The 95,308-nt window shown below is 73.0% G+C and carries 88 protein-coding genes (1 of these 88 only partly in view); 40 read left to right on the top strand and 48 right to left on the bottom strand.

Annotated elements, in window-relative coordinates:
* Positions 1-65: 65 nt before the first annotated feature.
* A complete protein-coding gene (locus E4U91_RS22215; RefSeq protein WP_137308457.1) occupies positions 66-944 on the bottom strand; it encodes an LLM class flavin-dependent oxidoreductase in 879 nt (292 codons plus the stop codon).
* A gap of 68 nt (positions 945-1,012) precedes the next feature.
* Between E4U91_RS22215 and E4U91_RS22210 the strand changes: the two genes are divergently transcribed.
* The 6 genes from E4U91_RS22210 to E4U91_RS22185 all read left to right on the top strand — a co-directional run bounded on the left by E4U91_RS22210 (position 1,013) and on the right by E4U91_RS22185 (position 8,604).
* A complete protein-coding gene (locus E4U91_RS22210) occupies positions 1,013-1,423 on the top strand; it encodes a DUF192 domain-containing protein (RefSeq protein WP_404765873.1) in 411 nt (136 codons plus the stop codon).
* A gap of 143 nt (positions 1,424-1,566) precedes the next feature.
* Positions 1,567-2,118: a hypothetical protein gene (locus E4U91_RS22205; protein ID WP_241678657.1), complete on the top strand. Its 552-nt coding sequence runs from the start codon at positions 1,567-1,569 to the stop codon at positions 2,116-2,118.
* Positions 2,119-3,776: 1,658 nt separating this feature from the next.
* Entirely contained in the window at positions 3,777-5,105 is a 1,329-nt protein-coding gene (mycP, locus tag E4U91_RS22200; RefSeq protein WP_137308456.1) for a type VII secretion-associated serine protease mycosin, read from the top strand.
* 79 nt (positions 5,106-5,184) lie between these two features.
* A complete protein-coding gene (locus tag E4U91_RS22195; RefSeq protein ID WP_137308455.1) occupies positions 5,185-5,661 on the top strand; it encodes a hypothetical protein in 477 nt (158 codons plus the stop codon).
* 14 nt (positions 5,662-5,675) lie between these two features.
* Entirely contained in the window at positions 5,676-7,952 is a 2,277-nt protein-coding gene (locus tag E4U91_RS22190) for a hypothetical protein (RefSeq protein ID WP_137308454.1), read from the top strand.
* Positions 7,953-7,959: 7 nt separating this feature from the next.
* Positions 7,960-8,604, top strand: coding sequence for a hypothetical protein (locus E4U91_RS22185; protein WP_137308453.1), 645 nt, complete (start codon positions 7,960-7,962; stop codon positions 8,602-8,604).
* Positions 8,605-8,636: 32 nt separating this feature from the next.
* Here E4U91_RS22185 and E4U91_RS22180 read toward each other — a convergent pair whose 3' ends face one another.
* The 14 genes from E4U91_RS22180 to E4U91_RS22115 form a co-directional block, all read right to left on the bottom strand.
* Positions 8,637-9,281, bottom strand: a complete 645-nt coding sequence (locus E4U91_RS22180) for an OmpA family protein (RefSeq protein ID WP_137308452.1) — start codon at positions 9,279-9,281, stop codon at positions 8,637-8,639.
* Positions 9,282-9,288: 7 nt separating this feature from the next.
* Positions 9,289-9,870: a hypothetical protein gene (locus tag E4U91_RS22175; protein ID WP_137308451.1), complete on the bottom strand. Its 582-nt coding sequence runs from the start codon at positions 9,868-9,870 to the stop codon at positions 9,289-9,291.
* A 34-nt stretch (positions 9,871-9,904) separates the two neighbouring features.
* Positions 9,905-10,588, bottom strand: coding sequence for a pilus assembly protein TadG-related protein (locus tag E4U91_RS22170; protein WP_137310955.1), 684 nt, complete (start codon positions 10,586-10,588; stop codon positions 9,905-9,907).
* The gene (locus tag E4U91_RS22165) at positions 10,585-10,815 is read right to left on the bottom strand and encodes a Flp family type IVb pilin (protein ID WP_137308450.1); all 231 of its coding nucleotides are present in this window, start codon (positions 10,813-10,815) and stop codon (positions 10,585-10,587) included. Before E4U91_RS22165 ends, E4U91_RS22170 begins: the two co-directional genes overlap by 4 nt.
* Positions 10,816-10,937: 122 nt before the next feature.
* On the bottom strand, positions 10,938-11,693 hold the full coding sequence (locus E4U91_RS22160) for a response regulator (protein WP_241678656.1): 756 nt from the start codon (positions 11,691-11,693) through the stop codon (positions 10,938-10,940).
* Complete coding sequence (locus tag E4U91_RS22155; RefSeq protein WP_137310953.1) at positions 11,690-12,913, bottom strand: sensor histidine kinase; 1,224 nt, start codon at positions 12,911-12,913, stop codon at positions 11,690-11,692. Before E4U91_RS22155 ends, E4U91_RS22160 begins: the two co-directional genes overlap by 4 nt.
* A 245-nt stretch (positions 12,914-13,158) precedes the next feature.
* A complete protein-coding gene (locus tag E4U91_RS22150) occupies positions 13,159-14,046 on the bottom strand; it encodes a DUF5936 domain-containing protein (protein ID WP_137308449.1) in 888 nt (295 codons plus the stop codon).
* 13 nt (positions 14,047-14,059) lie between these two features.
* Positions 14,060-15,004, bottom strand: coding sequence for a type II secretion system F family protein (locus tag E4U91_RS22145; RefSeq protein ID WP_137308448.1), 945 nt, complete (start codon positions 15,002-15,004; stop codon positions 14,060-14,062).
* 27 nt (positions 15,005-15,031) lie between these two features.
* Positions 15,032-16,369 (bottom strand): TadA family conjugal transfer-associated ATPase, encoded by a 1,338-nt coding sequence (locus E4U91_RS22140; RefSeq protein WP_137308447.1) that lies wholly within the window; start codon positions 16,367-16,369, stop codon positions 15,032-15,034.
* Between the two features lie 94 nt (positions 16,370-16,463).
* Positions 16,464-16,817, bottom strand: a complete 354-nt coding sequence (locus E4U91_RS22135) for a TadE/TadG family type IV pilus assembly protein (protein ID WP_137308446.1) — start codon at positions 16,815-16,817, stop codon at positions 16,464-16,466.
* A gap of 1 nt (position 16,818) precedes the next feature.
* Positions 16,819-17,211, bottom strand: coding sequence for a TadE family protein (locus tag E4U91_RS22130; RefSeq protein ID WP_137308445.1), 393 nt, complete (start codon positions 17,209-17,211; stop codon positions 16,819-16,821).
* A 3-nt stretch (positions 17,212-17,214) separates the two neighbouring features.
* On the bottom strand, positions 17,215-18,468 hold the full coding sequence (locus tag E4U91_RS22125) for a CpaE/TadZ family protein (protein ID WP_137308444.1): 1,254 nt from the start codon (positions 18,466-18,468) through the stop codon (positions 17,215-17,217).
* 9 nt (positions 18,469-18,477) lie between these two features.
* Positions 18,478-19,185, bottom strand: coding sequence for a Flp pilus assembly protein CpaB (gene cpaB / locus E4U91_RS22120; protein ID WP_137308443.1), 708 nt, complete (start codon positions 19,183-19,185; stop codon positions 18,478-18,480).
* Positions 19,186-19,241: 56 nt separating this feature from the next.
* A complete protein-coding gene (locus E4U91_RS22115; RefSeq protein WP_137308442.1) occupies positions 19,242-20,153 on the bottom strand; it encodes a hypothetical protein in 912 nt (303 codons plus the stop codon).
* Positions 20,154-20,442: 289 nt separating this feature from the next.
* On the opposite strand from E4U91_RS22115, the gene E4U91_RS22110 reads away from it, so the two are divergent.
* Positions 20,443-22,143, top strand: coding sequence for a chitinase (locus E4U91_RS22110; RefSeq protein WP_137308441.1), 1,701 nt, complete (start codon positions 20,443-20,445; stop codon positions 22,141-22,143).
* Positions 22,144-22,235: 92 nt separating this feature from the next.
* Here the strand turns inward: E4U91_RS22110 and E4U91_RS22105 are convergent, their stop codons facing one another.
* Entirely contained in the window at positions 22,236-22,691 is a 456-nt protein-coding gene (locus tag E4U91_RS22105; RefSeq protein ID WP_137308440.1) for a hypothetical protein, read from the bottom strand.
* A gap of 136 nt (positions 22,692-22,827) precedes the next feature.
* Here E4U91_RS22105 and E4U91_RS22100 point away from each other — a divergent pair, with 136 nt between their 5' ends.
* Positions 22,828-23,334 (top strand): SigE family RNA polymerase sigma factor, encoded by a 507-nt coding sequence (locus E4U91_RS22100; protein ID WP_067239849.1) that lies wholly within the window; start codon positions 22,828-22,830, stop codon positions 23,332-23,334.
* Between the two features lie 58 nt (positions 23,335-23,392).
* Positions 23,393-24,655 (top strand): hypothetical protein, encoded by a 1,263-nt coding sequence (locus E4U91_RS22095; RefSeq protein ID WP_137308439.1) that lies wholly within the window; start codon positions 23,393-23,395, stop codon positions 24,653-24,655.
* Positions 24,656-24,671: 16 nt separating this feature from the next.
* Here the strand turns inward: E4U91_RS22095 and E4U91_RS22090 are convergent, their stop codons facing one another.
* From E4U91_RS22090 to E4U91_RS22075, 4 genes are all read right to left on the bottom strand, one after another.
* Positions 24,672-25,994 carry an Nramp family divalent metal transporter gene (locus E4U91_RS22090; protein WP_137308438.1) on the bottom strand — a complete coding sequence of 441 codons (1,323 nt, stop codon included), beginning with the start codon at positions 25,992-25,994 and terminating at the stop codon, positions 24,672-24,674.
* 111 nt (positions 25,995-26,105) lie between these two features.
* Positions 26,106-26,597 carry an ATP-binding protein gene (locus E4U91_RS22085; protein WP_137308437.1) on the bottom strand — a complete coding sequence of 164 codons (492 nt, stop codon included), beginning with the start codon at positions 26,595-26,597 and terminating at the stop codon, positions 26,106-26,108.
* A gap of 92 nt (positions 26,598-26,689) precedes the next feature.
* Positions 26,690-27,598, bottom strand: a complete 909-nt coding sequence (locus E4U91_RS22080; RefSeq protein WP_137308436.1) for an MEDS domain-containing protein — start codon at positions 27,596-27,598, stop codon at positions 26,690-26,692.
* Positions 27,599-27,622: 24 nt separating this feature from the next.
* Complete coding sequence (locus E4U91_RS22075) at positions 27,623-30,196, bottom strand: LuxR C-terminal-related transcriptional regulator (RefSeq protein ID WP_137308435.1); 2,574 nt, start codon at positions 30,194-30,196, stop codon at positions 27,623-27,625.
* 308 nt (positions 30,197-30,504) lie between these two features.
* Here E4U91_RS22075 and E4U91_RS22070 point away from each other — a divergent pair, with 308 nt between their 5' ends.
* Complete coding sequence (locus tag E4U91_RS22070) at positions 30,505-31,842, top strand: M14 family metallopeptidase (RefSeq protein ID WP_137308434.1); 1,338 nt, start codon at positions 30,505-30,507, stop codon at positions 31,840-31,842.
* Between the two features lie 16 nt (positions 31,843-31,858).
* On the opposite strand, the gene E4U91_RS22065 is transcribed toward E4U91_RS22070, so the two are convergent.
* From E4U91_RS22065 to E4U91_RS22045, 5 genes are all read right to left on the bottom strand, one after another.
* Positions 31,859-32,455 (bottom strand): hypothetical protein, encoded by a 597-nt coding sequence (locus E4U91_RS22065; RefSeq protein ID WP_137308433.1) that lies wholly within the window; start codon positions 32,453-32,455, stop codon positions 31,859-31,861.
* A gap of 81 nt (positions 32,456-32,536) precedes the next feature.
* Complete coding sequence (locus tag E4U91_RS22060; RefSeq protein ID WP_137308432.1) at positions 32,537-34,015, bottom strand: GntP family permease; 1,479 nt, start codon at positions 34,013-34,015, stop codon at positions 32,537-32,539.
* Positions 34,016-34,165: 150 nt separating this feature from the next.
* On the bottom strand, positions 34,166-34,576 hold the full coding sequence (locus E4U91_RS22055) for a RidA family protein (protein ID WP_137308431.1): 411 nt from the start codon (positions 34,574-34,576) through the stop codon (positions 34,166-34,168).
* Entirely contained in the window at positions 34,573-35,334 is a 762-nt protein-coding gene (locus E4U91_RS22050; protein WP_137308430.1) for an IclR family transcriptional regulator, read from the bottom strand. Before E4U91_RS22050 ends, E4U91_RS22055 begins: the two co-directional genes overlap by 4 nt.
* Positions 35,331-36,404, bottom strand: coding sequence for a sugar kinase (locus E4U91_RS22045; RefSeq protein ID WP_422070910.1), 1,074 nt, complete (start codon positions 36,402-36,404; stop codon positions 35,331-35,333). The genes E4U91_RS22050 and E4U91_RS22045 overlap by 4 nt, the downstream gene beginning before the upstream one ends.
* A gap of 131 nt (positions 36,405-36,535) precedes the next feature.
* Between E4U91_RS22045 and E4U91_RS22040 the strand changes: the two genes are divergently transcribed.
* Both E4U91_RS22040 and E4U91_RS22035 read left to right on the top strand, forming a co-directional pair.
* Positions 36,536-37,801, top strand: coding sequence for an amino acid deaminase (locus E4U91_RS22040; RefSeq protein WP_137308429.1), 1,266 nt, complete (start codon positions 36,536-36,538; stop codon positions 37,799-37,801).
* Between the two features lie 12 nt (positions 37,802-37,813).
* Positions 37,814-39,427 (top strand): N-acyl-D-amino-acid deacylase family protein, encoded by a 1,614-nt coding sequence (locus E4U91_RS22035; RefSeq protein WP_137308428.1) that lies wholly within the window; start codon positions 37,814-37,816, stop codon positions 39,425-39,427.
* Between the two features lie 28 nt (positions 39,428-39,455).
* Here the strand turns inward: E4U91_RS22035 and E4U91_RS22030 are convergent, their stop codons facing one another.
* Entirely contained in the window at positions 39,456-40,328 is an 873-nt protein-coding gene (locus E4U91_RS22030; protein WP_137308427.1) for a trypsin-like serine peptidase, read from the bottom strand.
* 151 nt (positions 40,329-40,479) lie between these two features.
* Positions 40,480-41,100, bottom strand: coding sequence for a hypothetical protein (locus E4U91_RS22025; protein ID WP_137308426.1), 621 nt, complete (start codon positions 41,098-41,100; stop codon positions 40,480-40,482).
* A gap of 126 nt (positions 41,101-41,226) precedes the next feature.
* On the opposite strand from E4U91_RS22025, the gene E4U91_RS22020 reads away from it, so the two are divergent.
* Positions 41,227-42,438: a pyridoxal phosphate-dependent aminotransferase gene (locus tag E4U91_RS22020; protein WP_137308425.1), complete on the top strand. Its 1,212-nt coding sequence runs from the start codon at positions 41,227-41,229 to the stop codon at positions 42,436-42,438.
* A 105-nt stretch (positions 42,439-42,543) separates the two neighbouring features.
* Entirely contained in the window at positions 42,544-42,966 is a 423-nt protein-coding gene (locus tag E4U91_RS22015; protein ID WP_137308424.1) for an SCO4983 family protein, read from the top strand.
* 296 nt (positions 42,967-43,262) lie between these two features.
* On the opposite strand, the gene E4U91_RS22010 is transcribed toward E4U91_RS22015, so the two are convergent.
* On the bottom strand, positions 43,263-44,156 hold the full coding sequence (locus E4U91_RS22010) for an alpha/beta fold hydrolase (protein ID WP_137308423.1): 894 nt from the start codon (positions 44,154-44,156) through the stop codon (positions 43,263-43,265).
* Between the two features lie 224 nt (positions 44,157-44,380).
* Between E4U91_RS22010 and E4U91_RS22005 the strand changes: the two genes are divergently transcribed.
* From E4U91_RS22005 to E4U91_RS21990, 4 genes are read left to right on the top strand one after another with little or no spacing between them, the layout of a single operon-like run.
* On the top strand, positions 44,381-45,445 hold the full coding sequence (locus E4U91_RS22005; protein WP_137308422.1) for a hypothetical protein: 1,065 nt from the start codon (positions 44,381-44,383) through the stop codon (positions 45,443-45,445).
* A gap of 14 nt (positions 45,446-45,459) precedes the next feature.
* Positions 45,460-46,668 (top strand): toxic anion resistance protein, encoded by a 1,209-nt coding sequence (locus E4U91_RS22000; protein ID WP_422070909.1) that lies wholly within the window; start codon positions 45,460-45,462, stop codon positions 46,666-46,668.
* A complete protein-coding gene (locus E4U91_RS21995; protein WP_174867846.1) occupies positions 46,665-48,215 on the top strand; it encodes a vWA domain-containing protein in 1,551 nt (516 codons plus the stop codon). Before E4U91_RS22000 ends, E4U91_RS21995 begins: the two co-directional genes overlap by 4 nt.
* Positions 48,202-48,801, top strand: a complete 600-nt coding sequence (locus tag E4U91_RS21990; protein ID WP_137308421.1) for a hypothetical protein — start codon at positions 48,202-48,204, stop codon at positions 48,799-48,801. Before E4U91_RS21995 ends, E4U91_RS21990 begins: the two co-directional genes overlap by 14 nt.
* A gap of 192 nt (positions 48,802-48,993) precedes the next feature.
* Here the strand turns inward: E4U91_RS21990 and E4U91_RS21985 are convergent, their stop codons facing one another.
* Positions 48,994-50,817: a phosphoenolpyruvate carboxykinase (GTP) gene (locus tag E4U91_RS21985; RefSeq protein WP_137308420.1), complete on the bottom strand. Its 1,824-nt coding sequence runs from the start codon at positions 50,815-50,817 to the stop codon at positions 48,994-48,996.
* A 354-nt stretch (positions 50,818-51,171) separates the two neighbouring features.
* Here E4U91_RS21985 and trhA point away from each other — a divergent pair, with 354 nt between their 5' ends.
* The 4 genes from trhA to E4U91_RS21965 all read left to right on the top strand — a co-directional run bounded on the left by trhA (position 51,172) and on the right by E4U91_RS21965 (position 55,029).
* The gene (gene trhA, locus E4U91_RS21980; RefSeq protein ID WP_137308419.1) at positions 51,172-51,954 is read left to right on the top strand and encodes a PAQR family membrane homeostasis protein TrhA; all 783 of its coding nucleotides are present in this window, start codon (positions 51,172-51,174) and stop codon (positions 51,952-51,954) included.
* A gap of 133 nt (positions 51,955-52,087) precedes the next feature.
* On the top strand, positions 52,088-53,632 hold the full coding sequence (locus E4U91_RS21975) for a DHA2 family efflux MFS transporter permease subunit (protein WP_137308418.1): 1,545 nt from the start codon (positions 52,088-52,090) through the stop codon (positions 53,630-53,632).
* 4 nt (positions 53,633-53,636) lie between these two features.
* Positions 53,637-54,263: a TetR/AcrR family transcriptional regulator gene (locus tag E4U91_RS21970; RefSeq protein WP_137308417.1), complete on the top strand. Its 627-nt coding sequence runs from the start codon at positions 53,637-53,639 to the stop codon at positions 54,261-54,263.
* A gap of 34 nt (positions 54,264-54,297) precedes the next feature.
* Positions 54,298-55,029 (top strand): Mut7-C RNAse domain-containing protein, encoded by a 732-nt coding sequence (locus E4U91_RS21965; RefSeq protein WP_137308416.1) that lies wholly within the window; start codon positions 54,298-54,300, stop codon positions 55,027-55,029.
* A 674-nt stretch (positions 55,030-55,703) separates the two neighbouring features.
* On the opposite strand, the gene E4U91_RS21960 is transcribed toward E4U91_RS21965, so the two are convergent.
* Entirely contained in the window at positions 55,704-57,731 is a 2,028-nt protein-coding gene (locus tag E4U91_RS21960; protein ID WP_137308415.1) for a thioredoxin domain-containing protein, read from the bottom strand.
* Between the two features lie 155 nt (positions 57,732-57,886).
* On the opposite strand from E4U91_RS21960, the gene E4U91_RS21955 reads away from it, so the two are divergent.
* Positions 57,887-61,087 carry a tetratricopeptide repeat protein gene (locus E4U91_RS21955; protein ID WP_168218144.1) on the top strand — a complete coding sequence of 1,067 codons (3,201 nt, stop codon included), beginning with the start codon at positions 57,887-57,889 and terminating at the stop codon, positions 61,085-61,087.
* Positions 61,088-61,146: 59 nt separating this feature from the next.
* On the opposite strand, the gene E4U91_RS21950 is transcribed toward E4U91_RS21955, so the two are convergent.
* Positions 61,147-61,422 (bottom strand): hypothetical protein, encoded by a 276-nt coding sequence (locus E4U91_RS21950; protein ID WP_241678655.1) that lies wholly within the window; start codon positions 61,420-61,422, stop codon positions 61,147-61,149.
* Complete coding sequence (gene mca / locus E4U91_RS21945) at positions 61,415-62,275, bottom strand: mycothiol conjugate amidase Mca (protein WP_168218271.1); 861 nt, start codon at positions 62,273-62,275, stop codon at positions 61,415-61,417. The genes E4U91_RS21950 and mca overlap by 8 nt, the downstream gene beginning before the upstream one ends.
* 177 nt (positions 62,276-62,452) lie before the next feature.
* Here mca and E4U91_RS21940 point away from each other — a divergent pair, with 177 nt between their 5' ends.
* Both E4U91_RS21940 and greA read left to right on the top strand, forming a co-directional pair.
* Entirely contained in the window at positions 62,453-62,854 is a 402-nt protein-coding gene (locus E4U91_RS21940; protein WP_137308412.1) for a DUF4307 domain-containing protein, read from the top strand.
* Between the two features lie 142 nt (positions 62,855-62,996).
* On the top strand, positions 62,997-63,497 hold the full coding sequence (gene greA, locus E4U91_RS21935) for a transcription elongation factor GreA (protein WP_137308411.1): 501 nt from the start codon (positions 62,997-62,999) through the stop codon (positions 63,495-63,497).
* An 82-nt stretch (positions 63,498-63,579) separates the two neighbouring features.
* Here the strand turns inward: greA and E4U91_RS21930 are convergent, their stop codons facing one another.
* The 3 genes from E4U91_RS21930 to ilvA form a co-directional block, all read right to left on the bottom strand.
* A complete protein-coding gene (locus E4U91_RS21930; protein WP_067240215.1) occupies positions 63,580-64,386 on the bottom strand; it encodes an ABC transporter permease in 807 nt (268 codons plus the stop codon).
* A 5-nt stretch (positions 64,387-64,391) separates the two neighbouring features.
* Positions 64,392-65,369 (bottom strand): ATP-binding cassette domain-containing protein, encoded by a 978-nt coding sequence (locus E4U91_RS21925; RefSeq protein ID WP_137308410.1) that lies wholly within the window; start codon positions 65,367-65,369, stop codon positions 64,392-64,394.
* 239 nt (positions 65,370-65,608) lie between these two features.
* Positions 65,609-66,838, bottom strand: coding sequence for a threonine ammonia-lyase (ilvA, locus tag E4U91_RS21920; protein WP_137308409.1), 1,230 nt, complete (start codon positions 66,836-66,838; stop codon positions 65,609-65,611).
* A gap of 160 nt (positions 66,839-66,998) precedes the next feature.
* Between ilvA and E4U91_RS21915 the strand changes: the two genes are divergently transcribed.
* From E4U91_RS21915 to E4U91_RS38440, 3 genes are all read left to right on the top strand, one after another.
* The gene (locus E4U91_RS21915; protein ID WP_174867845.1) at positions 66,999-67,505 is read left to right on the top strand and encodes a MarR family winged helix-turn-helix transcriptional regulator; all 507 of its coding nucleotides are present in this window, start codon (positions 66,999-67,001) and stop codon (positions 67,503-67,505) included.
* Between the two features lie 120 nt (positions 67,506-67,625).
* Entirely contained in the window at positions 67,626-68,129 is a 504-nt protein-coding gene (locus E4U91_RS38445) for a sigma factor-like helix-turn-helix DNA-binding protein (RefSeq protein ID WP_174867844.1), read from the top strand.
* Entirely contained in the window at positions 68,126-68,374 is a 249-nt protein-coding gene (locus tag E4U91_RS38440; RefSeq protein ID WP_137308407.1) for a hypothetical protein, read from the top strand. Before E4U91_RS38445 ends, E4U91_RS38440 begins: the two co-directional genes overlap by 4 nt.
* A gap of 30 nt (positions 68,375-68,404) precedes the next feature.
* Here E4U91_RS38440 and E4U91_RS21900 read toward each other — a convergent pair whose 3' ends face one another.
* Positions 68,405-69,562, bottom strand: coding sequence for a cystathionine gamma-synthase (locus tag E4U91_RS21900; protein WP_137308406.1), 1,158 nt, complete (start codon positions 69,560-69,562; stop codon positions 68,405-68,407).
* A gap of 177 nt (positions 69,563-69,739) precedes the next feature.
* Here E4U91_RS21900 and E4U91_RS21895 point away from each other — a divergent pair, with 177 nt between their 5' ends.
* Complete coding sequence (locus tag E4U91_RS21895; protein WP_137308405.1) at positions 69,740-70,858, top strand: hypothetical protein; 1,119 nt, start codon at positions 69,740-69,742, stop codon at positions 70,856-70,858.
* Positions 70,859-70,880: 22 nt separating this feature from the next.
* Here E4U91_RS21895 and msrA read toward each other — a convergent pair whose 3' ends face one another.
* Positions 70,881-71,393, bottom strand: a complete 513-nt coding sequence (msrA, locus tag E4U91_RS21890) for a peptide-methionine (S)-S-oxide reductase MsrA (RefSeq protein WP_137308404.1) — start codon at positions 71,391-71,393, stop codon at positions 70,881-70,883.
* A 224-nt stretch (positions 71,394-71,617) separates the two neighbouring features.
* Between msrA and E4U91_RS21885 the strand changes: the two genes are divergently transcribed.
* Complete coding sequence (locus E4U91_RS21885; RefSeq protein ID WP_137308403.1) at positions 71,618-72,391, top strand: type 1 glutamine amidotransferase family protein; 774 nt, start codon at positions 71,618-71,620, stop codon at positions 72,389-72,391.
* A 135-nt stretch (positions 72,392-72,526) separates the two neighbouring features.
* On the opposite strand, the gene E4U91_RS21880 is transcribed toward E4U91_RS21885, so the two are convergent.
* A complete protein-coding gene (locus E4U91_RS21880; RefSeq protein WP_137308402.1) occupies positions 72,527-73,570 on the bottom strand; it encodes an NAD(P)-dependent alcohol dehydrogenase in 1,044 nt (347 codons plus the stop codon).
* A gap of 190 nt (positions 73,571-73,760) precedes the next feature.
* Between E4U91_RS21880 and E4U91_RS21875 the strand changes: the two genes are divergently transcribed.
* Positions 73,761-74,702, top strand: coding sequence for a helix-turn-helix domain-containing protein (locus E4U91_RS21875; protein ID WP_137308401.1), 942 nt, complete (start codon positions 73,761-73,763; stop codon positions 74,700-74,702).
* A gap of 140 nt (positions 74,703-74,842) precedes the next feature.
* Positions 74,843-76,918 carry a restriction endonuclease gene (locus E4U91_RS21870; protein ID WP_174867843.1) on the top strand — a complete coding sequence of 692 codons (2,076 nt, stop codon included), beginning with the start codon at positions 74,843-74,845 and terminating at the stop codon, positions 76,916-76,918.
* A 113-nt stretch (positions 76,919-77,031) separates the two neighbouring features.
* Here E4U91_RS21870 and E4U91_RS21865 read toward each other — a convergent pair whose 3' ends face one another.
* The 4 genes from E4U91_RS21865 to E4U91_RS21850 form a co-directional block, all read right to left on the bottom strand.
* Positions 77,032-77,715, bottom strand: a complete 684-nt coding sequence (locus tag E4U91_RS21865; RefSeq protein WP_137308400.1) for an ABC transporter ATP-binding protein — start codon at positions 77,713-77,715, stop codon at positions 77,032-77,034.
* 49 nt (positions 77,716-77,764) lie between these two features.
* Positions 77,765-79,231 (bottom strand): ABC transporter permease, encoded by a 1,467-nt coding sequence (locus E4U91_RS21860; RefSeq protein ID WP_137308399.1) that lies wholly within the window; start codon positions 79,229-79,231, stop codon positions 77,765-77,767.
* 167 nt (positions 79,232-79,398) lie between these two features.
* Positions 79,399-80,664, bottom strand: coding sequence for a L,D-transpeptidase (locus E4U91_RS21855; RefSeq protein ID WP_174867842.1), 1,266 nt, complete (start codon positions 80,662-80,664; stop codon positions 79,399-79,401).
* Between the two features lie 221 nt (positions 80,665-80,885).
* Positions 80,886-81,239: a hypothetical protein gene (locus E4U91_RS21850; RefSeq protein ID WP_137308397.1), complete on the bottom strand. Its 354-nt coding sequence runs from the start codon at positions 81,237-81,239 to the stop codon at positions 80,886-80,888.
* Between the two features lie 110 nt (positions 81,240-81,349).
* Between E4U91_RS21850 and E4U91_RS21845 the strand changes: the two genes are divergently transcribed.
* Positions 81,350-81,763 (top strand): LPXTG cell wall anchor domain-containing protein, encoded by a 414-nt coding sequence (locus E4U91_RS21845; RefSeq protein ID WP_137308396.1) that lies wholly within the window; start codon positions 81,350-81,352, stop codon positions 81,761-81,763.
* A gap of 42 nt (positions 81,764-81,805) precedes the next feature.
* Complete coding sequence (locus E4U91_RS21840) at positions 81,806-82,600, top strand: hypothetical protein (RefSeq protein WP_137308395.1); 795 nt, start codon at positions 81,806-81,808, stop codon at positions 82,598-82,600.
* A 66-nt stretch (positions 82,601-82,666) separates the two neighbouring features.
* Here the strand turns inward: E4U91_RS21840 and hutH are convergent, their stop codons facing one another.
* The 3 genes from hutH to E4U91_RS21825 form a co-directional block, all read right to left on the bottom strand.
* Positions 82,667-84,205 (bottom strand): histidine ammonia-lyase, encoded by a 1,539-nt coding sequence (hutH, locus tag E4U91_RS21835; RefSeq protein WP_137310948.1) that lies wholly within the window; start codon positions 84,203-84,205, stop codon positions 82,667-82,669.
* A 109-nt stretch (positions 84,206-84,314) separates the two neighbouring features.
* A complete protein-coding gene (locus E4U91_RS21830) occupies positions 84,315-85,466 on the bottom strand; it encodes a GGDEF domain-containing protein (RefSeq protein WP_137308394.1) in 1,152 nt (383 codons plus the stop codon).
* Between the two features lie 109 nt (positions 85,467-85,575).
* On the bottom strand, positions 85,576-86,376 hold the full coding sequence (locus E4U91_RS21825; protein WP_137308393.1) for an enoyl-CoA hydratase/isomerase family protein: 801 nt from the start codon (positions 86,374-86,376) through the stop codon (positions 85,576-85,578).
* Between the two features lie 1,083 nt (positions 86,377-87,459).
* On the opposite strand from E4U91_RS21825, the gene E4U91_RS21820 reads away from it, so the two are divergent.
* Entirely contained in the window at positions 87,460-88,014 is a 555-nt protein-coding gene (locus E4U91_RS21820) for a hypothetical protein (RefSeq protein ID WP_137308392.1), read from the top strand.
* Here the strand turns inward: E4U91_RS21820 and E4U91_RS21815 are convergent.
* Together E4U91_RS21815 and E4U91_RS21810 are read right to left on the bottom strand one after the other, a co-directional pair.
* Positions 87,986-89,095, bottom strand: a complete 1,110-nt coding sequence (locus E4U91_RS21815) for an adenylate/guanylate cyclase domain-containing protein (RefSeq protein ID WP_067239942.1) — start codon at positions 89,093-89,095, stop codon at positions 87,986-87,988. The two genes, E4U91_RS21820 and E4U91_RS21815, sit on opposite strands and share 29 nt — an antisense overlap.
* Before the next feature lie 169 nt (positions 89,096-89,264).
* Positions 89,265-90,131, bottom strand: coding sequence for a biotin--[acetyl-CoA-carboxylase] ligase (locus E4U91_RS21810; RefSeq protein ID WP_137308391.1), 867 nt, complete (start codon positions 90,129-90,131; stop codon positions 89,265-89,267).
* Between the two features lie 110 nt (positions 90,132-90,241).
* On the opposite strand from E4U91_RS21810, the gene E4U91_RS21805 reads away from it, so the two are divergent.
* The 4 genes from E4U91_RS21805 to E4U91_RS21790 all read left to right on the top strand — a co-directional run bounded on the left by E4U91_RS21805 (position 90,242) and on the right by E4U91_RS21790 (position 93,167).
* Positions 90,242-91,855 (top strand): acyl-CoA carboxylase subunit beta, encoded by a 1,614-nt coding sequence (locus E4U91_RS21805; protein WP_137308390.1) that lies wholly within the window; start codon positions 90,242-90,244, stop codon positions 91,853-91,855.
* Between the two features lie 9 nt (positions 91,856-91,864).
* Positions 91,865-92,074 carry an acyl-CoA carboxylase subunit epsilon gene (locus tag E4U91_RS21800; protein WP_067239946.1) on the top strand — a complete coding sequence of 70 codons (210 nt, stop codon included), beginning with the start codon at positions 91,865-91,867 and terminating at the stop codon, positions 92,072-92,074.
* A gap of 311 nt (positions 92,075-92,385) precedes the next feature.
* Entirely contained in the window at positions 92,386-92,514 is a 129-nt protein-coding gene (gene mmpB, locus E4U91_RS39615) for a morphogenic membrane protein MmpB (protein WP_266806231.1), read from the top strand.
* Between the two features lie 32 nt (positions 92,515-92,546).
* Entirely contained in the window at positions 92,547-93,167 is a 621-nt protein-coding gene (locus E4U91_RS21790; protein WP_137308388.1) for a Maf family protein, read from the top strand.
* Here E4U91_RS21790 and E4U91_RS21785 read toward each other — a convergent pair.
* Positions 93,136-93,645, bottom strand: a complete 510-nt coding sequence (locus E4U91_RS21785) for a hypothetical protein (RefSeq protein WP_137308387.1) — start codon at positions 93,643-93,645, stop codon at positions 93,136-93,138. The genes E4U91_RS21790 and E4U91_RS21785 overlap by 32 nt on opposite strands.
* 393 nt (positions 93,646-94,038) lie before the next feature.
* Between E4U91_RS21785 and E4U91_RS21780 the strand changes: the two genes are divergently transcribed.
* A protein-coding gene (locus E4U91_RS21780; RefSeq protein WP_137308386.1) for an acetyl/propionyl/methylcrotonyl-CoA carboxylase subunit alpha crosses the window boundary here: on the top strand, positions 94,039-95,308 show its 5' portion. The gene runs 506 nt beyond the window's last position; the window shows 1,270 of its 1,776 coding nt (coding positions 1-1,270); its start codon is at positions 94,039-94,041; the stop codon falls past the right edge of the window.

Genomic DNA, 95,308 nt, shown 5'->3' with positions numbered 1-95,308 from the left:
GGGGCCGTCGGGGGTGGGGTGGGGGTTGGGGGTGGGGCCGTCGGGGGTGGGGTGGGGGTCGGGGCTCATGAGGTCTTGACGAGGGAGCGGACGTCGTCGCCCGCGAACCGGAGGAAGCCCTCGGGGTCGGGTTCGTCGGCCGTGGGGAGCAGGACGACCGTGTCGGCGCCGGCGTCGGCGAAACGCTGGACGGTGTCGGCGACCTCGGCCGCGTCGCCGGCGGCACCGAGGCCGGGGACGGACCCCAGCCCCAGCGAGGCGAGTTCGGCCCGGACACGGGCCTCGGCACCGGCGCCGGTGGCGGTCATGAGGTAGACGACGACCTTGTGCGCGCCGCTCCGCCCGGCCGCGGCGCGCCCCTCGTCGATGAGCCGGCGGGCCTCGCGGACGCCGTCGGGCGAGGCGGCCTCGTTGAGGACGGTGCCGTCGCCGACCTCGCCGGTGAGCCGGACGGTACGGGGCCCGACGGCGCCGACGAGCACCTCGACCGGCTCGGTGGGCGGCCAGTCGAGGGCGACGTCGTCGAGGCGGACGTAGCGGCCCTCGGTGCTGAGCCGTTCGCCGTTCAGCAGGGCGCGCAGGGCGACGGCGTGTTCGCGCAGGAGGGTGAGCGGCGATCCGGCCCGGGCGCCGACCTGTCCCATCCAGTCCTGGACGCCGTGGCCGATGCCGACGACGACCCGGCCCGGGAACATCCGGTACAGGGTGGCCGCCTCCATGGCGGTGAGGGCGACGTTGCGCAGCGGCACGGGCAGCAGCCCGACCCCGACCCGCACCCGCTCGGTCCAGGCGAGCACGGCGGCGGCGGAGGAGATCCCGCCCTCCCGGAAGCAGTCCTCCCACAACCACAACTCGTCGAGCCCGCTCTCGTCGGCGATGCGCGCGGCGGCGCGGAACCGCTCGGGAGGCAGCTGAGGACGGAGAATGGCGCCGATGTGGGTCATGGTCCCCTTCCTATCCGGGGGTCGGGGACGGGACAACTCGTTTAGGTCGGGGGAGGGAAGGGGTGGCAATGGCACGGGGACGTATGCGGGCGCGGACACGGGCTCGGTGGCGGGACGGCCGAGGGTGGTTGGTGGTGTACGGGGACTCGACTGACACGGCTGGGGAGCTGGTCAGGGTGCCGTTGGAGATCGCTGCGTCGTACCGGGCGCGTACGCGGGGGCTGCTGGGGCGGGACGGGGTGACGGGGGCGCTGCTGCTGTCTCCGGCGAACAGCATCCACACGTTCGGTATGCGCATTCCGATCGATGTGGCGTACCTGGACCGGCACTTGAGGGTCCTGGCGGTCCGCACGATGCGGCCCGGCCGCTTGGGCCTGCCGCGCTTGAGGTCCCGGCACGTGCTGGAGGCGGAGGCGGGGGCGATGCGGGGGTGGGGGCTGGGGGCGGGGTCCCGGGTGGGTGTGGAGCCGGAATCCTAGGCAGGTTTGGGGGACGGGGGCGGGTGACCTATTCCCGTTCACGGCCGTGACGCAGCGAAGGGAAATGTCACTGGCTGTGGATAGAGTTCCTGTTGCGGCTGCACGTGTCCGGCTGACTGGTCGGCCGAACGGGGAGGATTGCTGTGTCGCCGAGTGAAGACGGTGCGGGTTCCGAGGGGTCGTCGTGGGCGTCGGCGGTGTTCGACATGGGCCGGGACGCGCTGGCCGCGCAGGCCGATGTCGCCGCGGAGTACGCGTCGTTCACGGCGTTCCGCAAGCGGGTGGACGACCTGATCCGGGACCTCAAGGGCTCGGCGGCGGGCCCGGACGAGGTGGGCCGGCAGCAGTTGGCCCGGCAGGAGTTCGGCGGCGGGGACGGGGCGTGGACGGAGGCGTCGGGCCTCTTCACGGCGTACGAGACGGTGATCACCGAACTGGAGGGCCTGTCCAGGCTGCTGTCCGACTCGATGGAGGGCATGAGCATCGCCGTACTGGCCTCGCACAAGGGCTACGAGAACATCGACCTGGGGGTGCGGGACCGGATGGCGGCGATCAGCGCGGAGGCGACGAAGCAGTACGGGGGGACGTACACGCCGGAGACTCCCGCGCCGGAGACTCACGCACCGGGGGCGGGTCCGGGCGGCGCGGGGCCGGGCGGGGCTCCGGCCGGAGGCGACGCGGGAGGCACGATCTGATGCCGGTGCGGGGACCCGGTGGCGGGACGTCCTTCGAGGGCATGAGCCACGAGCAGATGCTGGCCTGGCTGGACCGGGCGGACGCGGGCCAGGTGCAGGCGGCGGCCGGGCGCCTGACGGCCGCGGCGAAGGCGATCCGGGAGATCGCCGAGGAGCTGAAGGTGCGCCCGCAGTGGGTGGCGTGGAAGGGCGAGGGCGCGAACGCGTTCCGCACGTGGAGCGCGGACCTGGCCAACTCGACGCTGCGGCTGGGCGACTTCAGCGAGGACGCGGCGAAGTGGCTGACGGAGGCGTCGGGGGCGATCGCGCAGGCCCAGGCGTCGATCCCACGCGAGACGGGGGGCGGTGGCGGGACATCGAACTCCTCCGACGCCGCGCCCGCGTCGACGCCCGAAGTAGCGGCGCCGGCCGCACACGAGGAGCGGGTCCGCGAGGAGGCGGCGGCCCAGATGCGGAAGCTGACGCAGACGTATGCGTGGTCGGCGACGCAGCTGAACGCACTGGAGAGGCCCAAGCTGCCGCCTCCGCCGGATGCGATCGTGCCTCGCGGCGATGAGAAGGAAAGCAGGGACCTGGCACGTCCGGTCTCTTTCAGCCCCCGTGGTCAGGACAGCGGCAGCACCGCAACCGCTCGAACGCCTGATGCCCTGACGCCCGCTCCGCATGCGGTATCAAGTGCTGGACATGACCACGCAGCCGCTCCCTCCTCCCCAGCTCCGGTGCCGCCATCGGCCGGCCACGCATCACCGGTCACAGCACCGGTGACAAGAACGGCCATCGACTCCGTGGCAGCACCGCCCGAGATCCCGCTTCCGTCGACGGCCGCCACGGCACCTGCCAACGGTCACGATCAAGCCAAGGGCCTTCTGCCGTCGTCCCCTTCCGTGAACCTCATTTCTCCGGCTGTGGGGAAGGCTCCCTCGACCCAGGCTCCTGGGAGGCCCGGCTCCGGCTCTCCGGGGCCGAGCAGATCCACCACGGGGACGACGCAGGCGCGGATGCCGACGGCCAGCCCGGTGACACCGGGACAAACACAGCTGCCGGGGCGAGCTCTACCCTCTGCCACCGGCCGGGCAACGCCCACGAGCCGCATGCCCAGCAGTACGGGTCATGGCATCGTCGGAGGACGTCCGGTCACTCCACCTACGGCACGGGCGACAGGAGCCATCCCTCGAGGAACAGTCGTGGGCAGCGGAGCTGCACCTGCCCACAGCTCGACCACCCACCTTCCCGGCACCACGAACACCGGACGTGGAAACGGCCAACCCGGGCCGACGTCCAGCCGTCGGGCCCCTTCACCCACCAACGGGATCGTCGGCGGTCGGCCGATCGCGAGCGACGACCGCGAGCGCACCGGTGGCCAGCGGTCGAACAGCGGAGCGGTGAGAAAGGGAATCTTCGGCTCCTCTCCTGCGACGACGGCTCCTCAGGGGGTGGGCGGCAGCACTGTTCGCGGTGGGGCGCCGGGCGCCGTCGACCGGCGTGACGAACGCGCCGGCGCAGGGCGCGCGCAGCGGCCGGTCGGGCCTACGCACATCGGTAAGAGGCGCGGACGCACTGACGGTAGGGGTGAGGATGATGCTCCTCAACCGAACAGTCGCCCTTCCGTGCCGCCTGTCGTCGATTGATGTGACCCGGTGATGAAGAGGGCTGAGTTCATGCGCACCAGCAGCGTCCTGCACAGGGGTCGACGGGCCGCAGGGGTGGTGGCCCTTGCTGCACTGATGCTCCTGGGGTCCGGCGCCACACCGGCCAGTGCTGGGTCCACGCGCGACAAGCAATGGTTCCTTGACGCCATGCAGGCCGAAGCGATGTGGCAGACCAGCACCGGTAAGGGGATCACCGTGGCGGTCATCGACACCGGCGTCGACCCCGACAATCCCGATTTGAAAGGTCGAGTGCTCGACGGCCGGGACTTCGCACCACCGAGCCGCTCCGGTGACGAACACACGGATTACAACGGTCATGGGACGGGCATGGCGGGGCTCATCGCCGGCACGGGAGCGTACGACGGCGGGAACGGGGCCTTCGGCCTGGCACCGGAGGCTCTCATCCTCCCGGTTCGCATGCCGGATGCCGACGACGTGAGCCCTTTCGCGGTACCCGCGTACTTCGTCAAGGCCATTCGCTACGCGGCCGATGCGGGGGCGCGGGTCATCAACATCTCCATGACCGGCGGGGCGAACTCACCCGACCTGGCGAAGGCGGTCGCGTACGCGCTCAGCAAGGGTTCTCTGGTCTTCGCGGCGGCGGGGAACGACGCTGAACAGGGAACACACATCGCTTACCCGGCCGCCACCCCCGGAGTGGTCGGCGTCGCAGCGGTCGGCAAGAACCTCCGGAGAACGGCCGTATCCCAGTACGGGCCTCAGGTGGACATGGCCGCTCCCGGAGAGGACCTTGTGCACGCATGCGGCGGCAAGACGGGCCTTTGTGAGACCAGTGGTACCAGCGACGCCACCGCCCTCGCATCGGCCTCCGCCGCCCTCATCTGGTCCGTCCACCCCGACTGGACCAACAACCAGGTCCTGCGCGTCATGCTCAACACCCTCGGCGCCCCCACGGACGGCGCCAAGCGCAACGACTCCATCGGGTACGGCATCGTCCGCCCCCGCATCGCCCTGGCTAATCCCGGCGACCCCGGCCCGGCGGACGTGTACCCGCTTCCCGACCTCAAGGCGGCGTCCCCCTCTGCCGCCGCAGGAGGCTCCGCTCCCTCCCGCGACGCTGACGCCACTCCGAAAGCCGGCGCAGCCGGGAAGGGCGACACCGCGCTCCCCTGGTCCGCTGTGGGCATCGGCACCGCCGTACTGCTGCTCGCTGCCATCGCCGTCCTCCTTCTCGTGGCACGCCGCCGCACGGCAGCCGTACGGCCGGACCAAGCGGCACTATCCGGCCAGATTTCGTCCGCTCCGCCGACCTTCGGACCGCCTCCGGGGGCAGCCGGTCAGCTCGGTCCACCGGGGCACGACAACCCAAGCAGCTGACTTCGAGCGGGCGCACTGCGGCACTGGGCCCAGAAGCCGCCTCACGACGAGACGCACGACGAACGGGGAGGTACCACGCATGGCGTGGGAGGAGTGGGAGCAGCTCAAGTCGGAGGCGGCGCAGCGTCGCTCCACGCAGATGGAGCTCAATCAGTTCCCGGCGGAAGGCGGCGCAGGTGTGCCCGGCGGTGATCTGGTCGCCTATCAGGACGACCTCGGCGCCGTCGGTCATGACGCGTTCGTTCTCTACGACGATCTCCGCAAGGGCACGGACATCGCAGGCGCCGGCATGAACAAGGACGGTGCCGGTCCCACCATGCAAGCGGCTGCCTCACTGACCTCCCGCGGGTTCGCGATGGGCAGCGCACTGCAGCTGACGGTCGAGGTGTGGACCGGTCAGGCCAAGACGGTGCTCCAGGCTTGCGCGCACATCTCCAATCACCTCGCCTTCTCCAAGAAGTCACACACCAGGGACGATGCCGAGATCGCCGCGACGCTCCGCAGCCGTGACGGCACAGCCGTGTCCGTGTCCCAGATCAGCAAGTACTTCGAATAAGGCGGAGCGGTTCGATGGCCATCACCTACATGGACCTGGTCGAGGTGGATCTCGGCAAACTCGGCGCAGCGGTCTCCGACTGGAAGAACGCCGTGGATGATCTGAAGACGGCCGCCGAGGGCGCCCGCAAGGGCATGAAGGCCAAGTCGGACAAGGCCCGCTGGTCCGGGGTGAACGCCACGGTCTCCCGCGACTTCGTCACCAGGACGACGAAGGAGGTCGAAGACCTCCACGCAGAAGCGGACAGCATCTACCGGGTGCTGGACGACGCGCACACGGAACTGGCCGCCCTGCAGAAACAGATCAGGACCGCCCATGCCGAGGTGCAGGAGCGTGGCATCCGGGTCGACGACTACGGTGACGGCACCGTGCACTGCGTGTACCCGCACGTGCGGGGTGACTCCGACGTGCACACGGAGGACGAGAACGAGACCCGCCTGGAACTGGAGAGCCGCATCAGTCGCCTCCTCTCCCACGCCTGCCAGATCGACGCCTCCGTGACCCGCGCCCTCGCGAAGACTCACGGCAGCGATCCCCACAACGCCGGTCGCAGGTCGTACGGGTCCCTCGACGACGCCGAGGTCGAGCGTGCCGCGGAACTGGCCAAGCTGGGTACGGCGATGTCAGACGAGCAGTTCACGGAGCTGAACTCGATCCTGAAGTACAACGCGAGGGATCCCGACTTCAGCACGGCCTTCTACAAGTCCCACGGAGGACCTGAGAAGAGCCTGCAGTTCTACGGTCTGATGTCCCTCGACGGCACGCAGGGAGACGACGAGCAGCGGCTCGAGCTGACACGCCAGCTGCAACGCAGCATGGGAACAGCACTGGCCTCGGCCACCGACCCCGACAACAGGAGTCACCTGCCGGCCGGCTGGGCCGCCGAATTCAGAAGGCTGGGCACCCAACCGGTCCAGCTCACGCCGGGGGCTCTCAATTCCCCGTACGGGTACCAGCTCCTCGGTGGCCTTCTCCGCTACGGGAACTACGACCCCTCCTTCATCGGCCCGATCGCCGAGCACATCGTCCAACTGCACCACGAAAAACCGAACTTCTTCATGTACAACAAACCGATCACCGGAGGAGCCGACCTCGACTGGGGCTTCAACCCGTCGGGCAAGGCGGGCGCCGGCTACGACCCGCTCGGGAGCGTTCTGGAGGGCCTCGGGCACAGCCCCGAAGCGGCGAAGAAGTTCTTCTCCGACGACATGACACCGACCGTGTACAACGACGACGGCACGGTGAAGAAGGACGCCACGCTGGGCTACACCTACTACGACGAGCTGACCGACAAGGACTTCACGTGGCCGGCGGACACCCTGGCGCACCCCGGGAGTGACGAAGCGGCGCATGCCTTCGATGGAGGGCCGGACGCTCTGGGACACGCCTTGGAGGCGGCGACGCTCGGGCACGCCTACGATGATCCGTCGCCCAGCCTGGTGAGGGATGCCGCGTCGGCCGCGATCATGGAGAAGGTCGTCCAGACATACGGGGATCCGGAGAACGTGAGGGAGCCTCTCGCCGACAGCCTCGGCCGTATGGGGGCCGGTTACGTCGATGACCTGAATTGGGCACTGAACGAGAACGAGCCGGACAGCTTGTTCACTCCTGCCACCCAGGAGGGCCACGCGCAGTTCGGATCGAGCAACGCAATCAAGTTCCTGAGTTCGGTCGGGCAGCACCCGGACGGGTACTCACAGATCTCCGTGGCCCAGCAGGTCTACGGCACGAGCGCCCTCGACGCCCAAGCCGACGGCGACCGGATCAACCAGCCACAGGCACGGGAGATCGTCCGCACGGGCGCGGAGATGCAAGGCATCCTCGACCAATCGAGAGCGGACCAGGTACAGGCCGAAGGGTTGGCGAAGGACGAGGCCTACAACAAGAGCCTGGCGAAGAAAGCCGCTTGGGTCCAGTTCGGCGCGGGTGTCGGCATCGCGGCGGGGGCGGCGTTCCTGCCGCCGGTGGCCGCCGCGGGAGTGGCCGGAACCCTCATCCCGGTCTTCACGGGTGCCGGGCAGGGTGCGCTCACGCAGCAGATCAACGATGTGATCGGCACGAGCGCCGAGACGATGCAGCAGGACAGCGCGAATGACATCCAGGCGCAGAGGGACGAGATCTATCGAGCGGGGCAACTTGCCGCCGGGTCGCCGATGACGGAGTTCATGGACCGACACAGCATTCACTCGGACAGGGAAGACTTCGGGCAGGACCTGGAAGAGGCCCTGAACAGCGGATACACGAAGGGTTGCAATGGCGAGAACCAGCATGGCGCGCTCCCGAAGGCCTAGGGCTGCGATGCCACTCCTGACCGCCGCGATCCTTTTGTTGGCCGGTTGCCAGGGCGAGGACAAGCAGGGCGGGAGCGAGGCACCGGCCCGTACCGAGGGACCGTCCTGCGCGCAGGTTTTCAGCGCTCAAGGGAAAGAGGCGATCAAACGGATGGTCGATATCCCCGCGTCCAGCAGCACGACCTTCCTCGGTCACCCCCAGGAAGCGGCCGAGCGTTTGGTCGCACAGTACGACGCGGGAACGCCGGACAAGTCCAGTGCCGTCGACTTCTGCGACGTACACAAGGAAGCGGCCGGCCTCGACTCCGCACAAGTGAACTTCTCCTTGACGCAGGACGTTCCGGAGCGCGGCAAGAGCGCATCTGTCTTCAAGGAGTACCGGATGGCGAAGGCGGCCCTCGTCGGCACCAAGGTCGGCGTCCTGTACTTCGAATGCACCAGCAAGCAATGGGCTGCGGGAACGGGCGCCACCGCACTGGTCCGTGGGGAAGTCCGCAGTCGGTACGAGACGTCCGCACCGGACTCGACGGCACGGCAGGATGCCCTTCGCGTCATTTACGAGTCGAGTCTTTCCATCTCCGAGCTACTGGGCTGCAAGTCGAACGCCGGCCTGCCCGCGGCCTTCACCATGCCACCGGAGCTGGCGAAGTAAGGGCTCAAGCGCCTGTGCTCCTCCGGTCCGCGTCAGTTCGTTCCCCTCGGGAACGTCACCTCCACTCGGCGGTTCTTCTTGCGGCCCTCTTCCGTCGAGTTGTCGGCGATCGGGTACTGCTCGCCGTAGCCGCGGACCTCGAAGACGACGTTCGGGTTGTTGAGGTCGCCGGACAGGGCCGTCTGGACCGCGTTCGCGCGCTGTTTGGACAGGACGTCGCCGTGGGCCGACGAGCCCAGGTTGTCGGTGAAGCCGAAGACGCGGATCTGGGTCGCGTTCTGCTTCTTGATCTCCTCCGCGATGCCCGCGATGCGGGCCTGGGCCTCCGCGCCCAGCTTCGCGCTGTCCTTGCCGAACAGGACCTCCGCCTGCAGTGCGAACGTCACGTCCGCGTTGGTGTCCTCGCGGCGTTCGTCCCCCGACTCGTCCTCCACGACCTGCTTGATGTCCAGCACCTTCGGCTCCGCCAGGGTCGCGCCCTCCGGGAGCTTCAGGTCCGGGTCGTTGGGGTCCACCTGGACCGGCGCCGTGGCCGTCGGCTCCGTGCCCGGCGGGACGCTCGGGGAGTCGTCGGCGTGCGCCGTCGTACCGCCGAGGAGGTTGGCTGCCGCCAGGATCATGGCCGCTGACGTGGCCAGGGTCAGGCGGGTCGGTGTCGTCGTCCGGGTGCGCGTCATCCTGGCCTCACCCAGAAATCTTGATGACCGCGCTGGGGAACAGCGGCAGTTGGAAGGTGACGTCCGAGCTGGTGGTGGGCGGTGACGGGAACTGCAGGAACACGTCGATCGATTCCCCCGCCTTCAGCGTCGAGAACCCCGTCGTGGTGAGCGGCCGGCCCTCCGTGTCCCGTAGGACGTAGTAGCGCTTCTTGCTCTGCGAGTCGACGAGGGTGGCTCCGCCGAGGGATCGTCCGTTGTTCATGATCTCGGTCTCGTTGCCGCTCAAGGCCGACGGGATCGTCGTCATGGTTCCGCTGTCGTTCTTCAACGCGCCGTTGACCGTGACGAATCCGCCTGAGTCCCGTACGGCGGAGGTGATCTGGAGGAGCAGCCCGTTCGGGCCCTTCAGTTCGGCAATGGGCTCCTCCGACTGTCCCTCCTGTGGGTCGGGCTTCGAGCCGTTGCCGTGGGAGACGGAAGGCGAAGTCTGCGGCTTCTTGTCGTCGTCACCCCCGCCGCCGCAGGCTGTCGTGCCCAGGGCCAGCCCGGCCACGACGGCCAGCGCGACCAGCCCGCTGCGAGCCTTCGCAGGGAACCGCATGCTCATCACTCCGCTTCCTACTCCACTCGTCGTACGCGCGTCAGTCGTCGGCCAGGTGGACGTCGAACAGGTCTTCAGGGCCCGGCAGGTCGGTGAGGTCGTCCGGGTCCAGTGTCCAGTCGATCCCGTCCTCGCAGGTGAGCGTCGGCAGTTTGGGGTGCCCGGCGTCTCCGGGGCCGCCCGGGTCACCAGGGTTCGTCGGCTCGCCGGACGGCTCCCCCGTCGGTTCAGCCGTCGGCTCCCCGGTAGGTGCCGGCAACGGGCGTTCGAAGGTGCACAGCGGATCGATCACCGCTCGGGCCGAGGCGTGCGCTCTCGTGGTGCTCGTGACCGGGAGGACCGAGTCGCCCGCCGATTTGTTCGCCCGGACGGTGACCGTGTAGCCCAGGGGGCCGTCCGGGGAGCACTGCACCTCTCCGGCGTCGTTCATCGCCGCGAGCTGGTCCGCTCGCCAGCAGGAGTCCTTCGCCCCGGCACCCTCGAAGATGGCCTGCCACTTGTTGGGGTCGAGGACGTCCAGCACCCACTGGTCGGCCAACTGGTCCCTGGTCTCCTGGGCCGCCGCCAGTGCCGCCGCGTCCGCGGCCGTCTGGGCGCCGTTGCGGTTCACCGCCGCCTGGCCGACCGCGAAGTACGCGAACGCGAGAAAGAGCAGACCTCCCACCACCGTCAGGTAGATGGGGAAGGCCTGCCCCGAGTCGCTCTTGGCGCGCGGCTGGGTCAGGGAGCGACCTTGCCGATCTGGGTGGTGAGCTTGTCCACGATCGTCTGGCCCAGGTTCGTGTTCGCGATCAGCACCACGATCGCCACCACCACCGCGATGATGCCCAGGTACTCCACCGCCGTCTGCCCCTTGTCGCCGCGGCGGCGGGTGGCCTTCGTCGTGGTGTTCTTCCAGCCGTTCACCCGTACCTTGGCCGCGACGGCCGTCTTCAGCAGCAGATCGCTCATGGGGGTCCCCTCCGTGGGTGGCGTGAGCAGGGGGACCGTACGGCGTCGCAGTGGGGTCCGCCGAGGGTCCCTGGGCCCACTTCCGGGCCCAAACTGCCGTCCCTGAGCGTTCGCGCATCCCCTCAGCCCACCTCTCGGCTCGGCGGCGTCGTGTCGGGTGCCGTGCCCAGCCACTTGGCCGTCGCCTCGGCGCGGGTCGTGCAGTGCAGCTTGGCGAAGATGCGGTTGATGTGGTTCTTGACCGTCTTCTCGCTGATGAAGCACGCGGCGGCGATCTGGTGGTTGTTCAGGCCCGTGGCGATGAGGTCCATGATCTCCGCCTCCCTCGCGCTGAGTGGGGACCCCAACTGTCCCACAAGGGGTTGCACTTGCGAAAGTCGTTCGCGGGAATTGGCCGGGGCAGCCGCCTCTGGCAATCCCTCAGCGTGTGCTACTGCACTGCCCCGCAACTCCCCCACCACCGCCGTCGCCGCCGTCGGCGTCAGGTGGGCCCGGCCCGCCACCACGTCCCGGACCGCCGTCACCAACTGGTCCGCCGTGAACTCGCCGTGCACCAGGTAGCCGCCCGCCCCCCGCCGCAACGCCTCGCGCACGGTCTCCGACTCGCCGCTGTACGTCAGCATCAGCACCGGGGCGAGCGGCACCAGGTCGGGCAGGGCCGTCAGGCCGTCCATGCCCGGCATGCGGACGTCGAGCAGGACCAGGTCCGGGCGGTGGCGCCGGGTCATCTCCCGCGCCTCGCGGCCGTCGGACGCCTCGGCGACCACCCTGACCTCCTCGCGGCCGTCCAGCAGCGCGGTCAGGCCCGCCCGCACCACCGGGTTGTCGTCGGCCACCACCACCCGCAGAACCGGCCGTCCGGTCTGCCGCTCCCTCACCGGGACACCTCCCCCTCTGCCGAGAGCGGCAGCGGCAGCGGCAGGTCCAGGCGTACCTCCGTGCCGCCGGGGTGCTCCGCCCTGCCCACGTGGAGGCGGGCGCCCAGCGCCGCCGCCCGTTCCGCCATGCCCAGCAGGCCGAAGTGGCCCGCACGGCGCAGCCGTTCGGGCTCGGCGTCGGGCGGGAGGCCCCTGCCGTCGTCCCGTACGGTCACGTGCAGTTGGTCGTCGTGCACGGCGGCCCGTACGTCCACTCGGGTCGCGCAGGCGTGGCGGTGGGCGTTCTCCATCGCCTCGCCGGTGATCGTGAGGAGGTGGCGTGCCACGGGGGCGGGGACACGGACCTCCGTGCGGTCGCCCGTGATGCGGTACGTCGTCGTGAGGCCCGTGCGGCGGCTGAAGTCGGCGGTGAGGGTCCGCAGTTCCGTCAGTACGTTCCCGTGCCCCGCACGTGAAGCCTCCGCCCCCGGCGTCTCCGCGCGCAGGTCCGTCAGCAGTTCCCGTGACTCCGTCGCCGCCCGGCGCGCGGCCCGGGCCACCAGGTCGGCCTGGCGGCGGATGCGGTCCGGGTCGGCGGTCGGGGTGCCGGCCGTGTGGGCGAGGGCCTCGGCCGCGAGGGCGACGCCGTGCAGGGTCTTGGCCACCGAGTCGTGCATCTCCCGTGCCAGGCGCGCCCGTTCGGCGTCCGTGGCCTCCGCCGCCGCCAGGCGGGCCTGGGTGGTGGTGAGCGCCTGGGTGGCCTCCCCGAAGCGGAGCATCAGGCCGCGCAGGGCCGAGCCGACCGCGCCGGTGATGACGCAGAAGCCGGGGAGCAGCAGCCGTTCGGCCGGGTCCGCGCCTGGTTGCTCGGTCAGGGTCGCGTAGACCAGCAGCAGGATCAGCGACTGCAGCGAGGCGAAGCAGGCGGCGCCGCGCCAGCCGTAGACGATGCCCGCGAGCAGCGGGGTGCAGACGCTGACGTAGGCGAGCGTGGTGTCCGGGCCGGCCGAGATCAGCAGCAGGGTGCCGAAGAGGGTGTCCATGGCCAGCAGCGACGGGTGGCGCAGGAGGAGTGGTCCGAAGCGCTCCCAGTCGCGGAAGAGGACGTAGGAGCCCATGAAGGTGATCACGACGGCCGCTCCGACCAGGCGTACGCCCAGGCCGGGGGTGGCGTTGAGCAGCGCGGCGGGCGCGGCCACGGCGATCATCGCCAGGCGGAAGCCGAACACCTGGCGGCACATCGCCTGGAGGGCGTTCACCTCCAGTGCGACCGGGGCCGACCGTGACAGAGGGGCATCGGCCGCCGGCTGGTGCCCGCGCCGTCGCAGCCACCCCTGGTCACGTAAGCGCCCCCCGCGCCGCCCGTGCCACCTGCGCCACCCATGGCCCGCGTGCCCCGCGGGTCCCCCGAGCCCCGCGTGCCCCGCCCGCCCCGCACCGGTACGCCCCACCCCCGCCACACCCGTCGTCGCCATCTCCCCGCCCCCTACTTCCCCGTGATCGTGCTGAAGTCCGTGCCGGAGCCGAGCAGCATTCCCGCGCCGAGCAGCAGCATCGTGGCCGGGACCATGAACGTGGTGATCATCAGCGTGGCCTTGGGGACCGCGCGGGCCGCCTTGCGGCGGGCGTTCTGCGCGTCGGTGCGGCGCATGTCCTTGGCGATCGCCACCAGCGTGTCGACGATCGGCGCGCCGAGTTCCTCGCCCTGCTGGAGCGCGGTGACGAACATGGCGACCTGTTCGGAGTCGTTGCGGCGGCGCAGTTCCTCGAACGCCTCGCGGCGGCTGACGCCGAGGTCCATCTGGCGCAGGGTGATGCGGATCTCGTCGGCCCACGGGCCCGCGTAGCGCGTGGCGACCCGGTCGAGGGCCTGGCGGAAGCCGAGGCCCGCGCTCACGACGACCGCGAGGACGTCCAGGAAGTCGGGCAGGGTGCGTTCGATGGCGTCCTTGCGGACCCGGATCGCCGACCAGATGCCGACCTCGGACCAGAACACCCCGAAGGCGAACAGGAGCAGGGCGAGGAAGAAACTGCCCTCCAGGAGGGCGACGAGGCCGCCGAGGGCGCCCACGGCGCCGTAGACCGCGCGGCGGGCCGCGTAGCGGTCGAGGGTGAGGCCGCCGGGGTTGCCGGCGAGGTCGATGCGGCGGCGGTAGCGGGCGACCTGCTTGGGGCCCATCAGGCGCAGCACCGCGGGCGCGTAGCGCATGCCGAGGCGGTCGACGAGGGAGCCCACCGCGGTGGTGCGGGTGGAGCCGACCTCCAGGGCCAGGGCGAGGTCGGGGGGCAGCACGGTGTCGGCCCGGTACATGCGCAGGCCGGCGAACACGCCTCCCACGCTCAGGGCGGCCACGAGGGCGAGCAGCAGTCCCACGGTCACCTCCTGCTCAGACGTCGATGCGGGACAGACGGCGGATGAGCAGGAAGCCCACCGCGTACAGGCCGAAGGCGATGATCACGGCCGCCTGGCCGAAGGGCGAGCCGGTCATGCGGTCCAGGGCGCCGTCGTTGACGCTGTTGATCAGGAACAACGAGCCGACGCCGAGGACGGGCACGGCGTACGACGTCATGTTGACCTGGGACAGCTGGGTGCGGACCTCGCGGCGGGTCTCCTTGCGCTCCTCCAGCGTCTCGGTGAGGTTGCGCAGCGCCCCGACCACCTGGCCGCCCGCCCGGTTGGACAGCACCAAGGTGGTGACGAGGACGACGAGTTCACGGGAAGGAAGGCGGTCGGCCAGTTCGCCGAGGGCGTCGTCCATGGAGTGGCCGACGGACAACTGGTCGGCCACCCTGCCCAGTTCCTCTCCCGCGGGGGCCTCCAGCTCCTCCGCCGCCATGCCGATCGCGGTGCGCAGGGCGAGGCCGGCGCTGGTGGCGTTGGCCAGGATGCGGGCGAGCTCGGGGAGTTGGTTGATGAAGCGTTCGATGCGTTTCTGGCGCTGCCAGCCGAGGAACTGCCAGGCCGCCCAGACGCCGAGCAGTCCGGCGATGGGACCGAAGAAGGGGGCCAGCGTGGCCTGGCCGGTCAGCCACAGGCCCACCACCGCGGCCAGCACGTAGGCGAAGAACTCGCCCGGCGTCACGTCCAGGCCGGTCGCTGCCAGCTTGCGTTCCAGGGTGCGGCCCAGGCGCGTGGGCCGCAGCCGCCGGTCCAGGGCGCGGAAGCGGCGCCCGCGGCCCGGGTCGGGGAGGTTCCCGGTGTACGACAGGCGCTCCACCAGGGCGGCGCGCCGGGCCCGGCCGGCGGCGTACGAGTGGACGCCGACGACGGCCAGGGTGCAGGCCAGGAGGGTCACTCCGATGGTGAGGGTGATCCGGGTCTGGAGGTCCATGGGTGGTGTGTCCGTCCTGTCTCCGTGCTACCGGGCCACTCGGGTGGCGAGGGCGTTGTCCGTCGGCGCCACCCCGAACGCCTGCGGGATCGGCTGGCTCGCCATGTAGAGGCGGTCGGCCGTGCGGCGCGGGAGCGGGAAGTGGCGGAAGGCGCCGTGGACGCGGCCGTCGGGGGTCATGGGCCGGGCCTCGAAGCGGGCGATGGTGGCCAGCCGGTAGGGCTCGCCGCCGTGGCTGTCGAGGAGGGCGATCTCGGTGACCCGGCGGGCGCCGTCCGCGAAGCGGGTGAGCTGGATGATGACGTCGACCGCGCTGTTGATCTGGTCGTGCAGCGCGACGAACGGGATCTCCACGTCGGACATCGAGGCGAGGGTCTGCAGGCGGGTCAGGGCGTCCTCCGCGCTGTTGGCGTGGACGGTGGCCAGCGAGCCGTCGTGGCCGGTCGACATCGCCTGGAGCATGTCGAGGGACTCGCCGCCGCGGACCTCGCCGACGACGATGCGGTCGGGGCGCATGCGCAGCGAGTTGCGGACCAGGTCGCGGATGGTGATGCGGCCCTTGCCCTCCACGTTCGGGGGGCGGGACTCCAGGCGGATGACGTGCGGCTGCTGGAGCTGGAGTTCGGCGGAGTCCTCGATGGTGATGATGCGCTCGCCCTCGGGGATCAGCCCGGACAGGGCGTTGAGGAGGGTGGTCTTGCCGGTGCCGGTGGCGCCCGAGACGATCACGTTGAACTTGGCCTGCACCAGGCCGGCCAGCAGGAACAGCATGTGTTCGTCGAGCGAGCCGAAGCCGATCAGTTCGTTGAGGGTGTAGGAGCGCGGGAAGCGGCGGATGGTGAGGATGGGGCCGGTCAGGGAGAGCGGCGGGATGATCACGTTGACGCGCTCGCCGGAGGGCAGGCGGGCGTCCACCATCGGGTTGGACTCGTCGACGCGGCGGTTGACCGTGGAGACGATCCGCTCGATGGTCTGCATCAGCTGGTCCACGGAGGCGAAGCGCAGCGGCAACTGCTCGACGCGGCCCGCGCGTTCGACGAAGATCGCGTCGGGTCCGTTCACCATGATCTCGGTGATCGACGCGTCCTCCAGGAGCGGTTCGAGGATGCCGAGGCCGAGGGCCTCGTCGACGACCCGGCGGATCAGCTGGGAGCGCTCCACCGTGGACAGGACGGGGCCCTCGCGGCTGATGATGTGGCCGAGGACGCGTTCCAGGCGCGCCCGGCGGTCGGCCGCCGTCAGCGCGCTCATCTCGGCGAGGTCGATCTCCTCCAGCAGCTTCGCCCGGTACGTGGCGACCAGGTGGCCGTCCTCGTCCCGGCCGCCGCTCTCCTCCGGGGAGGTGATGCGTGCGCGCAGACTCATCGGTTCACCGCCTTCCTCGTCGTCGCCGACGCCCTCGCCGCCGCTGCGCCTGTCACCGTCGCCGTCCGATTCGCCGTCATGGGTCGCGCCCGCCTCAGTGGTCGACCGGCATGGTCGCCGTCTTGTGGGCCTGTCCGAAGTCCCCGATGCCGGGGATCACGGACGGGATGGTCACGGACGAGGTGACCCGCACCTCGTCGCCGAGGTCGGCGGTGCTGCAGCCGACCGTCCAGCGGCTGCTCACCGCGCCCCGGCAGGCCGCCCCCGCGTCCCGGTCCAGAGCGGCCCCGCGCGCCCCGGCCCGGGCCGCGGTGCCGGCCTGCTGGGCGGCGTAGGCGATGAGGCCGAGCTGGACAGCGGCCAGGGCCACCAGGAGCAGGATCGGCAGGAACCCCAGGTACTCCAGGGCCACTTGGCCCCGGTCGTCGCGTCGGCTGCGGTTCGGCATGTCAGTGGTCCTCCTCCTCCACGGCCCCCGCGTGGCCGTGCACCGTGAAGGGGAAGTTCACCGCGCCGGGGAAGAGGACGGGGACCTCCAGGGAGACGTCCGCCGTCACGTACTCCCCGGACGTCCCGCAGGACACCTCCGCGCCGGACGCCCACGCCCCGGAGAGCTTGTCCTTGCCGGCCTGGTCGCACACGGCCTGCCGCTCCCCCCGGTGCGCGGCCGTCCCGTGCCGTACGGCCTCGTCCGCAGCATTCCCCGCGAGGGTGAAGGTGTACCCCACGAGCACGCACTGCCACAGCACCACCAGGGTGACGATGATGAGCGGGGTCATGCCGAGGAACTCGACGGTGACCTGGCCCCGGTCGGTGCGGCCGCGTCCGCGGTCCGGTCCCATGGCTCACTCCCTCCGCCGTCGGAAGCCCACCGCGCCCCGGTCGCCGCCCCGGGCCCGCGCCCCCCGGCGCACCACGGCGGTCTCCGGTGCCTGGACCAGGCCCAGTTCGCCCGCGAGGGCCCACAGGGCCTGCCGTACGGTGCCCTTAGGGTCGAGGGCGTGCACCCGGCCGGCGTCGACGGCGGCCTGGAGTTCCTTGAAGTGTGCGGGGACCGTGGTCGCGGCGAGGGCGGTGCCGGTGATCTTCTGGATGAGCGCGGGCTGGATCTCGGTGCCGCGGCTGTGCCGGTTGACGACGAGGGTCGTCTCCTCGGCCTTGCGGATCTGCAGGCGGTCCCACATGCGGACGGCGCGCTTGGCGCCGCGCACGGCGACCACGTCGGGGGTGGTGACCAGCAGCGCGGTGTCGGCCATCTCGACGGCGGCCGCGCCGGCCCCGCCGAGCTGGGCTCCGCAGTCGACGACCACGACCTCGTAGCGGGAGCGCAGGGCGCTGATGATCTGGCGGGCGGCGCGGTCGGTGACCTCCTCGCCGCGTTCGCCCTCGCCGGGCGCGAGGAGCAGGGCGACGCCGGTGTCGTGGCGGAAGACGGCGTCGGCGAGGACGCGCGGGGAGATGTCGCTGATGGCGGCGAGGTCGACAACCGAGCGGCGGAACTGGACGTCGAGGTAGGAGGCGACGTCGCCGGTCTGCAGGTCCATGTCGACGAGCGCGGTGGGCCGGCCGGACGCCTGGGCGGCCAGGGCGAGCTGGACGGCGGTCAGGGTGGTGCCGACGCCTCCCTTGGCGCCGCACACGGTGACCACGGTGCCGCCCGCGCCGGTGAACACGTCGCCGCCGTGGCCCAGGTGGCGCCGTACGCCCACCGACCACTGCGCCACCGCCTGGACGCGGTGGGCGAGGTCCTCGTAGCCGAGGGGGAGGGTGACCAGGCCGCGGGCGCCGGAGTCCATGGCGGCGGAGAACAGGCCGGGGCCGGCGTCGGTGGTGACGAGGATGACGCCGACGGCCGGGAAGCGCAGGGCGACCTCGCGCACCAGCTCCAGTGCGGGGACCGGGCCGATGCGCTCGTGGACGATCACCACCTCGGGCAGTTCGTCGACGGACTCGGCGGCCAGCCGGGCGAGGGTGTCGACGAGCTGGGTGGAGTCGCCGAGCGGGGGCAGCGGTTCGGCGTCGGGGAGCTGGCTGAGCAGGGTGATGAGGGAACGGACCGCGTCCGCGTCGCCGACGGCCGGGAGGATCCTCGTGGGCATGGCGGCCTCTCACTTGTCCTTCGCGAGCTGGTACGTGCGGTCCTGCTCGGGGACCGTGGTGCCGGTGCCCGGGGCGACCAGCGCGAGGCGTACCCGCTTGGCGAAGGACTCGGCGTACGTGATGCGCTGGGCGTCCAGGGTGGACAGGGCGAAGGTGATGGGCACGGCGTCGGTGGGCCGGCGGTCGCGGTCACCCGCGTCGGGGTCGAGGGCCTTGATCTCGCCGACGTCCAGGACCCGGGCGCCGGTGACGATGATCTTGGAGACGTCGGGGTCGCTGTCCTTGGCGCCCTCGAAGGTGGCGTAGACGTTGACGGTCGAGCCGGGGGTGATCTTGCCGGCCACCCCGGTCGCGGCGTCGATCATGATGGCGACCTCCTGTTGTCCGGGCCGCAGGGCCGGCTGGTCCACGATCATGTCGCTCTGCAGCAGGGAGCCCTTGCGCAGCGTGGTCACGGCGATCTTGCCGCGGATCCGGTCGAGGTCGGTGACGGCGTTGCGGGAGAGCCAGCGCTCGGGCATCTCCATCTTCTCGAACTGGCTCGCGCTCAGCGCGGTGTAGGGGGCCACGTCGGACCTGACCCGGTACGCCGTGACCTCGGGGCCGACCTTGGACTGCGCGTCGTCCACGACGGACAGGACGCCGGCGAAGGCGCCGAGGGCGCACAACACCGACAGGAGCAGGAGGATCACGCCGCGGCGCTGACGGGAGTTCATGGACCGTGCAACCTCGTTGGGGGGTGGGAGCGTGGCCGGATGGAGTCGCGCGGGGTTCAGCCGCCGCCCGCGGTGAGTTCGCGGACGGGTCGTGCGGGTGGGACGGCTCGTGCGGGGCCCGCGGGGTGCGCGGGTTGGGCGGTTCCCTCGGGGGGCGGCGGGGTGGCGGAGCAGAAGACGCAGCGGTCGCCGATGACGTCCATGCCGCACCAGTGGCAGGTGCCCTGCCGGACCGAGGTGACCAGTTGGTACAGCACGGACAGGTCGGCCAGGTAGGCGCAGAACTCCACGAGCCGGGGCGTGCCCCACCAGACGGCGGACTCGGCGGGCGCGTCGGTCTCGCGCAGGCCCTGGGCGCGCCAGGAGGGGACGAGGGTGCCGGTGACCCAGTCGGCGGGCAGTTGGCCGCGGCCGACGAGCATCCAGGTGCCGAACTCGGGGCCGGGCAGGGTGACTCCGGGCGCGGCCCGCACGAGCTGCGGCTGCGGGTGGGCGAGGACGGCGAACTGGCTGCCGGGGACCCAGGAGCGGGCGTGCGAGGTGAGGGTGACCGGGACCCGGTCGAGGCGGGCGACGGAGCCGAGCAGCGCGCCGGCGTGCAGGTAGTGGGTGAGCAGCCGGGCGGCGGAGGCGAGCACGCCGGGGCCGAGGTCGCAGGAGGCGAGCTGGCGTAACTGGCGGGCCAGGACGGCCACGGCGAGCGGCGGCAGGTCGGGGCGGAACAGGGCGATGCGGTCGCTCTCCAGGAGGGAGCGCACGGTGTGCAGCCGCTGTTCGACGGCGGGCGGCACGGCGGAGGAGTGGACCACGACGACGTGTCCGTGGGCGTCGAGGAGGGCCTGGAAGGCGGCCACGGACTCCTCGAGCGGCTGGCGGTCGAGGTCGGCGAGGACCGTCGCGGGCAGGGTGCGCTCGTCCTGCGGCGGCAGCGCGAGGTCGGCTCCGGTCACGGCAATGGCAGTTGGCACGCGCAGCTCCCCGATTCCCGCGGTCCGGTCCACCGGGGGGACTCCGGTGCACCGGGGTGACTTCATTGCGTGACTACCTCAGCACTGTAACCACGGCCCTGTGCACGGAGAACAACTTTCGGTGACTGAACAGCATCTCTTCGCGCACAACTCGCTGCAAAACAGCGCAAGGTGCGCACCGGCGTTCCGCAACGCGACCCCTTGACAACGGAATTGGTCTGGACCAACTTGTACGTCCAGCGGTGGCCACCGCCTTTCGCGCTCCCCACTCCCCCTCCCGGAGGCCCCAGTGGACCCCGTACGCAGACGCCGACGCACGCGCTTGTGGTCGGGAGCGGTCACGGCCGCGCTCGCCCTGTCCCTCACGGCCGTCGGCCAGGCGTCCGCCGCCGACGTCAACAACGCGAAGAACGCCGGCTTCGAGTCCGGCCTGTCCGGCTGGACCTGTTCCGCCAACAGCGGGACGGCCGTCTCCTCCCCGGTACACGCCGGCACCGGGGCGCTCAAGGCCACCCCGGCCGGCCAGGACAACGCCCGCTGCTCCCAGACGGTCGCGGTCAAGCCCAACTCGACGTACACGCTGAGCGCCTGGGTGCAGGGCGGCTACGCCTACCTGGGCGCGACCGGCACCGGCACCACGGACGTGTCCACCTGGACCCCCGACTCCTCGTCCTGGAAGCAGCTGACGACCACCTTCAGCACGGGCGCGAGCACCACCTCGGTCAGCGTCTACCTGCACGGCTGGTACGGGCAGGCGGCCTACCTGGCCGACGACGTCTCGGTCTACGGCCCCGACGGCGGCGGGGGCGGCGACCCGGCCCCGACGGTGCCGGCCGCGCCGGGCGGGCTGGCGGTCTCGGGGACGACGTCCTCCTCGGTGTCGCTCGCGTGGAACGCGGTGTCGGGCGCGACCGGCTACAACGTGTACCGCAACGGCAGCAAGGTGACCGCGGTGAGCGGCACGTCGGCCACGGTGACCGGCCTCGCCGCGTCCACGGCGTACTCCTTCCAGGTCACGGCGACCAACGCGGCCGGTGAGTCCGCCAAGTCGGCGACCGTCACCGGCACCACGACGTCGACCGGGAACCCCGGGGGCGGCGGCACGCTGCCCAAGCACGCGGTGACCGGCTACTGGCAGAACTTCAACAACGGGGCCACGGTCCAGAAGATCTCGGACGTGCCCGCCCAGTACGACATCATCGCGGTGGCCTTCGCCGACGCGACGACCACGCCGGGCGCGGTGAGCTTCACGCTCGACTCGGCCGGGCTCGGCGGCTACACCGTCGACCAGTTCAAGGCGGACGTCAAGGCCAAGCAGGCGGCCGGCAAGAAGGTGATCGTCTCGGTCGGCGGCCAGAACGGCACGGTGTCGGTCAGCGACCCGACGTCCGCGGCGAACTTCGCCAACTCGGTCTACTCCGTGATGCAGACGTACGGCTTCGACGGCGTCGACATCGACCTGGAGAACGGCATCAACCCGACGTACATGACGCAGGCGCTGCGCTCCCTGGCGGCGAAGGCCGGCCCTTCGCTGATCATCACCATGGCGCCGCAGACGATCGACATGCAGTCGACGTCGGCCGGCTACTTCCAGACGGCCCTGAACATCAAGGACATCCTCACGGTCGTCAACATGCAGTACTACAACAGCGGTTCGATGCTCGGCTGTGACGGCAAGGTCTACAGCCAGGGCACGGTGGACTTCCTCACCGCGCTCGCCTGCATCCAGCTGGAGGGCGGCCTCGCCCCGTCGCAGGTCGGCCTCGGCCTGCCCGCCTCGACCCGCGGCGCGGGCAGCGGCTACGTCTCGCCCACGGTCGTCAACAACGCCCTGGACTGCCTGACCAAGCTCACCAACTGCGGCTCCTTCAAGCCGTCCAGGACCTACCCCGACCTGCGGGGCGCGATGACCTGGTCGACCAACTGGGACGCGACGGCCGGCAACGCCTGGTCCAACGCGGTGGGCCCGCACGTGCACGCGCTGCCGTAACGGCGGACCTCCCGCTTCCTGAAGCCGGCCGCGGTGCCGCCCCGTCCCGGGGGTGGCGCCGCGGCCGTGCTGTTCGGTGGCGGATGCCGGGCTCAGCCCGCCGGACGGTAGTGGGACAGCACCCAGCCGAGCTGGGCGAACCACTGGCCCAACTGGGCCTTGGGGCGGGCCTCCACGACGCTCTCGTAGAAGTGGCCGTCCAGGTGGACCACGCCGAACATCAGCGCCTTGCCGTTCGGGCTCGCCCGGTAGTGGACGCTGCGGATCTCCGGCCAGGGGAAGTCGGCCTGGACGCCGGACAGGTCCAGGGTCACTCCGTCGGCGTCGACCACGATCGCGTTGTTCCGGTCCACGGCGATGAACTCGGGCGCCTGGGGCGTCGGTTGCGGCTGGCCGGGGACGTACGCCGGGGGCGGCGGGGCGGCGCCGTACGGGGGCGCGGCGGGGAACTGCCCCGGCGGGGGCGGGCCGTACGACGGCGGGGGCGGGCCGAAGCCCGCCGGAGGGGTGCCGGAGGGTGGCGGTGGGGGTGGTGGCTGCTGCGTCATCCGGCGTCCTCGGGGCTCGTCCGTCGTCGCCGCGGGACGTGGTGCCCCGGGGCTTGAAACATTCTCCCCGGCCCACCGCATCAGTGGAGTGAGGACACCGACCGGCAGTCGGCGCACACCGAGCAGGGGGACGTACATGGGACAGGCCCGCGCGGACGAGTACGCCGAGTTCGCGGCCGCGAGAGCCGGACACCTGTACCGCTCGGCCTGTCTGCTCACCGCCGGGGACACCCACCTCGCCGAGGACCTGGTGCAGGAGACCCTGGGCCGCATCTACGTCAGCTGGCGGCGCGTCGCCCGCGTCGGGAACCCCGCCGGGTACGCGCAGACCGTGCTCACCCGGGCGTTCCTCGCCCACCACCGGCGCCGCAGCAGCACCGAGCGGGTCACCGCCACGCTGCCCGACGTGGCCGCCGCGAGCGGCGACGCCACCCTGCGCGTCACCCTCCTGGACGCGCTCGGGCGACTGCCCGCCAAGGACCGGGCCGTGGTCGTCCTGCGCTACTGGGAGGACCGCTCGATCCAGGAGACGGCCGACGCGATGAACACCAGCTCGGCCGCAGTGCGCACGCGGTGCGTGCGGGCGCTCGCCCGGCTGCGCGACCTCCTCGGGGAGGACGTCGGCGAGTACGCCCGCCCCTGACCGGGCGCACGCCCCGGCCCTCCCCCTCACCCCTCCTCCACCGAAACGGTGATGCCCCATGCCCGTCGACCACGGCCCGCACCTGGACACGCCCCCCGACCCCTTCGAGGACCGGCTCTCCCGCGCCCTGCACCACACCGGCGGCGCCTTCGACCCCGACCACCGCGCACTCGCGGCCGGCGGCGCGGCCCGCGGGCGGCGCAAGCGGCTGCTGCGGCGGACGGCCCTGGCGGGCGGGTTGGCCGGGGTGGCCGCCGTGTGCCTGGGCGGGACGCTCCTGCTGGCGCCGGGCGACCGGGACGACACCCCGCGCCCCGCCCCGGTCGCCGGGAGCCACTCCGCCACCGCGTCCCCCACGGCCGCACCGGTCACCGCCGACCAGGTGATCGCCACGCTCACGGGCCTGCTCCCCGAGGGCAAGGTGAGCGACGCGCAAGGGCGCGGCTCCGAGGGGCAGTCGGCCTCGCCGTACGCGCAGCTCGTCTTCGACGACGGCCGGGGCGCGGCGGCGCTCTCCGTCGGCCTGGACCGGATCGCCCCCGGCGGCGACGACGCCCGGCGGCTCGCCGAGTGCCCCGACGAGGTGCTCGTCCCCCACGACGGGTGCACCAGCGAACGCCGGCCCGACGGGTCCGTGGTGCGCGTGCTGAAGGGCTATGAGTACCCCGACCGGCGCGTGGACACCAAACTGTGGACGGCCGACCTGGTGACCGGGGACGGCGCCCACGTGAGCGTCAGCGAGTGGAACGCCGCCGCGGAGAAGGACGCGCCCGTCACCCGCCCCGAACCGCCCCTGTCGGTCACCGAGTTGGGTGACCTCGCGGCGGCCCCTGCCTGGCGGGAGGTCGTCGGGTCGCTGCCCGCCGCCGAGGAGGTGACGGCCGCTCCGGGCGGGTCGGCGCCCGGTGGCGGCCGCATCGCCGGGGTGCTCGCCGTGCTGATGCCCGACGGCGTGAAGGTGGTCGCCCGGGGCAGCCAGGACGGCGAGTTCGCCTACGTCGTGGCCGACGACGGCAAGGGCGCGAGCTACGTGCAGGTCAACGTCCAGCCGGACATGTCCGACGTGGCGGCCGAACTCTTCGGTTCCGGCGCCGAGACCCTCCCCGACGGCACGTTGGTCGCCGAGCACCAGGGGCCCGGCGACCGCGGCGACCTGGTCATGTGGACGGTCGACACCCTGCGCCCCGACGGCCGCCGGATCGTCGTGAGCGCCTTCAACGCGGCCTCGCAGACCACCGCCGCGACCCGGGCCACGCCCGCGCTCACGATGGGGCAACTGCGGGCGATCGCCCTGTCGTCCCGGTGGCTCGCGGTCGGCTGAGCCGTACGGGACCGGCCTAGAAGAACTCCGACCACGGCTGGTCCCAGACCTGTTTGACGCACAGGACCAGGAACAGCAGGGCGGCGAGGGCGAGCATGCCGTTGCTCAGCGGGCCGTTGCGCCACGGGCGGGGTGTGCGGGAGGAGTTGAGGAGCCAGACCAGGGTCAGGGCCAGGAACGGCAGGAAGGCCGCGCCCAGCACGCCGTAGAGGATGATCAGGCGGAAGGGCTGGCCCTGGAAGAGCAGCACGATCGGCGGGAAGGTCAGCCACAGCAGGTAGGCGCGGAACGGCCACGACCGCTCCCGCTCGCCGGAGGCGACCTCCTCGCCGGTCGCGCCCGACGCGCCGCGCCGCCGGGCCACGAAGTCGGCGAACATCAGGCTCACCCCGTGCCAGACGCCGATCAGCGAGGTGAAGGACGTGGCGAAGAAGCCGATCAGGAAGAACGTCGAGGTGGCGCTGCCGTACTCGGCCTCCAGGATGTCCCCGAGCTGGACGAGGCCCCGGTCGCCGCTCGCGATCGCGACGTGCGCGGAGTGCAGCAGCTCGGCGCCGACGAACAGCATGGCGACGACGAACACGCCGGTCGTGGCGTAGGCGACGCGGTTGTCCAGCCGCATGACCCGCATCCAGCCGGTGTCGGTCCAGCCCTTGGCGTTGACCCAGTAGCCGTAGGCGGCGAGCGTGATCGTGCCGCCGACGCCGCCGATCAGGCCCAGGGTGTTCAGGACGGAGTCCTTCTCGTCGGGCAGGACCGGGAGCAGGCCGGCCAGGGCGTCCGGCAGGTTCGGCGTGACCCGGACCGCCAGGTAGACGGTGACCACGAACATGACGCCCACCAGGACCGTCATGACCTTCTCGAAGACCGCGTACCGGTTGAACCACACGAAGACCAGGCCGACCAGACCGCAGGCGACGCCCCACCACTCCAGGTCCATCACGTCCGGGAACATCGCCTGCAGGGGCAGGGCGCTCGACGACATCGCCGCCGCGCCGTACACGAAGCCCCAGACGACCGCGTAGACGCCGAAGAACCAGCCCGTCCAGCGGCCGAGGCTCGCCCAGCCGTCGAACAGGGTCCGCCCGGTGGCCAGGTGCCACCGTCCGGCGGCCTCGGCCAGTGAGATCTTGACCAGGCAGCCGACGACCGCCGCCCACAGCAGCGTGTACCCGAAGTTGCTGCCGGCGATGAGGGTGGCGACCAGGTCGCCGGCGCCGACACCGGTGGCCGCGACGACGACGCCGGGTCCGATGTGCCGCCAACTCGGTGTGCGCTGCGGGGGGTGGGTGTCGGAGGAGGCCTGGGTGTCCGTGGGGTGTCCCGTGGTGTCCGCCATGTGCACCAAGGAATCGCAAAGCGCCGGGACCGGCAAGAGGGCGTACACCGACCCGCCGGGGCGCGCCCCTCACGCCCCCGGTCCGCGCCCGCCGTCCGGCACCTGCGGGTGCTACGGCTGCCGCCGGCCGCAGCCGTCGCACGCGCAGGTGCCGAGCTCGAACCACACGGTCTTGCCCGGTCCCTCCCGGTGGCAGCCCCAGCGCCGGGCGAGCGCCTCCACCAGGAACATCCCCCGGCCGCTCTCCACGGTCGGGGGGCGCCCGGCGCCGAGGACCCGGGGGGCGCGGGGCCCGCCGTCGGTGACCTCGCAGCGCAGGACGCCGTGCGCCGCGGACACGGTCAGCCGGAACGGGGTCGCGGAGTGCAGCAGCGCGTTGGTGGCCAGCTCGCTCACGAGGAGTTCGGCGGTCTCCACCAGGTCGCCGCGCTCCCCGAGACCCCACTCCTCCAGGCGCCGGCGGACCTCACGGCGGGCCTGGCGCACGGAGGTGGGCCGGGGTTCGTACGCGACGCTCGCGTGGCCCGCGCCCAGGGGCGGCTGGGGGTAGGCGCCGTAGCGGGGGTCGGGGTCCGGGCGGCGTTCCCCGGAGAGTTCCAGCATGCGCCCAGGATGTCGTCCCCGCGGGCCGCGCACACGGGGAGGACTACCCGATTCGCTCCCCGTGCCGCGCCCCGGGGGGTACGCGGGTACGGCTACGCGTACTGGAGGCGTACGGCCGTTCCCCCGCCGTCGGCCGGACGCAGGTCGACGTAGGCGCACACCTGGCGGGCGTACCAGAGGCCCTGGCCTGGTTCCAGGTCGGTGCCCGCGGGCGGGACGAAGCCGGCCAGCGGGTCGTCGACGCGCCGGGCGAGGGCCAGTTCGCACACGCAGCCCGGCGCCTCGCCCCACAGCAGGGCGCCGGTGACCCCGCCCAGCGCGGCCGCCTCCCCGACGGCCGTGCCGAACAGCTCCGCGTCGGCCTCCGCCAGCCCCTGCCGCTCGGCCCAGGCGCGGACGGCGCCCACGTCCGGGCGGGCGAGCCGCTCGGCCGCGGGAGGGGGCGGCGGCAGGGGTACGGCGTCCAGTTCGGCGGCGAGGCGGGCCGGCTCGGTGTAGACGCCGGAGCCGGGGTGGGCGCGGCGGGCCGCCTCGACGACGGCGCGGCCGGCGGTGCGGGTGTCGTAGACGCACAGCGCGGTCGTGGACAGGGGGGCGAACAGGAGGTTGGCCAGGGCCTCGTAGCGGATCCACTCGGCGCTCTCGCGCGGTGAGCGGCCGGCCCGGCCCTGCCAGACGGGTTCCATCAGCAGGTGGAGCCGGCCGCCGGGACCGGCGTGGGCGGCGAGGTGACCGGCGGCGCGGGCCACGGCGTTGGACGCGGAGCCGGTGTACCAGTCGGTGTGCGGGACCATGCCGACCCGGGCGGCCGTGCCGCCGAGCGCGTCGCGCAGCAGGTCCAGCTTGTCGGGGGCGGCGATGGCGACGGGCGGGGGCTCGTCGGGGGCGGCGAGCCCCTCTTCGAGGAAGGGCAGGGCCGCGGCCAGGAAGGCCGGGTCGGTGGCGCACTCGGCCATGCGGTGGTCGAAGACGTCCGGGGGTCCCACCGGTGCAGTGGTCATGGGGTTCCTTTCCGGGCCGGGAGGTCACCTTCGGCCGGCGACCCAGGCCGCGATCTGGCTGCGGTTGCTGAAGCCGAGCTTGCCGAGGATGCGTTCCACGTGGCCCTCGGCGGTTCGGCGGGCGATCACCAGGCGGTCGGCGATCTGCTGGTTGGCGAGCCCCTGGGCGACGAGTTCGGCGACCTGCGTCTCGCGGCGGGTGAGCCGGACGCCCTCGGGGGCGCGCGCGCCGGACGGCCGGCCGGCGGAGGGGCGGGGGCCGGGCGTGCGGGGGGCGGGGACGGGGTGCGCGGGGCCGGGGGGGGGGGGGTCGGTCCGCGCCGCGCCGGGGGGGGTGGGGTCGGGGTGCGCGGGGCCGGGGTGGGTGGGGTCGGTCCGCGCCGCGCCGGGGTGGGTGGGGTCGGGGTGCGCGGGGCCGGGGTGGGTGGGGCCGGTCCGGGCGGGCGCGGGTGCCGGGTCGTGGGTGGCGGTGGCCGTCCGGCCGGCCGGGTCCGGCCCGGCGGGGCCGGTGTCCAGCGCCTGCTCGACCGCCGCCGCGAGGGTCAGGGCCGCCCCGCGTGCGTACGCCCGCCGGTACGCGGCCCGGCCCAGTGCCCCGGCCGCGTACCGCTCGCTGTCCTGGCGCGGGCCGGTCAGGTCGGCCGAGCCCCACCGGTCGGGGTCGACGTCCGCCCACACCCGGTCGGCGACGCCCAGCAGGACGGCGGCGCGCTCGGGCTCGGCGCGTCCGGCGGCGACGCGGGCGAGGAGGTCCAGGGTGAGGCCGATGCCGACCACGTCGTGCACGGCGTGCTTCAGGCGCAGCGCCTCGCGCCCGTGCCGCTCGGCCCGTGCCCAGTCCGCGCGGACGGTGTGGGCGAGGGCCAGCATCCGCTCGACGTAGGACAGCACCCACTGCTCGCCGTGCTCGGCGCACGTGCGGCGGGTCTCCTCGCAGACCGCGATGGCCTGGTCGGCCTCGCCGAGGAGGGCGAGCGCGCAGGCGAGTTCGACCCGGTCGAGACCGGCCATGCTGAGGTGCTGGCCGGGGACGCGGCCGCGGGCCACGCCGGTGCGGAAGTGGTCGAGGGCGCCCCGGACGTCCCCGGCGAACAGCCGGGTGACGCCGACGACGTACGCGGCGTGCGCGGCCTCGGCCTCGTCGCCGAGGGCGCGGGCCAGGTCACGGGCCTCCTCGGCGCGGCGGAGGCCCCGGGTGACGTCCTCGGGGCAGCCGGCGAGCAGTCCGGCGGCCCACAGGGCGCGGGCGCGCTCGGGAGTGGGCTCGGGGTCGGCCTCCAGTGCCCGGTCGAGCCAGTAGCGGCCCTCGCGGGGGGCGCCGCAGGCGTGCCAGTGGAACCACAGGGTGCCCGCGAGGCGCAGCGCGGCCCGTTCCTCGCCGGGGGTGCCGAGGCTGTGGTCGAGGGCGGCCCGCAGGTTGTCGCGGTCGGCGCGCAGCCGGGCGACGACGGCGCTCTGGCCGGGCCCGAACCAGGCCCGCTCGCAGGCGTCGGCACGCCGCTGCATCCAGTCGCGCTGGCGGTCGCGGGCGGCGCGCTCCTCGCCGGGGCGGGCCCGCAGCCGTTCCAGGCCGTACTCGCGCAGGGTGTCCAGGAGCCGGTAGCGCACCCCGTCGGGTCCGCTCTCGCGGCACAGCACGGACTTGTCGACGAGTCCGGCGACGGCCTCCAGGACGTCCCCGGGGGGTGTCTCGTCGCCGTCGCCGCCCACCGCTTCGGCGGTCTCCAGGTCGAAGGACCCGGCCAGCACGGACAGCCGGGCCCACACCGTCTGCTCCCGGGCGGTGCACAGGTCGTGGCTCCAGTCGACGGCGGCCCGCAGGGTCCGGTGCCGGGGCGGGACGGCGGGGCTGCCGGCGGACAGCAGCCGGTAGCGGTCGTCGAGGCGGTCCAGGAGTTGGTCGACGCCGAGGACGCGCAGGCGGACGGCGGCCAGTTCGATGGCGAGGGGCAGCCCGTCCAGGCGCCGGCACAGCCGGGCCACGGACGCCCGGTTGGCGGGGGTCAGCCGGAAGCCGGGGACGACGGCGGCCGCGCGGTCGGCGAACAGGGCGAGCGCCGGGTGTCCGGCGGCGTCGCCGAGGTCGCCGTCGGGGTCGGGCACGGCCAACGGCCGTACGTCCATGAGGTGTTCCTCGGTCAGCCCGAGCCGGTGCCGGCTGGTGGCGAGGACGCGGACGCCGGTGGTGCCGCGCAGCAGGGCGCCGGCGAGGTCGGCGCAGGCGGCCGGCAGGTGCTCGCAGTTGTCGACGACGAGCAGCAGCCGGCGGTCGCGTACGCGCTCCACCAGGGCGTCCAGCGCGGGCCGTTCGGAGCGGTCGTGCAGACCGAGGGCGTCGGCGGCGGCGAGCGGGACGAGGGCGGGGTCGTGCAGGCCGGAGAGGTGCACGAAGCGCACGCCGTCGGGGAAGGCGCGGGCGACGCGGGTCGCGATCCGGCCGGCCAGGCGGGTCTTGCCGACGCCGCCGGGCCCGGTGAGGGTGACCAGCCGGGCCCGGGCCAACAGCTCGCGCGCCTCGGCGAGTTCGGCCCGCCGGTCGACGAAGCTGGTGGTCTCCACCGGCAGGTGCGCGTCGCGGCGTGGCGCTGATCCGCCCATGATCAGCCAGTCCTCGGGGGTGGGGTGGGGGTGGGTGCGGTGTGGGGGGGCTTCACCCTCTCCCGGGCGACACCAGCATGCACGCCCGGCTCACACCCCCGGGTGCTCTTCGGCCGGGAACCGTCCGGTGGACCCGGACCCCCGTACACTGCCCCGCCCGGTGCGGCCCCTTCCGGCCGATACCGCGCTCCATGCTTGACCTGACCATGACATGGCCGGACGATGAGCGGGACCCGCACCAGGGACCCGCACACCCCGCACACCCCTGCACGTCGCACGAACAACCCCACCTCCCACAAGGAGACTTCATGCGACTTAGGCTCCGCGGCAGACGCACTGCCGCCCTCGCGGCGCTCATGTCCCTCGCCCTCGCGGCCCCGGTCTCGGCGACCGTGTCGGCGACGGCGTCCTCGGGACGCGCACCCGCGCCCACCGCCGACGACGTACGGCAGTACGAGATCCACGTCGGCCACAACACCCCCGTCACCCGGACCGCGATCGCCGCGGCCGGGGTGAGCGTCGACGAGGCCGACGAGGAGACCGTGGTGGTCTCCGGACGCGCCGACCAGGCCCGCGCGCTGCGCCGGCTCGGCTACGACGTGACCCCCGTGGGCTCGGCGCCCGACCGGACGGCAGCCGGCGACACGCGGCTGTACGACTTCCCGTCGGCCGACTCCAAGTACCACAACTACGCCGAGATGACGGCGCAGATCGACCAGGCCGTCGCCGCCCACCCGGGAATCATGAGCAAGCGCGTGATCGGCCGGTCCTACCAGGGCCGCGACATCGTCGCCGTCAAGATCAGCGACAACGTGGCGACGGACGAGGCCGAGCCCGAGGTGCTGTTCACCCACCACCAGCACGCCCGTGAGCACCTGACCGTGGAGATGGCGCTGTACCTGATCCGCGAGTTCGGCAACGGGTACGGCACCGACCCGCGCATCACCGCCATGGTCGACGGCCGCGAGATCTGGATCGTCCCCGACCTCAACCCGGACGGCGGCGAGTACGACATCGCGACCGGCTCCTACCGCTCCTGGCGCAAGAACCGGCAGCCCAACTCGGGTTCCTCGTACGTCGGCACGGACCTCAACCGCAACTGGAACCACCGCTGGGGCTGCTGCGGCGGCTCCTCCGGCTCCACCTCGTCCGAGACCTACCGCGGCGCGTCCGCCGAGTCGGCGCCCGAGGTGAAGGTGGTCGCCGACTTCGTGCGCGGCCGGGTCGTCGGGGGCAAGCAGCAGATCACGGCCGGGATCGACTTCCACACCTACAGCGAACTGGTGCTGTGGCCCTTCGGGTACACGTACTCCGACACCACGACCGGGATGACGGCCGACGACAACGCGGCGTTCAAGGCCGTCGGGCAGAAGATGGCCGCGAGCAACGGCTACACCCCGGAGCAGTCGAGCGACCTGTACATCACCGACGGGTCCATCGACGACTACCTCTGGGGCACGCAGAAGATCTTCTCGTACACCTTCGAGATGTACCCGACGTCGAGTTCCGGCGGCGGCTTCTACCCGCCCGACGAGGTGATCGAGCGGGAGACGGCACGCAACCGGGACGCGGTGCTGCAACTGCTGGAGAACGCCGACTGCATGTACCGGTCCATCGGCAAGGCCCAGCAGTACTGCGGCCAGTGAGGCTCCCGGCCGCCGGCTACTCGGCCTCGAAGTAGGCGTCGAGGACCGCGTCCAGCTGCTCGTCCCACTGCTTGAAGTCCGACCGGGCCTTCGCCTCGATCTCGATCGGGTACCAGCGGCTGTCGGGCGTGTGGACCGTGACGGTGAACCGCTTGCCGAAGCGGGCGGTCTCCGTCTCCACCGCGCCGATCTCGTCCCAGCGGAACTCGCAGCCCTGGTCGTCGAGGGCCAGCCGGACGCCCCGGCGGTCGGCGACGATCCGGGCCCGCCGGTCGGCGGCCTCGAACACCGGGCCGTCGACGGCGGGTTCGGCGTCGTCGTCGGCGTCGTCGGCGGCGGCCACGTCACCGTCGTCGGCCGCGACGGCCGCGTCGGTGTCCTCGGGCTCCGGCGTCCCCGCGGCTCCCGGGGCCTTCCCGCTCGCCCCGGCGTCGGCGGGGGCCGCGGCTGCCGCCTCGGCCTTCCCGTCGGGCCCGGCCTCGTCCGGGCGGGCGTCCTCCGGCTGTTCACCGGCCGGGGCGGTGAGCCCCGGGATGAAAGCCGGGTCGAAACCGGCGCCCTTCACGGGCACGGCCTTCAGGGGCTGGCTGCTCGAACCTCTGCGCTGCTCCACAGCGGGCAGTATGGTCGACGATCCTGTGCCGTACACAGCCAGCCCCGACTTCGTTATCAGACTCCTACACGAACCGCCCGGCTACACCACGAGGCTGACGGCCGCGGCCACCACGAACCCGGCGACCGACAGCACGCTCTCCAGCACCGTCCACGTCTTGAGCGTGTCCCGCTCGCTGATGCCGAAGTACTTGGCCACCATCCAGAAGCCGCCGTCGTTGACGTGCGAGGCGAAGATGGAGCCCGCGGAGATGGCCATGATGACCAGGGCCGTGAAGGCCTGCGAGTGGTGGCTCTCCGCCAGCAGCGGCGCCACGATGCCGGCCGTGGTGACGATCGCGACCGTCGCCGACCCCTGGGCGACCCGCAGCACCAGGGAGATCAGGTACGACAGGACGATCACCGGCAGGCCGACGTCGTGGAAGGTGTCGGACAGGGCCTGCGCGACCCCGCTCGCCTTCAGCACGGCGCCGAAGACGCCGCCCGCGCCGACGACCAGCAGGATGTTGCCGATCGGCTTCAGGGACGCCGTGGACACCGTCTCCAGGGACTTGCGGGACCAGCCGCGCCGGATGCCCAGCAGGTAGTAGGCCAGCAGCAGGGCGATGGTCAGGGCGACGAAGGGGTGCCCGAAGAACTCGACGACCGAGCGGCCCGTGGAGGGGTCGAGCGCGATCGAGGAGAACGTGGCGGCGAGGATGAGCACCAGCGGCGTGCCGATGATGGCGAGGACCGTGCCGAGCGGCACCGGCGCCTCGCGGGGCTCCACCCCGGAGGCCCGCTGCTCGTCCAGGACGGCCTGCTTGGCGTCCGCCGCGGCCTCCACCATGTCCTGCGGCACGGCGACGAAGATGCGGCGGCCGATCCAGGCGGACCAGGCCCAGGCGGCGAGCACGGCGGGGATGCCGCAGACGACGCCCATCAGGATGACCCAGCCGAGGTCGACGTGCAGCAGTCCGGCGGCGGCCACGGGGCCGGGGTGCGGCGGCAGGAAGGCGTGGGTCATCGACAGGCCCGCGAGCAGCGGCAGGCAGTACAGCAGGATCGACTTGCCGCCGCGCTTGGCGGCCGCGTAGACGATCGGCGCGAGGACGAAGATGCCGACGTCGAAGAAGACCGGGATGCCGAAGATCAGGCCGGTCAGGCCCATGGCGAGCGGGGCGCGCCGTTCGCCGAACAGGGCGAGCAGCCGGGAGGCCAGCACCTCGGCGCCGCCGCTGACTTCGAGGACCGCGCCGAGCATGGTGCCCAGGCCGATGATGATCGCGACGTGGCCGAGGATGCCGCCCATGCCGGACTCGATGGTGGAGACGGCGTCCGAGCGCTGCACGGTGCCGAAGAGCTCGGTCACCGACAGGCCGGCCAGCAGGCCGACGGCTATGGAGACGGCGAGCAGCGCGACGAACGGCTGGAGCCTGACCTTGATGATCAGGAAGAGCAGCAGCGCGATGCCGATGGCGGCGACGGTGAGCAGTCCGGGGGTGCCGTCGAGGAGCAGGAGCAGGCCACCGGTGTGCGGTGGTGTCGGGGCGGGGGCGGACGCGGCGAGCGGGAGGGACATGCGGGGGTCCTCTGCGTGACTGGGGTAAGTGCATGGAGCTTTCGGGCAGGGGGCATCGCGGCGCGGCGCCCCGGGCGGGGGCACCGCGCCGTCGTACAGCGGGGAAAGGGAGTGGGGAAGGCGTGGAGAAGGGGGGTGGGGGCCGGTGGCTCAGCCGAGGACGGCGAGCGCGTCGATCTCGATGAGGAGGCCGGCGGGCAGACCGACGTAGACGGTCGTGCGGGCGGCGGGCGGCTGGGTGAGGCCCTGCTCCTCGAAGTAGGCGTTGTAGAGCGCGTTCATCTCGGCGAAGTGGTCCACGTCCGTGAGGTAGACGCGGATCATCATCACGTCGTCCCAGCTCGCGCCGCCCTCTTCCAGGATCGCCTTGACGTTGGCGAGGGTCTGGAGGGTCTGCTCGCGCAGGGTGGGGCCGGCCGGGGTCGGGGCCTTGCCCTCCTCGGCCGGCAGGAAGCCGACCTGGCCGGCGACCTGGAGGATGTTGCCCTTGCGCACCCCGTGCGAGAACTTCGCCGGCGGGGTGGTGTGGGTCGCGGGCGTCAGGGCGGTCTTGTCGGTCATGCGGGGTCCTTTACTGGCGTTCTTCCGGAGTACTCGCCGCTGATGGCGTCCGCGGTGCGGCGGACCAGCGGCAGCAGGGCGAGGAGTTCGTCGGCGGTGACGACGACGTTCGGCGCGGAGACCGACATCGCGGCGACCATCCGGCCGTCCGCGCCGCGGACGGGGGCGGCGACGCAGTTGATGGACTCCTCGTGGCCGCCGAGGTCGGTGGCCCAGCCCTGTTCGCGCACCTTGGCGAGCTCCCGGAGGAACGCGTCGGCGTGCGGCGTCGAACGGGCCGTGTAGAGGGGGTAGTCGAGCTTCTCGGCGACCGCGCGCCGCTCGGGCTCGGGCAGGTCGGCCAGGAGCAGCTTGGCGACGGCGGCGACCGTGATGGCGACGGGCTTGCCGATGCGGGAGTACATGCGCACCGGGTAGCGGCTGTCGACCTTGTCGATGTAGAGCACCTCGCCCTCCTCGTGCACGGCGAGGTGCACGGTGTGCCCGCAGGTCTCGTTGAGGCGCACCAGGTGCGGGTGGGCGATCTCGCGGATGTCGAGGTTCTCCATCGCCTCCTGGGCGAGGGCGAAGAGGCGGGCGCCGAGGCGGTAGCGCTGGTCGGACTGGCGGTAGACGAAGCCGTGTTCGTGCAGGGTGCGCAGCAGGCGCAGGGCGGTGGACTTGTGGACGCCGAGGCGGTCGGCGACCTGTCCGAGGTCGGCGGGGCCCTCGGCGAGCAGCGGCAGGATGCTCAGTGCGCGGTCGACGGTCTGGCTCATGGGGTGGCTCCCTCCTCCTCGGCCTGCTCGGCGTGCGTCCAGCCGGGGCCGACCCGCAGTGTCTCCCATGCCGCGTCGTCGAGGGCGGCCAGCCGGTCGGCGTGGGCGCGGGCGGGCGGCGCGGCGAGGTCGCCGGGGGTGGTGAGGGCGGCGGCGGCCCAGAGGTGGCCGTGGCGCAGGCGGGCGTGCGGGGGCAGGCCCCGCAGGGTGGCGTGCAGGAAGCCGGCGGCGAAGGCGTCGCCGGCGCCGGTGGTGGCGGTGACGTCCACGCGGAGGGCCGGTACGGAGGTGGCCGGCGCGGCGTCCGACAGGGCCGTGGCGCCCCGTTCGCCGTGCTTCACCACGAGGGTGGCCGGTTCCGGCAGCAGGGCGCGGATCGCCCGGGGGCCGCCGGTGACGCCCCAGGCCTGCTCGGCCTCGTCCTCGCCCACGAACACGAGGTCCGCGGCGCGGGCCAGGTCCAGCAGGACGCCGGGTCCCGCGGACGACCGCCACAACCCCGGCCGGTGGTTGACGTCGAACGACACCAGCGGCCGTCCCGGTCGGGGCGCCGTGAGCGCGTGCAGCAGCTCCCGGCAGCCGTCGGACAGCGCCGCGGTGATCCCCGACAGGTGCAGGACCCGGCCGGCGCGGGCCGCCCCGAGGTCCACCGTGACGGGGGACATCGCGGAGGCGGCCGAGCCGGCCCGGTAGTACGCCACCTCGTGGGCGTCGGTGCCGCGCTCCCCGGCGGTGCGGAAGTACACGCCGGTCGGGCGGTCCGGGTCCCGCTGGACGTGGGTCACGTCGACGCGGTGGGCGCCGATCGTCTCCACCAGGTGGTCGCCGAAGCCGTCGGTGCCGACCCGGCTGACCCAGCGCACGCGGTGTCCGGCGGCGGCCAGCATGCAGGCGACGTTGGACTCGGCGCCGCCGATGGCCCGGTCGAAGGAGGGGACGTCGGCGAGGCGGCCGGGCCGGGTGGGCAGGAACGTGACCATGGACTCGCCGAGCGCCACCACGTCGAGGGCGAGGGCGCCGGCGCGGGCGCCGTCGTCGCCGGGCGTGTGGCGGGGGGCCGGGGTGGTCACGATGGTCGTGGCTCCTTCGGTGGGCGGCGGCCGGTTCGTTGACCCGGCGTTGGCCGAGATGTTAGACAGCGGTGAGCGACATACGCAATGAACGTTGCAATCTGCGCAACGTACCTGATCAGGGAGGCTCCATGAGCAGCGACGCTCTCGCCCGCCTGGCCGACGAACGGGTCGACCACCGCTTCAAGGGCCTCCCGCCGGACGCCGACGGACTCACCGTGGGTGAGCTGGCGGGCCGGCGCCGCAACCTTTTCACCGACGGCTTCGCCACGCCCGTGCTCGCGCTGTCCGCGGAGCGCCTGGAGCACAACCTCGCACTGATGGAGACCTACGCGGCCCGCCACGGCCTCGCTTTCGCCCCGCACGGCAAGACCACCATGGCGCCCCAGCTGTTCCGGCGGCAGCTCGAGCGCGGCGCGTGGGGCATCACGCTGGCCGTGCCCCACCAGGTGCGGGTGGCGCGGGCGTTCGGCGTCCGGCGGGTGTTCCTCGCCAACGAGCTGGTCGACCCGGCGGCCCTGCGCTGGATCGCCGCCGAGCTGGCCGCCGACCCGGACTTCCGGTTCGTCTGCTACGTCGACTCGGTGCGCGGCGTCGAGCTGATGGACGCGGCGCTGACCGGCGCGGCCCGCCCGGTGGACGTCGTGGTGGAGCTGGCCGCCGGCGAGGGCGCCCGCACGGGTGTGCGCACCGAGGCCGAGTGCGTGGCCGTCGCCGACGCGGTGGCCGCCGCGCCGACGCTGCGGCTGGTGGGCGTCGCGGGCTACGAGGGCGAGGTCCCGCGGGCCACGCCGGAGCGGGTGCACGCCTGGCTGCGGCAACTGGTCGCCCTGGCAGCGGACTTCGACGCGGCGGGGCGGTTCGCGGGCGTGGACGAGATCGTCGTCAGCGCGGGCGGCAGCGCCTGGTTCGACGCGGTCGCCGACGTGTTCGCCTCGGTCCCCGCCCTGTCCGCGCCGGTGCTGAAGCTGCTGCGCTCGGGCGCGTACGTCTCGCACGACGACGGGCACTACCGGCGGCTGACCCCGTTCAACCGGGTGCCCGAGGAGGGCGCGCTGGAGCCCGCGTTCCGGCTGTGGGCGCAGGTCGTCTCCCGGCCGTCCGCGGAGCAGGCGTTCCTCAACGCGGGCAAGCGCGACGCCGCGTACGACCTGGACCTGCCCGTCGCCCAGGTGGTGCGCCGGGACGGCACCGAGCGCCCGGCCACCGGCGTCGAGGTCACCGCCCTGTCCGACCAGCACACCTGGCTGCGCACCGGCCCGGAGGCGGACCTGGAGGTAGGCGACTGGGTCGGGCTCGGCCTGTCCCACCCGTGCACGTCGTTCGACAAGTGGCCGCTGATCCCCCTCGCCGAGGCGGACGGCACCGTGGTCGACTACATCCGCACCTTCTTCTGAGAGGAGCCCGCCATGGAGGACCTGGTCATCCGGGACGCCGATGTCGTCGACGGCACCGGCGCGGACTCCTACCGCGCCGACGTGGTGGTCGACGGCGGCCGGATCGTCGCGATCGTCAAGGAGGCGGCCGCCGCCGGCTGCCAGCGCCCGGCCGCGGTGCGGGAGCTGGACGCGGAGGGCCTGGTCCTCTCCCCCGGCTTCATCGACATGCACGCGCACAGCGACCTGGCCCTGCTGCGCGACCCCGACCACAGCGCGAAGGCCGCGCAGGGCGTCACCCTGGAGGTCCTCGGCCAGGACGGGCTGTCGTACGCGCCCGTGGACGACCGCACGCTCGCCGGGGTGCGCCGGGCGATCGCCGGCTGGAACGGGCCCGGTGACGACGTCGACTTCGACTGGCGGTCGGTCGGCGAGTACCTCGACCGGCTCGACCGCGGGATCGCGGTGAACGCCGCGTACCTGATCCCGCAGGGCACCGTGCGCGCGCTCGTCGTCGGCTGGGAGGACCGCGCGGCGACGCCCGCGGAGCTGGACCGGATGCGCGCGCTGGTCGCCCAGGGCCTGGAGGAGGGCGCCGTGGGCCTGTCGTCGGGGCTGACGTACACGCCCGGCATGTACGCCCGGGACGCCGAACTCACCGAGCTGTGCCGGGTGGTGGCGCGCTACGGCGGCTACTACTGCCCGCACCACCGCTCCTACGGGGCGGGTGCCCTGGAGGCGTACGAGGAGATGGTGGCCCTCACCCGGGAGGCGGGCTGCGCCCTCCACCTCGCCCACGCCACGATGAACTTCGGCGTGAACGAGGGCCGGGCGCCCGAGCTGCTCGCGCTGCTCGACCGGGCGCTGGCCGACGGCGCCGACATCAGCCTGGACACCTACCCGTACACCCCGGGCTGCACCACCCTGGCCGCGCTGCTGCCGAGCTGGGCGAGCGAGGGCGGCCCGCAGGAGGTGCTGCGGCGGCTGGCCGACGAGGCGACGGCGGAGCGGATCCGGCACGACCTGGAGGTCGTCGGCTCGGACGGCTGCCACGGCGTGCCGGTCGACTGGGACACCGTGGAGATCTCCGGCGTGAACGACTCGGCCCTCGCGCCGTACGTGGGCCGTACGGTCCTGGGGGCGGCGCGCGAGCGCGGCGAGGAGCCCTGGGTGACGGCGCGGCGGCTGCTGCGGGAGGACCGGCTGGCGCCGACGATCCTGCAGCACGTGGGCCACGAGGAGAACGTCCGCGCGATCATGCGCCACCGGGTGCACACCGGCGGCTCGGACGGCATCCTGCGGGGCGCCAAGCCGCACCCGCGGGCGTACGGCACGTTCCCGCGCTACCTGGGCCACTACGTACGGGAGTTGGGGGTGCTGTCGCTGGAGGAGTGCGTGGCGCACCTGACCGGGCGTCCGGCGGCCCGGCTGCGCCTGCCGGACCGCGGGCTGGTGCGCGAGGGGTACCGGGCCGACCTGGTGCTGTTCGACCCGGCGACGGTGGCGGCGGGCGCCACCTACGACGATCCCCGGGCGCTGCCCGTGGGCATCCCGCACGTCTTGGTGGACGGGTGCTTCGTGATCGAGGACGGGCGGCGCACGGACGTCCTGGCCGGGCGGGCGGTGCGGCGGACCGCCCACCCCTAGCCGTCGGCGCCGTGCGGCGTGCGGCGTGCTACGGCTTGGGCAGGGTGCAGCCGCTCGCGCTCAGGTTGAGGCGGTTGCCCGTGGTGAAGCAGGCCGGGATCTGGTAGGTCTCCTCGGCGTAGTTGATGCCCTGGCGGACCGTCACCGTGCCGTTCTGGTCGACCTCGCATGGGTTGTTCACCGTGCAGCGCTCCCCGTCCTCGTTGCCGGTGTTGTTGACGGCGACGACCTTGCCGGTGGACTGGTCGATCACGGGCGAGCCGGAGGTGCCGCCGATGGTGTTGCAGGCGGAGGTGTAGCGGACCGAGTCCTTCCAGGTCCAGTCGCCCTCCTTGAGCCGGTACACGAAGCCGTCGATGTTGCAGTTGTACAGCCGCTTCCAGTACCCGGACGCCACGGTGATCGCGGTGCCGGCGACGGGGTGGGTGTCCTGCACGGTGAGGGCGTTGATGCCGTAGGTGCTGCGGATCGACGCGTACGTGGTGGTCGTCCGGTAGATCGTCACGTCCGTGTCGGTCATGGTCGAGTAGACGACCTGGTTGGCGCGCAGGGTGCCGACCCGGGTGCCGGCGGAGTTCAGCAGCCCGAAGCTGCGGCTGGAGGACTGGCCGGTGATGACCTGGCCGGGCGACGGGAAGCCGGTCTCCAGGCAGTGGCCGTTGGTCAGCACCAGCGCGGGGTCCGTGTCCACGGAGGCGGGGAAGCGGATCACCGAGCCGGAACAGTTGCTGAGCGAGACGGTCCCGGCGAAGCTCACGGCCTGCAGGGTGGGTGACGCGGCCCTGGCGCGCTGCGCGCCGGCCGTGTCCGCGGGCGCTCCGGAGGGAGCGGCGACCGCAGGTGCCGCACCCGCCCCGGCGATGGCCAGGGCGAAGAACGCGGCGACGAGAGGCTTTCTCATGTGGGGTCCCCTCTTGCGACGGGGGCGACCGGAGGTCGTCGGGCCGCCCACTGATTTGTCATGCGCATTGTTAGCGCCGAGGGGATCCACGACAAGGAGCGCTTTTCGGCCGGGGGGAGGTCCCCGGCTACCGCCTGGGGGAGGTCCCCCGCTACCGCCTCTTCCACCCCTTGCCCCGGCCGGTCCCCCGGCCCGGGGTCCAGGACGGGGACGGGGCGGGGGTCGTCGGGGCGGACGTCGACGGTGGGGGTGTCGCCGACGTGGGGGTGATGGCCGGGACCTCGTGCGGGGCGGAGGTGGTCGGGGTCGGCCCGGCGGGCGTGTCGCTCGGACGGGAGGGGGCCGCCTCACTCGATCGGGTGGTCGTCGCGGTCGCGGACGGCGGCCCGGACGGCGTCGTACCCTCGGACGCCGACAGGGTCCCGGCGGTCGGCCCGCTCTCGCTGCCGCCGCCGGACGAGGAACCCGTCAGGGAGATGCCCGCCACCAGGGCGGCCACCGACACCGCGCCCACGGCGCCCGCCGTCACGACGCCCCGGCGCGAGCGCCACCCGGTGGCCCGGCGGCCGGCCCGTCGCCGCTCCGCCCGGCCGCCCGTCTCGGGCTCCCGCGCCGGACGGGGCAGCTCGCGCGTCTCGTCGTAGGCCGAGCCCTGCCAGCCGTGGGCCGCCGCCGGATCGGCGTACTCCTCGTACGAGGGGGTCTCGGCGGTGCGCGGCAGGTAGACGTACGGACCGGTCGGGCCGGGGGGAACGTCGGACGGGCTTGGCATGAACGCGCATTGTAGGGACGGGAGGGGCTCCTGGGACAGCGGTGGACCATACCCACCCAAACCGCCGCGTCTCACGTGGCGGAAAACACGCCGCGGGACACGGGGGCGGGCCGTAAGCTCCCAGACATGCAGGTGATCCAGTCCACGAAGCTCGCCAACGTCTGTTACGAGATCCGGGGTCCGGTGCTCGAGGAGGCGATGCGGCTGGAAGCGGCAGGTCACCGCATCCTCAAGCTGAACACCGGCAACCCGGCCGCCTTCGGCTTCGACTGTCCGCCGGAGATCCTGGAGGACATCCTCCGCAACGTCTCCACGGCCCACGGCTACGGCGACGCCAAGGGCCTGCTCGCCGCCCGCCGCGCGGTCGTCATGCACAACCAGACCCTCGGCATAGAGACGGACGTCGAGCACGTCTTCATCGGCAACGGTGTCTCCGAGCTGATCGTGATGGCGATGCAGGGCCTGCTGGACGACGGCGACGAGGTGCTGGTCCCCGCCCCGGACTACCCCTTGTGGACGGCGGCCGTCTCCCTGTCCGGCGGCACGGCGGTGCACTACCGCTGCGACGAGCAGTCCGACTGGATGCCGGACCTCGCGGACGTCGAGCGCAAGGTCACCGACCGCACCAAGGCCCTCGTCATCATCAACCCGAACAACCCCACGGGCGCGGTGTACGACGAGGCGGTCCTCAAGGGCCTGACCGACATCGCCCGCCGCCACAACCTGCTGGTCTGCTCCGACGAGATCTACGACAAGATCCTCTACGACGGCGCACGGCACACGCCCACCGCCGCGGTCGCCCCCGACCTGCTCACCCTCACCTTCAACGGCATGTCGAAGGCCTACCGGGTGGCCGGCTACCGGGTCGGCTGGATGTCGATCTCCGGCCCGCGCGCGCACGCCGACTCCTACATCGAGGGCCTGACCATCCTGGCGAACATGCGCCTGTGCGCGAACATGCCGGGCCAGCACGGGGTGGTCGCCGCGCTCAGCGGACGGCAGACCATCAACGACCTGGTCCTGCCGGGCGGACGCCTGAAGGAACAGATGGACACGGCCTACGAGCTGCTGACCCGGATTCCCGGAGTGACCTGCGTAAGGCCCAAGGGCGCGCTGTACCTCTTCCCGCGCCTCGACCCCACGGTGTTCAAGATCAAGGACGACCGGCAGATGGTCCTGGACCTGCTGCGCAGCGAGAAGATCATGGTCGTGCAGGGCACCGGCTTCAACTGGCCCGAGCCGGACCACTTCCGGGTGGTGACCCTGCCGACGGTCACGGACCTGCGGGACGCGGTGGGGCGCATCGGGCGCTTCCTGGACGGTTACGGGCAGACCTGACGCCTCCCGGCGCCGAGCGGGCGGGCCGGTTCCGCTTTTGTGAACAGCTCAACTTTAGACAGAATCTAAGCTAGGATGTCTTCCTGAAGCATTGGGAGGCCATCCATGTACGAACCGATCCGGACCAAGTCGGTGCACAGCACGGTGGCCGGCACGCCCTCCGACTTCCCCCACCGCTCCCGCGAGGAGGAGCTGGACATCCAGCTCTCGGGGCACCTCGCCGCGCTGCTCGCCGTCACCGACGAGCTGCGGGCGCTGGCGCCGTCGGCCGACCTGGACGCCGCCGGTGAGCGGCTCGCCGGGCAGGTGGCACGGCTGCGGGGAGGCCGCCCGCCGGTGCGCGCGACGGGCTCCGGCCGCGCGGCCGACGCCCCGTCCCTGCACCGCCGCGCGCACGCGCTGGCGGGGCGCGCCCTGGTCGTCGCCGCGTCCCGGGCGGACACGGCGGCGGCGATCCTGGCGGCGGAGCGGATGGACGCGCACGGCGCTGCGCTGGCCGGGCCGCGGTCGTTGAGTCCCGCCGGCTGATCCCTGCCCGTCCGGTCCTCTCCGGACCCCCTTGACGGCCCCGGTCCGCGTGCACCCGCAGCGTCGCGCGGGCCGGGCGCCATGCACTGCGTTCGCCTGGGCGGGCGGTTCCTCTCAGCAGTCACAGTGTCTGGAGGGCGGACGTAGCGCCCAGCTCAGAGGTCGCACAGAAGTCGCCGACCGCGACACTGGGCTCCACACCACATATCCGCCCTGGAGCAAGCACGCGCGTCCTTCGACGACGCGTCCGGCAGGTGAGTGGAACAGCTGGCGACTGTCCGAGAGCTCAAGGCGCCTCAGGACGCCGCGAGAGCGCGACCAGCCGGGTCCAGCACTCGCCCCAGGAAGCCGCGGAGGTAGCCCGCGACGACGTCCAGGTGGCTCTCCAGCAGGAAATGACCGCCTTCGATCAGGTGCACCTCCGCGTCCTTGGCGTCGCGGGCGAAGGCGTGCGCGCCCGCGGGGCCGAAGATCTCGTCGTTGCGGCCCCACACGGCTAGCAGCGGGACCTCGCTGGTGCGCAGGAATTCGTGCAGCAGCGGGTAGAGCGGGCGGTTGTTCCGGTAGTCGCGGAACAGTGCCAGCTGAATCTCGTCGTTGCCCTCGCGGGAGACGAGGGCGAAGTCGTGCTCCCAGGTGTCCGGGCTGACCAGGCTCGGGTCGGGCACGCCGTGCGTGTACTGCCAGCGGATGGCCTCGAGACCCAGCGCCGTGCGGACGGCCGGCTCGGTGTCGGCGCCGGGGTTCGCCCCGTACGCCCAGACGTCGCTCCAGAACGACTCGACGAAGCCGTCCTCGTAGCCGTTGCCGTTCTGGGTGACCAGGGCGGAGATTCGTTCAGGGTGCTTGAGCGCGAGGCGCCAGCCGATGGGGGCGCCGTAGTCCTGGACGTAGAGGGCGAAGCGGTCCAGGCCCAGGTGGTCGAGCAGTCCGGACGTGAGCTCGGCGAGGGCGTCGAAGGTGTAGGTGAACTCACCCGCCGAGGGAGCGGCGGAGCGACCGAAGCCGAGGTGGTCCGGCGCGATGACGTGGTAGTCCGTGGCCAGCAGCGGGATCAGCTCGCGGAACATGAAAGAGCTGGTCGGATACCCGTGCAGCAGGACGACGGCGCGGGCGTCGGAGGGACCGGCCTCCCGGTAGAAGATCTCGTGGCCGTCGACGATGGCGGTCCGGTAGTGCACCGAGCTCATATCTAACCCTTCTAGATGCTTGATCCGGTTAGTCCATTGCCATGCAAGCACAGGGGCCCCTAACCTGTCAAAGAATTGTTAGAGGTTAGATAGAGGTGCTCGCCACCCTGCTGTGAGCGTCCGTTGCACGGTTCCGGCGGCCGTGTCGTAACGGGACCCTTGTGTCACCCCCCGTTCATCCCGCGCCGTGGGGAATGTTGGGTTCCGCGTGGAGTGTGCGGGGTGTGAGACGTATCGCAGGGATCGTCCTCGCGGTTCTGCTGGTCGGTGGCGTGGTGGCCGCCGTCGTCGCGGGCCGCAGCGATGAGGACACGGGCACGGCAACGAAGACCGTGCGCATGGTGATCGGGTCCGAGAAGGCCGAGTACTTCGCGGACCCCGACGTGGTGAAGGCCCTCGCCGCCAAGGGCTACACCGTCAAGGCCGAGACCTCCGGGTCCTGGGCCATGGAGGGGCTCGACCTGAAGGGGTACGACCTCGCGTTCCCCTCCAGCCAGGCACCCGCCGCCGAACTCGCCGGGCGCTACGAGGTGCGCGGGACGCTCCCCCGGCCCTTCTACTCGCCGCTCGTCGTCGTGGCCCACCGCGACGCCGCCCAGGTGCTGACCGCGAACGGCCTGGCCACGCTCGCCACCGGGCACCGCGGCACGCTCCAGATGGCCGCCTACCTCGACGCGGTCCGCCACGACCGCACCTGGCAACAGCTCAAGGGGGCAGCAAAGTACGGGGAGTTGAGCGGGACGCTGTTCGTGTCGTCCACCGACCCCGAGTCGTCCAACTCGGGCGCCCTCTACCTCGCCGCCGCCTCCTACGTCGACAACGGCGGCCGGGTGGTCGCCGACGCCGCCGGGCTCGACCGCACCGCGCCCCTGCTGAAGAAGCTCGTCACCGTGCAGGGCGCCCAGCAGACCAGCTCCGACGCGGTCTTCCGGGACTTCGTCAGCGGCGCGGGCAACCCGCTGGTCCTGGTCTACGAGTCCCAGGTCGCCTCCCTGCTCGCCGGCGGACAGCAGCCCGGCGACCTGGTCGTGCTCTACCCGGACACCACGGTCAACAGCGACCACACCGTCGTACCGCTCACCGACGACGGCCGGGCGTTCGCCGAACTCCTCGGCAGCGACCCGGTGTTGCGCCGGCTCGCGGTGCGGCACGGCTTCCGCCCGCAGGGCACCGCCACCGGGTTCGCCCCGGCCGGCACCTATCTCCAGCAGGAACTGACCGGCGTCAAGCAGGCCCCCGTGCCCACCTCCGCGGTGCTGCACGAGATGGCCCGCCGGGCGCGCGGATGACGGGGGACCAGCACATGACGGACATGACAGGCACGGCCGGCGGAGCGGGTGCCGCCGGCCTCGACGGCGGGTTCACGCTCACCCCGCCCGAGCCCGTGGCGCCCGTGCCGCGGGAGAAGGCCGGCGGGCTGGTCCCGGTCGCCGACGGGGTGCGCACCGAGATGGCCCGCAAGGCCGCCGAGTACGTCGACGGCCTCGCCGCCCTCGACGCCCGCTCCCCCGAGTTCGCCGGCCGCGTCGGTGAGATCACCGCGCTCGGCGCGGGCGAGATGCGGGCCGCCGCTGCCCAGTCCAACCGCATGCTGGAGCGCGCCGTGCGCTCCCTGCCCGACAACGGCGGCGACGCCCAGGGCAAGGTGGCCGGCTCGCTCGTCGAACTGCGCCGGGTCGTGGAGGACCTGGACCCGCGAGACGCGCCCGGGAGCCGGGGCCGCCGGCTGCTGTCCCGGCTGCCCGGCGGCAACAAGCTGCGCGACCACGTCGCCAAGTACGCCTCCGCGCAGGGCACGTTGAACCGGATCGTCGGCGCGCTGCGCGGCGGCCAGGACGAACTGCGCCGGGACAACGCCGCGTTGCAGACCGAGCGCACCCGCCTGTGGGAGACCATGGGCAAGCTCCAGGAGTACGTCGTCCTCACCGAGGCCCTCGACGCCGCCGTCGAGCGGCACGTCGACGGCGTCGGGGCGGCCGACCCGGAGCAGGCCGACAGCCTGCGGGCCGACGTGCTCTTCCCGGTCCGGCAGAAGCACCAGGACCTGCTCACCCAGCTCGCCGTGTGCGCCCAGGGCTACCTCGCCATGGACGTCGTGCGCCGCAACAACGAGGAGCTGATCAAGGGCGTCGACCGGGCGGCCACCACCACCGTCTCCGCCCTGCGCATCTCGGTGATGCTGGCCTCCGCCCTGGACCACCAGAAGAAGGTGATCCAGCAGGTCGACGCGTTGCGCGGCACCACCGAGGACCTCATCCGGGGCAACGCCGAGATGCTGGCCGGCCAGAGCGGGGACATCCAGCGCATCGCCGCCGACCCGGCGGTCGGCGCGGAGACCCTGCGCACGGCGTTCCAGCAGATCTACCGCACGCTCGACGCGATCGACACCTACAAGGTGCGGGCGACCGAGACGATGGCGACGACCGTGGAGAACCTCACCGCCGAACTCCAGGCGGCGAGCGGCCGCCTGGAGCGCAGCCGCTCCCAGGGCGCACTGGAGGGCGGGCTGTGACGACACGACCGGGACGCCTCCTCGCGGCCGCGCTCGCCGCGGCGGCCCTCCTGACCGGCTGCACCGCTTCCGGGAAGCAGGCGGACACCGATCCGGACGCCGCCCGGCCCGGCACCCTGCGCGTGCTCGCCTCCAGCGAGCTCAGCGACATGACCACGGTCCTCGCCCAGGTCGCCCGCAGCACCGGCGTCACCGTGCGCCCCACCTACCTGGGCACCCTCGACGCCGTCGACCTGCTCGCCCGGGGCCGGGCCGACGGCAGGTACGACGCCCTGTGGCTGTCCTCCGACGACTACCTGCGGCTGCGCCCCGACGCGGCGCGCAAGGTCGTCTCCGAGACGCCGGTGATGTCCAGCCCGGTCGCCGTCGGGGTCCGCCCGGCCACCGTGCGGGCCCTCGGCTGGAACCCCGCCGACGTCACCTGGAGCGACGTCGAACGGGCCGTACGGGCCGGGCGGCTGACGTACGGCATGACGGACCCGGCGCGCTCCAACTCGGGCTTCTCCACGCTCGTGTCGGTGGCCTCGGCGCTGTCCGGGGCGCAGTCCGCGCTCACCGACGCCGACGTCCGCGAGGCCGCCCCGCGGCTGAAGGAGTTCTTCCGCGGCCAGAAGCTGACGTCGGGCTCGTCGGGCTGGCTGGCGAGCGCCTACCGGCGGCGCGGCGACGTGGACGCGCTGCTCAACTACGAGTCGGTCCTCAAGGGCGTCCCGGGCCTGACCGTGATCCGCCCGGCCGACGGCGTGATCACCGCGAACTACCCGCTGTCCTCGCTCGCCTCCACCAGCGCCGCGACCCGCGAGGACGTCCGCCGGGTCACCGAGGCGCTGCGCTCGGCGCCGCTGCAGAAGCTCATCACCGACACCACGCACCGCCGCCCCGTCGTCCCCTCGGTGCCGCCGGGCGCCGGCCTCGACACCGCCCGCCGCCGCGAACTGCCCTTCCCGGGCACCCGGTCGGTCGCCGACGGGCTGCTGGACGCCTACGAGAACGACCTGCGCCGCCCCTCGCGGACGGTGTACGTCCTGGACACCTCCGGCTCGATGGAGGGCGACCGCCTGGCCCGGCTGAAGACGGCGCTGACCGGTCTGACCGATGACTTCCGCGACCGGGAGGAGGTCACGCTGATGCCGTTCGGGTCGGACGTGAAGGACGTGCGCACCCACGTCGTCGACCCGGCCGATCCCGGGCGGGGCCTGAAGGCGATCCGCGCGGACACCGACGCCCTCGCCGCGGACGGCAAGACCGCGCTCTACACCTCGCTGGAGAAGGCGTACGACCACCTCGGCGCGGAGCGGAACGCGTTCACCTCGATCGTGCTGATGACCGACGGCGAGAACACGACCGGGGCCAAGGCGGGCGACTTCGACGCCTTCTACCGGGGACTGCCCGCCGACCGCCGGCGCATCCCCGTCTTCACCGTCCTGTTCGGCGACTCCGACCGCGAGGAGCTGGAGCACATCGCCGACCTGACCGGCGGCCGCCTGTTCGACGCCCGCGACGGCTCGCTGGACGGCGCCTTCGAGGAGATCCGTGGCTACCAGTGACCGCGTCCTCGGCTACCTGGAGTCCCGCAAGAACCTCGCGGGCGGCGCGTGCGGACTGCTGGGCCTGGTCCTGACGTTCACCGGGGTGGCCGGCCCCTACTGGCCCGTGGTGGTGGCCGGGCTCTACGGCGCGGGCGCGCTGGTCGCCCCGCCGGAGCGGCCCCCGGTGCCGGACTTCCCGACCCCGTCGGACCGGCTGGAGGAGCTGCGGGCCGACTTCGCCCGCCTGGACGGCTACCTGGGCGAGGTCGGCCTGCCCGCGTCGGCGTCGCCCCGGGTCACCGAACTGAGCGCCGTGCTGGGGGCGTTGCTGGAGCGCGGCTGGGGTGCCGACGCGCTGGCCGAGGACCCCGAGGGCCTCCACACCGTGGCGAGGATCGTGCGCCAGGACCTCCCCGAGGCCGTCGACAGCTTCGTACGGGCCCGCTGGTGGAGCCGGCTCGCGCCGGGCCAGGAGTCGCCGGAGCGGCACCTGGACCGCCAACTGGCGTTGCTGGCCCGGGAGGCGGTCGCGCTGGCGGCGGTGCTGAAGGAGGCGGACGCGTGGCGTCAGGAGACCCACACCCGCTACCTGGAGGACCGCTGAGGGTCCCCGGGAACGGGCGGGGGCCCGCCGCCGTGCTCCCGTCGGGGCGGACGGGGGCGCGGCGGCGGGCCCATGGCCCCGCACGCCGTTGTGCGGGACCTCGCCGGTCGGCACCGCGGCCGGCCCGTGACGATGTTGCTGGTCAGGGCACACTCGGAAGACCGGCCGCGGAGTGGTGGGGGGAGCTGCGGCTCAGCCGAGGCGCTCCACCAGCGCGTGGTACTGGTCCCACAGCTCCTTCGGGGTGTGGTCGCCGAAGGTGTTGAGGTGCTCCGGCACCAGCGACGCTTCCTCGCGCCACACGTCCTTGTCGACGGTGAGCAGGAAGTCGAGGTCGGACTCGGACAGGTCCAGGCCCTTGGTGTCGAGGGCTCCCTTGGCCGGCAGGACGCCGATCGGCGTCTCGACGCCCTCGGCCTTGCCCTCCAGGCGCTCCACGATCCACTTCAGGACGCGGGAGTTCTCGCCGAAGCCGGGCCAGACGAACCGGCCCGCGTCGTCCTTGCGGAACCAGTTGACGTAGTAGATCTTCGGCAGCTTCGACTGGTCCTTGCCCTGGGCGACGTCGACCCAGTGGGCCATGTAGTCGCCCATGTTGTAGCCGCAGAACGGCAGCATCGCGAACGGGTCGCGGCGCAGCTCGCCGACCTTGCCCTCGGCGGCGGCGGTCTTCTCGGAGGCCACGTTGGCGCCCAGGAAGACGCCGTGGTTCCAGTCGAAGGACTCCGTGACCAGCGGTACGGCGCTGGCGCGGCGGCCGCCGAAGAGGATCGCGGAGATCGGCACGCCCTTGGGGTCCTCCCACTCGGGCGCGATGATCGGGCACTGCGCGGCCGGCACGGTGAAGCGTGCGTTGGGGTGGGCGGCCGGGGTCCCCGACTCCGGGGTCCAGTCGTTGCCCTTCCAGTCGGTGAGGTGGGCCGGGAGCTCCTCCGTCATGCCCTCCCACCAGACGTCGTTGTCGTCGGTGAGGGCGACGTTGGTGAAGACGGCGTTGCCCCACAGGGTCTTCATCGCGTTGGCGTTGGTGTGCTCACCGGTGCCGGGGGCGACGCCGAAGAAGCCCGCCTCGGGGTTGATGGCGTACAGGCGGCCGTCCTCGCCGAAGCGCATCCAGGCGATGTCGTCGCCGATGGTCTCCACCGTCCAGCCGGAGATGGTGGGCTCCAGCATGGCGAGGTTGGTCTTGCCGCAGGCGCTGGGGAAGGCGGCGGCCACGTACTTCGACTCGCCCTGCGGCGGGGTGAGCTTCAGGATCAGCATGTGCTCGGCGAGCCAGCCCTCGTCGCGGGCCATCACCGAGGCGATGCGCAGGGCGTAGCACTTCTTGCCCAGCAGGGCGTTGCCGCCGTAGCCGGAGCCGTAGGACCAGATCTCGCGGGACTCGGGGAAGTGCGAGATGTACTTGGTGGAGTTGCAGGGCCACGGCACGTCCTCCTGGCCCTCCTCCAGCGGGGCGCCCAGGGTGTGCACGGCCTTGACGAAGAAGCCCTCGGAGCCGAGCTCGTCCAGGACGGGCCGTCCCATGCGGGTCATCGTGCGCATGGAGACGGCGACGTAGGCGGAGTCGGTGATCTCGACGCCGATCGCGGACAGCGGGGAACCGAGCGGGCCCATGCAGAAGGGCACGACGTACATGGTGCGGCCGCGCATGGAGCCGCGGAACAGGCCCTGCTCACCGGTGAAGACCTCCCGCATCTCGGCGGGGTCCTTCCAGTGGTTGGTGGGGCCGGCGTCCTGCTCCTTCTCGGAACAGATGAAGGTCCGGTCCTCGACGCGCGCGACGTCGGTCGGGTCGGAGGCGGCGTAGTAGGAGTTCGGGCGCTTGATCGGGTCGAGCTTGCGGAAGGTGCCCTTCGCCACGAGCTCGTCGCACAGCCGGTCGTACTCGGCCTCGGATCCGTCGCACCAGACCACGGCGTCCGGCTGGGTCAGTTCCGCGATCTCGTCGACCCACGAGATCAGTTCCTGGTGAGTGGTCGGGGTGACGGGGGGAGCCGCGATGTCGCGCGCCACGATCGCTCCTAGGTGAGGGATTTTGTCCTTGTCTGCCCCGTGGGGGCCGCGACCCGGATGCCGCGCCGCCTCCTGGCTGCGCTCATCCGGTGCCGACCGCACTCATTTGATCCTCCGATGGTTGGGCCCATCTGTCCAGAGGACGTCACAGATGAGCGGAGTGAGGCTCGCCACGTGTGCCGCGCCCTTTTGCGTCCACTTGGCGTCCAGGGGGGCGTTCTTTGGGCGAAACGCGGGTTTCACCAAAGAAAAAGGGGCGAACGGCCCCTGCGGGAGCAGGAGATGACAGCCGTTCGCCGCAGGTGGGGCGGGGGCTGACCCGTGACTTACGGCTCCGTAAGTAAAATTCGGCGTATGACTGCGCCCGTCCCCGACGCGCCCTCGGACTCGCCGGCCGCCGGCCGCCGTTCCGGCGCGCGCTCCGCCTCCTCCACCACGCCCTCGACCGCACACCAGTTCGCCCAGCAGGTCAAGCAGCAGGTCACCGAGCACCTGACCGAGCCGATCAAACCGAAGCTGCGCGGCTGGCTGCACCTCGGCATGTTCCCGGCCGCGCTGATCGCCGGCCTGGTGCTCACCGCGCTGGCGGACTCCACCCGCGGCCGCATCGCCTGCGGCATCTACGCCCTGACGGCGTGCCTGCTGTTCGGCGTGAGCGCCCTGTACCACCGGGGCGACTGGAGTCCGCGCATGGACGGCATCCTGCGCCGGCTGGACCACGCCAACATCTTCCTGATCATCGCCGGCACCTACACCCCGCTGACCCTGCTGCTCCTGCCGGGCGTCAAGGGCCGCTGGCTGCTGTGGGGCATCTGGGCCGCCGCGGGCGCCGGCATCGTCTTCCGGGTGTTCTGGGTCGGCGCCCCGCGCTGGCTCTACACGCCCTGCTACATCGCCATGGGCTGGGCGGCCGTGTTCTTCCTGCCCGACTTCCTGCACACCGGCGGCCTCGCCGTGCTGATCCTGGTGGTCGTCGGCGGTCTGCTCTACAGCGCGGGCGGCATCGTCTACGGCATCAAGCGCCCGAACCCCTCACCGCGCTGGTTCGGCTTCCACGAGGTGTTCCACTCCCTCACGCTGGCCGCGTTCGCGGTGCACTACGTCGGCATCTCCCTGGTGGCGTACCAGCACGCGTGACGCGCGCGGCGCGACGCACCGCACCGGACCGCAGGGCCACGGCTTCCCGCCGTGGCCCTTTTTGCATGCCCGATGCGAACTGACCATCCCTCCTGATTGACAGGAAGTAGCTTTTGACAGTTACTCTCATTTCATGGACACCTTCACTCCGGACCCCCGTCGCTGGTGGGCCCTCGCCGCCCTGGTCGCCAGCATGCTGACCCTCGGCTTCGACACGACGATCCTGAACGTGGCCCTGCCGACCATGGCCGCCGACCTCGGCGCCACCACCGGCGAGCAGCAGTGGATGGCCGACGCCTACGTGGTCGTCTTCGCCGCGCTGATGCTCCCGGCCGGTCTGCTCGGCGACCGCTTCGGACGGCGCCTGATGCTCGTCGTCGGACTCGGGATCTTCCTGGCCGGCTCCCTGGCCGGCGCGCTGGCCGACGGGGTGGGGACGGTGATCGCCGCCCGCGCCGTGATGGGCGTCGGCGCCGCCCTGGTCACCCCGCTCGCGCTCTCCGTGCTGCCGTCGCTGTTCGCCCCCGAGGAGCGCGCCAAGGCCGTCGGCATCACCTCCGCCGCCTCCGCGCTCGGCCTGCCGCTCGGCCCGATCGTGGGCGGCTGGCTGCTGAACCACTTCTGGTGGGGCTCGGTGTTCCTGGTCAACGTGCCCATGGCCGCCCTCGGCATCACCGCCTGCGTCCTCCTGCTCCCGGAGACCCGGGACCCCGCCTCCCCCAAGGTCGACGTGGTCTCCACCGCGCTCACCGCGACCGGCCTCGGCGCCCTCGTCTACGGGATCATCGAGGCGCCCGGCCGCGGCTGGGGCGACGCGCTGGTGCTGGGCACCCTCGCGGCGTCCGTCGCCCTGCTCACCGCGCTCGTCCTGCGCGAACGCCGCGTCGAGCGGCCCATGCTCGACATGACCCTGCTCGCCCACCGCGGCTTCCTGCTCAACACCGTCGCCGCGACCCTGGTGATGTTCGTGCTGTCCGGCCTGCTGTTCGTGCTGCCGCCCTACCTCCAGGCCGTGCTCGGCCACGACGCCCTCGGCACCGGGCTGCGGCTGCTGCCGATGATGGGCGGCCTGCTGGTCGCCTCGCGCACCGCCCCGCAGCTCACCGCGCGCTTCGGCGCCCGCGCCGCGGTGACCGCCGGCCTGGTGGTCCTGGCGTTCGCCGCGTTCCTCGGCAGCCGGACGACGACGGACTCCGGCTACGGCTTCACCGCGCTGTGGCTGTCCGTCACCGGGCTCGGCTTCGGCTTCGCGCTCATCCCCGCGATGAACAGCGCCCTGGACGCCCTGCCCCGCGACCGCGCCGGCAGCGGTTCCGGCCTGCTGATGACCCTGCGCCAGGTGGGCGGCGCGATCGGCATCGCCCTGCTCGGCAGCCTGCTCGCCGGCACCTTCCGCGACCGCCTCGACACCGGCGGGCTGCCCCCGCGGGCCGCCGACACCGCCGGGGACTCGGTGGTGGCCGCGCACCTCGTCGCCGAGCGGGTGGGCTCCGCCGACCTGGCGGCCTCCGCGAACAGCGCCTACGTCCACGGCATGGGCGTCGTCCTGCTGGTGTGCGGCGTCGCGGCCCTGGTCTCGGCACTGCCCGCGGCGGCCTTCCTGCCGGGCGCGCCCCGGCCGGACCGGGCGCCCGCCGTCCCCGTCATGGCTGACGGGGAGGCCGATGCCCGACAATGACGCCATGACGCCCGTACACACCTCCCCCGCGCCGGACGGTCCCCGGCCGGGCCTCCGGGAACGGAAGAAGATCAAGACCAGGACGGCGATCCGTGAGGCGACCTACGCCCTCATCGAGGAGCAGGGGTACGACGCCACCACGATCGAGCAGATCGCGGAGCGGGCCGAGGTGTCGCCGTCCACGGTGTTCCGGTACTTCCCGACCAAGGAGGACATCGTCCTCACGGACGAGTACGACCCGCTGATGCTCCAGGAGCTGCGCTCGCGTCCCGCGGACGAGCCGTGGATGGACTCCGTGCGGTACGTCGTCGGCCGCGCCATCCAGCTGTCCGACCAGGACCTGGAGATCACCCGGCTGCGGGCGCACCTGATGATCCAGGTCCCGGCGGTGCGGGCCCGGATGCTGGAGACCATGTCCGTCACGGGCCGGATGCTCGCCCAGGCCGTCGCCGAGCGGGCCGGCCTGGGCACGGACGACCTGGAGGTACGGGTCTACACGATGTCCCTGATCGGCGGCCTCGCGGAGATGTACCAGTACTGGGCGGAGAACGACATGCGCGAGGACCTGCACGGCCTCCTCGACCGCGCGCTGACCGTGCTGGAGCGGGGACTCCCCGCGAAAAAGTCCTGAGGCCGGCCCGCTCCCGCGTGCCATCCTTGGCCCCGTGACCGCACCCGAGATCCACGTCGACGTCGCCCCCGAGCTGGCCCTGTTCGTCCCGCACGCCCGGCGCCACGGCAGCACGGCGCTCGCCGTCGACGGCGTCTCCACGCTCGGCCACGTCGTCGAGTCGCTCGGCGTCCCGCTGACGGAGGTCGGCGCGCTGGTCGTCGACGGCTGCCGGGTGCCGGTCGGGCACGTCCCGGCGGACGGCGAGTCGGTGAGCGTCCGGCCCGTCACGCGCCCCCAGCGGGTGCCCGGGGCGCCCCTGCGCTTCCTGCTCGACGTGCACCTGGGCACCCTCGCCCGGCGGCTGCGGCTGCTGGGCGTGGACACGGCGTACGAGTCGACCGACATCGGTGACCCGGCGCTGGCCGCGCGGTCGGCCGCCGAGCAGCGGGTGCTGCTCAGCCGCGACCGGGGCCTGCTGCGCCGCCGCGAGCTGTGGGCGGGCGCGTTCGTCTACAGCACCCGCCCCGACGACCAGCTCGACGACGTCCTCGACCGCTTCCGCCCCGAGCTGCGCCCCTGGACGCGCTGCACCGCCTGCAACGGCCTGCTGCGCGAGGCCACCAAGGAGGAGGTCGCCGACCAGCTCGCCCAGGGCACGCACCGCGCCTACGACGTGTTCGCCCAGTGCGGCTCCTGCGGCCGGGCGTACTGGAAGGGCGCCCACCACGACCAGCTGGAGGCCATCGTGGAACGCGCCGTGACCAAACACGGCGACCACGGCTAGACCGCGCGCGGGGCGCGGCGAGACCGCGACCGGGGCGCCGCGACGCCGCGACCGGGGTGCGGCCAGGCCGCGACCGGGGCGCCGCGAGACCGCGACCGGCCCGCCGCGAGGCCCCGTCCGGGCCGCCGCGAGGCCGCATGCGGGGCGCCGCGAGGCCGCAACCGGGCCGAGGTGAGCCCGTGTTCGGGGCGCTGCGGACCGCCGTGAGGCTGCGACCGGGGCGCCGCCCGGCCGCGTCGGGGCCGATGCGAGGCCGCATGCGAGCCGACATGAGGCCGTGTTCGGGGCGCCGCGAGGCCGCATGCGGGGCGCGGCGAGGCGACAACCGGTCCGCCGTCAGGCCGCATGCGGGCCGACGTGAGGCCGTGTTCGGGGCGCCGCCAGGCCGCATGCGGGCCGACGTAAGGCCGCGTCCGGGGCGCCGCGGACCGCCATGAGGCTGCGCCCGGGGCGCCGCCAGGCCGCATGCGGGCCGACGTAAGGCCGCGTCCGGGGCGCCGCGGACCGCCATGAGGCTGCGCCCGGGGCGCCGCCAGGCCGCATGCGGGCCGACGTAAGGCCGTGTTCGGGGCGCCGCGAGGGGCAACCGGGCGCGGCCAGGCCGTGTTCCGAGCCCGGCCGTGCCGTGTTCGGGGCGCGCCCCGGGCCTCGTCAGGGGCGCGCCCCGGGCCTCGTCAGCCGCCCAGGGTCCTGCGCAGGTGTTCCGGGTCCGTCGTCGGGGCGTCGCAGGTGAAGTTGCGGCAGACGTAGGCCGCCGGTGCGCCGCCGACCAGGGGGCGGTCCGTGAGGAGGGGGAACTCGTCGCCGTCCGGGGTGCCCCAGGCCAGGACCGCGCCCGGTGCCGTGCCGAGCAGGGCCGTGCGGTGCAGGAGCCGGGTGGCGGGGTCGTCCAGGGCGGGGCCCACGACCGCGACCTCCTTCGGCCCGTCGAGCAGCGCCTCCGCCACCGCGAGCCCCCAGCCGATGAACCGCGGCACGCGCGGCCCGAGCGCCTTGACGACGCCGAGGGCCCGCTCGGCGGCCGTCCGGTGCGGCTCGGAGCCGGTGTGCGCGGCGTACGACAGCAGCGCGCCGGCGGCAGCCGTCCAGCCGGAGGGCGCCGCGTTGTCCGTCGGGTCCTGCGGGCGCCGGATCAGCCGCTCGGCGTCCGCGGCCGTGTCGAAGAGGGTGCCGTCCTCGCCGACGAACCGGGTCAGGACGTGGTCGAGGAGCAGCCCGGCGAAGTCCAGCCACACACCCTCCCCGGTCACCGAGGCCAGTGCCAGGAAGCCCTCGGCGACGTCGGCGTAGTCCTCCAGTACCCCGGCGTTCGCGCCGGCCCGGCCGTCCTTGCTGGTGCGGGCCAGCCGCCCGTGCTCGTCGAGGTGGACCCGGACCAGCAGGTCGGCGGCGGCGAGGGCGGCCTCGACCAGGTCGGGCCGCTCGAAGCAGGCGCCGGTCTCGGCGAGCGCGGCGACGGCCAGCCCGTTCCAGGCGGCGACGACCTTGTCGTCCCGGCCGGGCGCCGGGCGCGTGGCCCGCGCGGCGAGCAGCCGCACCCGCGCCGACTCGACCCGCGCCGCGTCGAAGACGCTGTCCTGCTGCGGGAGTTGCAGGACGGAGGCGCCCTCCTCGAAGGTGCCCTCCTCGGTCACGCCGAAGTACTGGGCGGCGAGTTCGGCGTCGTCGTGCAGCACCTCGCGCAACTGCTCGGGCGTCCACACGTAGTAGGCGCCCTCGACGTGCCGGCCGGTCCCGTCGTCGCTGTCGGCGTCCAGCGCGGAGGCGAACCCGCCCTGCTCGGTGCGGAGTTCGCGCACCATGAAGTCGGCGGTCTCCAGGGCCACCCGGCGGGCGAGCTCCGACCCGGTGCTGCGCCACAGGTGCGTGTACACCCGGCACAGCAGCGCGTTGTCGTAGAGCATCTTCTCGAAGTGCGGGACCACCCAGTCCCGGTCGACGGAGTAGCGGGCGAAGCCCCCGCCGAGCTGGTCGTAGATGCCGCCGCGCGCCATGCGCTCACAGGTGTCCCGCGCCATCTGCAGCGCGCCCTCGGCGCCGGTGCGGGCGTGGTGGCGCAGCAGGAACTCGATCACCATGGACGGCGGGAACTTGGGCGCCGCGCCGAACCCGCCGCGCTGCGCGTCGTACTCCCGGGTGAGCGCCAGCAGCGCCTGGGCGAGCTCCTGCTCGCCGGGGGCGTCGGTGCCGCCGAAGGCCATCTCCCGCTGGGTGAGGTCCCGGACGATCTTCCCGGCGACCTCGGTGACCTCGTCGTGCCGCTCGTTCCACGCCTGGGTCACACCGGCGAGGACCTGCCGGAAGGACGGCATGCCGTGCCGGGGCACGGGCGGGAAGTAGGTGCCGAAGTAGAACGGCTCGGCGTCGGGCGTGAGGAACACGGTCATCGGCCAGCCGCCGTGCCCGGTGGCGGCCTGCACGGCCTCCATGTACACGGCGTCCACGTCGGGCCGTTCCTCGCGGTCGACCTTGACGTTGACGAAGTGCTCGTTGAGGTAGTCGGCGGTCGTGCGGTCCTCGAACGACTCGTGCGCCATCACGTGGCACCAGTGGCAACTGCTGTACCCGACGCTCAGCAGCACCGGCAGGTTGCGCCTGCGGGCCTCGTCGAACGCCTCGTCCGACCAGGGCCACCAGTCGACCGGGTTGTCGGCGTGCTGGAGCAGGTACGGGGACGTCTCTAGGGCCAGTCGGTTCGCCATGTCTCCCATCCTGCCGCAGTACCCCGCACGGCACCGCTCAGGCACCCCGCGCGGCCCGGACCCGGTCCGGCCCCGTCACGCACCCTCGCCCCGGCGCACCCCCGGGCTCCACACTGGTCCGCGGAACACCGTCGGCGCGGAGGGGGACGCGACCCATGCGGGACGCTCATCGGGGCCAGGCAGAGCGGGTGTTGGAGCGGGCCGTGCAGGAGGAGGTGCGGCGCTCGGGCGGCCGTGCGGACGGCGCGGCGCTGCTCGCCCGGGGGCGCGCGGCACTGGACGAACTCGCGCGGACGGCCGCCGAGGAGTACGAGGCGTACGTGCGGGCGCTGGACGAGGCGGAGGCCGGCCGGGTCGGCTTCGCGCAGCGGTACGCCGCGCAGGGCGGCCGGACTCCCCTGGTCGTCGCGGCGGTCGCCGCCGTCACCGCGGTCGCCGCCGACCTGGTGCTGGGCACCGGGCCGGGCACCGCGCTCGGCACCGGTGCGACCGTGGGCGTCGTCGGCGCGGCGGCGACCGTGGTGAAGGCCGCCGGGGCCCACCTGCCCGCCACGCACCACCGGGCGGGCGCGGCGGGCCGGCCGGGCGGGACCGAGCAGCTGCGCCTGCAGTGGCTGAGCGCGCTGGAGGTGCGCGGGATCCGCCCGTTCCTGGACCAGCAGCGGGTGCTGGGCGCCACCACCGGCCCGCGGCGGACGGGACCGCAGCTGCGCGGCGCCGACAAGAGCGCGGCGGCCCGCGGCCGGACGCTGTTGGAGCAGTCGTTCGGCCAACTGCCGCAGGTGGTAGGGGCGTTCGCGGGGCGGCGCGCGGAGCTGGAGCGGATCCGGCAGTGGGTGCGGTCGGCGCGGGCGAGCGCCACCACCCGGCCGACGATCGTGGTGCTGCACGGGGAGCCGGGCAGCGGCCGGACGGCGCTGGCGGTCCGGGCCGCGCACGACCTGCGCGACGAGTTCCGCGGGGCGTGCGTGGTGGACCTGCGCGGCGCCAGCGCCGAGGAGCCGCCGCTGCCCACCCGGGACGCCCTGCTGCACCTGCTGAACCGGCTCGGCGCACCGCGCGAGCAACTGCTCTTCCGGGAGCGCTCGTCACCCGAGCAGCAGGTCAAACGGCTCGGCGAGCTGTACCACCAGCACCTGGCCGGGCTGCCGGTCATCGTGGTCCTGGACGACGCCTCGGACGCCGCGCAGGTCCTCGCGCTGGTGCCGGAGCGCTCCGACAGCCTGGTCCTGGTCACCGCGCGCAGCCCGCTGGACCTGCCGGACGACGGGCCGGCGCGGGTGCACGAGCTGCCGGTCGAACCGCTGGAGCCGGCCGGCGCGGAGGAGCTGCTGGGCGCCGCCGCGCAGGACGGCACCGGCCCGTACGACGCGGAGGCCACCGAGCGGATCGTCGCCCTGTGCGGCGGGCTGCCGCTCGCGCTGCGGGTCGCCGGGTCCTCGCTGGGGCCGCGCCCGCCGCGCCGGCTGGCCGCGGACCTGGCCGCGTACGGTCCGGTGGGGCCGGTGGAGCGGGCGCTGTGGCTGCGCTACACCGACCAGCCGGAGCCGACCCGGCGGCTGCTGCGGCGGCTGGCGCTGGCCGGCCGGGCCTCGCTGGGCGTGGCCGCGGCGACCGCGCTGCTCGGCACGGACCGCACCGAGGCGGCCCGGCACCTGACGGACCTCGCCCGGGCCGGTCTGGTCGACACCGTCCGCGGCGACCGGTACCGGCTGCACGACCTGGTGCGGGCCTTCGCGCAGGCCCGGCTGCTGGAGGAGGAGGACCCGGCCGAGCGCGCCGCCGCCCAGGAACGCCTGATCGTCAGCTGCGCCGAGCTCGCCGACTCGGTGCTGCGCCTGGTCGACGGCAACATGTCGACCCGCTCGGACCGCTTCTCCCCGCACGGCTTCACTTCGCTGGAGGAGGCGCTGCGCTGGCTGGACGACGAGTCGAGTTTCATCACGGCGACCCTGCGGCACGCGGAGGGCGTGGACCGGGCGGCGGTGCTCAGCCTGCTGGGCGCGCTGTGCGACTACTGCCTGCTGCGCGGCGACCTGTACCGGCTGGGCGAGATCAGCGAGCTGGCCCAGTCCGTCGACGAGGACCTGCTGGTGCGCTCGGTGCAGTGGCGCACCGGCATCGCGGCCCGCCAGCTCGGCGAACTGGACAAGGCCCGCACGACGCTGACCTCGGTGGTCGACCTGTACCTGCGGGCCGACCACGACGCCGGGGCGGCCCGCGCCCTGGGCTCGCTGGGCATCACCCTGCACCACCAGGGGCGACTGACCGAGGCGGCGGCCAAGCTGCGCGAGGCGCTCGACCTCCAGGCGGCCCCGGAGCTGGCCACCGACCGGGCGTGGACGCTGCACGCGCTCGCCGCCGTGGAACGCGACCGGGCCCGGCCGGCCGAGGCGCTGGACCTGCTGCGCCGGTCCCTGGTGCTGCACCGGGAGGGCGGCTCGGTGCACGGCGAGGCGTGGGCGCACTTCCAGCGGGGCCAGCTGCACCTGCGCCTCGACGACGTCCCGCGGGCCGAGGCCGACCTGCGCACGGCCCTGGAGCTGTACGGCCGTACCGGGGACGCCCGTGGTGCGGCGTGGGCGCTGACCCAGCTGGCCCGGGCCCGGCTGGTCGCGGGCGACGCGGCGCCGGCCGTGGAGGGACTGCGGGGGGCGGCGGCCCGGCACCGGGACAACGAGGACGCGCGCGGCGAGGCGTGGACGGTGCACTACCTGGGGCTGGCGCTGGAGGAGGGCGGCGACCTGGACCAGGCGGTGCGGGAGCTGGAGCGGGCGCGGTCGATGTTCTCCCGGATGCGGGACGTGTACGGCCTGGCGTGCGCCCGCCACCACTCGGCGCGGGTGACCCGCGACCAGCGGGCGGCCCGGACGGGCTCGCTGCGCAACTCCGGCTTCGCCCGCCAGCTGCTGGTGGACGCCCGCGCCGACTTCCAGCGCATCGGCGTCCCGCACGGTGAGGCGTGGACCTGTCTGGAGCTGGCGATCGTCGACGCGGGCAACGCGCGCACCCCGCAGGCGCTGGCGCTGTGCGACGAGGCGGCGGGCCTGTTCGCCTCCTACGGGGACCGCCGCGGCGAGGACTGGGCGCGCTTCCTGCGCTGCACCCTCCTGCCGTACGCCTCCCTGGGCGGTGTCGAGGCCGGCACCGCGGCCGCCGAGGAGGAACTGGCCCGCCTCGCCGAGGCCGACCACCCGCTGCGCGACAGCAAGCTCACCGACTGCGTCGAGGCGCACCGGCTCGTGCTGGAGCGCGGGGTGGCCCTGGAGAAGGGCTGGCAGGCGTGGCACCTGGGCACGGTGCCGGACCGCCACGCCCGGGAGGTGATGGGGGTGGCGGTGGACCTGGCGGACTGACCGGCGAACCGGGCGGGCGGCGGCATCCGCCGCCGTCGGCCGGGCCGCCGGCCGGCCGTTCAGCCCTGCTGCGGTCCGGCCTCCGACGAGCCGGTGACGCGGGCCGCCGTGCCCGCCTCCCGGCCCGCGGGGGTGTCCTCGGCGCCCGGGGGTTCCTTGAAGTCGACCTTGCCCATGTGGCGGTTCATCGACTTCATCAGCGCCCACACCGCCACCGCCATCGCCGCGAAGACGATGAAGCCGAGGACACCGGGGGTGACCTTGTTCTCGTCCACCTCGGCGAGGGGGACGAGGTGTGCCATTGCCACGCTCACGCTTGCGCTCATGTCAGGCATTGTCGCGGATGCCCGCGAAGAGGTCGTCCTCGGGGAGGGAGGTGTCCACGAGCGACTTCGCCAGCTCGTACTCCTCCGTCGGCCAGACCTCCTTCTGCAGGTCCAGCGGCACCCGGAACCAGCCCCCGTCGGGGTCGATCTGCGTGGCGTGGGCGATCAGCGCCTTGTCGCGGATCTCGAAGAACTCCGCGCACGGCACGTGCGTGGTCAGCGTGCGGTCCTTGTGGCCGGAGTCGTTCCAGCGCTTGAGCCAGTCCCCGTAGGGCGACTCCAGGCCGCGGTCGAGCATCGCCTGGTGCAGCGCCTCGGTGCGGGGCCGGTTGAAGCCCTGGTTGTAGTAGAGCTTCAGCGGCCGGTACGCCGGGCCGTACTCGGCCTCGGGGTACTTCTCGGTGTCCGCCGCGCCCTCGAACGCCACCATCGAGATCTTGTGGGTCATGATGTGGTCGGGGTGCGGGTAACCGCCGTTCTCGTCGTAGGTGGTGATCACCTGCGGGCGGAACGCGCGGATCTGCCGCACCAGCTCGCCGGCCGCGTGGTCGACGTCCTCCAGTGCGAAGCAGCCCTCGGGCAGCGGCGGCAGCGGGTCGCCCTCGGGCAGCCCGGAGTCGACGAAGCCGAGCCACTCCTGCTTGACGCCCAGGATCTCGCGGGCCTCGTCCATCTCCTTCTTGCGCACCTCGTGGATGTGCTCCTCGATGTACGCGTCGCCCTGGAGCTTGGGATTGAGGATGGAGCCGCGCTCCCCGCCCGTGCAGGTCACGACCAGCACGTCCACCCCCTCGGACACGTACTTCGCCATGGTGGCCGCGCCCTTGCTCGACTCGTCGTCGGGGTGGGCGTGCACGGCCATCAGTCGCAGCTGGTCAGTCAAGACTCAATCCTCGTAAGTCGGCGCCCCGCGTCTGGGGGTGCGTTCGGCGGCTTCTATAGTGACCGAATCGGGGGTCCAATAATTCCGGGGCCCTGCTCCGGGGACGGTTTTCGGAACACCGCCCGCCACCGACCAGGACCCGGCGAGAGGACGATCATGGGTACGACGTCGAGCACCCGGGTGCCCGAGCGGCGCTACGGCCGCTCCTCGGACCGCGACGCCGACCGCACGCTCAAGATCGTCGGTGCCGTGCTCGGCGCGCTGCTGCTGCTCCTGGTCGGCTACTTCGCCTACCACTACGTCGGGCAGAACAAGATCAGCGCCCAGGTGATCGCCTTCCAGGCGGAGGACGACGCGGTCTCGGTGCACCTGGAGGTCCACAAGGACGCCGGCACCAGCGGTTACTGCACCATCCGCTCGCAGGCGGCCGACGGCTCCGAGGTGGGGCGCGCGGACTTCCGCTTCACCGGCTCGGCCACCCGCGTCGACAAGGTCGTCACGCTCCGTACGACCGCGCGCGGCACGACCGCCGAGCTGCTCGGCTGCCACGCCGACTGACCTGCGTTGACGACAATCTGGTCGGTTATGTCCTCCCCCTTTCGCCGGTGAATTGTTAGGCTCGTGGTTTCGCCCTCCCCTGGAGGAACATGCTTCTGGGTGGGGCGACGTTTTGTATTCCCAGTACCTACGAGGAGCACCAGTGACCCAGACCAGCGAGAACGTCACCTGGCTGACCCAGGAGGCGTACAACAAGCTCAAGGACGAGCTTGAGTACCTTACTGGTCCTGCGCGCACGGAGATCGCCGCCAAGATCGCCGCCGCGCGCGAGGAGGGCGACCTGCGCGAGAACGGCGGGTACCACGCGGCCAAGGAGGAGCAGGGCAAGCAGGAGCTCCGTGTGCGCCAGCTGACCCAGCTCCTCGAGAACGCCCAGGTCGGCGAGGCCCCGGTGACGACGGACGGCACGGTCGCGCCCGGCATGGTCGTGACGATCGCGTTCGACGGCGACGAGGACGACACGCTGACCTTCCTGCTGGCCTCCCGCGAGTACGCCAGCTCCGACATCGAGACCTACTCGCCGCAGTCCCCGCTGGGCTCCGGCGTCACCGGTCACAAGGTCGGCGAGGACGCGGAGTACGAGCTGCCCAACGGCAAGAAGGCCTCCGTCCGCATCCTCAAGGCCGAGCCCTACAGCGGCTGAGCCGCTCACCCGCACCGCCCCGCGCGGCCCCCGGCGTCCTGACGGCGCCGGGGGCCGCGTCATGTCGCGGCCGGCGGACCGGTCAGCCGTCCGCCGCCCGGTACTTGCGCACGGCCAGGGTCCGGAAGACCCCGACGATCAGCACGGACCAGATCAGGGACGCCCACACCGGGTGCTGCATGGGCCAGGCGTCGGACTGGACGACGCCGGGGTTGCCGAACAGCTCGCGGCACGCCTGCACCGTGGCGCTGAAGGGGTTCCACTCGGCGATGTGCCGCAGCCAGGGCGTCATCTGGCTGGCGTCGACGAAGGCGTTCGAGATGAACGTCACCGGGAAGAGCCAGATGATTCCGCCCGACGTGGCGGCCTCCGGGGTCCGGACCGAGAGCCCGATCAGGGCCCCGATCCAGGTGAAGGCGTAGCCGAGGAGGAGCAGCAGGCCGAAGGCGCCCAGGACGCGGCCCGCGTTGGTCGGCTCGGCCGAGCCGGTGCGCCACCCGACGATCAGGGCCACGATCGCCAGGACGGTCAGCGTGATGCACGTCTGCACGAGGTCCGCGACGGTCCGGCCCGTCAGCACCGCACCGCGGGCCATCGGCAGCGAGCGGAACCGGTCGACGAGGCCCTTCTGCATGTCGTCCGCGATGCCGGCGGCCGAGCCCGCGGTCGCGAAGGTCACCGTCTGGGCGAAGATGCCGGCCATCAGGAAGTTCTTGTAGACGTCCGGGTCGGTGGAGCCCCCGACGCTCATCGAGCCGCCGAAGACGTAGGTGAACAGCACCACGAACATCACGGGCTGGATGACCCCGAACAGGACCATCTCGGGGATCCGGGTCATCCGGATCAGGTTCCTGCGGGCGATCACCAGCGAGTCGGACACCATGCTCATGCCGCTCATGACGCGGCCTCCTTGTCGCTCTCGTCGTCCGCGGTCTCGGCGGCGTGTCCGGTCAGGGACAGGAAGACGTCGTCGAGGGTGGGCCGGCGCAGCCCGATGTCGTCGATCTCGATGCCGCGGCCGTCCAGTTCCCGGATCACCTCGGCGAGCAGCTTGGCGCCGCCGGTGACGGGGACGGTCAGCTTGCGGGTGTGGTCCTCGACCGTGGTCTCGCCCTTGCCGAAGCCGCGCAGCACCTCGGCGGCGGTCGCCATCGCGTCGCGCTCGTGCACCACGACCTCGACGCGCTCGCCGCCGGTGCGGGCCTTGAGCTGGTCGGAGGTGCCCCGGGCGATCACCCGGCCGTGGTCGACGACGGCGATGTCGTGGGCCAGGTGGTCGGCCTCCTCCAGGTACTGCGTGGTCAGCAGCAGGGTGGTGCCGCCGGAGACGAGCTGCTTGATGACCTCCCACAGCATCTGGCGGTTGCGGGGGTCGAGCCCGGTGGTCGGCTCGTCCATGAACATCACGGGCGGCGAGACCACCAGCGCGGCGGCCAGGTCGAGGCGGCGGCGCATGCCGCCGGAGTAGGTCTTGGTGGGCCGGTCGGCGGCGTCGGCGAGGTCGAACCGCTCCAGCAGTTCGGCGGCCCGGGCCTTCGCGGGCCCGGCCTTCATCTGGTACAGCCGGCCGACCATCTGCAGGTTCTCCCGGCCGGTCAGGTACTCGTCGACCGCGGCGAACTGGCCGGACAGGCCGATCGAGCGGCGGACCCGGACCGGGTCCTTGAGCACGTCGATGCCGGCCACGAGGGCACGGCCGCGGTCGGGGCGCAGGAGGGTGGTCAGGCAGCGGACCGTGGTGGTCTTGCCCGCGCCGTTGGGTCCGAGCAGGCCCAGGACCGTGCCCTCGGGGACGTCGAGGTCGACGCCGTCCAGAGCCTTTACGTCGCCGAAGGTCTTCACCAGGCCTTCGGCGTAGATGGCGCCTGGCATAACAGTTCTCCACGTCGTCGGGGTCGTCGGGGATCCGCCGATGAGTTCGGGTGGCGATCCAAGTCTTCATGGGCGTGGGACGGCGCGCCCCTCTTTTTGTGGGGACGCCCGGACCGTGACCCGGGACACACCATAACGCGATGTATCGCGAGTCACAACGGGTTTCGGGCAGATGACCCGAAGGAGTGAGTGACCGGCCGACAGGGGGTCCAGGGGGCCCGGGAGGGCCCCTCCCCTGCTCAGTCGATGACGGTGTAGCCCGCCGCGCGCAGCGCGCGGCCGACCTCGGTGCAGTGCTCCGGGCCCATCGTCTCCAGCTGGAGCTCCACCTCCGCCTCGGTGAGGCCCAGCCGCGGGTCGGTGCGGATGTGGCTGACGTCCAGGACGTTGGCCTCGACCCCCGACAGCACGCCGAGCAGCGTGGCGAGCGCCCCCGGCCGGTCCGTCAGCCGCAGCCGCACGGCCAGGTAGCGGCCCTGCGCCGCCATGCCGTGCCGCAGCACCCGCTGCATCAGGACCGGGTCGACGTTGCCGCCCGACAGCACCGCCACCACCGGCCCCTCGAACGCGCCGGGCCGGCTCAGCAGCGCCGCCACCGGGCTCGCCCCGGCCGGCTCCACGACCAGTTTGGCCCGCTCCAGGCACAGCAGCAGCGCCGCGGACAGCTCGTCCTCCGACACCGTGCACACCTCGTCCACCAGCTCCCCGATCAGCGCGAACGGCACGTCTCCGGGCCGCCCCACCTTGATCCCGTCGGCCATCGTCGCCGGGTTCTGCAACGCGACCGGACGTCCGGCCGCCAGCGACGGCGGGTACGCGGCCGCGCCCGCCGCCTGCACGCCGACGATCCGCACGTCGGGCCGCACCGCCTTCACGGCGACCGCGATGCCCGCCGCGAGACCGCCGCCGCCGATGCCGACGACGATCGTGCGCACCTCCGGGCACTGCTCCAGGATCTCCAGGCCCACCGTGCCCTGACCGGCGATGACGTCCGGGTGGTCGAAGGGGTGGATGAACACCGCGCCCGTGCGGGCCGCGTACTCCTGTGCGGCGGCCAGCGTCTCGTCGACCACCTGCCCGTGCAGGCGCACCTCGGCGCCGTACTCCCGGGTGGCGCTGATCTTCGGCAGCGGGGCGCCCTTCGGCATGAACACCGTCGAGCGCACCCCGAGCAGCGACGACGCCAGCGCGACGCCCTGCGCGTGGTTGCCGGCGCTCGCCGCGACCACTCCGGCGGCCCGCTCCTCGGGCAGCAGGCCGGCGATCCGCACGTAGGCGCCGCGCAGCTTGAACGACCCGGTCCGCTGGAGGTTCTCGCACTTGAGGTGCACCGGCTGCCCCACGAGCCGGGACAGGTACCTGCTGCCCTCCATCGCGGTCGTGCGGGCCACGCCCGAGAGCATCTTCTGCGCGCCCCGGACGTCGTCCGGGGTCACGGTCCGCAAGGAGTCAGCCGTGCTGTAGCTCATGACCCCAGCATCGCAGTTCACAGGCGTGGCGACCCGGTGTGACCAACCTGCGGAACCGGATCGTGCAGCGCCGGTACGACCGCCCTCCCGGCCGCGTACCCTGTCCCCCAGCCCAGCACCCTCATGAAGTGAGCCCCCGGCCATGCCCACAACACCTGGAATGTCGATGGACATGACGACCGTCGGTGACACCGGTCTTCTCGACACGCTGCAGCACGAGGTCGCGCTCTTCGCGCGCCGTGCCGAACAGACCCGGCTCGGCGGGGTCGGCCAGGTGCGCAACTCCATGGACCGCGCCGCGTACCTGCTGCTCAACCGCCTCGACAAGGAGGGGCCGATGGGCGTCAAGGCGCTCGCGGCCAGCATGGGCATCGACTCCTCGACGGTCACGCGGCAGGTGGCGCCGCTCGTCGACACCGGCCTGGTCAAGCGGACCTCGCACCCCGAGGACGGGCGCGCCGTGGTGCTGCAGCTGTCCCCGCGCGGCCAGTCCCGGCTGGAGGAAGTGCGCTCCTCGCGGCGTCAGTTGATGGCCGAGCTGACCCACGACTGGGCGCCGGAGGAGCGCGAGTCGTTCTGCGCGCTCCTCACGCGCTTCAACGGCGCCCTGTCGGCGCGCATGTCCGCCCCGGGCGTCCCCGGACCGGACCAGTCCCCGGCGTCCTGACCCGGGCGGCACCGCGCATCGCGCACCCGCGCGTGCGCGGCTCTTGACCGGAGGGCTCCCCCTGGCCTCAGATGAGACCGGATCCCGAGGAATCACGGATCGGCGTCGGGGGGAGGCGCGGTGCGACAGGGGCGACAGGCCGAGGACACCCGCCGGGCCCGTGAGTTCGAGGCGTTCGTCGCGGGAGCGGCGGGCCGGCTGCTTCACACGGCCGCCCTGCTCACCGGGGAGGCACCCGACGACACCCCCCGCGCGCGGCGGCTGCTGACGCTGGCGCTGGCGCACACGTACGCGTGCTGGGACCGGCTGCGCGGCGACGACCCGTACGACCACGCCCGCCAGTACCTGGCCGTCCGGTTCGCGCACGGCGCCTGGCACCAGTACGGCGCCCCGGGCCGGCCGCGCGCCCACCCCGACAGCCCGCTGGCCGTGCTGGGCCCGCAGGAGCGGCTGATCCTGGTGCTGCGCCTGTACGAGGGGGTGGCCGAGGAGCAGGTGGCGGCGCTGCTGGGGCTGCCCCGGGAGCGGGTGGGCACGGTCTGCGACCGGGCGACGGCCACCGTGCTGCACCCGCCGCGCCCGTCCGCGCCGGCGGTGGGCCGGCCGAAGGTGGCGCCGTCGTGAACCGGGTGGAGCGGGAGGCCGCCGTACGGCGGATCATGGACCGCGCGACCCCGCGCGTGCCGCCGGACCTGTACGCCGACGCCGTCCGGCGCGGCACGCGCGTGCTGCGCCGGCGCCGGCTCACCCGGCGCCTGATGTGGCTGGCGCTGTGGGCGGCAGGCGTGGCGCTGCTGGTCTGGGCGCTGACCGCCCGGCCGTGGGTGGAGCCGCCGTCGCAGACGACCCCACCCCTGACCGACTGGTGAACCGCGCGGGGGCCGACCCCGTCGGTGGGCCTACTTGCCCAGGGCCTGCTGCAGGTCCTCCAGCAGGTCGTCGACGTTCTCGATGCCGACGGAGAGGCGGACCAGGTCGGCCGGGACCTCCAGGGCGGACCCGGCGACGGACGCGTGCGTCATGCGGCCCGGGTGCTCGATCAGCGACTCGACGCCGCCGAGGGACTCGCCGAGGGTGAACACCTGGGCGCGGTTGCAGACCCCGACGGCCGCCTCCTCGCCGCCCTCCACGCGGAACGACACCATGCCGCCGAAGGCGCGCATCTGCTTGGCGGCGACCTCGTGGCCCGGGTGCTCGGGCAGGCCCGGGTAGAGCACGTGCGTCACGCGCGGGTGGCGGCTGAGCATGTCCGCGACCTTGGTCGCGTTCTCGCTGTGCCGGTCCATGCGCACCGAGAGGGTCTTGGTGCCGCGCAGCACCAGCCAGGAGTCGAAGGGCCCGGCGACCGCGCCCATCGCGTTCTGGTGGTACGCCAGTTCCTCGCCGAGCGTCTCGTCCGCCGTGATCAGCGCACCGCCGACCACGTCGGAGTGACCGCCCATGTACTTGGTGAGCGAGTGGACCACGACGTCCGCGCCGAGCGACAGCGGCTGCTGGAGGTACGGCGTGGCGAAGGTGTTGTCGACGACGAGCCGGGCGCCGGCGTCCCGGGCGACCTGGGCCACGGCGGCGATGTCGGTGATGCCGAGCAGCGGGTTGGAGGGCGTCTCGACCCAGACGGCCTTGGTCTTCGGGGTGATGGCGGCCCGCACGGCGGCCGGGTCGCTGGTGTCCGCGACCGACCACTCGACGCCCCAGCGGGCGACGACCTTCGCGAACAGGCGGAACGTGCCGCCGTACGCGTCGTTGGGGATCACCACGTGGTCACCGGGGCTGAGCAGCGTACGCAACAGGCAGTCCTCGGCCGCCAGTCCGGACGCGAACGCGAGGCCCCGGCGACCGCCCTCCAGGGCGGCGAGGTTCTCCTCCAGGGCCGTCCTCGTCGGGTTGGCGCTGCGGCTGTACTCGTAGCCGCCGCGCAGGCCGCCGACGCCGTCCTGCTTGTAGGTCGAGACCTGGTAGATCGGCGGGACGACCGCGCCGGTCAGGGGATCGGCGGTGTTGCCCGCGTGGATCGCGAGGGTCTCGAAGTGCTGACTGATGTGCCTGTCGCTCATGTGCACCGAGGGTAGTGCGCCCGGGGGACGGATGCCGATCGGCGGCGGCGTGGCTCCCCGCACAGCCTCCCGCGCGCGCTCCCCGCTGCGCGCCCCGGCGGCCCGCTCGTCCGGGGTTTTCCACAGGCGGTGGGAGGGGGTTGGCCAATTGTCGGCGCGGTCTGGTTCGCTTGAGGCATGGAGATTCTCTGGGTCCTGATGGCGCTGGTCATGATGGGCGTCGTGCTGAGCCCGTTCCTGCTGCGCAGGCGGGGACGGATCGAGCAGGTCGCGCCGGGCCACCCGGACGCCGCGGACCCGGCGGACTACGGCTTCGTGCGGGAGGAGGAGCTGGACATCCGCCTGCCCGGACCCGACCAGGACCTGCTGGACGTCCTCGACGTCGTCCAGCGCGGCCAGGACCACCGCGCGGCCCAGCAGCTGCTCGCGGGCACGGAGACGCAGGGCGAGCTGCGCTGGCAGCGCGTGCAGGCCTTCGCCGGCGCGGCGGCACTGGAGCTCCAGCAGCGGCCGGGCGGCGTCAGCGAGACGCCGGGCGGGCAGTGGCTGCGGGTGTGGCGGCTCCAGGCGCCCAAGGACCCGGGCGGCGCGGCGGTGCACGCCGAGTTCCTCGTGCAGCAGGCGTGGCGCACGGCGGCGCCGGGCACGGACGACTTCCGGATCATCATGGAGGAGGCCCGGGACGCCTGCGGCCAGGCGGCCCTGCTCGCCCCGGGCGACCCGGTGCCGTACATCGTGGAGCTGTCGGTGGCCCGCGGCCTGGGCTACTCCCGGCCCGAGTTCGAGCAGCTCTGGCTGAAGATCCTGGACCGGGCGCCGGAGCACATGGGGGCGCACCTGGCGGCGCTGCACTACTGGTGCGAGAAGTGGCACGGCTCGCGGGAGCTGGCGTACCAGTTCGCGGAGGCCGCGGCGGCGCGCGCCCCGCGCGGCTCCCTGCTGGCCGCGATGCCGCTGTTCGCGGTCTTCGAGCACCTGCCGGAGGTCAACCTGGTCGCGAGCTTCTACCAGTCGGAGACGGTGACCAGGGCGATCCACGGCGCGCTGCACGCGGTGCACTCGGCCCGCCCGGACGACCCGATGCTGGCTCACGTCCGCCACCTGCTGGTGTTCTTCCTGGTGCGCGCCGAGCGCTGGTCGGAGGCCATGAACCAGCTGGTGCACGTCGACGGTCACGTCGGCGCGCTGCCCTGGACCCTCTCCCCGGACCCGGCGGCGGAGTTCGCGGTGTACCGCGCGCTGGCGGTGGCGGGCTACGAGGCCAACGGCGGCAGCCCGGCCACGCTGCCGCACTGACCCCGCGCCCCCACCGCCCGCGTCACACCTGGGCGCGGCGCGGCAGGCGCCAGTTCGGACGGGGGAAGTGGCAGGTGTAGCCGTCCGGGTAGCGCTGGAGGTAGTCCTGGTGCTCCGGCTCGGCCTCCCAGAAGGGGCCGACCGGCTCCACCTCGGTGACGACCTTGCCGGGCCACAGCCCGGAGGCGTCCACGTCCGCGATGGTGTCCTCGGCGATCCGCTTCTGCTCGTCGTCCACGTAGTAGATCGCCGAGCGGTAGCTCATGCCGATGTCGTTGCCCTGGCGGTTCTTCGTGCTCGGGTCGTGGATCTGGAAGAAGAACTCCAGCAGGGCGCGGTAGTCGGTCTGCTCCGGGTCGAAGAGGATCTCGATGGCCTCCGCGTGCGTGCCGTGGTTGCGGTACGTCGCGTTCGGCACGTCTCCCCCGGTGTAGCCGACCCGGGTGGCGGTCACGCCCGGGAGCCGGCGGATCAGCTCCTCCATCCCCCAGAAACATCCGCCCGCCAGCACGGCCCTCTGCGTCTGCGCACCCATTGCGGCCTCCACACTCGTCGACTCGATCACTGGTCACCCGGACCGACCCCGCGCACGCGGCGCGGGCGTCCCGGGCCCGATGTCGTCAACACGGGAGGGCGCCCGGCGATTCCGTAGGGTGGGCCCCTCGATCCCGTATGCCCCGCCTCCGCCGCGCCGGCGGGCCGCAGCGGCGTACGACGAAGGCTGAGGGGGAAGTGACCGTGAACGGGAGAGGGGGGCACGTGGGCTCGTCCACGTTCCTGATCGGCGGTGGGTGGGACGCGGGGGCCGTCGCCGCCGTGTACGGGCCGTTCGTCCGGGCGGCCGCCGCCCGGGCCGCGGGCCGCGCGCCCCGGGTCGGGTGCGTCGTGCTCGACGAGGGCGACGGGCCCGCGCAGTTCGCCCGGTACGAGCCGGTGCTGCGCGCGGCCGGTGACTGCGAGCCGGTACCGGTGCTGGTGCCGCTCGGGGGGCGGTTCGCACCGGCCCCGGTCCTGGACGGAGTGGACGGGCTGCTGGTGTGCGGCGGGCTGACGCCCGCCTACCAGGAGGCGTTCGTCGCGGACGCCGCCGCGACGGCCTCGCTGCTGGCGGAGCGGGGCATCCCCTACGCCGGGTTCTCCGCCGGGGCGGCGCTGGCCGCCCGGGACGCCGTGGTCGGCGGGTGGCGGGCGGACGGGGTCGCGGTGTGTCCCGAGGACGCCGGGGAGGACCTGGACGAGGTCGCGGTGCGGCCGGGGCTCGGACTCGTGCCGTTCGCGGTGGACGTGCACGCCGCCCAGTGGGGGACGCTGCCCCGGCTCGCCGCCGCCGTGGCCGCCGGGCGGGTGGAGCGGGGGGTCGCGCTCGACGAGAACACGGCGGTCGAGGTGGCGGCCGGCGCGGGGCAGGACGGCGGCGTCGTCGTGCGCGTCGCCGGGCTCGGCCGCGCCCACACCGTGCGGCGGGCACCCGACGGGGCCGGGGTACTGGTCCGCTCGTACGGGGCCGGCGCGTCGTTCACCGTGAGCGGCTGACGCAGGGACCACGCGCGGGCCGGGACGCGAGGGGGCCCCGGTACGCACCTGGCGCACCGGGGCCCGGTCTCCGGGTCACCGCCTTGCGGGTCACCGGCCTGCGGACGTCAGGCGGCGGACGCCGGACGCCGGCCGTCAGATCGTCGCCGTGTCGATCACGAACCGGTACCGCACGTCGCTGTTCAGCACCCGCTCGTACGCCTCGTTGATCTCCTCCGCGGCGATCAGCTCGATCTCCGCGCCGAAGCCGTGCGCCGCGCAGAAGTCCAGCATCTCCTGGGTCTCGGCGATGCCGCCGATCATGGAGCCCGCGAGGGTCTTGCGGTTGTTGATCACCGAGAAGAGGTTGAGCGAGATCGGCTCCTCGGGGGCGCCGACGTTGACCAGCGCGCCGTCGGTCCGCAGCAGCGACAGGAACGCGCCGAAGTCCAGCGGGGCCGAGACGGTGGACAGGATCAGGTCGAAGCTGCCGGCCAGCTCCTCGAAGGTCTTCGGGTCGCTGGTGGCGTAGTAGTGGTCGGCGCCCAGCTTCAGCCCGTCGTCCTTCTTGCGCAGGGACTGCGACAGCACGGTCACCTCGGCGCCCAGCGCGTGCGCGATCTTGACGGCCATGTGGCCGAGGCCGCCCATGCCGAGGACCGCGACCTTCTTGCCGGGGCCGGCGTTCCAGTGCTTGAGCGGGGAGTACGTGGTGATGCCGGCGCACAGCAGCGGGGCGGCCACGTCCAGGGCCAGGCCGTCGGGGATGCGCACGACGTAGTTCTCGTCGACGACGATCGCCCGGGCGTAGCCGCCGTAGGTGGGCTCGCCGTTCTTGTCGAGGGCGTTGTACGTGCCGACCATGCCGCCGCCGGTGCAGTACTGCTCCTGCCCGGCCTTGCAGTTGTCGCACTCGCGGCAGGAGTCGACCATGCAGCCGACGCCCACGCGGTCGCCGACGGCGAACTTCGTCACGCCGGGGCCGACCTCGGTGACGACACCGGCGATCTCGTGGCCGGGGACCATCGGGAACATCGCCTCGCCCCAGCCCTCGCGGGCCTGGTGGATGTCCGAATGGCAGATGCCGGCGAACTTGATGTCGATCAGTACGTCGGACTCGCCGACCGGTCGCCGCTCGATCGTCGTGCGCTCCAGCGGAGCCTTCGGGGCGGGGACGGCGTACGCAGCAACAGTGGTCATGCCGAGGGGTCTCCTAGCGGGGTTGCCGAACGGGGTTCCGTACCGCCCGGCCTGCCGTGCGGCGGCCGGGCACGGCTTCCAGCGTGCCCGGGATCCGCGCGTCCACCCAGGCCACGCCTTTGCGTACGACCGGCGTGCGTACCACTGACGGGGTCAGGCTCGTGGTGGTAGGACCAGGAATACTGGACACATGGACGAACGCCCCGATACCGCCCCCCTCGCCGCCGGGGCCGGCGCCGAAGCCGCCGCCGGCCGGCCGCTGGACCGGCGGGCCGAGCTGAGCGAGTTCCTGCGCACCCGCCGGGCCCGGCTGAAGCCGGAGGACGTAGGGCTGCCCGACTTCGGACGGCACCGCAGGGTGCCGGGGCTGCGCCGCGAGGAGCTGGCCCAGCTGGCCGGGGTGTCGGTGGCGTACTACACGCGGCTGGAGCAGGGCAACGGCCGCAACGTGTCGGCGGAGGTGCTGGACGCCATCGCGCGGGCGCTGCGGCTGAGCGACGCCGAGCACGCGCACCTGACCCACCTGGCCAAGCCCAAGCACAAGAAGAAGCAGGCCGCCCGCCCCCAGCAGGTCAGGGCCTCGCTGCGGCAACTGCTGGACACCATGGACGGGGTGCCCGCCTACATCGTGGGGCGCCGCTCGGAGATCCTCGCCTGGAACCGGATGGCGGCGGCCCTCTTCGGCGACTGGTCGGAGCTGCCGGCGGCCGAACGCAACTGGGCGCGGCTGGTGTTCCTGCGGCCGGACTACCGGGACTTGTTCGTGGAGTGGGAGCAGAAGGCGATCGACATCGTCTGCGCCCTGCGCATGGACGCGGGCTGCTACCCGGACGACCCGCGGCTGTCGGCCCTGGTGGGCGAACTCTCCGTCAAGAGCGAGGAGTTCCGCCGGCTGTGGGCGACCCACGACGTCAAGGAGAAGAGCCACGGGGTGAAGCGTCTGCGGCACCCCCTGGTCGGTGAACTGGCCCTGAACTTCGAGGGCTTCCGCCTGGCCGGCGACACCGACCAGTCCCTGATCGTGTACCACGCGGAACCGGGCACCCCCTCGGCCGAGGGTCTCCGCCTCCTGGCCAGCTGGGGCACGGACGCGTCCCGCGCGGGCGCGCAGAACCGGTCGCCGTCCGTCTGACCGGGGCCGCCGTCCCGCATCCGGCAGCGGGCTGTGCGACGTACGGGGTGACTGGTTAGAGTCGGGGGGTTACCGCTGGTCGTGGGGACGGCCGGCGCGGAACCGGTGGTGCCGGTGTTCGGGGAGGGGGCCGCGCGCAGATGAGTCGTCGCGCAACGGGTGTGGTCGGCACGTGGGCCGAGATGCAGCGGCAGCAGCAGCGCCTGCTGGAGGCCGAGGCGCGGCGCCGGCGGGCGGAGGCCCGGGAGGCCGCCACGTACCAGCGGTACGCCGCGCAGGCCCAGCGCGAGCACCGGCAGGCCGAGGCGCGTCGGCGCACCCAGGAGCTGGAAGCCCAGGTGGAGTCGCTGCGGGGGTTGTTGGCGACCGGCACCCGGGCGCCGGCGTTCCGGGCGGACGCGCTGCTGCGGACCGAGGAGGTGGCGCCGTTCGCCCCGGGAGCGCTGGCGCAGCCGCTGCCCATGCCGCACCCCGATGCCTACCCGCCGCGGTCCGCCTGGACCGCTCACCAGCGTGCCCAGGCCCAGGCGGAGGCACGCGCCCGCTTCGAGCAGGACTGGTACGCCGCGCAGGCCGCGGAGGCCCGGCGCCAGCAGCAACTGGCCGCGTACCAGCGGGAGTACGAGCGGCAGACGGAGGCCCACCGGACCGAGGTGCGGCGCCACAACGCCGGCGTCACCGAGGTGACCGACGGGGTGCGCCGCGGCGAGCCCGACGCGGTCGTCGAGTTCTTCTCGGCCGCCCTGTACGCCGCGACGGCCTGGCCCGAGGGCTTCCCCCGCCAGGTCGGCGCCGCCTACGACCCGGCGGCCCGCCACCTGGTGGTGGACTGGGAGCTGCCCGGCTTCGGCGTCGTGCCCGAGGCGAAGGCGGTGCGGTACTCCGCCGCGGACGGCGGCTTCAAGGAGTCGGCCCGCCCGGTGACGCAGCGGCGGGCCCTGTACCGCGAGGTGCTCGCCCAGTCGGTCCTGCTCGTGCTGCACCAGCTGTTCGCGGCGGACCCGTTCGGCGCGCTGTCCTGCGTCACGCTCAACGGCTTCGTGGACGAGCCCGACCCGGCGACCGGGCAGCGCGGCCACATCGTCCTCGCCACCGTCATGGCGGAGCGGTCCGCCTTCGACGGCCTGCGCCTGGAGGTGGTGGACCCCGTCAGCTGCGTGACCGACGGGCTGCGCGGGCAGGTGTCGGCCCGCCCCGACCAGCTCACCGCCGTACGGGCCGCCCTGCGCCCCCGGGACCTCGGCGACCGCGTCGTGACGCACGACGACGGGGCCGAGGAGCCCGACCTGTCCGCCATGGACCCGATCGCCTTCGAGGGCCTGGTCGCCGAGCTGTTCCGGGCCATGGGCATGCAGGCGGTCACGACGCAGCGCTCCAACGACGGCGGCGTGGACGTCGACGCGCTCGACCCCGCCCCGATCCGCGGCGGCAAGATCGTCGTCCAGGTCAAGCGGTACCGCAACACGGTGCCGCCCAGCGCCGTCCGCGACCTGTACGGCACCGTCCAGGACCGGGGCGCCAACAAGGGCGTGCTGGTGACGACGTCCGGCTTCGGACCGAGCTCGTACACGTTCGTCCGCGGCAAGCCGCTGGAGCTGATCACGGGCCCGCAGCTGGTCGACCTCCTGCACCGGCACGGCCTGCGCGGGCGGCTCGGCCACGGTGCGCCCGCCGCCCCCGCGGCCGGTGCGTCCACGGCCGGTGCCCCCGCCCGGCCCGCCCCGCCCGCCGACGACCACAACGTCCTCGGCATGTCGTGGTCGGGCGGGGTCGCGCTGGACGTGTGCGCGCTGGTCTGCCGGGGCGACCGGGTCCTCGGCGACGACTGGTTCGTCTTCTACAACAACCCCCGCACGCCCGACGGTTCGGTGCACGCCCTGCCGCCCGCCCCGCCGGACCGGGCGGCGGTCCGGGTGGCGTTCGACGCGCTGCCCGCCGGGGCGGACCGGCTGGTGCTCGTCGCCGCCGTGGACCCCGAGGTCGACCCGGGCGCCGACCTGTCGGGCTTCACCGACGCGCACATCCGGCTGCTCGACCCCGCCCTCGCCGAACTCGGCGTCCTGGGCGTCTCCGACGGCCGCCCCGGCGAGACGGCGCTGGTCCTCGGCTCCTTCCGGCGCCGGTCCTCCGGGGACTGGGACTTCGTCCTGGGCGGCAAGGGCTACCGGGGCGGACTCGAGGAACTGGTGGGCGACTTCGGGATCGAGGTCAACTGACGGACGACGGGGGGGCGGACGGCGAGGGGCGGCGGACGGCCGGGCCACCCCCCTCAGGCAGGCCCCACCCCTCTCAGGCGGGCCCCACCCCCCTCAGGCGGGCCCCCCGCCCCTCAGGGCGCCGCCTTCTCCGTCAGGGTCAGCCTGCCCTTGCGGATGGTGGCCAGGCGCGGCGCCTTCCGCGCGATGGCGGAGTCGTGGGTGACCATGATGAAGGTCAGGCCGCGCTCCTTCCACAGGGTGTCCAGGACGTCCATGATCTCGTCGCGCATGCCCTCGTCGAGGTTGCCGGTGGGCTCGTCGGCGAGGAGCACCTTGGGCTGCTTGACCAGCGCGCGGGCGATGGCGACGCGCTGCTGCTGGCCGCCGGACATCTCCGAGGGGAGGTGGCCGAGGCGTTCGCCGAGGCCCACCGAGCGCAGGGCCTCCGCGGCCCGCTCGCGGCGCTCCTTCACCTTCACGCCCAGCGGGACCAGCGCGGTCTCGACGTTCTCCTGGGCCGTCAGGGTGGGGATGAGGTTGAAGGACTGGAAGACGAAGCCGATGTTCTCACTGCGCACCGTGGTCAGCCGGGCCTCCGGCAGCCGGGCCAGGTCGGTGCCGTCCAGGACCACCTCGCCTGAGGTCGGGCGGTCCAGGCCGCCCAGCATCTGCAGCAGCGTCGACTTGCCGCCGCCGGTGGGTCCCTGGATGACCAGGCGGTCGCCGTCGGCGATCGTGAGGTCCACGCCGTCCAGCGCGTGGACGGTCTCCTTGCCGCGGGTGTAGCGCTTGGTCACGCCTCTGAGTTCGTACATGGTGGGTGCAACTCCTGGGAGGGGAAAGGGGGGTCGGCGCGGGTCGGCGTCACTCGACGCGGCGCAGCGCGTCCGCGGGGCGCAGGCGTGAGGCGCGCCAGCCGCCGAAGGCCCCCGCGATCAGGCCGCCGGCCACCGCGAGGCCGACCGCGATCGACACCGTCGTGACGCTCACCGGCGCGGTCAGGGCGACGTCCAGGGTCTTGGCCGCCGCCTGCCGGCCGGGGCCGGCGAAGCCACCGCCCGGACCGCCGCCCGGGCCGCCGCTCCCCCCGCTCCCGCCGCCCAGCTGGGCCTGGAGGGTCGGGCTGACGGCCGTCACCGCGTAGGCGCCGGCGAGGCCCAGGGCGATGCCGAGGGCGCCGCCGAGCAGGCCGTTGACCATGGCCTCGCCGACCACCTGGCGGGTGACCCGACCGGACGTCCAGCCGAGGGCCTTGAGCGTGCCGAACTCCCGGACGCGGCGGGAGACCGCGGCGGAGGTGAGCAGCCCGGCCACCAGGAACGCGGCGACGAGCACGGCGATGGACAGCCATCTGCCGACGCTGGTGGCGAGGGAGGAGGCGGTGGACAGCGAGCCGGAGACGGTGTCCGCGAGGTCGGCGGAGGTCGTCACCGTGGTGCCCGAGACGTTCTTCCGGATCGCGGACTTGACGGTGTCGATCTTCTTCGAGTCGGTCGCCTGGACGTAGATCGTGGTGACCTTGCCGGCCGCGTCGGCGAGCGTCTGGGCCTGCTTCAGCGGGATGTAGAGGTTGGCCGCCGCGTCGCCGCTGTCGGCCGTGGCCACGCCGATCACCGTGAACTTCACGCCCTTGACGGTGACGGTGGAGCCGACCTTCAGCTTCTTCTCCTTGGCGTAGGCCGAGTCGGCCACGGCCACCTCGGCGGCGGTCTCGGTCGTCTTGAACGTACGACCGCTGGTGATCTTCGAGGAGGTCAGCGGGCCGAGGGCCGGCTGGGTGACGTCCGTGCCGTAGACGGAGTAGCTGTTGACGTCGAAGTCGGCCCCGCCGCCCTGCACCTCGCCCTGGGGGGCGCCGCTGCCGCCGTTCTGGCCGGGTCCGCCCTGCCGCCCGCCGGTGCCGTCCTGCTGGAACTGGCCGCGGGTGAACTGGCCGCTGACCTTGACGACCTGGAGGCTCAGCCCGCCGACCGCGCCCTGGACGCCCTTCTGTTCGCTCACCTCGGCGACGGTGGAGGAGGCCAGGGTCTGGAAGCCCTGGACCATCACGCGGTCGCTGCTCTGCTCGGAGTCGTCGCCGTCCTCCCGCGCGTCGAACTGGAAGCGGGGGCGCTCGGACGAACCGGCCGCCGGTGCGGCGGCCTTGGTCACCGTCATGTCCGTCCCCAGGCCGTAGAGCGACTGGAGGACCTTGTCCTGGGCCTTCCCCATGCCCGAGGACACGGAGGTGACCACGATGACCAGGGCGATGCCCAGCGCGAGGCCGGAGGCGACGACGAGGGCCGCCTTTCTGCGGCGGCGCAGTTCGCGCCTCAGGTAGGTGAAGAACATGCGCCGAAAGCTAGGGACGGCGCGTGATGACTCGATAAGGCCCGCATAAGAGCGGGATGAGAAGGCCGTGGGCGGGCCCGGACACAGCGGTGCCGCCCCCTCGGCGAAGGGGGCGGCACCCGGGCGTGTGTGCGTCCGGCCGGATGGCGGGCCGGGCTGTCAGGGCGTCAGACGGCCGAACCGGCCTTCCAGGTCGCCCAGTCGAGGTTCCAGCCGTTGAGGCCGTTGTCCGGGGCGACGGTCTTGTCGCCGGTGTTCTTCACGACCACGACGTCACCGACGATCGAGTGGGTGAAGAACCAGTAGCCCGGCGTGCCGGTGTCGTTGGCGCCCTTGGTGTCGGACAGGCCCACGCAGCCGTGGCTGGTGTTGACGCTGCCGAAGATGGACTTGGCGCCCCAGTAGTTGCCGTGCACGAAGGTGCCGGAGTTGGTCAGCCGGATGGCGTGCGGCACGTCCTTGATGTCGTACTCGCCCTTGCCGTCGTCGTCGGTGAAGCCCACGGTTGCGCCGTTCATGCGCGTCTCCTTGAACTTCTCGGACATCACCATGATGCCTTCGTACGTCTTGTTGTCGGGCGAGCCGGCCGAGATCGGGATGGTCTTGACGACCTTGCCGTCCTGCGTGACCTTCATCTGCTTGGTCTTCGCGTCGACGTAGCTGACCTGGTTGCGGCCGATGTGGAAGGTGACCGTCTTCTGCTGCACGCCGTAGACGCCGCTCGCGCCCTCGACGCCGTCGAGCGCCAGCATCAGCGTCACGGTGGAGTTCGCCTGCCAGTAGTCCTGGGGGCGGCAGTCCATGCGCTGGGTGCTGAACCAGTGGCAGACGACCTCCTGGCCGCTGCTGGAGGTGACCGTGACGCCCTTCTGGACGGCAGCCTTGTTGGTGATCTGCTTGTTGAAGTTGATCGACACCGGCATGCCCACGCCCACCGTGGAGCCGTTCTCCGGCGTGAAGCTGCCTATGAAGCTGTTGGCCGGGGAGACCGTGCTGAACGAGGCGTTCTCGTGGGCGACGCGGCCGTCGGAGTCCTTGGCGCTGACCGCGAGCTTGTAGGTGGTCGAACGCTCCAGCTGGCCGCTGGGCTTCCAGCTGGTGCGGTCGGCCGACATCTCGCCCTGGACGGCGGCGCCGTCCGCGGTGGTCATGGTGACCTCGGTGAGCGTGCCCTTGCTCACCGTGACGGCGGCGGAGTTGTTGATGGAGGCGTTGTTCGTGCCGTCCCCGGGTGTGATCTTGATCTGCGCCTCGGACGTCTTCTGGGCCGCTGCCTCGTCGACGTTCGCCGACGAGGTGTCCTTGCCGCTGTCGCCGGAGGCACTCGCGTCGCCGTCCGAACATCCAGAGAGCACCAGGATGCCGCCGAGCAGTGCGGACGCGGCCATCAGACCCTTGCGCCGCTTACTGTTCGCAATCACACGCTTCTCCATCGTTGCCGATAACCGAAAAACCCCGAGGGTCCCCGTAAGTGAGTTCAACGCCGCGACCGGTTCGTCCCGTTCCACATCCACCGTATGTGTGGGGCACACCACGTCCGGGCGGTGGTGGTCCACCGCGTGGCCCGTGGTGCGAGGGTCGGCCCGTGCGCCCCTTGAGACGACGGAACCCCGGACGGTGGTTGCCGCCCGGGGTCACGATTTCCCCGGAACGCTCAGCCGATGCCGCCGCCGCCCTGCTCGTCCTCATCTTCCTCGACATCATCCTCGTCGAGGTCCCAGTCGGGCGAGTCCGGGTCGTAGTCGATCCGCTCACTCGACCAGGACGCCTGCTGGAGCTCGACCCCGGGCACCTCGCTGACCAGCGCGAACGGGTCGACGAGGTACGCGAGCGCCTCCGCGGTGTCTTCCGTCACAGCGCTCTGAGCATGGGTGCGCTCCTCGTCGGGCACGTCCGGGTCCTCGGCGATGTGCCGCAGGGCCGCCCCGGTCACGGCGTCCCCGTCCGCCACCTCCAGGACCAGTTCCACCCGAAGCCGTACAAAACGTGATGTCTCTTCAGTGCTCATGGTCGGGAGCGTACGGCTCCTGCCGTCCGTGACTTTCCCGTGACCCGCGGCTTTCACTAACATCGCCCCACACGGCCAATTCGCCAGCGCCACAAGGGGATCGATATTCCGTGTCATCCGCTCGCCGTCCTTTGCTGACCGCCGCCGCCGCGGGGACGCTGCTGTGCGCCCTCTGGTTCGTCCCGACCGCCAACGCCACCCAGGAGACGGCGGACACGACGGGGTCGGCCACGAGCGCGTCGACGCAGGTCAGCACGCAGGCCCGGGCCACCACGGCGGACGCCGTGGGCACGGCCGGGCGCACCGCCACCGCCGCCCGCACGGCCGCGGACACCACCACCGAGACCACTACCGACACCGCCGCCGGCACGACCGACGCCGACGGTCTCTCCGGCGCCGGGACCCGGCTCGCCGACACCGGGAGCTTCGACACCACGCCCTACGTGGTGGGCGGGACGACCCTGCTCGCGCTGGGCGCCGGCTTCGTGGTGTATTCCGTCCGCCGGGAACGCCTGGGCCTTTGACAGAACTTGACGAACCTTTGACAGGACGTTCATAGTCCGCGCATGAAGAGATCATCGGGGGCGCGGCTGTACGCCGCGACAGCTGTCGGCGTCCTGTCACTCGCCCTCCTCACGGGGTGCTCCGACGCGTCGGACGACACCGAGGACTCCGGCAAGGACGCGGGCGGGGCGAGCGCGTCGGCCGCGACGCCCACGCCGGCCGCCGAGGCCCTCACGTCGGCCGCGCTGGAGAAGCTGCTCCTCGCCCAGGGCGACGTCCCGGGCTACAAGGTCGACTCGGGTGACGACACCCTGCCGAAGTCCAAGTCCGCGGTGAAGACCGACAAGGCCGCCTGCGACCCGCTCGCCTGGGCCACCGCCGGTCTCGCCCCGGGTGACACGCCCGCGAACGCCAGCAACTCCGTCACCGAGGCCAAGACCCCGGGCACCGCCGCCCCGTCGGACCCCGCGGCCGGCCTCGAGGACGCCTTCAACGTGAACCTGACGTTCGTGGGCCTGTCCTCGTACGGGGGCGACGGCGCCCAGAAGGCCCTGAAGGCGGTCTCCGACGGCGTGAGCGCCTGCGCCGGCGGGTTCGGCCTGGCCGCCGACGGCGAGAACACCAAGGTCACCAAGGTGACCGCGGAGAAGGGTTCGGGCCTGGGCGACGAGTCGGTCGCGTTCGCCGAGTCCGTGGACATGGACGGCGAGGGCACGGCCACCTTCCACACCGAGGTGGTCCGCAAGGGCAGCACCGTCGCCTCGTTCTACACGGTCAACTTCGCCGCCCTGGCGAGCGGCAAGGAGACGACCATCCCGGCGGCCGTGACCCGGGCGCAGGTCGCCAAGCTCAAGTGACCACGGACGCACCGCCGTCGCGTACGGCGCCCGGGCCCCGCCACCTGGTGGCGGGGCCCCGCGCGTTCAGCGCAGCGGGCCGGTGACCTTCTCCGCCGCCGCGACCAGCAGGCCGTCGCGCACGAAGGCGTCGGCCGCGGCCAGGTCGGGCGCGAGGAAGCGGTCGGGCCCGGGACCCTCGACCCCCGCCTCCCGCACGGCGTCGATGACGGCCCGGGTGGCCGGCGCCGGGGTCAGGCCCTCGCGCAGCTCCACCGCGCGCGTGGCGGCGTACAGCTCGATCGCCAGGACGCGGGTGAGGTTGTCGACGGCCGTGCGCAGCTTGCGCGCCGCCGACCAGCCCATCGAGACGTGGTCCTCCTGCATCGCGGAGGACGGGATGGAGTCCGCCGACGCGGGGACGGCCAGCCGCTTCATCTCGCTGACCAGGGCGGCCTGCGTGTACTGGGCGATCATGAGGCCGGAGTCGACGCCCGGGTCGTCCGCGAGGAACGGCGGCAGGCCGTGGCTGCGGTTCTTGTCCAGCAGCCGGTCGGTGCGGCGCTCGGCGATGGAGGCGAGGTCGGCGGCCGCGATGGCGAGGAAGTCCAGCACGTAGGCGACCGGGGCGCCGTGGAAGTTGCCGTTGGACTCCACGCGCCCGTCGGGCAGCACCACGGGATTGTCGACCGCGGCGGCCAGCTCGCGCTCGGCGACCAGGCGGGCGTGGGCGAGGGTGTCCCGGCCGGCGCCGGCGACCTGCGGGGCGCAGCGCACGGAGTAGGCGTCCTGGACGCGTGGGGCGTCGTCCTGGTGGTGCCCGGTGAGCTGCGAGTCCTTCAGCACGGCGAGCATGTTGGCGGCCGAGGCGCCCTGTCCCGGGTGCGGCCGGATGGCGTGCAGCTCGGGGGCCAGCACCTTGTCCGTGCCGAGCAGCGCCTCCAGGCTCAGGGCGGCGGTGATGTCGGCGGACGTGTAGAGGGTGTCCAGGTCGGCGAGGGCCATGACCAGCATGCCGAGCATGCCGTCGGTTCCGTTGAGGAGGGCCAGGCCCTCCTTCTCGCGCAGCTCGACGGGGGCGATGCCGTGCTCGGCGAGCAGCTCGGCGGCCGGCCGTACGGTGCCGTCCGGGCCCTCGGCGTCGCCCTCGCCCATCAGCGCGAGCGCGCAGTGGGAGAGCGGGGCGAGGTCGCCGGAGCAGCCGAGCGAGCCGTACTCGTGGACGACCGGGGTGATGCCGGCGTTGAGCAGGTCGGCCATGGTCTGCGCGACCTCGGGCCGCACGCCGGTGTGGCCGGAGCAGACCGTCTTCAGCCGCAGGAACATCAGGGCGCGGACGACCTCGCGCTCGACCCGCGGCCCCATGCCGGCGGCGTGCGAGCGGACGATGTTGCGCTGGAGCTGGGTGCGCAGTTCCTGGCTGATGTGCCGGGTGGCCAGGGCGCCGAAACCGGTGGAGACGCCGTAGACGGGCTCGGGCTTGGCCGCCAGCGCGTCCACGATCTCGCGGGCCGCGGCGAGGGCCGCCACCGCCTCGTCGGAGAGCTCGACCCGGGCGCCGCCGCGCGCCACGGCGAGAACGTCGGACGCGGTGACGCCGGACGTCCCCACCACCACAGTGTGCATATCCATATTCAGGAGCGTACGCAGTGAATTCCCGGATGTCACCAGTGGGGGTGGGGTGCACCCCTTACCGATTGCGTCACACGGGAGTGGGTGACGGCCATGGGGGACGTCAGGGGCGTCCCCGGAAGCGGCGGCGCTCGGCGCCGGTCCCGCCGTCGGGGGTGTCCGGCGCGTCCGCGAGGCGGACCACCGGGTCGTCGGGGCCCTCGCGGCCGGCGACCACGGGCCGCGCCGCGTGCTCGGCCTTGGCCCGGTACTGCGCGGCGTCCGCGAGCCGGAACAGCCGGCGGGCGGAGCGTACGGGGCCGACGGGGTCCCCGGTGGAGGCGACCCCGCAGGCCACGCCGTCGCCCAGTTCCAGCTCGCCGGCGCGGCGGCACAGCTCGTCGGCGACCTTCACGACGTCGTCGGCGGGCGGACCGACGGCCAGCAGGCAGAACTCGTCGCCGCCGAGCCGGGCCGCGAGCGCGCCGGGCAGCATCGCCCCGCACAGCGACAGCACCGACCCGAACCGCTCCAGCAGCCGGTCGCCGACGGCGTGCCCGAGGGTGTCATTGACCCGCTTGAGCCCGTTGAGGTCGCACACCACCAGGCTGACGACGGTCCCCTCCCGCCGGTAGCGCTCCACCGCCTCCTCCAGGCCCACGTCGACCGCGCGGCGGTTGGCGAGGCCGGTCAGGGCGTCGGTGAAGGCCAGCCGCCGCGCCTCCTCCAGGCGCTCGGTCTGGGCGAGGCCGGCGGAGACCACGGAGGCGAGCACGGTGGCGAAGTCGGCGTCGGCGCGGTCGAAGACCGGGGCGCCGGTGGAGCGGGCGACGTACAGCTCGCCCCAGGCGCGGCCGTGCAGGACGATCGGGGCGACCACGCAGGACCCGCGGCCCCGGCGCCGCAGCGCCGCCACGCGCTGGTGGCAGTAGCCGGGCTCGCCCGCGGCCCCGCCGTCCGCGGTCTCCACCCAGGCGTTGGGCTCACCACCGGTGATCCAGCGCTCGTGCAGGAACTCGGTGATCTCCGGGAAGCGGTGGACGGGGTACGCCTCGGCCTCCGGGAACTCCTCCTCGTCGGCGGCACGGTCGCCGACGTTCACCAGGACGCGCAGGAGTCCGAGCTCGCGCTCCCACACCGAGAGCGCGGCGAACGTCCCGGCCAGCGCGCGGCACGCGCCGAGGGCGGCCGCGCGCCAGGAGTCCTGGGGCGTGTGCGCCGCGGCCATCCCCTGCGCCAACGCCACCACGGCGGCGAGCCGTCTGTCGTCACCCATCCACCCAGGCTAGGGACAATCCGGCGGAAAGGTACGGAAACCAGTCGCAGACGTGGCGCTCGGACCAGCCGCGGGCCCTCTCACCCGCGGAGTGTCGGGAGCGGTCCCCCTACTCCCCCGGCCACTGCGGCTTGCGCTTCTCGTTGAACGCCGCGACACCCTCCGCGCGGTCGCCCGAGAACGCCACCGTGCGCCAGGCCGCGTCCTCCACCTCCAGGCCGGCCCGCAGGTCGAGGCCCTGGCCGAGGCGCAGGGCGCGCTTGGCCGCACGCACGCCGACGGGTGAGTTCCCCGCGATGCGGGCGGCCATCGCCAGCGCCTCCTCCCGGTCCCGGCCCTCGTCCACCAGCACGTCCACCAGCCCCAGCTCCCGCGCCTCGGCCGCCTCCACCCGGCGCGCGGTGAACACCAGCTCCGCCGCCCGGGCCGCGCCGACCCGCCGCGGCAGCAGCTGGGTCCCGCCGCCGCCGGGGAGCACACCCACCGACACCTCCGGCAGGCCCACCACGGCCGTGCGGTCGGCCACGATCACGTCGCACGACAGGGCCAGCTCGAACCCGCCGCCGAGCGCGTACCCGTGCACCGCCGCGATCACCGGCACGGGCAGCTCCAGCACCCCGGTGTACGCCCCGCGCGACACCGGCCGCTGCCGCAGCAGCTCCGCGTCGCTGAGGGAGTTGCGCTCCTTCAGGTCGGCGCCCACGCAGAACGCCCGTTCGTGCGTCGACGTCAGCACCACCACCCGTACGTCCCGGTCCTCGCCCAGCGCCGTGCACGCGCCGGCGATCGCGCGGGCCATCCCGGACGAGACGGCGTTCATGGCCTTCGGCCGATCCAGGGCCAGTTCCGCCACGTGCCCGTCCTCGTGCCGCCGCACCAGGACGAACTCCCCGAACCGCTCCTCGCTCATGACACCCTCCTGGTTAACGCCGGTTAACTGATCCGCTCGCCCGATCATCGCAGCCCGGCCCGTCGGGGGAAAGAGCAGACCGACACGCCGGTCGCTCCCGGAACCCGGGACCGACTACCCGTTCGGGTGACAAACCCCCCTGACGCCCACCCTTCACCCACACGAGCGCATAGCGTGCGTCCGCCACGGCGCACAGGACCTGTGGGGGGCGCGGGGGCGCGAACGCATCGGGGAGGGAACACGATGACGAACACGCCGGCACACACGACGGCCACGACATCGACCACGACGACGCGGGCCACCACGCCCTCACCGACGCCGACGGAACAGCCGGCCGGGGGCGGGGGCCCGGGGGCGGCCACCGGAGCGACGGGGAACGGGGGCACGGGGCCGACGGCGGCCGCCATAGCCAGGGCGGTCCAGGGAACGGAGGCCCGGCGCCCGACGCCCGGGGACACCGCGTCGGCGAACGCCCCGACCGAGGCGGAGACGCCGGACCCGAGACCCCGCACCGAGGGCACGACCCCGCAGACCGTGGCCCCACAGGAGACAGTGGCCCCGCACCCGCCGACGACTCCGGCACCGCACCCGATGGCCATGGCCAGGGGCACAGCCCCAGCGGCGACAACCCCCCGGAAGGCGCTGGCCCCCCACCCAGCGCCCAGGGACACCACTTCGGCGGACCGCACCCCAACCGGCGCCCAGAGCACCCCACCGACAGGCCACGCCCCGACCCAGCCGACGACACCAGCACCGCACCCGTCGGCTCCCGCCCAGGGCACGGCCCCGGCGAGCACGGCCCCCCAGAAGACAGTGGCCCGGCGCCCGACCGCCACGAACACCACCTCAGCGGGCGACACCCGGGGCCAGACGCAACCACCGGCAGACACCGTACGGACGAGCGCCACCCCGCCCCAGCCGAAGGCACCCGCCGCGGGCAGTCGTAGAAGCAGCACGCCAACGCCCCCCACCCAGGCAACCCCCCGAGCGGCGACAGCCACCCGCGCCCGCGCCGCCACCCCCGCCCCGGCGGACGCACCCGGTGGTCGTGGGCGGCACCGGCGGCCCCGGCACCGGAAGGCGTTGCTCGCGGTCGGTGGGCTGCTCGTGGCCGTCGGCGTGCTGAGCCTCGTGCGGCTCGCTCCCGAGTCCGGGGTCGGCGGAATCGGCACGGCGGAGGCCGAACCCCGTACCGACCACCGCTCGGGCACCCCCGCCGCCCCCGACCGCGCCGGCAACGCCACCGTCGCCGCCCGGCCCACCGCATCCCCCACGGCCACGACACCGCCGGCCGGTGCCACACCGGACGCGGCGGCCGCAGACGGCGGCAGAACGGCCTCCGTCGCCGTGGTCCCGGGGAGCAGCGCGGCCGCACGCCCCGGGGCTCCCGCCCCGCACCGGACACCACCCACCGCGCCCGGCACCCCACCGGTCGACCCCGCCCCGACCACCCGTGCCCCCGTGCCGCCGACGACCACGGCCCCGGCACCCCCGCCCAGCACCGCACCGCCCGCTCCCGCGCCGCCCACACCCCGGCAGCCCGGCCTGTGCGTGCCGCTCATCGGGCTGTGCGTGGACCTGCTGGACGCGCCGCTGCTCCCGGGCGCGGCTACTCCGGGTCGGCTTCCCGTCGGCTGAGCAGCCAGGGCTCGACCACGCCGAGGCCACGCACCGGGCGCTGCCACATCGGGCGGAGCGCGAAGCGGTACGTGGGCGGCTCCTCGCCCTCCTTCTCGGCGGCCGCCGCCTCCTCGGCCGCCTCGGCCTCCGAGGTGGGCGCCTCCCCGGTGCGGATCAGCTCCTCCGCGAAGGCGCTGTCGACCAGCACGGCGTCCCGGGGCGCTATCGAGGTGAGCCGGGAGGCGAGGTTCACGGTGGTCCCGAAGACGTCGCCCATCCGGGTGGTGACCGTGCCGAACGCCATCCCGACGCGCAGCTCGGGCATCGTCTCGTCGTTCGCCATCGTCTCGATGAGCCGCAGGCCGATCTCGGCGGCCGTGCCGGCGTCGTCGGCGGCGTAGAGCACCTCGTCGCCGAGGGTCTTGATCAGGCGCCCGCCCCGCGCGGCGACGAGGTCGGCGGCCGTGGTCTCGAACGCCTCGACCAGCTCGCCCAGCTCCTCCTCCTCCATCCGGCGGGTCAGCCGGGTGAACCCGACGAGGTCGGCGAAGCCGACGGCCAGGCGCCGGTCGACCATCTCCTCGTCGTCGCCGGTCTGCACGACCCGGCCTGCCGAGGCGGCGAGCTGGCGGCGCCAGACGTAGACCAGGAACTCCTCCAGCTCGGGCAGGAGCAGCTCGACGATCGGGTACGTCACCTCGGTGCGGGTCATGCCCGGCTCGGGGGGCTCGGTCAGACCCTCCAGGAACGAATCGATCTGCCATTCCGCCAACCGGGCGGTGGTCTGCCCCGTGGACCGCGCCACCTGCACCGCCATGGCCTCGCTGAGCAGCCCCGCCTCGACGAGGCCGGCGAGCCGGCGCAGGGCCAGGACGTCGGCCTCGGTGAGGGCCCGGGCCTGGCCGATGTCGGCGAAGCCCATGGCCCGCCAGAAGCGGGACGCCAGTTCCATGGAGACGCCGGCGCTGCGCGCGGCCTGGAACGGGGTGTAGCGGCGCTCGGCGCCCAGGATGAGCTGTTCGAGGCGCAGCGCGAGCGGGTCCTCGCCCGCGTCGCCGGGCTGCGCGTCCGCGCCCGAGCCCGTGTCGTCGACGGTCACGCCTGCTGCCCTTCCGATCTACCGCGGTCAGGTATCGACCGGCCTCAACTCTACGGCAGGTGTGCGCCAGCTCACTCCGGGAGCCGGACCGGGGCCCGTGGCCCGCTGTCGGGTACGGGGCGGGCGACGATCGCGTTCAGACTCGCCCTCCCCTCATCCTCTCCGCCGCCTAGGCCGGCCGCAGGTGCACGATGTCGCCGGCGCCGACCGGCTCCCGCAGGCCGTCCGGCGTCGCCAGGACCAGGCGGCCGTCGCCGTCGACCGCGATCGCCTCGCCGACCACCGACCGGTCCCCGGGCAGCTCCGCCCGCACCGCACGGCCCAGCGTCGCGCAGCCCGCCGCGTACGTCTCCTGCACGCCGCTGGGGCCGGGGTCGCCGTCCGCCGCGCGCCAGCGCCCGTACCAGTCCTCCAGGGACCGCAGGACCGCCCGCAGCAGCGGGTCCCGGTCCGTGGTGACCGCTCCGGCCAGCGCGAGGGAGCCGGCCTGCGGCACGGGCAGTTCCTCGGCGCGCAGGGAGACGTTCACGCCGACGCCGACGACCACCCCGTCGGGGCCGGCCCGCTCCGCGAGGATGCCGCCGGCCTTGCGCTCCTCGTCGCCGACGGTCACCAGCAGGTCGTTGGGCCACTTCAGGGCCGTGTCGACGCCGGCCGCCCGGGACAGGCCCGTGGCGACGGCGACGCCGGTCAGCAGCGGCAGCCAGCCCCAGCGGGCCACCGGCACCTCGGCCGGGCGCAGGTACACGGAGAAGAACAGCCCCGAGCGGGCCGGTGCCGACCACCGGCGGTCCAGGCGGCCCCGGCCCGCCGTCTGCTCCTCGGCGACCAGGACCGCGCCCTCGGCCGCCGTCCCGGCCGCGACCCGCGCCACCAGGTCGCTGTTGGTGGACCCGGTGCGCTGGACCACCTCGATGCCGGACCACAGCCCGCCCTCGCGGACGAGGCCCCGGCGCAGGGCCGTCACGCCGAGGGGCGGGCGTTCGAGGTCGGACCACCGGCTGCTGTTCGCGTCTGCTGCATCTCGCGGCGTCATGCAAGCCACCCTAGGTGTGGTAAACGCCGCACTGCCGATCCGGAGGGCCCCCACTACGCTACGGATGAGTAACCGTCCCCCCTTTTGAGCAGGCAGGGAGCCGCATCCCGATGTCCGAGCCGGAAGAGCGTCACGAGATCCAAGGGATCGACATCCACACGACCGCGGGCAAGCTCGCGGACCTCCAGCGCCGGATCGAGGAGGCGACGCACGCCGGCTCCGCACGCGCCGTCGAGAAGCAGCACGCCAAGGGCAAACTGACGGCCCGTGAGCGCATCGAACTCCTCCTGGACGAGGGTTCGTTCGTGGAGCTGGACGAGTTCGCCCAGCACCGCTCCACCCACTTCGGCCTGGACAGCAACCGGCCCTACGGCGACGGCGTGGTCACCGGCTACGGCACCGTCGACGGCCGCCCGGTGGCCGTGTTCTCGCAGGACTTCACCGTCTTCGGCGGCGCGCTGGGCGAGGTCTACGGCCAGAAGATCGTCAAGGTCATGGACTTCGCGCTGAAGACCGGCTGCCCGGTCATCGGCATCAACGACTCCGGCGGCGCCCGCATCCAGGAGGGCGTGGCCTCGCTGGGCGCGTACGGCGAGATCTTCCGCCGCAACACCCACGCCTCGGGTGTGATCCCCCAGATCAGCCTGGTCGTCGGTCCGTGCGCGGGCGGCGCGGTGTACTCCCCCGCGATCACCGACTTCACGGTGATGGTCGACCAGACGTCCCACATGTTCATCACCGGCCCCGACGTCATCAAGACCGTCACCGGTGAGGACGTCGGCTTCGAGGAGCTGGGCGGGGCGCGCACCCACAACGCGGTCTCCGGCGTGGCCCACCACATGGCGGGCGACGAGAAGGACGCCATCGAGTACGTCAAGCAGCTGCTGAGCTACCTGCCGTCCAACAACCTCTCCGAGGCGCCGGTCTTCCCCGAGGAGGCCGACCTGTCGGTCACCGACGAGGACCGCGAGCTGGACACCCTGGTGCCCGACAGCGCGAACCAGCCGTACGACATGCACACGGTGGTCGAACACGTCCTGGACGACGCCGAGTTCTTCGAGACCCAGCCGCTGTTCGCGCCGAACATCCTGACCGGCTTCGGCCGGGTGGAGGGCCAGCCGGTCGGCGTGGTCGCCAACCAGCCGATGCAGTTCGCCGGCTGCCTGGACATCACCGCGTCGGAGAAGGCCGCCCGGTTCGTGCGCACCTGCGACGCGTTCAACATTCCCGTGCTGACCTTCGTCGACGTGCCCGGCTTCCTGCCCGGCGTCGGCCAGGAGCACGACGGCATCATCCGCCGCGGCGCCAAGCTGATCTACGCCTACGCCGAGGCCACCGTCCCGCTGATCACCGTGATCACCCGCAAGGCCTTCGGCGGGGCCTACGACGTGATGGGCTCCAAGCACCTGGGCGCCGACCTCAACCTGGCCTGGCCCACCGCCCAGATCGCCGTCATGGGCGCCCAGGGCGCCGTCAACATCCTGCACCGGCGCACCCTCGCCGAGGCCGAGGCGAACGGCGAGGACGTCGAGGCGGTGCGGGCCCGGCTGATCCAGGAGTACGAGGACACCCTCCTCAACCCCTACGTCGCGGCCGAGCGCGGCTACGTGGACGCCGTGATCATGCCGTCCGACACGCGCCGCCAGGTCGTGCGCGGCCTGCGCCAGCTGCGCACCAAACGCGCGTCCCTGCCCCCCAAGAAGCACGGCAACATCCCCCTCTAAGGAGTCGCTGTGACCATCAAGGTCGTCCGGGGCAACCCGACCCCCGAGGAGCTCGCCGCCGCCCTGGCGGTGGTCCGGGCCCGCGCCGCCGCGGCTGCGGCACAGCCGAGCGGCGCGGAGCCCCCGAGGGCGGCGTGGTCCGACCCGTCCCGCATCGCCCACCGCCGCGTCCCCCGCCCCGGCCCCACCTCGTGGAGCCGCACGTACTGGCCGGGCTAGGGCCTGTCGTTTGGATCAGTCCGGCCCGGCCCACGGCGCCTTGTCGCCGACCCGAGCGGGGTCTGGTGCGTGCAGCTGCAAGGCGGAGGAGGGCGGCGACGCGGAGCGATGGGGGCCCCTCCCGCTCGAGCGAAGCCGAGAGTGGGGGAAACCGACGACAACGCCGCAGATGCGCGTGCCGGACCCCGCGACGCCGGAATGATCCAAACGACAGGCCCTAGACAAGGCGAGGAGGGACGGTCCCGGTTCCCCCGGCAAGCTGAGTACGCGTACTCAGGCGCGGCCCCGCCCGGAGGGGGCACGCTGGGGGAATGCTGTGGCAAGACCGCGACGACGAGCCGCCGAAGGAACTGCGCGACATGCAGGACATGCTTCGGCGGCTCGGCCTGCTCATGGCCCTGGCCATGTTCCTGATCATGATCGTGATCGGTCTCAGGTGAGCCGGACGGCCGACCCTGACTAACCTGATCGCATGACCGAGATGCACCGCAGGCGACTCGTGCTCGCCTCCCAGTCCCCCGCCCGGCTGGGCCTGCTGCGCCAGGCCGGTTTCGCTCCCGAGGTGATCGTCAGCGGGGTCGACGAGGACGCCGTCAGCGCCCCGAGCCCCGCCGAGCTGGCCCTGGCCCTGGCCGAGGCCAAGGCGTCCGTCGTGGCGGCCCGCCCGGACGTGAAGGGCGCGCTGGTGATCGGCTGCGACTCGGTGCTGGACCTGGACGGCCAGGCGCTCGGCAAGCCCGCCGACGCCGAGGAGGCGACCGCCCGCTGGAAGGCGATGCGCGGCCGCGCGGGCACCCTGCAGACCGGGCACTGCGTCTACGACACGGCGAGCGGGCGGTACGCCTCCGCCACCGCGTCCACGGTCGTGCACTTCGGCGACCCCACGGACGAGGAGATCGCCGCCTACGTCGCCTCGGGCGAACCCCTCCACGTCGCCGGGGCGTTCACCCTCGACGGCCGGTCGGCGCCGTTCGTCGACCGCATCGACGGCGACCACGGCAACGTGATCGGGCTCAGCCTGCCCCTGCTGCGCAGGCTGCTGGCGCAGCTGGGCACCGGCATCACGGAGTTGTGGGCGCCGGCGGAGGACTGACCGGGGAGCCCCCGTCGCCCCGGGGGCCCTCGGGGCCCGCGGGCGCGTCCTGGGGCCCCGTGGGGCCGCCCCGGGCCGCTCCGGCCGCCGGACGGTCGTACGTCATCAGGAGCAGCACGATCAGCGCCAGGACGACGACCATGTACAGGAACGCGGGCCAGCCCATCAGGCCCCAGGCGAAGGCGCCGAGCAGGGCGTGCACCACGGCGGCGCTGACCAGCAGGACCCGCCCGAGGCCGGCCGGCGGGCGGTCGCGGACCGCGACGAGCAGGGCGACGACTCCGCAGGCGGCGAAGTAGAGGCCGAAGACCACGCCGCCGATCTTGGACGACGTCGACATGGTGTCCGGGTCGAGGCCGGCCAGGGACATGTCCTGGCGGTCGACGACCACTCCGAGGAACCAGTTCACCGCGGCGATGCCGACCGCCTCCACCAGGAGGACGACCGCCACGATCCACGCCACCGGCCTGCGCACCACCGGTCCCCACCCACTTCCGAGCCGTCCGCGCCCTCCGGCGCCCTTCGAGCAGAACTCCTGTTACCCCAAGTACGTTCGAGACAGCGTGAACGCTACTAACGGGTAAACCGGGGGACAAGACTTGCGGCGCGGGCAAAGAATCATTGGGCCATTCGTAGGGACTCCACAAAGAAACAGAGTGTGCCGCAGCACGCTCTCACAGAGACCTTGGCCACACGGGGAGGCTAGGGTTTCCCCCGAGGAGTCCTGCGTATCGCCGTACTACAAGGGATTTCGGGGGTCGAGCGAGCCTCGCATCACGCTCCGTGTGGGCAAGCTCACCTTTGGGGACGACTCGTAGTGCCGTGTCGGCAGTCCCTAAACTCGGCTTGTTTCAAGGAGGGAGCCTCAATCGTGCGCAAGGTGCTCATCGCCAACCGTGGCGAAATCGCAGTCCGCGTGGCCCGGGCCTGCCGGGATGCCGGTATCGCGAGCGTGGCCGTCTACGCCGACCCGGACCGGGACGCTCTGCATGTCCGCGCCGCGGATGAGGCGTTCGCCCTGGGCGGTGACACTCCCGCGACCAGCTATCTGGTGATCGACAAGATCCTGGACGCCGCCCGGGAATCCGGCGCGGACGCCGTCCATCCGGGCTACGGCTTCCTTTCGGAGAACGCCGAGTTCGCCCAGGCGGTACTGGACGCGGGCCTGATCTGGATCGGCCCGCCCCCGCAGGCCATCCGCGACCTCGGCGACAAGGTCGCCGCCCGGCACATCGCCCAGCGCGCCGGCGCACCGCTGGTCGCCGGCACCCCCGACCCGGTCTCCGGCGCGGAGGAGGTCGTCGCCTTCGCCAAGGAGCACGGCCTGCCCATCGCCATCAAGGCCGCCTTCGGCGGCGGCGGCCGCGGCCTGAAGGTCGCCCGCACCCTGGAGGAGGTCCCGGAGCTCTACGACTCCGCGGTGCGCGAGGCGGTGGCCGCGTTCGGCCGCGGCGAGTGCTTCGTGGAGCGCTACCTGGACCGCCCCCGGCACGTGGAGACCCAGTGCCTCGCCGACAAGCACGGCAACGTGGTCGTCGTCTCCACCCGTGACTGCTCGCTGCAGCGCCGCCACCAGAAGCTCGTCGAGGAGGCGCCCGCGCCGTTCCTGAGCGAGGAGCAGGTCGCGGAGCTGTACCGCGCCTCCAAGGCGATCCTGAAGGAGGCCCACTACGAGGGCGCGGGCACCTGCGAGTTCCTCGTCGGCCAGGACGGCACGATCTCCTTCCTGGAGGTCAACACCCGCCTCCAGGTCGAGCACCCGGTGACCGAGGAGGTCGCCGGCATCGACCTGGTGCGCGAGATGTTCCGCATCGCCGACGGCGAGGAGCTCGGCTACGGCGACCCCGAACTGCGCGGCCACTCCTTCGAGTTCCGCATCAACGGCGAGGACCCGGGCCGCAACTTCCTGCCCGCCCCCGGCACGGTCACCCGGTTCGAGGCCCCGACCGGTCCGGGCGTGCGCCTGGACGCGGGCGTGGAGTCCGGCAGTGTGATCGGCCCGGCGTGGGACTCCCTGCTGGCCAAGCTGATCGTCAGCGGCCGCACCCGCAAGGAGGCCCTGGAGCGGGCGGCCCGGGCGCTGGACGAGTTCCAGGTCGAGGGCATGGCCACCGCCATCCCGTTCCACCGCACGGTGGTCC

Origin of the sequence: Streptomyces lasalocidi (assembly GCF_005280215.1) — a bacterium.
In the GTDB taxonomy this organism is placed as follows: domain Bacteria; phylum Actinomycetota; class Actinomycetes; order Streptomycetales; family Streptomycetaceae; genus Streptomyces; species Streptomyces longwoodensis.
Note: the sequence above shows the minus strand (reverse complement) of the source record. Positions and strands in the feature narration are given on the sequence as shown.

Excerpts from the sequence above, each read along its gene's own strand:
- E4U91_RS22215 (WP_137308457.1), bottom strand. The coding sequence starts at position 944 with ATGACCCACATCGGCGCCATTCTCCGTCCTCAGCTGCCTCCCGAGCGG.
- E4U91_RS22210 (WP_404765873.1), top strand. The coding sequence starts at position 1,013 with ATGGCACGGGGACGTATGCGGGCGCGGACACGGGCTCGGTGGCGGGAC.
- mycP (WP_137308456.1), top strand. The coding sequence starts at position 3,777 with ATGCGCACCAGCAGCGTCCTGCACAGGGGTCGACGGGCCGCAGGGGTG.
- E4U91_RS22195 (WP_137308455.1), top strand. The coding sequence starts at position 5,185 with ATGGCGTGGGAGGAGTGGGAGCAGCTCAAGTCGGAGGCGGCGCAGCGT.
- E4U91_RS22190 (WP_137308454.1), top strand. The coding sequence starts at position 5,676 with ATGGCCATCACCTACATGGACCTGGTCGAGGTGGATCTCGGCAAACTC.
- E4U91_RS22185 (WP_137308453.1), top strand. The coding sequence starts at position 7,960 with ATGCCACTCCTGACCGCCGCGATCCTTTTGTTGGCCGGTTGCCAGGGC.
- E4U91_RS22180 (WP_137308452.1), bottom strand. The coding sequence starts at position 9,281 with ATGACGCGCACCCGGACGACGACACCGACCCGCCTGACCCTGGCCACG.
- E4U91_RS22175 (WP_137308451.1), bottom strand. The coding sequence starts at position 9,870 with ATGAGCATGCGGTTCCCTGCGAAGGCTCGCAGCGGGCTGGTCGCGCTG.
- E4U91_RS22165 (WP_137308450.1), bottom strand. The coding sequence starts at position 10,815 with ATGAGCGATCTGCTGCTGAAGACGGCCGTCGCGGCCAAGGTACGGGTG.
- E4U91_RS22155 (WP_137310953.1), bottom strand. The coding sequence starts at position 12,913 with ATGTGCCGCCAGGTGTTCGGCTTCCGCCTGGCGATGATCGCCGTGGCC.
- E4U91_RS22145 (WP_137308448.1), bottom strand. The coding sequence starts at position 15,004 with ATGGACCTCCAGACCCGGATCACCCTCACCATCGGAGTGACCCTCCTG.
- E4U91_RS22140 (WP_137308447.1), bottom strand. The coding sequence starts at position 16,369 with ATGAGTCTGCGCGCACGCATCACCTCCCCGGAGGAGAGCGGCGGCCGG.
- E4U91_RS22135 (WP_137308446.1), bottom strand. The coding sequence starts at position 16,817 with ATGCCGAACCGCAGCCGACGCGACGACCGGGGCCAAGTGGCCCTGGAG.
- E4U91_RS22130 (WP_137308445.1), bottom strand. The coding sequence starts at position 17,211 with ATGGGACCGGACCGCGGACGCGGCCGCACCGACCGGGGCCAGGTCACC.
- E4U91_RS22125 (WP_137308444.1), bottom strand. The coding sequence starts at position 18,468 with ATGCCCACGAGGATCCTCCCGGCCGTCGGCGACGCGGACGCGGTCCGT.
- cpaB (WP_137308443.1), bottom strand. The coding sequence starts at position 19,185 with ATGAACTCCCGTCAGCGCCGCGGCGTGATCCTCCTGCTCCTGTCGGTG.
- E4U91_RS22105 (WP_137308440.1), bottom strand. The coding sequence starts at position 22,691 with ATGACGCAGCAGCCACCACCCCCACCGCCACCCTCCGGCACCCCTCCG.
- E4U91_RS22100 (WP_067239849.1), top strand. The coding sequence starts at position 22,828 with ATGGGACAGGCCCGCGCGGACGAGTACGCCGAGTTCGCGGCCGCGAGA.
- E4U91_RS22095 (WP_137308439.1), top strand. The coding sequence starts at position 23,393 with ATGCCCGTCGACCACGGCCCGCACCTGGACACGCCCCCCGACCCCTTC.
- E4U91_RS22090 (WP_137308438.1), bottom strand. The coding sequence starts at position 25,994 with ATGGCGGACACCACGGGACACCCCACGGACACCCAGGCCTCCTCCGAC.
- E4U91_RS22085 (WP_137308437.1), bottom strand. The coding sequence starts at position 26,597 with ATGCTGGAACTCTCCGGGGAACGCCGCCCGGACCCCGACCCCCGCTAC.
- E4U91_RS22080 (WP_137308436.1), bottom strand. The coding sequence starts at position 27,598 with ATGACCACTGCACCGGTGGGACCCCCGGACGTCTTCGACCACCGCATG.
- E4U91_RS22075 (WP_137308435.1), bottom strand. The coding sequence starts at position 30,196 with ATGGGCGGATCAGCGCCACGCCGCGACGCGCACCTGCCGGTGGAGACC.
- E4U91_RS22070 (WP_137308434.1), top strand. The coding sequence starts at position 30,505 with ATGCGACTTAGGCTCCGCGGCAGACGCACTGCCGCCCTCGCGGCGCTC.
- E4U91_RS22060 (WP_137308432.1), bottom strand. The coding sequence starts at position 34,015 with ATGTCCCTCCCGCTCGCCGCGTCCGCCCCCGCCCCGACACCACCGCAC.
- E4U91_RS22055 (WP_137308431.1), bottom strand. The coding sequence starts at position 34,576 with ATGACCGACAAGACCGCCCTGACGCCCGCGACCCACACCACCCCGCCG.
- E4U91_RS22050 (WP_137308430.1), bottom strand. The coding sequence starts at position 35,334 with ATGAGCCAGACCGTCGACCGCGCACTGAGCATCCTGCCGCTGCTCGCC.
- E4U91_RS22040 (WP_137308429.1), top strand. The coding sequence starts at position 36,536 with ATGAGCAGCGACGCTCTCGCCCGCCTGGCCGACGAACGGGTCGACCAC.
- E4U91_RS22035 (WP_137308428.1), top strand. The coding sequence starts at position 37,814 with ATGGAGGACCTGGTCATCCGGGACGCCGATGTCGTCGACGGCACCGGC.
- E4U91_RS22030 (WP_137308427.1), bottom strand. The coding sequence starts at position 40,328 with ATGAGAAAGCCTCTCGTCGCCGCGTTCTTCGCCCTGGCCATCGCCGGG.
- E4U91_RS22025 (WP_137308426.1), bottom strand. The coding sequence starts at position 41,100 with ATGCCAAGCCCGTCCGACGTTCCCCCCGGCCCGACCGGTCCGTACGTC.
- E4U91_RS22020 (WP_137308425.1), top strand. The coding sequence starts at position 41,227 with ATGCAGGTGATCCAGTCCACGAAGCTCGCCAACGTCTGTTACGAGATC.
- E4U91_RS22015 (WP_137308424.1), top strand. The coding sequence starts at position 42,544 with ATGTACGAACCGATCCGGACCAAGTCGGTGCACAGCACGGTGGCCGGC.
- E4U91_RS22010 (WP_137308423.1), bottom strand. The coding sequence starts at position 44,156 with ATGAGCTCGGTGCACTACCGGACCGCCATCGTCGACGGCCACGAGATC.
- E4U91_RS22000 (WP_422070909.1), top strand. The coding sequence starts at position 45,460 with ATGACGGACATGACAGGCACGGCCGGCGGAGCGGGTGCCGCCGGCCTC.
- trhA (WP_137308419.1), top strand. The coding sequence starts at position 51,172 with ATGACTGCGCCCGTCCCCGACGCGCCCTCGGACTCGCCGGCCGCCGGC.
- E4U91_RS21975 (WP_137308418.1), top strand. The coding sequence starts at position 52,088 with ATGGACACCTTCACTCCGGACCCCCGTCGCTGGTGGGCCCTCGCCGCC.
- E4U91_RS21970 (WP_137308417.1), top strand. The coding sequence starts at position 53,637 with ATGACGCCCGTACACACCTCCCCCGCGCCGGACGGTCCCCGGCCGGGC.
- E4U91_RS21960 (WP_137308415.1), bottom strand. The coding sequence starts at position 57,731 with ATGGCGAACCGACTGGCCCTAGAGACGTCCCCGTACCTGCTCCAGCAC.
- E4U91_RS21955 (WP_168218144.1), top strand. The coding sequence starts at position 57,887 with ATGCGGGACGCTCATCGGGGCCAGGCAGAGCGGGTGTTGGAGCGGGCC.
- E4U91_RS21950 (WP_241678655.1), bottom strand. The coding sequence starts at position 61,422 with ATGCCTGACATGAGCGCAAGCGTGAGCGTGGCAATGGCACACCTCGTC.
- mca (WP_168218271.1), bottom strand. The coding sequence starts at position 62,275 with ATGGCCGTGCACGCCCACCCCGACGACGAGTCGAGCAAGGGCGCGGCC.
- E4U91_RS21940 (WP_137308412.1), top strand. The coding sequence starts at position 62,453 with ATGGGTACGACGTCGAGCACCCGGGTGCCCGAGCGGCGCTACGGCCGC.
- E4U91_RS21930 (WP_067240215.1), bottom strand. The coding sequence starts at position 64,386 with ATGAGCATGGTGTCCGACTCGCTGGTGATCGCCCGCAGGAACCTGATC.
- E4U91_RS21925 (WP_137308410.1), bottom strand. The coding sequence starts at position 65,369 with ATGCCAGGCGCCATCTACGCCGAAGGCCTGGTGAAGACCTTCGGCGAC.
- ilvA (WP_137308409.1), bottom strand. The coding sequence starts at position 66,838 with ATGAGCTACAGCACGGCTGACTCCTTGCGGACCGTGACCCCGGACGAC.
- E4U91_RS21915 (WP_174867845.1), top strand. The coding sequence starts at position 66,999 with ATGTCGATGGACATGACGACCGTCGGTGACACCGGTCTTCTCGACACG.
- E4U91_RS21900 (WP_137308406.1), bottom strand. The coding sequence starts at position 69,562 with ATGAGCGACAGGCACATCAGTCAGCACTTCGAGACCCTCGCGATCCAC.
- E4U91_RS21895 (WP_137308405.1), top strand. The coding sequence starts at position 69,740 with ATGGAGATTCTCTGGGTCCTGATGGCGCTGGTCATGATGGGCGTCGTG.
- msrA (WP_137308404.1), bottom strand. The coding sequence starts at position 71,393 with ATGGGTGCGCAGACGCAGAGGGCCGTGCTGGCGGGCGGATGTTTCTGG.
- E4U91_RS21880 (WP_137308402.1), bottom strand. The coding sequence starts at position 73,570 with ATGACCACTGTTGCTGCGTACGCCGTCCCCGCCCCGAAGGCTCCGCTG.
- E4U91_RS21875 (WP_137308401.1), top strand. The coding sequence starts at position 73,761 with ATGGACGAACGCCCCGATACCGCCCCCCTCGCCGCCGGGGCCGGCGCC.
- E4U91_RS21870 (WP_174867843.1), top strand. The coding sequence starts at position 74,843 with ATGAGTCGTCGCGCAACGGGTGTGGTCGGCACGTGGGCCGAGATGCAG.
- E4U91_RS21865 (WP_137308400.1), bottom strand. The coding sequence starts at position 77,715 with ATGTACGAACTCAGAGGCGTGACCAAGCGCTACACCCGCGGCAAGGAG.
- E4U91_RS21860 (WP_137308399.1), bottom strand. The coding sequence starts at position 79,231 with ATGTTCTTCACCTACCTGAGGCGCGAACTGCGCCGCCGCAGAAAGGCG.
- E4U91_RS21855 (WP_174867842.1), bottom strand. The coding sequence starts at position 80,664 with ATGGAGAAGCGTGTGATTGCGAACAGTAAGCGGCGCAAGGGTCTGATG.
- E4U91_RS21850 (WP_137308397.1), bottom strand. The coding sequence starts at position 81,239 with ATGAGCACTGAAGAGACATCACGTTTTGTACGGCTTCGGGTGGAACTG.
- E4U91_RS21840 (WP_137308395.1), top strand. The coding sequence starts at position 81,806 with ATGAAGAGATCATCGGGGGCGCGGCTGTACGCCGCGACAGCTGTCGGC.
- hutH (WP_137310948.1), bottom strand. The coding sequence starts at position 84,205 with ATGCACACTGTGGTGGTGGGGACGTCCGGCGTCACCGCGTCCGACGTT.
- E4U91_RS21830 (WP_137308394.1), bottom strand. The coding sequence starts at position 85,466 with ATGGGTGACGACAGACGGCTCGCCGCCGTGGTGGCGTTGGCGCAGGGG.
- E4U91_RS21825 (WP_137308393.1), bottom strand. The coding sequence starts at position 86,376 with ATGAGCGAGGAGCGGTTCGGGGAGTTCGTCCTGGTGCGGCGGCACGAG.
- E4U91_RS21810 (WP_137308391.1), bottom strand. The coding sequence starts at position 90,131 with ATGACGCCGCGAGATGCAGCAGACGCGAACAGCAGCCGGTGGTCCGAC.
- E4U91_RS21805 (WP_137308390.1), top strand. The coding sequence starts at position 90,242 with ATGTCCGAGCCGGAAGAGCGTCACGAGATCCAAGGGATCGACATCCAC.
- mmpB (WP_266806231.1), top strand. The coding sequence starts at position 92,386 with ATGCTGTGGCAAGACCGCGACGACGAGCCGCCGAAGGAACTGCGCGAC.
- E4U91_RS21790 (WP_137308388.1), top strand. The coding sequence starts at position 92,547 with ATGACCGAGATGCACCGCAGGCGACTCGTGCTCGCCTCCCAGTCCCCC.